Annotated in this window: 98 protein-coding genes and 1 pseudogene (1 of these 99 only partly in view); 60 read left to right on the top strand and 39 right to left on the bottom strand. The window is 73.6% G+C overall.

From position 1 onward, the window contains the following. The first annotated feature begins 243 nt into the window (after positions 1-243). On the top strand, positions 244-504 hold the full coding sequence (locus ACZ3TI_RS15765; protein ID WP_465726754.1) for a hypothetical protein: 261 nt from the start codon (positions 244-246) through the stop codon (positions 502-504). A 23-nt stretch (positions 505-527) separates the two neighbouring features. Here ACZ3TI_RS15765 and ACZ3TI_RS15760 read toward each other — a convergent pair whose 3' ends face one another. Continuing rightward, entirely contained in the window at positions 528-2135 is a 1608-nt protein-coding gene (locus ACZ3TI_RS15760) for an ABC-F family ATP-binding cassette domain-containing protein (RefSeq protein WP_465726753.1), read from the bottom strand. A 485-nt stretch (positions 2136-2620) separates the two neighbouring features. On the opposite strand from ACZ3TI_RS15760, the gene ACZ3TI_RS15755 reads away from it, so the two are divergent. From ACZ3TI_RS15755 to ACZ3TI_RS15740, 4 genes are all read left to right on the top strand, one after another. Beyond that, entirely contained in the window at positions 2621-3838 is a 1218-nt protein-coding gene (locus ACZ3TI_RS15755; protein WP_465726752.1) for a trypsin-like serine peptidase, read from the top strand. Between the two features lie 171 nt (positions 3839-4009). After that, positions 4010-5647: an ABC-F family ATP-binding cassette domain-containing protein gene (locus tag ACZ3TI_RS15750; protein ID WP_465726751.1), complete on the top strand. Its 1638-nt coding sequence runs from the start codon at positions 4010-4012 to the stop codon at positions 5645-5647. A gap of 212 nt (positions 5648-5859) precedes the next feature. Beyond that, positions 5860-6480, top strand: coding sequence for a nitroreductase family protein (locus ACZ3TI_RS15745; RefSeq protein ID WP_465726750.1), 621 nt, complete (start codon positions 5860-5862; stop codon positions 6478-6480). A gap of 113 nt (positions 6481-6593) precedes the next feature. After that, positions 6594-7283 (top strand): GNAT family N-acetyltransferase, encoded by a 690-nt coding sequence (locus ACZ3TI_RS15740; RefSeq protein ID WP_465726749.1) that lies wholly within the window; start codon positions 6594-6596, stop codon positions 7281-7283. Positions 7284-7351: 68 nt separating this feature from the next. On the opposite strand, the gene ACZ3TI_RS15735 is transcribed toward ACZ3TI_RS15740, so the two are convergent. Both ACZ3TI_RS15735 and ACZ3TI_RS15730 read right to left on the bottom strand, forming a co-directional pair. Next, a complete protein-coding gene (locus tag ACZ3TI_RS15735) occupies positions 7352-8305 on the bottom strand; it encodes an aldo/keto reductase (RefSeq protein WP_465726748.1) in 954 nt (317 codons plus the stop codon). Between the two features lie 179 nt (positions 8306-8484). Continuing rightward, complete coding sequence (locus tag ACZ3TI_RS15730; protein ID WP_465726747.1) at positions 8485-9132, bottom strand: GDSL-type esterase/lipase family protein; 648 nt, start codon at positions 9130-9132, stop codon at positions 8485-8487. 295 nt (positions 9133-9427) lie between these two features. Here ACZ3TI_RS15730 and ACZ3TI_RS15725 point away from each other — a divergent pair, with 295 nt between their 5' ends. The 3 genes from ACZ3TI_RS15725 to ACZ3TI_RS15715 all read left to right on the top strand — a co-directional run bounded on the left by ACZ3TI_RS15725 (position 9428) and on the right by ACZ3TI_RS15715 (position 13362). Continuing rightward, the gene (locus ACZ3TI_RS15725) at positions 9428-10024 is read left to right on the top strand and encodes a choice-of-anchor C family protein (RefSeq protein WP_465726746.1); all 597 of its coding nucleotides are present in this window, start codon (positions 9428-9430) and stop codon (positions 10022-10024) included. 241 nt (positions 10025-10265) lie between these two features. Further along, positions 10266-11816: a carbohydrate binding domain-containing protein gene (locus ACZ3TI_RS15720; RefSeq protein ID WP_465726745.1), complete on the top strand. Its 1551-nt coding sequence runs from the start codon at positions 10266-10268 to the stop codon at positions 11814-11816. Between the two features lie 88 nt (positions 11817-11904). Next, a complete protein-coding gene (locus tag ACZ3TI_RS15715) occupies positions 11905-13362 on the top strand; it encodes an SDR family oxidoreductase (RefSeq protein WP_465726744.1) in 1458 nt (485 codons plus the stop codon). Positions 13363-13378: 16 nt separating this feature from the next. On the opposite strand, the gene ACZ3TI_RS15710 is transcribed toward ACZ3TI_RS15715, so the two are convergent. Beyond that, positions 13379-13804, bottom strand: a complete 426-nt coding sequence (locus ACZ3TI_RS15710; RefSeq protein WP_465726743.1) for a hypothetical protein — start codon at positions 13802-13804, stop codon at positions 13379-13381. A gap of 72 nt (positions 13805-13876) precedes the next feature. After that, a complete protein-coding gene (locus tag ACZ3TI_RS15705) occupies positions 13877-14620 on the bottom strand; it encodes an SDR family oxidoreductase (protein ID WP_465726742.1) in 744 nt (247 codons plus the stop codon). 109 nt (positions 14621-14729) lie between these two features. Between ACZ3TI_RS15705 and ACZ3TI_RS15700 the strand changes: the two genes are divergently transcribed. Beyond that, complete coding sequence (locus ACZ3TI_RS15700; RefSeq protein WP_465726741.1) at positions 14730-15368, top strand: TetR/AcrR family transcriptional regulator; 639 nt, start codon at positions 14730-14732, stop codon at positions 15366-15368. 907 nt (positions 15369-16275) lie between these two features. On the opposite strand, the gene def is transcribed toward ACZ3TI_RS15700, so the two are convergent. Beyond that, positions 16276-16983 carry a peptide deformylase gene (gene def, locus ACZ3TI_RS15695; protein WP_465726740.1) on the bottom strand — a complete coding sequence of 236 codons (708 nt, stop codon included), beginning with the start codon at positions 16981-16983 and terminating at the stop codon, positions 16276-16278. A gap of 77 nt (positions 16984-17060) precedes the next feature. Here def and ACZ3TI_RS15690 point away from each other — a divergent pair, with 77 nt between their 5' ends. After that, positions 17061-17609 carry a winged helix-turn-helix domain-containing protein gene (locus tag ACZ3TI_RS15690; protein ID WP_465726739.1) on the top strand — a complete coding sequence of 183 codons (549 nt, stop codon included), beginning with the start codon at positions 17061-17063 and terminating at the stop codon, positions 17607-17609. A gap of 126 nt (positions 17610-17735) precedes the next feature. On the opposite strand, the gene ACZ3TI_RS15685 is transcribed toward ACZ3TI_RS15690, so the two are convergent. Further along, positions 17736-18272 (bottom strand): hypothetical protein, encoded by a 537-nt coding sequence (locus ACZ3TI_RS15685; RefSeq protein ID WP_465726738.1) that lies wholly within the window; start codon positions 18270-18272, stop codon positions 17736-17738. Positions 18273-18926: 654 nt separating this feature from the next. Between ACZ3TI_RS15685 and ACZ3TI_RS15680 the strand changes: the two genes are divergently transcribed. Next, positions 18927-19778 carry an LLM class flavin-dependent oxidoreductase gene (locus ACZ3TI_RS15680; protein ID WP_465726737.1) on the top strand — a complete coding sequence of 284 codons (852 nt, stop codon included), beginning with the start codon at positions 18927-18929 and terminating at the stop codon, positions 19776-19778. A 120-nt stretch (positions 19779-19898) separates the two neighbouring features. On the opposite strand, the gene hemC is transcribed toward ACZ3TI_RS15680, so the two are convergent. Continuing rightward, positions 19899-20834 carry a hydroxymethylbilane synthase gene (gene hemC, locus ACZ3TI_RS15675; protein WP_465726736.1) on the bottom strand — a complete coding sequence of 312 codons (936 nt, stop codon included), beginning with the start codon at positions 20832-20834 and terminating at the stop codon, positions 19899-19901. A 294-nt stretch (positions 20835-21128) separates the two neighbouring features. Here hemC and ACZ3TI_RS15670 point away from each other — a divergent pair, with 294 nt between their 5' ends. The 4 genes from ACZ3TI_RS15670 (at position 21129) to ACZ3TI_RS15655 (ending at position 24769) form a co-directional block, all read left to right on the top strand. Beyond that, the gene (locus ACZ3TI_RS15670; protein WP_465726735.1) at positions 21129-22334 is read left to right on the top strand and encodes a cytochrome P450; all 1206 of its coding nucleotides are present in this window, start codon (positions 21129-21131) and stop codon (positions 22332-22334) included. Positions 22335-22466: 132 nt separating this feature from the next. Next, on the top strand, positions 22467-23627 hold the full coding sequence (locus tag ACZ3TI_RS15665) for a type III polyketide synthase (protein ID WP_465726734.1): 1161 nt from the start codon (positions 22467-22469) through the stop codon (positions 23625-23627). Then, complete coding sequence (locus tag ACZ3TI_RS15660; RefSeq protein WP_465726733.1) at positions 23624-24208, top strand: NUDIX hydrolase; 585 nt, start codon at positions 23624-23626, stop codon at positions 24206-24208. Before ACZ3TI_RS15665 ends, ACZ3TI_RS15660 begins: the two co-directional genes overlap by 4 nt. A 126-nt stretch (positions 24209-24334) precedes the next feature. Next, positions 24335-24769 carry an SHOCT domain-containing protein gene (locus ACZ3TI_RS15655; RefSeq protein ID WP_465726732.1) on the top strand — a complete coding sequence of 145 codons (435 nt, stop codon included), beginning with the start codon at positions 24335-24337 and terminating at the stop codon, positions 24767-24769. A 93-nt stretch (positions 24770-24862) separates the two neighbouring features. On the opposite strand, the gene ACZ3TI_RS15650 is transcribed toward ACZ3TI_RS15655, so the two are convergent. Together ACZ3TI_RS15650 and ACZ3TI_RS15645 are read right to left on the bottom strand one after the other, a co-directional pair. Next, positions 24863-27373 (bottom strand): Tex family protein, encoded by a 2511-nt coding sequence (locus ACZ3TI_RS15650; RefSeq protein WP_465726731.1) that lies wholly within the window; start codon positions 27371-27373, stop codon positions 24863-24865. Positions 27374-27568: 195 nt separating this feature from the next. Beyond that, positions 27569-28147 carry a hypothetical protein gene (locus ACZ3TI_RS15645; RefSeq protein ID WP_465726730.1) on the bottom strand — a complete coding sequence of 193 codons (579 nt, stop codon included), beginning with the start codon at positions 28145-28147 and terminating at the stop codon, positions 27569-27571. A gap of 74 nt (positions 28148-28221) precedes the next feature. Between ACZ3TI_RS15645 and ACZ3TI_RS15640 the strand changes: the two genes are divergently transcribed. From ACZ3TI_RS15640 to ACZ3TI_RS15625, 4 genes are all read left to right on the top strand, one after another. Next, positions 28222-29130, top strand: a complete 909-nt coding sequence (locus ACZ3TI_RS15640; protein ID WP_465726729.1) for an aminoglycoside phosphotransferase family protein — start codon at positions 28222-28224, stop codon at positions 29128-29130. Between the two features lie 72 nt (positions 29131-29202). Further along, positions 29203-29841, top strand: coding sequence for a TetR/AcrR family transcriptional regulator (locus tag ACZ3TI_RS15635; RefSeq protein WP_465726728.1), 639 nt, complete (start codon positions 29203-29205; stop codon positions 29839-29841). Between the two features lie 10 nt (positions 29842-29851). Next, positions 29852-30586, top strand: a complete 735-nt coding sequence (locus ACZ3TI_RS15630) for a tyrosine-protein phosphatase (RefSeq protein WP_465726727.1) — start codon at positions 29852-29854, stop codon at positions 30584-30586. 101 nt (positions 30587-30687) lie between these two features. Further along, entirely contained in the window at positions 30688-31260 is a 573-nt protein-coding gene (locus ACZ3TI_RS15625; RefSeq protein ID WP_465726726.1) for a DinB family protein, read from the top strand. Positions 31261-31273: 13 nt separating this feature from the next. Here ACZ3TI_RS15625 and ACZ3TI_RS15620 read toward each other — a convergent pair whose 3' ends face one another. Next, on the bottom strand, positions 31274-32188 hold the full coding sequence (locus ACZ3TI_RS15620) for a pentapeptide repeat-containing protein (protein WP_465726725.1): 915 nt from the start codon (positions 32186-32188) through the stop codon (positions 31274-31276). Between the two features lie 126 nt (positions 32189-32314). On the opposite strand from ACZ3TI_RS15620, the gene ACZ3TI_RS15615 reads away from it, so the two are divergent. Continuing rightward, positions 32315-32974 carry a GNAT family N-acetyltransferase gene (locus ACZ3TI_RS15615; protein WP_465726724.1) on the top strand — a complete coding sequence of 220 codons (660 nt, stop codon included), beginning with the start codon at positions 32315-32317 and terminating at the stop codon, positions 32972-32974. Between the two features lie 9 nt (positions 32975-32983). On the opposite strand, the gene ACZ3TI_RS15610 is transcribed toward ACZ3TI_RS15615, so the two are convergent. After that, entirely contained in the window at positions 32984-33769 is a 786-nt protein-coding gene (locus tag ACZ3TI_RS15610) for an SGNH/GDSL hydrolase family protein (RefSeq protein WP_465726723.1), read from the bottom strand. A 277-nt stretch (positions 33770-34046) separates the two neighbouring features. Then, positions 34047-34400 (bottom strand): annotated as a pseudogene (locus ACZ3TI_RS15605) (winged helix-turn-helix transcriptional regulator); the annotation flags it as partial. A 97-nt stretch (positions 34401-34497) separates the two neighbouring features. Between ACZ3TI_RS15605 and ACZ3TI_RS15600 the strand changes: the two are divergent. Both ACZ3TI_RS15600 and ACZ3TI_RS15595 read left to right on the top strand, forming a co-directional pair. Further along, the gene (locus ACZ3TI_RS15600) at positions 34498-35712 is read left to right on the top strand and encodes a pyridoxal phosphate-dependent aminotransferase (protein WP_465726722.1); all 1215 of its coding nucleotides are present in this window, start codon (positions 34498-34500) and stop codon (positions 35710-35712) included. 21 nt (positions 35713-35733) lie between these two features. After that, positions 35734-36066, top strand: a complete 333-nt coding sequence (locus tag ACZ3TI_RS15595; RefSeq protein ID WP_465726721.1) for a YnfA family protein — start codon at positions 35734-35736, stop codon at positions 36064-36066. 41 nt (positions 36067-36107) lie between these two features. Here the strand turns inward: ACZ3TI_RS15595 and ACZ3TI_RS15590 are convergent, their stop codons facing one another. The 4 genes from ACZ3TI_RS15590 to ACZ3TI_RS15575 form a co-directional block, all read right to left on the bottom strand. Then, entirely contained in the window at positions 36108-37775 is a 1668-nt protein-coding gene (locus ACZ3TI_RS15590; RefSeq protein WP_465726720.1) for a purple acid phosphatase family protein, read from the bottom strand. A 205-nt stretch (positions 37776-37980) separates the two neighbouring features. Then, on the bottom strand, positions 37981-38217 hold the full coding sequence (locus tag ACZ3TI_RS15585) for a hypothetical protein (RefSeq protein ID WP_465726719.1): 237 nt from the start codon (positions 38215-38217) through the stop codon (positions 37981-37983). Between the two features lie 117 nt (positions 38218-38334). After that, on the bottom strand, positions 38335-38730 hold the full coding sequence (locus tag ACZ3TI_RS15580) for a (2Fe-2S) ferredoxin domain-containing protein (protein WP_465726718.1): 396 nt from the start codon (positions 38728-38730) through the stop codon (positions 38335-38337). A gap of 155 nt (positions 38731-38885) precedes the next feature. Beyond that, positions 38886-40541 (bottom strand): FAD-binding dehydrogenase, encoded by a 1656-nt coding sequence (locus ACZ3TI_RS15575; protein WP_465726717.1) that lies wholly within the window; start codon positions 40539-40541, stop codon positions 38886-38888. Positions 40542-40886: 345 nt separating this feature from the next. On the opposite strand from ACZ3TI_RS15575, the gene ACZ3TI_RS15570 reads away from it, so the two are divergent. Beyond that, positions 40887-41825, top strand: a complete 939-nt coding sequence (locus tag ACZ3TI_RS15570; protein ID WP_465726716.1) for an SGNH/GDSL hydrolase family protein — start codon at positions 40887-40889, stop codon at positions 41823-41825. Positions 41826-41900: 75 nt separating this feature from the next. Here ACZ3TI_RS15570 and nicT read toward each other — a convergent pair whose 3' ends face one another. Next, entirely contained in the window at positions 41901-43025 is a 1125-nt protein-coding gene (nicT, locus tag ACZ3TI_RS15565) for a Nickel transporter NicT (RefSeq protein WP_465726715.1), read from the bottom strand. Positions 43026-43260: 235 nt separating this feature from the next. On the opposite strand from nicT, the gene ACZ3TI_RS15560 reads away from it, so the two are divergent. From ACZ3TI_RS15560 to ACZ3TI_RS15545, 4 genes are all read left to right on the top strand, one after another. Continuing rightward, entirely contained in the window at positions 43261-44232 is a 972-nt protein-coding gene (locus ACZ3TI_RS15560; RefSeq protein ID WP_465726714.1) for a hydrolase, read from the top strand. A 143-nt stretch (positions 44233-44375) separates the two neighbouring features. Then, positions 44376-46235, top strand: coding sequence for a CocE/NonD family hydrolase (locus ACZ3TI_RS15555; RefSeq protein ID WP_465726713.1), 1860 nt, complete (start codon positions 44376-44378; stop codon positions 46233-46235). A gap of 212 nt (positions 46236-46447) precedes the next feature. Next, positions 46448-47218, top strand: a complete 771-nt coding sequence (locus ACZ3TI_RS15550) for an alpha/beta hydrolase family protein (RefSeq protein WP_465726712.1) — start codon at positions 46448-46450, stop codon at positions 47216-47218. Positions 47219-47387: 169 nt separating this feature from the next. Then, positions 47388-48203, top strand: coding sequence for a hypothetical protein (locus ACZ3TI_RS15545; protein ID WP_465726711.1), 816 nt, complete (start codon positions 47388-47390; stop codon positions 48201-48203). Here the strand turns inward: ACZ3TI_RS15545 and ACZ3TI_RS15540 are convergent. Together ACZ3TI_RS15540 and ACZ3TI_RS15535 are read right to left on the bottom strand one after the other, a co-directional pair. Further along, positions 48170-49180: an aminoglycoside phosphotransferase family protein gene (locus tag ACZ3TI_RS15540; protein WP_465726710.1), complete on the bottom strand. Its 1011-nt coding sequence runs from the start codon at positions 49178-49180 to the stop codon at positions 48170-48172. The genes ACZ3TI_RS15545 and ACZ3TI_RS15540 overlap by 34 nt on opposite strands. Positions 49181-49275: 95 nt before the next feature. Then, positions 49276-49557 carry a hypothetical protein gene (locus tag ACZ3TI_RS15535; RefSeq protein WP_465726709.1) on the bottom strand — a complete coding sequence of 94 codons (282 nt, stop codon included), beginning with the start codon at positions 49555-49557 and terminating at the stop codon, positions 49276-49278. Between ACZ3TI_RS15535 and ACZ3TI_RS15530 the strand changes: the two genes are divergently transcribed. Next, complete coding sequence (locus tag ACZ3TI_RS15530; RefSeq protein ID WP_465726839.1) at positions 49481-49765, top strand: LysR substrate-binding domain-containing protein; 285 nt, start codon at positions 49481-49483, stop codon at positions 49763-49765. The genes ACZ3TI_RS15535 and ACZ3TI_RS15530 overlap by 77 nt on opposite strands. On the opposite strand, the gene ACZ3TI_RS15525 is transcribed toward ACZ3TI_RS15530, so the two are convergent. After that, positions 49741-50595: a helix-turn-helix transcriptional regulator gene (locus ACZ3TI_RS15525; RefSeq protein WP_465726708.1), complete on the bottom strand. Its 855-nt coding sequence runs from the start codon at positions 50593-50595 to the stop codon at positions 49741-49743. The genes ACZ3TI_RS15530 and ACZ3TI_RS15525 overlap by 25 nt on opposite strands. Before the next feature lie 102 nt (positions 50596-50697). Between ACZ3TI_RS15525 and ACZ3TI_RS15520 the strand changes: the two genes are divergently transcribed. Beyond that, a complete protein-coding gene (locus tag ACZ3TI_RS15520; protein WP_465726707.1) occupies positions 50698-51432 on the top strand; it encodes an SDR family oxidoreductase in 735 nt (244 codons plus the stop codon). Here ACZ3TI_RS15520 and ACZ3TI_RS15515 read toward each other — a convergent pair. The 5 genes from ACZ3TI_RS15515 to ACZ3TI_RS15495 all read right to left on the bottom strand — a co-directional run bounded on the left by ACZ3TI_RS15515 (position 51420) and on the right by ACZ3TI_RS15495 (position 55696). Next, on the bottom strand, positions 51420-52085 hold the full coding sequence (locus ACZ3TI_RS15515; protein WP_465726706.1) for an HAD family hydrolase: 666 nt from the start codon (positions 52083-52085) through the stop codon (positions 51420-51422). The genes ACZ3TI_RS15520 and ACZ3TI_RS15515 overlap by 13 nt on opposite strands. 24 nt (positions 52086-52109) lie before the next feature. Further along, positions 52110-52769: a hypothetical protein gene (locus ACZ3TI_RS15510; RefSeq protein WP_465726705.1), complete on the bottom strand. Its 660-nt coding sequence runs from the start codon at positions 52767-52769 to the stop codon at positions 52110-52112. Then, positions 52762-52884 (bottom strand): hypothetical protein, encoded by a 123-nt coding sequence (locus ACZ3TI_RS15505; RefSeq protein WP_465726704.1) that lies wholly within the window; start codon positions 52882-52884, stop codon positions 52762-52764. Before ACZ3TI_RS15505 ends, ACZ3TI_RS15510 begins: the two co-directional genes overlap by 8 nt. A 193-nt stretch (positions 52885-53077) precedes the next feature. Next, a complete protein-coding gene (locus ACZ3TI_RS15500) occupies positions 53078-54625 on the bottom strand; it encodes a putative Ig domain-containing protein (RefSeq protein ID WP_465726703.1) in 1548 nt (515 codons plus the stop codon). Positions 54626-54796: 171 nt separating this feature from the next. Then, positions 54797-55696 (bottom strand): hypothetical protein, encoded by a 900-nt coding sequence (locus tag ACZ3TI_RS15495; protein WP_465726702.1) that lies wholly within the window; start codon positions 55694-55696, stop codon positions 54797-54799. Between the two features lie 152 nt (positions 55697-55848). On the opposite strand from ACZ3TI_RS15495, the gene ACZ3TI_RS15490 reads away from it, so the two are divergent. Both ACZ3TI_RS15490 and ACZ3TI_RS15485 read left to right on the top strand, forming a co-directional pair. After that, a complete protein-coding gene (locus ACZ3TI_RS15490; RefSeq protein WP_465726701.1) occupies positions 55849-56970 on the top strand; it encodes an alpha/beta hydrolase in 1122 nt (373 codons plus the stop codon). Positions 56971-57050: 80 nt separating this feature from the next. Next, positions 57051-59468: a glycosyltransferase family 39 protein gene (locus ACZ3TI_RS15485; RefSeq protein WP_465726700.1), complete on the top strand. Its 2418-nt coding sequence runs from the start codon at positions 57051-57053 to the stop codon at positions 59466-59468. A 73-nt stretch (positions 59469-59541) separates the two neighbouring features. Here ACZ3TI_RS15485 and ACZ3TI_RS15480 read toward each other — a convergent pair whose 3' ends face one another. Then, entirely contained in the window at positions 59542-61140 is a 1599-nt protein-coding gene (locus tag ACZ3TI_RS15480) for an alpha/beta hydrolase (RefSeq protein ID WP_465726699.1), read from the bottom strand. 261 nt (positions 61141-61401) lie between these two features. Continuing rightward, positions 61402-62406, bottom strand: coding sequence for a GTP 3',8-cyclase MoaA (gene moaA / locus ACZ3TI_RS15475; RefSeq protein ID WP_465726698.1), 1005 nt, complete (start codon positions 62404-62406; stop codon positions 61402-61404). A 130-nt stretch (positions 62407-62536) separates the two neighbouring features. On the opposite strand from moaA, the gene ACZ3TI_RS15470 reads away from it, so the two are divergent. The 5 genes from ACZ3TI_RS15470 (at position 62537) to ACZ3TI_RS15450 (ending at position 67821) form a co-directional block, all read left to right on the top strand. After that, positions 62537-63190, top strand: coding sequence for a nucleotidyltransferase family protein (locus ACZ3TI_RS15470; RefSeq protein ID WP_465726697.1), 654 nt, complete (start codon positions 62537-62539; stop codon positions 63188-63190). A gap of 153 nt (positions 63191-63343) precedes the next feature. Then, positions 63344-64198 carry a hypothetical protein gene (locus tag ACZ3TI_RS15465; RefSeq protein ID WP_465726696.1) on the top strand — a complete coding sequence of 285 codons (855 nt, stop codon included), beginning with the start codon at positions 63344-63346 and terminating at the stop codon, positions 64196-64198. Between the two features lie 294 nt (positions 64199-64492). Continuing rightward, positions 64493-65281, top strand: a complete 789-nt coding sequence (locus ACZ3TI_RS15460) for a hypothetical protein (protein ID WP_465726695.1) — start codon at positions 64493-64495, stop codon at positions 65279-65281. Between the two features lie 164 nt (positions 65282-65445). Next, complete coding sequence (locus tag ACZ3TI_RS15455; RefSeq protein ID WP_465726694.1) at positions 65446-66483, top strand: (2Fe-2S)-binding protein; 1038 nt, start codon at positions 65446-65448, stop codon at positions 66481-66483. Between the two features lie 213 nt (positions 66484-66696). Further along, the gene (locus ACZ3TI_RS15450; protein ID WP_465726693.1) at positions 66697-67821 is read left to right on the top strand and encodes a DUF2637 domain-containing protein; all 1125 of its coding nucleotides are present in this window, start codon (positions 66697-66699) and stop codon (positions 67819-67821) included. A gap of 76 nt (positions 67822-67897) precedes the next feature. On the opposite strand, the gene ACZ3TI_RS15445 is transcribed toward ACZ3TI_RS15450, so the two are convergent. Together ACZ3TI_RS15445 and ACZ3TI_RS15440 are read right to left on the bottom strand one after the other, a co-directional pair. Beyond that, a complete protein-coding gene (locus ACZ3TI_RS15445; protein ID WP_465726692.1) occupies positions 67898-70168 on the bottom strand; it encodes an ATP-binding SpoIIE family protein phosphatase in 2271 nt (756 codons plus the stop codon). 400 nt (positions 70169-70568) lie between these two features. Further along, complete coding sequence (locus tag ACZ3TI_RS15440) at positions 70569-71156, bottom strand: ATP-binding protein (RefSeq protein ID WP_465726691.1); 588 nt, start codon at positions 71154-71156, stop codon at positions 70569-70571. Between the two features lie 533 nt (positions 71157-71689). Between ACZ3TI_RS15440 and ACZ3TI_RS15435 the strand changes: the two genes are divergently transcribed. The 4 genes from ACZ3TI_RS15435 (at position 71690) to ACZ3TI_RS15420 (ending at position 75906) form a co-directional block, all read left to right on the top strand. Continuing rightward, positions 71690-72400 (top strand): urease subunit gamma, encoded by a 711-nt coding sequence (locus tag ACZ3TI_RS15435; RefSeq protein WP_465726690.1) that lies wholly within the window; start codon positions 71690-71692, stop codon positions 72398-72400. After that, positions 72397-74118: an urease subunit alpha gene (locus ACZ3TI_RS15430; RefSeq protein WP_465726689.1), complete on the top strand. Its 1722-nt coding sequence runs from the start codon at positions 72397-72399 to the stop codon at positions 74116-74118. The genes ACZ3TI_RS15435 and ACZ3TI_RS15430 overlap by 4 nt, the downstream gene beginning before the upstream one ends. 59 nt (positions 74119-74177) lie before the next feature. Beyond that, on the top strand, positions 74178-75224 hold the full coding sequence (locus tag ACZ3TI_RS15425; RefSeq protein ID WP_465726688.1) for an agmatine deiminase family protein: 1047 nt from the start codon (positions 74178-74180) through the stop codon (positions 75222-75224). A gap of 82 nt (positions 75225-75306) precedes the next feature. Next, on the top strand, positions 75307-75906 hold the full coding sequence (locus ACZ3TI_RS15420; RefSeq protein WP_465726687.1) for a TetR/AcrR family transcriptional regulator: 600 nt from the start codon (positions 75307-75309) through the stop codon (positions 75904-75906). 618 nt (positions 75907-76524) lie between these two features. On the opposite strand, the gene ACZ3TI_RS15415 is transcribed toward ACZ3TI_RS15420, so the two are convergent. Beyond that, a complete protein-coding gene (locus ACZ3TI_RS15415) occupies positions 76525-78237 on the bottom strand; it encodes a PP2C family serine/threonine-protein phosphatase (protein WP_465726686.1) in 1713 nt (570 codons plus the stop codon). A 330-nt stretch (positions 78238-78567) separates the two neighbouring features. Between ACZ3TI_RS15415 and ACZ3TI_RS15410 the strand changes: the two genes are divergently transcribed. The 4 genes from ACZ3TI_RS15410 (at position 78568) to pth (ending at position 81370) form a co-directional block, all read left to right on the top strand. Further along, complete coding sequence (locus ACZ3TI_RS15410; RefSeq protein WP_465726685.1) at positions 78568-79143, top strand: hypothetical protein; 576 nt, start codon at positions 78568-78570, stop codon at positions 79141-79143. Positions 79144-79245: 102 nt separating this feature from the next. Continuing rightward, positions 79246-79911, top strand: a complete 666-nt coding sequence (locus ACZ3TI_RS15405; RefSeq protein ID WP_465726684.1) for a DUF3105 domain-containing protein — start codon at positions 79246-79248, stop codon at positions 79909-79911. Then, complete coding sequence (locus tag ACZ3TI_RS15400; protein ID WP_465726683.1) at positions 79908-80651, top strand: DUF305 domain-containing protein; 744 nt, start codon at positions 79908-79910, stop codon at positions 80649-80651. Before ACZ3TI_RS15405 ends, ACZ3TI_RS15400 begins: the two co-directional genes overlap by 4 nt. 125 nt (positions 80652-80776) lie before the next feature. After that, the gene (gene pth, locus ACZ3TI_RS15395) at positions 80777-81370 is read left to right on the top strand and encodes an aminoacyl-tRNA hydrolase (protein WP_465726682.1); all 594 of its coding nucleotides are present in this window, start codon (positions 80777-80779) and stop codon (positions 81368-81370) included. On the opposite strand, the gene ACZ3TI_RS15390 is transcribed toward pth, so the two are convergent. Further along, the gene (locus ACZ3TI_RS15390) at positions 81367-82965 is read right to left on the bottom strand and encodes an MFS transporter (RefSeq protein WP_465726681.1); all 1599 of its coding nucleotides are present in this window, start codon (positions 82963-82965) and stop codon (positions 81367-81369) included. The genes pth and ACZ3TI_RS15390 overlap by 4 nt on opposite strands. A 156-nt stretch (positions 82966-83121) precedes the next feature. Between ACZ3TI_RS15390 and ACZ3TI_RS15385 the strand changes: the two genes are divergently transcribed. After that, positions 83122-83628 (top strand): MarR family winged helix-turn-helix transcriptional regulator, encoded by a 507-nt coding sequence (locus tag ACZ3TI_RS15385; RefSeq protein WP_465726680.1) that lies wholly within the window; start codon positions 83122-83124, stop codon positions 83626-83628. 73 nt (positions 83629-83701) lie between these two features. Continuing rightward, positions 83702-84262, top strand: coding sequence for a GNAT family N-acetyltransferase (locus ACZ3TI_RS15380; RefSeq protein WP_465726679.1), 561 nt, complete (start codon positions 83702-83704; stop codon positions 84260-84262). Between the two features lie 82 nt (positions 84263-84344). Here the strand turns inward: ACZ3TI_RS15380 and ACZ3TI_RS15375 are convergent, their stop codons facing one another. Together ACZ3TI_RS15375 and ACZ3TI_RS15370 are read right to left on the bottom strand one after the other, a co-directional pair. Further along, positions 84345-84902 (bottom strand): methylated-DNA--[protein]-cysteine S-methyltransferase, encoded by a 558-nt coding sequence (locus ACZ3TI_RS15375; protein ID WP_465726678.1) that lies wholly within the window; start codon positions 84900-84902, stop codon positions 84345-84347. After that, a complete protein-coding gene (locus ACZ3TI_RS15370; protein WP_465726677.1) occupies positions 84899-86467 on the bottom strand; it encodes a DNA-3-methyladenine glycosylase 2 family protein in 1569 nt (522 codons plus the stop codon). The genes ACZ3TI_RS15375 and ACZ3TI_RS15370 overlap by 4 nt, the downstream gene beginning before the upstream one ends. A 161-nt stretch (positions 86468-86628) precedes the next feature. Between ACZ3TI_RS15370 and ACZ3TI_RS15365 the strand changes: the two genes are divergently transcribed. Further along, entirely contained in the window at positions 86629-87108 is a 480-nt protein-coding gene (locus ACZ3TI_RS15365) for an ASCH domain-containing protein (protein WP_465726676.1), read from the top strand. A gap of 55 nt (positions 87109-87163) precedes the next feature. Here ACZ3TI_RS15365 and rsgA read toward each other — a convergent pair whose 3' ends face one another. Continuing rightward, complete coding sequence (gene rsgA, locus ACZ3TI_RS15360; RefSeq protein WP_465726675.1) at positions 87164-88288, bottom strand: ribosome small subunit-dependent GTPase A; 1125 nt, start codon at positions 88286-88288, stop codon at positions 87164-87166. A 346-nt stretch (positions 88289-88634) separates the two neighbouring features. Beyond that, positions 88635-89642 (bottom strand): cytochrome c oxidase assembly protein, encoded by a 1008-nt coding sequence (locus ACZ3TI_RS15355; protein ID WP_465726674.1) that lies wholly within the window; start codon positions 89640-89642, stop codon positions 88635-88637. A 370-nt stretch (positions 89643-90012) separates the two neighbouring features. On the opposite strand from ACZ3TI_RS15355, the gene ACZ3TI_RS15350 reads away from it, so the two are divergent. Beyond that, entirely contained in the window at positions 90013-91506 is a 1494-nt protein-coding gene (locus ACZ3TI_RS15350) for an FtsW/RodA/SpoVE family cell cycle protein (protein ID WP_465726673.1), read from the top strand. A gap of 147 nt (positions 91507-91653) precedes the next feature. On the opposite strand, the gene ACZ3TI_RS15345 is transcribed toward ACZ3TI_RS15350, so the two are convergent. Beyond that, positions 91654-93069 (bottom strand): YihY/virulence factor BrkB family protein, encoded by a 1416-nt coding sequence (locus ACZ3TI_RS15345; protein ID WP_465726672.1) that lies wholly within the window; start codon positions 93067-93069, stop codon positions 91654-91656. Positions 93070-93246: 177 nt separating this feature from the next. On the opposite strand from ACZ3TI_RS15345, the gene ACZ3TI_RS15340 reads away from it, so the two are divergent. The 11 genes from ACZ3TI_RS15340 (at position 93247) to ACZ3TI_RS15290 (ending at position 103062) form a co-directional block, all read left to right on the top strand. After that, positions 93247-93330 carry a putative leader peptide gene (locus tag ACZ3TI_RS15340; RefSeq protein ID WP_373313697.1) on the top strand — a complete coding sequence of 28 codons (84 nt, stop codon included), beginning with the start codon at positions 93247-93249 and terminating at the stop codon, positions 93328-93330. A 198-nt stretch (positions 93331-93528) separates the two neighbouring features. Continuing rightward, on the top strand, positions 93529-95253 hold the full coding sequence (locus ACZ3TI_RS15335; protein ID WP_465726671.1) for a nitrite/sulfite reductase: 1725 nt from the start codon (positions 93529-93531) through the stop codon (positions 95251-95253). Between the two features lie 37 nt (positions 95254-95290). After that, positions 95291-95473, top strand: coding sequence for a hypothetical protein (locus tag ACZ3TI_RS15330; protein ID WP_030060859.1), 183 nt, complete (start codon positions 95291-95293; stop codon positions 95471-95473). Then, positions 95454-96155 (top strand): phosphoadenylyl-sulfate reductase, encoded by a 702-nt coding sequence (locus ACZ3TI_RS15325; protein ID WP_465726670.1) that lies wholly within the window; start codon positions 95454-95456, stop codon positions 96153-96155. Before ACZ3TI_RS15330 ends, ACZ3TI_RS15325 begins: the two co-directional genes overlap by 20 nt. Before the next feature lie 67 nt (positions 96156-96222). After that, complete coding sequence (gene cysC / locus ACZ3TI_RS15320; RefSeq protein ID WP_465726838.1) at positions 96223-96804, top strand: adenylyl-sulfate kinase; 582 nt, start codon at positions 96223-96225, stop codon at positions 96802-96804. Next, the gene (gene cysD, locus ACZ3TI_RS15315; protein ID WP_465726669.1) at positions 96801-97739 is read left to right on the top strand and encodes a sulfate adenylyltransferase subunit CysD; all 939 of its coding nucleotides are present in this window, start codon (positions 96801-96803) and stop codon (positions 97737-97739) included. The genes cysC and cysD overlap by 4 nt, the downstream gene beginning before the upstream one ends. A 2-nt stretch (positions 97740-97741) precedes the next feature. Next, positions 97742-99073, top strand: coding sequence for a sulfate adenylyltransferase subunit 1 (locus tag ACZ3TI_RS15310; RefSeq protein ID WP_465726668.1), 1332 nt, complete (start codon positions 97742-97744; stop codon positions 99071-99073). Between the two features lie 243 nt (positions 99074-99316). Continuing rightward, positions 99317-100486, top strand: a complete 1170-nt coding sequence (locus ACZ3TI_RS15305) for an aliphatic sulfonate ABC transporter substrate-binding protein (protein ID WP_465726667.1) — start codon at positions 99317-99319, stop codon at positions 100484-100486. Between the two features lie 138 nt (positions 100487-100624). Beyond that, a complete protein-coding gene (locus ACZ3TI_RS15300; RefSeq protein ID WP_465726666.1) occupies positions 100625-101428 on the top strand; it encodes an ABC transporter ATP-binding protein in 804 nt (267 codons plus the stop codon). Beyond that, positions 101415-102323, top strand: coding sequence for an ABC transporter permease (locus tag ACZ3TI_RS15295; RefSeq protein ID WP_465726665.1), 909 nt, complete (start codon positions 101415-101417; stop codon positions 102321-102323). The genes ACZ3TI_RS15300 and ACZ3TI_RS15295 overlap by 14 nt, the downstream gene beginning before the upstream one ends. A 10-nt stretch (positions 102324-102333) precedes the next feature. Further along, the gene (locus ACZ3TI_RS15290) at positions 102334-103062 is read left to right on the top strand and encodes a sirohydrochlorin chelatase (RefSeq protein WP_465726664.1); all 729 of its coding nucleotides are present in this window, start codon (positions 102334-102336) and stop codon (positions 103060-103062) included. Between the two features lie 171 nt (positions 103063-103233). Here the strand turns inward: ACZ3TI_RS15290 and ACZ3TI_RS15285 are convergent, their stop codons facing one another. Then, the gene (locus ACZ3TI_RS15285) at positions 103234-104247 is read right to left on the bottom strand and encodes a hypothetical protein (protein ID WP_465726663.1); all 1014 of its coding nucleotides are present in this window, start codon (positions 104245-104247) and stop codon (positions 103234-103236) included. 123 nt (positions 104248-104370) lie between these two features. Between ACZ3TI_RS15285 and ACZ3TI_RS15280 the strand changes: the two genes are divergently transcribed. Further along, the gene (locus ACZ3TI_RS15280) at positions 104371-105240 is read left to right on the top strand and encodes a helix-turn-helix transcriptional regulator (protein ID WP_465726837.1); all 870 of its coding nucleotides are present in this window, start codon (positions 104371-104373) and stop codon (positions 105238-105240) included. Positions 105241-105296: 56 nt separating this feature from the next. Here the strand turns inward: ACZ3TI_RS15280 and ACZ3TI_RS15275 are convergent, their stop codons facing one another. Next, positions 105297-105534, bottom strand: partial view of a DEAD/DEAH box helicase gene (locus ACZ3TI_RS15275; RefSeq protein WP_465726662.1) — the final stretch only. The gene runs 1457 nt beyond the window's last position; the window shows 238 of its 1695 coding nt (coding positions 1458-1695); the start codon falls outside the window, past its right edge; its stop codon occupies positions 105297-105299.

Genomic DNA, 105534 nt, shown 5'->3' with positions numbered 1-105534 from the left:
GGCGGCGCGGGCGGCGCGGGCGGCGCGGGCGGCGCGGGCGGCGCGGGCGGCGCGGGCGGCGCGGGCGGCGCGGGCGGCGCGGGCGGCGCGGGCGGATTCCCACCCGCCGTCAAAACGGCTTGCTGTCGATACCCCCTGGGACCGTTCCGTCGGAGCCCCGGGTAGCCCCGGAGGAGGAAGCGGGTGCGGCGCGGCGGATGACGCCCGGGCGACGGGGCCCGCCCCCAGGGCGTCTTCTCCGACGTGCTGATCAAGACGCTCTCACCGGAGCTCATGGTCGTCCTGCCGAACGAGAAGTACCTGACGCGGGACGGCAGCACCTTCGACGGACCGGGCATCCCGCCGGACATCAGCACCCCGGTGTTCATCCCCGACGAGCTGGCCGCGCTCAGGGACTCGGCCCTGAGCACGGCCCGCCGGGTGCTCACCGAGGAGACCGACGACGCCGCGCACACTGGGGAGGCTGCGCATGCCCCGGACACCGGGGACGCCCGGCCGCGGTAGCCGGAACGGCAGGGCGGTTGCCGCTACATCGGATCCACCGCCCTCAGTTCGCCGTCCAGCTCCAGCCACCTGGTCACGCCCAGGCCGCGCAGGAACGGCAGGTCGTGGCTGGCCACGATCAGGGCCCCCTGGTAGGCGGCCAGCGCCTGGGTGAGCTGGCGGACGCTGGCGAGGTCCAGGTTGTTGGTCGGCTCGTCGAGCATCAGCAGCTGCGGCGGCGGGTCGGCCAGCAGCAGGGCGGCCAGCGTGGCGCGGAACCGCTCACCGCCGGAGAGGGTGGCGGCCGGCTGGTCGGCCCGGGCGCCCCGGAACAGGAAGCGGGCGAGCCGGGCGCGGATCGCGTTGTCCCCGGCGGCGGGCGCGAACAGCTTGACGTTCTCCACGACGCTGAGCTTGTCGTCCAGCAGGTCGAGCCGCTGCGGGAGGTGCCGAAGCCCCACCGGGGCGGTGATCTCCCCCTCCAGCGGGGCGATTTCGCCCGCGATGGTGCGCAGCAGGGTGGACTTTCCGGCCCCGTTGCGGCCGACCAGGGCGATCCGCTCGGCGCCGCGCAGGTCGAGGTCGGCGGTGACGCCGTGCGGCAGCCGGACCTTCTGCAGGGTGAGCACCGTCCGCCCGGCCGGGACGGCGGTGCGGGGCAGGTCGATCCGGATCTCGGCGTCGTCCCGGACGGCCTCCTCGGCCTCGGTGAGCCGCGCCTTGGCCTCCTCCAGCCGCTCGCTGTGCATGCCCTGCAGCCGCCCCGCCGTCTCCTGGCCCTTGCGCTTGAGCATGCCCCGGAAGATGTGCGGGTCGTTGCGGGTGACCGAGCGCTTCTTGCCGTACGCGGCGCTGCGGTCCAGCCGTGTCCGAGCCTCGACCAAGTCCCGCTTCTGGCGCTGGACATCGGCCTCGGCGTTGCGCAGCAGCCGCTCGGCCGTCTCCTGCTGGGCGGCAAGGGTGCGCTCGTACGCCCCGAAGTTGCCGCCGTACCATGTGACTTCACCGTCCCGCAGGTCGGCGATCTGGTCGACGTGCTGCAGCAGCTCGCGGTCGTGGCTGACGATCAGCATCACGCCGTGCCAGCCCGCCACCGTCTCGTAGAGCCGCTCGCGGGCGGCCCGGTCGAGGTTGTTGGTGGGCTCGTCGAGCAGCAGGACGTCGGGGCGGGCCATCAGCAGGGCGGCGAGTCGCAGCAACACCGCCTCGCCGCCGGAGAGTTCGCCGGTGGTGCGGTCGAGGCCGAGGCGGTGCAGGCCGAGCCGGTCGAGCGTGGCACGGGCGCGCTCCTCGACGTCCCAGTCGTCGCCGACCGCGTCGAAGTGCCGCTGGTCGGAGTCGCCGGACTCGATGGCGTGCAGGGCCTCGCGGGTGGTTCGGATGCCGAGCGCCTCGTCCACCCGCAGGGCGGTGTCGAGCGTCAGCCCCTGTGGCAGGTAGCCGAGTTCGCCGTCGACCCGGACGGTGCCACCGGTCGGGGTGAGCTCGCCGGCGATCAGCCGCAGCAGGGTGGACTTGCCCGCGCCGTTGAGCCCGATCAGGCCGGTGCGGCCGGGGCCGACGGCGAGGTGGAAGCCGTCCAGGACGGGCTTGCCGTCAGGCCACTCGAACGCGAGGTCGGTGCAGAGGACGGCGGTGGTGGGTTGTGCCATGTGGGCCTCCCGGGATGGTTGCCGAAGGGGTGATGAGCAACACGGGGAGACACCGCTGGTGCGGAACCGGTACGGCCGGAGGATGACGAAGGTGGCGTCACACGAGGGATCGCCACGGGGCCGTGACTGAGGTCGCACGCTCGCGCACCACGCGGCAACAGGGCCTGCGCGGCGGGGCGGTGTCCCGGGACCTCAGTAGAGCAACGGCCTTCTCCTTGTCTGGCTGACGACCCGGACCACGCTAGGCACACCGGGAGACGTGTGCAACCGATTTACCGAGTGGCCCGGGCGCCCCGACGACGACCCCACGGAGGCCCCGTGCCGATCCGGTGCCGATCCGGTGACAGCCTCGTCCCAGTCGGGGGTGGATGTAAGGAGTTCCTTATCCACATGGCAGACTCCTCACCGCCATACCTGCGGCCCCCGGGGGGCCGTACCCGAGGAACGGGCCGGTATGGCGGTAGTCAACAGGGGGATTTGAATCCATGTCACCGATATCCCGGCCGAGCCGTGCCGTCCTGGGCGCCTCCGTCGCCGCGCTGACCATGGTGGTCGCCACCGCGTGCGGACCGGACAACAGCGACCCCGTCGGAGCCCAGACCACGGCTCCCTCGGTCGCCGCCAGCGCCTCCGGCAAGCCGGGCGCGGCCCCGATCAAGCTTCCGACGCTCGAAGAGCTGAAGACCTGGAAGCTCGAGGACTGGGACAAGTGGGCCCAGGCGAACGTCATCACCCCGGCGGTCAAGGGTTACTGGACGCTGCAGAAGCTGCTGGACGCCAAGCCGAAGCCGCTGCCGCAGGCCCCGGGGCAGGACTCGACGCAGGCGCCGGCCCAGCCGACCGCGCAGCCCACCAGCGCCGCTCCGGCCCAGCCCACCGCGGCCCAGCCGCCGGTCGGCCCGGACCAGATGCCCGCCATGGTCCCGGCGAAGCCCGTCGCGCACCCGTTCCCGAAGAACATGCACGTCAACGGCAAGATCTTCTTCAAGGACGGCAACGAGGACTACGTGTGCTCCGGCACCGTCGTCTCCGACCCAGCCAACCCGGGCAAGAGCAACCTGGTGTGGACCGCGAGCCACTGCCTGCACGGCGGCAAGGGCAACAAGTACTACACCGACATCACCTTCGCCCCTGCCTTCAACAGCAACGGCGTGCTGAGCAACGGCAACAAGCAGAAGTCCAAGCTGGAGGACGCCGAGCCGTACGGCGAGTGGGGCGCGACCGCCGGCATGGTCTCCCCGCAGTGGACCGGCGAGGCCGACCCGGAGCACGGCGGCCCGTGGAGCCAGTACGACTTCGGCATCATCAAGGTCGCCAACCCCGACCCGAACGGCAAGTCGCTGGAGGAGACCGTCGGCGGCTCGGTGCCGCTGTGGTTCAACGCCCCGCGTGACCAGCTGGCCTCCGTCTCCAACTACGGCTTCCCGGAGGGCAAGCCCTTCGACGGCGTCGAGCTGGAGCACTGCGACGGCGGTAAGCCGTCCAAGAAGACCGGCGACCCGAGCCGCCCGGCGATGCTGCTGATCGGCTGCAACATGACCGGCGGCAGCAGCGGCGGCGGCTGGTTCGCGACCAAGGACGGCAAGCCGGCCCTGGTCAGCGACACCTCCATCGGCAACGGCGCGAACACCTACGAGGCCGGTCCGTACCTGGAGGACGTGGCCCAGCACATGTTCGAGTACTTCTCGAAGAAGGCCAAGTGATCCTCGGCGAAGCGATCCGCCGAGGAGCGGTCCGCTGAGAAGTGATCCACGGGGGACGATCCCCCGCTGATCCACGGGTGGTCCCCGAGCCCGGGGGCCGCGGCTGCCACAGCCGCGGCCCCCGGGCTTTTTTCCGGTGCCGACCCCGCTCCTCCTACAATCGGCCCCATCATGAGCGCGACACTCGTAGTCAAGGACCTCAGCGCCGGCCACGGCGAACGCACCCTCTTCTCCGGCCTGGACCTGGTCATCGCCCCCGGCGACGTGATCGGCCTGGTCGGCGTGAACGGCGCCGGCAAGTCGACCCTGCTGCGGCTGCTGGCAGGCCTGGACACCCCCGAGGGTGGCTCGCTGCGGCTCAGCCCGGCCAGTGCCAACATCGGCCACCTGCCGCAGGAGCCGGAGCGGCGCGAGGGCGAGTCGGTGCGCGAGTTCCTGGCCCGCCGCACCGGCGTGGCAGCCGCCCAGGCGGCGCTGGACGAGGCCACCGAGGGCTTGGTCGAGGGCCGGGCGGGCGCCGACGACGCGTACGCGGCGAGCCTGGACCGCTGGCTGGAACTCGGTGGCGCCGACCTGGAGGAGCGCGCCGAGGAGGTCGCCGACTCGCTCGGGCTGAAGGTCTCGCTCGACCTGCCGATGACCGCGCTCTCCGGCGGCCAGGCCGCCCGGGCCGGCCTCGCCTCGCTGCTGCTCTCCCGCTACGACGTCTTCCTGCTCGACGAGCCCACCAACGACCTCGACCTGGACGGCCTGGAGCGGCTGGAGGCCTTCGTCAAGGGCCTGCGCGCCGGCACCGTGCTGATCAGCCACGACCGCGAGTTCCTGGCCCGCACCGTGACCAAGGTGCTGGAGCTGGACCTGCACCAGCAGCAGGTCAACGTGTACGGCGGCGGCTACGAGGCGTACCTGGAGGAGCGGGCGGTGGCCCGTCGGCACGCCCGCGAGGATTACGAGGAGTACGCCGACACCAAGGCCGGGCTGGAGGCCCGCGCCCGGATGCAGCGCGGCTGGATGGAGCACGGCGTGCGCAACGCCCGCCGCAAGTCCTCCGACAACGACAAGATCGGCCGCGCGATGCGCGCCGAGTCCACCGAGAAGCAGGCCTCCAAGGCCCGCCAGACCCAGCGGATGATCGAGCGGCTGGACGTGGTCGAGGAGCCGCGCAAGGAGTGGGAGCTGCGGATGGAGATCGCCACCGCGCCGCGCTCCGGCTCGGTGGTCGCCACCCTGCGCGGGGCCGCCGCCCGCCGCGGCGACTTCGCCTTCGGCCCGGTGGACCTGCAGATCGACTGGGCCGACCGGGTCGCCATCACCGGCGCCAACGGCGCGGGCAAGTCCACGCTGCTGGCCGCCCTGCTCGGCCGGCTCGAACTCGACGGCGGCAGCGCCTCCCTGGGCTCCGGCGTGGTGGTCGGCGAGGTGGACCAGGCGCGCGGCCTGTTCCTCGGCGGGGAGCCGCTGGTGGAGGCCTTCTCCGCCGCCGTGCCGGAGCTCTCGCCGGAGGACGTGCGCACCCTGCTGGCCAAGTTCGGCCTCAAGGCGGTGCACGTGCTGCGCCCGGCCGGCACCCTCTCCCCCGGCGAGCGCACCCGGGCCGCGCTGGCGCTGCTGCAGGCCCGCGGGGTCAACCTGCTGGTGCTGGACGAGCCCACGAACCACCTGGATCTGCCCGCGATCGAGCAGCTGGAGTCCGCGCTCGGCTCGTACACCGGCACCCTGCTGCTGGTCACCCACGACCGCCGGATGCTGGACACCGTCTCGGTGAACCGGCGGATCGAGGTCCGGGACGGGCGGGTGCACGAGCTGTAGCCCGCGGGGCGGGGCTGTAGCCCACGGGGGCGGGGCTGTAGCCGACGGGGCGGGGCTGTGACCGACCGGGCGAGGCCGGGGCGATTGGTCTCTACCTCTTCCCGGACGGGACGTCATGTGCTGTGCTGTCGCCCATGGTTGACAGGACAGATGTTGACAGTGCAGACAGCTCGGTGGCGGGGGCGTCCCACCCGACCGTCCCCCTGGTCCCCATGACCGTCCCGGCCCACGAGGCCGAGGCCCGCAGCAGGTCCTTCCACGAGGTGATGGCCCGGCGCCGGACCGTCCGCGACTACTCCACCCGCCCAATCCCGGACGGGGTGGTCGAGTGGGCGGTCCGGACCGCGAGCACCGCCCCCAGCGGCGCGCACGTCCAGCCCTGGCGGTTCGTGGTGATCACCGACCCGGAGCGCAAGCGGCGGCTGCGCGAGGCGGCGGAGGCCGAGGAGCGCGAGTTCTACGGCCACCGGGCGTCGGAGGAGTGGCTGGCGGCGCTGGCACCGATCGGCACCGACTGGCGCAAGCCGTTCCTGGAGGACGCGCCGGCCGTGATCGTGGTGTTCGAGGTACACAAGGGGCCCGACACCCCGCGCCCGTACTACACCAAGGAGTCGGTGGGCATCGCGGTCGGGCTGCTGCTGGCCTCGCTGCACCAGGCCGGACTGGCGACGCTGACCCACACGCCGAGCCCGATGAGGTTCCTCAACGAGGTGTGCGACCGGCCGGCGGAGGAGCGGGCGGCGTACGTGATCCCGGTCGGCTATCCGGCCGAGGGGGCGCGCGTGCCGAACCTGCGGCGCAAGGAGCTCGACGAGGTACTGGTCCGGCTCTGACGCGCCCCGGGCCGCGCCCCGGCGCCGGGGCCGCGCGTTCGCGCGCCCGCCGTCAGGGTGCCCGGGGCAGGCCCGGATGGTGACAGGTCCGGGCCAAGGACATAATCGCCGTCATGAGCCAAGCACAGCCACGGTCCTGTGAGCCCGCCCCGGCCGGACGGGCACGGGCAGCCCGGCCCGCACGGACCGCCGAGCAGCCGCAGGCGGCGGTGGTGGACCCGGTGGAGGCGACCCCCGGGCGGCCGCCCGAACTGCTGCGGCTGCCCGGCGGCCTCTGGCTGCGCCGCCGCAGCGCCACCCACGCGGTGGCGCTGAACCGGGCCGTCCGCGCCAACCTGGACCACCTGCGGCCCTGGATGGAGTGGGCGGCAGAAGCCCCCACCCGGGCGCAGACCGCCGAGCTCACCCGAGCCGGCTCCGCCGCCTGGGAGGCCGGCACCGACTTCATGTACCTGGCCGGCCTGGACGCCGAACCCGGCGGCGTGATCGGCGCCTTCGGCCTGCACGGGCGGGTCGGTCCGGGCGCGCTGGAGATCGGCTACTGGGTCGCCGCCGGGCACGTCGGCCGCGGCATCGCCACCGCCGCGGCCGGGGCGCTGACCGAGGCGGCGCTGGCCCTGCCCGGGATCACCCGGGCGGAGATCCGCTGCGACCGGGCGAACGCCGCCAGCGCCGCCGTCCCGCGCAAGCTCGGCTACCGGCTGGACCGGGTCGCCGCCGTCGCCGTCCGCGCCCCGGGCGAGACCGGACGGCAGCTGGTGTGGGTGAAGGAGCGGCCCGACGCCGCCCCGGGCGGCCGGTAGCTCCCCTGCGCGCCGGCCCGGGGACCGGTCCGCAGCGCCCCGGGATCCGCCCGCAGTCGGCGATCCGGTCAGTACCGCTCGCCGGTCGGCACCGGCAGTGCGTCCAGCTCGGCGAGGTCGGCCGCCGAGAGCACGACCTCGGCCGCGCCCACGTTGTCCGCCAGGTAGCGCGGCGTCCTGGTGCCCGGAATCGGGAAGACGTAGCGGCCCTGCGCCAGCACCCAGGCCAGCGCCACCTGCGCGGGCGTGGCACCGATCCGCTCGGCGACCTCCCGGACCTTGGCCACCAGCGCGAGGTTCGCCTTCAGCGCGTCCTGCTGGAAGCGCGGCAGCCGACGGCGGAAGTCGTCTGCGGGCAGCTCGTCGAAGGAGGAGATGCTGCCGGTCAGGAAGCCCCGGCCGAGCGGGGAGAACGGCAGGAGGGCGATGCCCTGCTCCTCGGTGTACGGCAGGACCTCGGCCAGCGCGTCCCGGGTCCACAGCGACAGCTCGTTCTGCACGGAGGCCACCGGGTGCACCGACTGCGCCCGCTTGATCTCCTCGACGGTCACCTCGGACAGGCCGATGCTCCGGGCCTTGCCCGCCGCGACGACCTCGGCGAAGGCGCCCCAGGTCTCCTCGATCGGGACCTCCGGGTCGACCCGGTGCAGCTGGTAGAGGTCGACGTGGTCGGTGCCCAGTCGGCGCAGGCTCTCGTCGATCGAGCGGCGCACGTGCTCGGGGCGCCCGTTGCGCTCCATCTGGCCCCCGCCGCCAGGGACGATGCCCACCTTGGTGGCCAGGAAGGCGCGCTCCCGGTACGGGCCGGCCAGCCCCGCGCCGACGACCTCCTCGTTGGTGTACGGGCCGTACATGTCGGCGGTGTCGATCAGGCTCACGCCGAGGTCCAGCGCCTGCCGGATCACCCGGACGGAGTTCTCGTCGTCCCGGTTCTGCACGTCGTAGGCCCAGGTCATGCCCATGCAGCCGAGGCCGATGACACCGATCTCCGGGCCGTTGGTACCGAACGAGGCGTTGCGCATGGCGGTGCTCCCAAAATCGTTTCCGTGCTGATGCTTGCTTGATCGGGGTGGTGCGTGATCAGGGCGGTGTCTGATCGGGGTGGTGCGCGATCGGGGTGGTGCGCGATCGGGGTGGTGCGCGATCGGGGTGGTGCGCGATCGGGGTGGTGCGCGATCGGGGTGGTGCGCGATCGACTCCGTCAGCTTTCACCTTGGAGTGCACTCGAGGTCAAGCCCGTTCCGATCCACTCCCGGAACCCGCCCGCCAGGACCAGCTCCGCCAGCCGCCCGTACCCGCCCGCGCCTGGGTGCGCACCGTCCGCCGCCTCGGCCTCGGCCCCCCAGACCGGATCGGCCGCCAGCGCCTCGGTGACGTCGACGAACGGGACCTCGAACGCCGCGCAGGTCCCGGCCAGTCGGGGGACGAGCCCACGCAGCCGTTCCAGGTGGGCGGCTCCCCCGCAGACCACCGGCGGCGGGCCGACCACCAGGGCGGCGAGGCCGAGCCTGCGGGCACCGTCGAGCACGGCGGCGAGGTTGTGAACGGTCTCGAGGGGCGTCGCGCGCGGTGCGCCGTCCTCCTCCATGGCGTCGTTGGCACCGACGGAGACCACCAGCCGGTTGTCCGCCCCGGGGAGGGTCCGCGCCTCGACCTCGGCCTGCCAGCGGCACCGCACCTGCGCCGAAGTGTCATGCCGGACCCCGAGGTTGAAGGCAGTGGCACCGGGAGCGGCGGCCTGCAGCACCCGGCCGACCCAGCCGCGGAACTCCGGGTCGCCGAGGCCCTGGACGAAGGAGTCGCCGAGGAAGCAGATCCGGGGGCCGTCGAAGCTGGTTCGTATGGTCATCGGCCCACCGTAGGGGCGCAGGCTGGGCGCGCGCTTCCGGTTTCACCACCGGGCCTGGCGAGCCGACCGTCAACGCCATGATGTTCGTCCACAGACCTTTCACCGGGTCATCACAGGTGCCACTCCGTCAAACCAGCGCGAGAGAGCCCGCTCACGAGCCTCCCGCACCACCGGGCGCCGTCCGCCCCGTCTTGGCAGGGATCACCGGGACGGCCGACGCTCTGTGCACAGCCGATCATCGGCTGGTCAGTTCATTGCCAGGCTCGTCCGTTCACATCCGATCGGGAGGAACCCCATGCAGCTCTCGCGCACCCGCGTCGCCACCGTCGCCCTGCTCGCGGCCGCCGCCACCGCGCTCGCCGTCCCGGCCCAGGCCGCCGGCGGGCACCGCGCGCTCAGCCACTTCGACGACGGCAGCTTCGAGTCGCCCAAGGCCCCGGCGAACGCCTTCACCACCCTGCCCGCCGGCCAGGTCATCGGCCCGTGGCGCATCACCGCCGGCAGCGTCGACCTGATCGGCGCCGGCTTCTGGCAGGCCGCCGAGGGCGACCAGTCGGTGGACCTCAACGGCGGTGCCGCCGGCACCATCGCCCAGACCTTCACCACCGTGCCCGGCACCACCTACTCGGTGACGTACGCGCTGGCCGGCCACCCCGCGGGCGGGCCCGCGGTGAAGACCGGCCGGGCGCTGATCGACGGTCAGGACTTCCAGGACTTCTCCTTCGACTCCACCGGCAAGACCATGGCCGCGATGGGGTACGTGGGGCGGCAGTTCAGCTTCGTCGCGCAGAACTCCTCCACCACGCTGACGTTCACCAGCACCGTGGCCGGGGCGTACGGGCCGGTGCTCGACAACGTGCAGGTCAAGGAGTGCAAGCCGTGCTGCGGCTGACCGTCCGGGGTCGGGAGCGGGCCGACTGACCGGAGCCCGGAGCAGCACCGCCTCAACCCTCCCTGAAACCTGCCCTCAGTGAGGCGTCCGGTGCCGGGAAGTGCTTGACGTACACAGCTGGTCTAGTCCAGTTTGATGCTCAGCACCGCGCTCCCCCGCACCGGACCACCCCAGGCCGCCGCCCGCCCGTGTCTCCCCCCTCGCGGAGCGGGCGGCGCCCCACGTCCCGAGAGGCACCCCCATGCCCAGCGCGCCCCAGCTCACCCCCACGCACCGCCGCCCCGCCCGGTCGAGCCGCACCGCGTTGACGAGCCTCGCCGCCGCCACCGCGCTGGCCGCCGGAGGCCTGTCCGTCCTCGCCGGGAACGCCGGCGCCGCCGACGGCAACCTGCTCGCCAACGGCGGCCTGGAGAGCGGCGCGCTCAGCCCCTGGAGCTGTTCCGCCGGCACCGGCAGCGTCGTCGACTCCGGCGCGCACAGCGGCACGTACGCACTGAAGGGGGCGGTCGGTGCGAGCGACACCGCGCAGTGCGGCCAGAGCGTCAGCGTCCGGCCCAACACCACGTACAGCCTCAGTGCCTGGGTGCAGGGCCGGTACGTCTACCTCGGTGCCACCGGCAGCGGCGTCACCGACCCGGCCACCTGGACCCCGGGCGGCGCCGACTGGCGGCAGCTGTCCACCAGCTTCACCACCGGACCGGCCACCACGAGCGTCACCGTGTACCTGCACGGCTGGTACGGGCAGGGCGGCTATCTCGCCGACGACATCACGCTGACCGGCCCCGACGGCAACCCGACCACCCCGCCGCCCACTTCGCCGACCCCGACCCCGACGCCGAGCCAAACCGGCACGCCCACGGGCACTCCGACCACGACGCCCACCGGCGGCCCGAGCACCCCGCCGCCGAACGTCGCGCTCCCGGTCGCCCCGTACATCGACATGGGCGCCTGGCCCACCCCGCCCATGCCCGACCTGGCCAAGGCCGGCAACCTCAAGGGCTACACGATGGGCTTCGTCACCGGCGTCGGCTGCAAGGCCAGCTGGTTCAACGCCTATGACCCGCACAGCGGTTGGGCCAAGGACCAGGTCGACGCGCTGCGCGCGGCGGGCGGGGACGTCAAGGTCTCCTTCGGCGGTGCCGGCGGCACCGAACTCGCCGCCGCCTGCGCCTCGGTGGACTCGCTGTTCGCCGAGTACGACGCCGTGGTGAAGGCCTACGGCCTGCGCTACGTCGACTTCGACATCGAGGGCGCGGCGATCGCCGACACCGCCGCCAACGACCGCCGCTCCGCCGCGCTCGCCAAGCTGCAGCAGGCCCACCCCGGGCTCAAGGTCTCCTTCACCCTGCCCGTCCTGCCGGAGGGCCTGACCGCCGAGGGCGTCGCCATCGTCAAGTCCGCCCGCGACGCCGGGGTGAACACCGACCTGGTCAACGTCATGGCGATGGACTACTACCGCAGCGGGACGGATTACGGCAACGCCGCCGTCCAGGCCGCCCAGTCGCTGTTCGGCCAGCTCAAGGCGCTCCACCCGGCGAAGACCGACGCCCAGCTGTGGGCCATGGTCGGCGTCACCCCGATGATCGGCGAGAACGACGACCACCAGATCTACGACCAGGCCGCCGCCCAGCAGCTGGTGACCTTCGCCAAGCAGAACCACCTCGGCCTGCTCGCCTTCTGGGACGCCACCCGGGACGCCAACGCCTGCACCGGCGGTTCGCTCTCCAAGTGCACCAACATCCCGCAGCAGCCTTACGAGTTCGCGAAGCTCTTCGCCCAGTACACCGGCTGAGCCCGGGTCGGCCGGGAGAAATTGGCATCCCGTCGTCCCGGACCGTCGACTACTGTCCCTCCCACCTGTACGGCACGAGGGGGCGGACATGACGGTCCGGGACGACCACAACCAGCTCAGCACGATCCTTCCGACCGGCGACGACGCCGGCGCGAGCGGCATCACCGCCGAGGAACTCGCCGCGTTCAGCCGCACCCTCGGCCGCCTGCGGGCACTCCCCGCGACCGACCGCACCCGGCTGCACGCCGAGCGGCAGCTCCACTCCTTCGTGATGGAAAACCGCAAGCGCCGCCGCCAGGAGGCCCGGCAGGCCCTGCGCGACACCGACGCCGAGCTGCTCGCCGCCACCGCGACCGGCGGCCGGCACCGCCGCGAGGACGCACCGCTCGTGCCCGGGGGCGGGCCCGTCGGCGAGCTGCGGATACCCCGCAAGTGCTACGTCTGCAAACAGGCCTACCGCCAGGTCGACGGCTTCTACCACATGCTCTGCCCGACCTGCTCGGCCGACAACACCGCGCGCCGAGCCCTCCGCACCGACCTGCACGGACGCCGCGCGCTGCTCACCGGCGGGCGGGTGAAGATCGGCTTCCAGCTCGCCCTGATGATGCTGCGCGACGGAGCCGAGCTGATCGTCACCAGCCGCTTCCCGCAGGACACCGTCCGCCGCTTCCGCGCCGCCGAGGGCAGCGAGCGCTGGTGGGAGCGGCTCACCGTGGTCGGCATCGACCTCCGAGACCCGCGCCAAGTCCTCGGGCTCACCGAGCAGTTGCGCACGGACGGGCGTCCGCTGGACATCCTCGTCAACAACGCCGCCCAGACGCTCCGCCGCCCGCCCGAGTCGTACGCGCTGCTGGCCGCCGGCGAGCAGGAGGCCCTGCCCGCCGCCGACCGCCGGGCGATCAGCCACGCCCCCGGCTTCCGAGCGTCCGCCGGGTACGCCCAACTACCGCCCGGGGACGGCTCGTTGGTCGGTCTCGGCGGCCTGGGAGAACTGAGCGCACTGGGCGGCCTGGGCGCACTGGGGGCGCGCGCCGACGAGGCCGGGCTGCTGCCCGACCTCGCCCCCGCCAACTCCTGGTCCGCAAAGCTCGGTTCGCTCGACCCGTCGGAGGTCCTGGAGACCCAGCTGGTCAACGCCCTCGCCCCGGCACTGCTCTGCGACCGGCTGCTGCCCCTGCTGCTGGCCTCCCCGCACCCCGCCCGCTACATCGTCAACGTCACCGCGGTGGAGGGCCGGTTCGCCGTACGGAACAAGACCGCCCGGCACCCGCACACCAACATGGCGAAGGCCGCGCTCAACATGCTCACCCGCACCAGCGCCGCCGAACTCGCCACCCAGGGCGTGCACATGTGCGCCGTCGACACCGGCTGGATCACCGACGAGAACCCGGCCCCCAAGAAGGCCCACCTGGCCGAGCAGGGCTTCCGCACGCCGCTCGACATCGTGGACGGCGCGGCCCGCGTCTACGACCCGATCGTCCGGGGCGAGGCCGGGCAGCCGGTGTCGGGGGTGTTCCTCAAGGACTACCAGGAGGCCGAGTGGTGACAGGGCCCTGGCCGGCTCAGGTGTCGTAGCAGCCGCACCAGGGCTCGTGGAAGCCCAGGCCGTCGGGGAGGAGCTCGGCGACGAAGCGGTAGTCCTCTTCGTCGTCCTCCACCTCGTCGTCCTCCTCGATGACGAGCCCGAACAGCACGCCGTCGACCCGGACCTCGAACGGCGCGATCGCGATATTCCCGTACTCCCGGCCGTGCAGCGCGTCGAGCCACTCGGCCAGCAGCTGCCGGGCCTCGGGCCCCGTGCCCGTGGCCCGGACGCGCGAGTCGAGGTGCCGGCCGGCGGGGTCGAAGCGGTGCAACACCGCGTACCACTCCGGCCGGTCGGCCGGCCCCGTGACGGAGGCGAAGAACTCGCCGCCCTGCCAGCGGCCGATGGTACGGGTGCGCCCCTCCGGCTCGTGCCGGATCGGGATCAGTTCGGGAACGTTCACGGTCGAACCGTACGGGTGACGTGCGACAACGGCCTGGCCGGGGACCACCCCCGGCCGGGCCGTACGGCGTTCTCAGCGCCCGGCGGGCAGGTTGGCCCCGCCGGTGCAGTCGAACACCACACCCGTCACGAAGGTGTTGGCCGCGAGCATGTGAATCGCCCGGGCGACGTCCTCGGCGCGGCCGACCCGCCCGACCGGGGTAGTGGCGGCAAGACCCTCGAAGAGCACGGTGCGCTGCTCGGCCGGGACGCGGTCCCACCACGGGGTGTCGATGACGCCGGGCGAGACGGCGTTGACCCGCAGCGGCGCGAGCTCGACGGCCAGCGGCGGGACCATCGCCTCCAGCGCGCCGTTGATGGCGGCCAGTCCGGCGGTGCCGGGGAAGGCGGCGCGGGCGGAGGCAGCGGTGATCAGGGTGACCGAGCCGTCCTTGCGCAGGTGCGGCAGCGCCGCCTGCAGGACGCGGACCTGCGGCCAGAACTTGGCGTCGAAGCCGGCGGCCAGGTCGGCCAGGTCGAGTCGGGCGAACGGGCCGCTGCCGGCCGCGCCACTGACCGCGACGACCAGGTGGTCCACGGCGCCCTCCCCGGCGAAGAAGGCGGCGACCGCGGCGGGATCGGCAGCGTCCAGCTGCCGACCGGCGGTCCTGCCGCCGATCCGGGCGACGGCCGCGTCCAGCCGCTCCCGGTCACGGCCGGTGACCACGACCTCGGCGCCGTCCGCCGCGAAGGCGGTGGCGGCTGCCTCGCCGATGCCCGAGCTGCCGCCCATCACGACGACGCGCTGTCCGGCGAAGAGGTTTGACGCAGTGCTCATGGTGGGGCCTTTCAACTTGTCGAGACTTGCGGTTCCGGCAATGATGCTTGTCGAGACTGCTAGTCTTGTCAAGCGGGGGAAGAGGACGAGACAGGGAGAGAGGGAGCCCATGAGCGAGACCGAACCCCGGACGGAAGTGCCGGGCGAACCGGCCGAGCGCAGCCCGTCCACCCGCCCACACACCGGGCGCCGCCGCAACGAGGCCGCCCACCGGGCGATCCTCGACGCCGCCCTGCAACTGCTCGCCGACGCGGACGGCACCCCCGTCACCATCGACGCCATCGCCCGTACGGCCGGCGTCGGCAAGCAGACCGTCTACCGGTGGTGGCCCTCCAAGGGCGCCGTCCTGCTCGACGCCCTCACCGACCGCGCCGACCAGGACGTCGACGGCCCCGACACCGGCACCCTCCGCACCGACCTGCGCGCCTTCGTCGCCACCACCTTCGACGCCGCCCAGCGCAGCACCACCGCCCCCGCCCTGCGCACCCTCGCCCGCGAAGCGGCCCGCGACCCCCACCTCGCCGACCTCATGCAGACCTTCACCGCCACCCGCCGCACCGCGCTGCGCGAACTCCTCGCCCGGGGCCGCAACCGCGGCGAACTCGCCGAGGACACCGACCTGGACCTGATCGTCGACCAGGTCTACGGAGTGTTCTGGTACCGCTTCCTACTCGGCCACGCACCACTGGGCCCGAGCACGGCAGAACACCTCGCCGACTCGCTCATCACGGGCAACCGAGGCGCCTGACCCCGCGGCCGCCGGCGCAACGCCCCGGAGGGAATATGCAGACCGGTCTACATATGCACCCGCACCGCACCCACAGCAGCAGCGCAGGAAGTCGGCCCGGCCGACTTCCTGCGCACGCACCTGCAGGCGATAGAGCCCCAGCGGGGGAATATGACGGTCGGTCTACATACTCACCAGAGGAGCAGTGCACCGCGCACAGGAAGTCGGCCCGCTCGACTTCCTGTGCAGCGCTGCGCCACGGACATCACAGCGCCTCGGGCATCGACCCTGGAAATATGCAGACCGGTCTACATTCCACGCTGCAACCACAAGGGGCAGGTGCACGGGAAGTCGGCCTGGCCCGACTTCCCGTGCACGCACCCACGGCGGCAAGGCGCCAGCGGAAGGAATATGACGGTCGGTCTACATATTCCACTCGAGAGGCAACGCACCGCGCACGGGAAGTCGGCCTGGCCGACTTCCTGCGCAGCACCTCGGGCATCGACCCTAGAAATATGACGACCGATCTACATATTGCCGCGCGACCACAGCAGCAGCTGTACGAGAAGTCGACCCCCCGGCCGGGGCGGTCGGGGCGCAGCTGTTCCGGTCGCGTGGTGGCGGTGAAGCCGGCTCCGGGTCAGCAGCTCGACCAGGTGGTCGGCTGGGCCGAGGTGGAAGGAGGCGACACCGGGTGGCCGTAGGCCGAGGTCGGGCGCGGGTGTTCGTTACGGCCGGCGCCGCGGGGCGGGGCGGTGACCTTTCCCGGTTCTCAGCCGAGGTCAGCGACACCCGCGCCCGCGCCGCGCACCGGCGCCGCGAAGGCGGCCGCGATCGCCCTGCGCGAGGGAGTCCATCCCGGCCGGCGGGAGGACGGCGGTGTCGTAGGTGGTCCTGATCGCGGCGAGGGGCTCGGGCTCGGGCTCGGTTACACCGGTGCGTCCAGCCGCCGACAGCGGCACGAGGCGTCGCAACCCTCCACCGGGCCGCGCCAGTCGAATCGCTCGGCGGCGGCGGTTCGCTGCGCGAACACCTTCTCCCGCCGGTCCGCCGTCTGCCGCAGCACGTCCTTGCGCTCGCGCCGCGAGAGCCGGTCCACGTACAGCTGCCCGTCGAGGTGGTCGGTCTCGTGCTGCAGGCAGCGGGCGAAGTAGCCGGTGGCCTCGATGGTGCGCGGGTTGCCGTGCCGGTCGAAGCCGCGCACGACGGCGCGGGCCGGGCGGGCGAGCGCCGGGGTGCCCGCCCCGGGGACGGAGAGGCAGCCCTCGGTCTCCTCGATCAACGCGCGTCCGGCGGGCTGCGGCTCGACGACCGGGTTCAGCAGGTGTCCGGTGTGCCGGACGCCGTCGTCGTCGGGGCAGTCGTAGACGAAGAGGCGCAGGTCCACGTCGACCTGGTTGGCGGCGAGCCCGCAGCCGTCGGCGACGTACATGGTCGCGAACATGGAGTCGATCAGTTGCGCCAGCTCCGCCGTGCCGTAGTCCTGTTCGCCAGCCGGTCGGCAGGGGCCGTGCAGGATCGGCTCCCCGATCTCGGTGATCCGCAGGACGGAGGGGCCGGGGACGGAGGGGCCGGGGACGGAGGTGTCCAGGACAGGGGCACTCGGGGCGGGGGGACGCTCGCGCGGGTCGGACATGGGCGGCACAGCACTCCTCGACGCAGTCCAAGCATGACAACTTGTCACCGGCTTTGCAAAGTAGCAGACTTTGCAAAGTGACCGAAGAAGACCTCGCCGCCACCGGCGCCCTCCCCGAGCACGCCGTCCGCACCGCCCTGCTGGACCTGCTCGCCGAACGCGGCACGATCACCTCCACCGAGGCCGCCGCCCACCTCCGCCTCAGCTCCGGCCTCTGCTCGTTCCACCTGCGCCGACTCGGCCGGCACGGCCTGATCGAGGAGGCCCCGCCCGTCGACGGGCGCGCCCGGCCCTGGCGCCTGCCCCGACCGCAGGTACCCCGGGGCGTACAGGAAGCCGCCGACGGGTCCGGCGGCGAGTTCGGTGTGCTGGCCCGCGGCCTGGAGGACGAGAGCTACCAGCGCTGGCTCGCCCGGCGCGCCGAGGCCCCCGCCGACTGGCAGCACGACGAGGCCTTCAGCGCCATCGTCTACCTCACTCCCGAGGAGCTGACCGCCGTCGGGGCGGCCGTCCGCCAGGTCCTCGCCCGCTACCGGGACCGCGAGTCCGACCCGGCTACCCGTCCTGCCGACGCCCGCCCGGTCGCCGCCGTCACCCGCCTCTTCCCGCTCCTCGACGAACACTGACCGGCCGGACACCGACCGACCGAACACCGACCGGCCGAACACTGACCGGCCGGACACCGACCGACCGAACACCGACCGGCCGAACACTGACCGGCCGGACACCGACCGGCCGAACGCGGGAACCGCTCAGGCCCTGCGCCAGGACTGCCGGGCCACCGCCCGTACCAGCGGCCCGACCAGCAGCCCCACCGCCGCGCCCAGGACCACCCCCTGCACCCCGTCCCAGACGTCCTGCACGTCGCAGCTCCGCCCGATCACCGGCAGCGCGTAGTGCAACGCCGACACCGTGAACGGCAGCGCCGCCGCCCCGATCAGCGCCACCGCCGCCCGCCGCCGGGTGCCCGCCAGGGCGGCCGCGAAGCCGACCGGGGCGTAGGTCGCCAGCTTGAGCTCGATGTACCGGACGTGCAGCAGCTCGTACGGCGACCGCGGCCGCCCGCCCGCGACGGTGCAGTGCCGGACGGCGTCCTCGGAGAGCCGGAACGCCTCCGGCAGCAACGTCGCCACGACGACCCCGCCGAGCCCGAGCAGCAGCACGAAACCCACCGCCCAGTGGGCCCGCAGCAGCCGTCCCACCGGCCGGTTCAGCAAGGCCGCGGGCGCCAGCGAGAGCAGCAGCCCGGGCCAGAACATCGGCATCCCGCCGAGCACCGCACTGATCACGCCTCAACGGACGCCACGAACACCCGCTCGGTTCTCACCCGCCGGAAGAATCCCGGAGCGGGGACGTCACCCCGGCACCACCGGCACCACCGCCGCGGTCCGCGTGCGGCTCGGGCGCTGCCCGGACTGCGGGGGGGCAGGTGTTCCCGGCCCGGCGCGGTCGAGACCAGTGTGCGCGGCGCGCCGCCGGGTACGGCGGTCGGCGGCCCCACCGACGGGGCACCGCCGGTCTGCCCTGCAGCCGCTCCAGCAGTCAGGACGTGGCAGGTGAGGCGACTCCGAGCGCTGCGAGGACGCCTCACCGGCCCACGTCCGCCTCCGGCGCGCCCGGCACCATGGCATGACTGATCGTCAATTCATTGGCTGGACAAGGGAATCGACCCGCCCGCCCGATCCCCACGAGGAGATCCTCGCAATAAACCCCTTGCCCGGCCCCGGCCCGCCGCGTTACCGTCGCCGCACTCCGACGATCACGCTCCCTGGGACGAAGCAGCCGCAGAACGGGAGCACGGCCCGCAGCGCGAAGCAGTGCAGATGCAGCGCCGGCGATACAGCCCAGCAGCAGCGCGGACGGGCCCATGGAGGGGCGGCACCGGCATCCGGCATGCCCGCGTACGTACGCAAGCATGCCCCCCTCCGAAAGACGGTCCACCCATGAAGATCGGCCTCGGCCTGCCCGTCGACGACCCCGCCCTGCTGCTCACCTGGGCCCGGCGTGCCGACGCCGCCCGGTTCAGCACGCTCGGCCTGCTCGACCGGCTGGTGTTCGACAATCCCGAGCCCCTGGTCACGCTGGCGGCGCTCGCCGGCGCCACCTCCCGGATCCGCTTGCAGACCGAGGTGCTGATCGCACCGCACCACAACACCGCGTTGCTCGCGAAGCAGACCGCCACCCTGGACCGGCTCTCCGGCGGCCGGTTCACGCTCGGCATCGGCGTCGGCGGCCGTGCGGACGACTGCCGCGCCGCCGGCATCGACCTGCGCCGCCGGGGGCGTCGCCTGGACGAGCAGTTGCCCGTCCTGCGCCGGCTCTGGGCGGGCGGGGCGTACGACGACGAGGTCGGGCCGATCGGGCCCGCGCCCGTGACGCCCGGCGGTCCGGAGGTGCTGTTCGGCGGGTTCGCCCCGGCGGCGCTGGAGCGGGTCGCCCGCTTCGGGGACGGTTTCCTCGGCGCGGCGCTGCCGCCGGAGGCGATGGGCGGGCTGTTCCGGGACGTCGAGGCGGCCTGGCAGCGGCACGGGCGGTCCGGGCGGCCCCGGCTGGTCGCCCAGGCGAACGTGGCGCTCGGCCCGGAGGCCACCATCGAGCAGGCCAGGCAGAACATCAGCTCGTACTACGACTTCACCGGCCGGGCCGCCCACGTGGCGGACCGCCTGCTCACCACCCCGGAGGCGATCCGGGCCGCCGTGGACGGCTTCACGGCCGTCGGCGCGGACGAGGTCGTGCTGTACTGCTGGTCCTCGGACCCGGACCAGGTGGACCGCCTCGCCGACACCGTGCTCTGACCGTTCCGCGCGTCCCGGCCAGCCCTCCCGTCCCGACCGCCCCTCCCGTCCCGACCATCCGGGCCATCCCGGCCATCCCGGCCATCCCGGCCAGTCCGGCCAGTCCGGCCAGCCCGACCGTCAGTGCGGGATCGAGGAGATCAGTTCCTGCGCCCCCTGCCGCTTGAGCGCCAGGGCCACCGAGGTCCCCAGGTCCTCCGGGCTGAGCGCGCCCGCCCACTCGTGGGCGTCCAGCACCTGCTTGCCGTCCGGAGTGAAGACCCTGCCGCGCAGCGAGAGGCGGCCGTCCGGCTCGGCCTTGGCGTAGCCGGCGATCGGGCTGTTGCAGTGGCCCTGCAGCACGTGCAGGAACATCCGCTCGGCCGCCGCCTCGCGCCAGGTGTCGCGGTGGCCGAGCGCGGTGACGGCGCCGATGGTCGCGGCGTCGTCCTCGCGGCACTGCAGGACGAGGATCCCGGCGCCGATCGGCGGGCACATCGCCTCGATGCCGAGGATCTCGGTGATCCGCTCCTGCTCGCCGATCCGCTCCAGGCCGGAGACGGCGAGCAGGAGGGCGTCCACCGTCCCTGCCTCGAGCTTGGCGAGCCGGCTGTTGGCGTTGCCGCGGATCGGGACGCACTCCAGGTGCGGGTGGGTGGCGGCGAGCTGGGCGGTGCGGCGGACGGAGGAGGTGCCGATCCGGGTGCCGGGCGGGAGTTCGGCCAGGGTCAGGCCGCCCGGGTGGACGAGGGCGTCGTGGATGTCGTCGCGGCGCAGGTAGGCGGCGAAGACGGTGCCGGCGGGCAGCGGACGGTCGGCGGGCACGTCCTTGAGGCAGTGCACGGCGACGTCGGCTTCCCCGGCGAGCAGCGCGGCGTCGACCTCCTTGGTGAACGCGCCCTTGCCGCCCAGGTGGGCGAGGTCGCCGGTCCAGCGGTCGCCCGAGGTGGTGACCGGCACCACCTCGGTGCGCAGGCCCGGGCGCAGGGCGGCGAGTTCGGCGCGGACGCGCTCGACCTGGGCGAGCGCCATGGGCGAGGAACGGGAGACGATGCGGATCAGCTCAGCGGTGGGCATGGCGCGATGATAGGCCTTCGAACACGCGTCGTTGACGACCCGGGCGGCGACACCTGATCCCGGGTCAGCACGCGCCGGGCCGGTTCAACTCACCCCACACACCAGCCAGTTCGCATGAAAATCATCCATCTCACTCATTAGAGCTAACTCCTGGTCGAATCCACCGTTTTGCCAGTCCATGGGGCAACATCTGCATGTCCGCGACCGAACCGGAGCACCACCCCGGGCGGCACCACCCGGCACGACGAAGACAGCACAACGAAGACAGACAGACGAAGACAATTGGACAGGCCCGTGACCACCACCGCCCCCGTGTGGGACTGCCCCTTCCACCACACCGACGGTCTGGAGTTCGACCCACTCCTCAAGCGGCTGCTCACCGAGGCCCCGATCGCCCGCATCCGCCTGCCGCACGGCGAGGGCGAGGCCTGGCTGGCCACCCGCTACGAGGACGTCCGGGTGGTCACCACCGATCGCCGGTTCAGCCGTGCCGCGGGCATCGGCCGCGACCTGCCGCGGATGACGCCCGCCCCGATCGCCCAGGCCGAGGCGATCAACCTGATGGACCCGCCCGCCCACAACCGGCTGCGCCGCCTGGTCGCCCAGGGCTTCACCAACCGGCAGGTCGAACGGCTGCGCCCGGCCACCCAACGGGTCGTCGACGGCTACTACGACGAGATGGCGGAGCACGGCTCCCCCGCCGACCTGATGCACTTCCTCGCCAACCGGCTCCCGCTCACCACCATCTGCGAACTGCTGGGCATCCCCGAGGCGGACCGCGCCGAACTGCGCGGCCACGCCGTCGCGATGATGCGGATGGGCCCGGGCAGCCGGGACGGCCAGGAGGCCGCCAAGACCGCCCTGCGCGGCTACTTCACCGAGCTGACCGCCGCCCGCCGCGCCGCGCCCGGCGAGGACCTGATCAGCGCCCTCGCCACCGCCCGCGACGGGGACGAGCTGCTGGACGCCGGCGAGCTGACCGTCATGGCGATGGTCCTGCTGGTCACCGGCCACGACACCAGCACCTACCAGCTCGGCAACATCACCTACACCCTGCTCACCCACCCCGAGCAGCTCGCCAAGCTGCGCGCTCAGCCGGACCTGCTGCCGCGCGCCCTGGAGGAGCTGCTGCGCTTCATCCCGTTCCGCCAGGGCGTGGGCATCGCCCGGGTCGCCACCGAGGACGTCGAGCTGGGCGGGGTGCTGATCCGGGCCGGCGAGGCCGTGCACGTCTCCTACCTGACCGCCAACCGCGACCCGGCGGTGTACGAGCGCCCCGACGAGCTGGACCTCGACCGCGGCGCACCCACCCACATGGCCTTCGGGTACGGCCAGCACCACTGCCTGGGCTCGCACCTGGCCCGGATGGAGCTGCAGGTCGCCATCGGCACCCTGCTGCGGCGCTTCCCCGACCTGCGGCTGGCCGTCGCGCCCGCCGACCTCGACTGGAACTCCGGCTCGATCTGGCGCTTCCCACGCGCCCTGCCGGTGGCCTGGTAACCCTCTCCCCTGCCGCCGGCCGCCCGGTCCCCGCCCGCCTTGGCCCGTCGCCCGGCACCCGGCACCCGGCACCCGTACCGTTCCACGCATCCACCGGCCTGCCCGGCAGGCCCCCAGGGGAGACCCGCACCCATGGCAACTCTCTGCCGCCCCGCCATCGCCGTGCCCGAGCACGTGATCACCGTCGACGAGACCCTCGACCTGGCCCGCACCCTGCACGCCGGTCACCCCCAACTCGGCCTGGCCCTGCGGCTGATCGAGAACACCGGGGTGCGCACCCGGCACCTGGTCCAGCCGATCGAGCGGACCCTCACCCACCCGGGCTTCACCGTCCGCAACGAGGTGTACGAGCGCGAGGCCAAGCGCCGCGTCCCCGAGGTGGTCGAACGCGCCCTCGCACACGCCGAGTTGACCGCCCGGGACATCGACCTGATGGTCTACGTGTCCTGCACCGGCTTCATGATGCCGTCGATGACCGCCTGGCTGATCAACACCATGGGCTTCCGCTCCGACACCCGCCAGGTGCCGATCGCCCAGCTCGGCTGCGCGGCCGGCGGCGCCGCCGTCAACCGCGCGCACGACTTCTGCCGCGCCTACCCGGGCGCCAACGTGCTGATCGTCGCCTGCGAGTTCTGCTCGCTCTGCTACCAGCCGACCGACCTCGGCGTCGGCTCGCTGCTCTCCAACGGCCTGTTCGGCGACGCGGTGGCCGCCGTGGTGATGCGCGGGCACGGCGGACGCGGCGTGCACATCGAGCGCAACGGCTCGTATCTCGTCCCGGGCACCGAGAACTGGATCTCGTACGGGGTGCAGGACACCGGCTTCCACTTCCGGCTGGACAAGCGGGTGCCCGGCACGATGGAGCTGCTCGCGCCCGCGCTGCGCGGCCTGGCCGGCGAGCACGGCTGGGACGTCTCCGGGCTCGGCTTCTACATCGTGCACGCAGGCGGTCCGCGGATCCTGGACGACCTGTGCCGCTTCCTCAACCTGGAGCCGGCCACCTTCCGCTACAGCCGCGCCACGCTCACCGAACGCGGCAACATCGCCAGCGCCGTCGTCTTCGACGCGCTCGCCCGGCTGTTCGCCGACGGCGGCGCGCCCGAGGGCACCACCGGGCTGATCGCCGGTTTCGGACCGGGCATCACCGCCGAGATCTCGCTGGGCAGTTGGGTCGGCGCGCCCACCGACACGCTGCGGCCGCGCCGACCGTGCGCCATCTCCACCTCCGACATCGCCCTCGTCCATCCGAGCGTCCCCCGCCGTTTCCCGGCCGGCACTACGATCACCGAATGACCGATACCACGGACCGCACCGACACCTCCGCCAGAGCCGTCGAACTCGCTGCCCGATTCCCGGCGTTGCACGCGCCGCAGTACTGGAGTTGGGGGCGCTACGACGCGCAGTTCTCCACCGAGCTGCCGCCGGACGCACTGGTCACCAACATCCACCTGGTCGGCTTCGCGGACGGTGAGGTGGTGCTCTGCCGCGACGACCGGGACCACTGGTTCCTGCCCGGCGGCACCCGGGAGCGGGGCGAGAGCGTCGCCGCCTGCCTGGAGCGCGAGCTGCGCGAGGAGGCGGGCGCCCGGCTGCTCGGCGAGCCGGGCTGGCTGGGCGCGCACCGCTGCCGCACCGACGACGCGGTGCCGTACCGGCCGTGGCAGCCGCACCCGGAGAAGGCCTGGCTGTGGGGCTGGGGCGAGGTGGCACTGGACTCCTCGCCGACCAACCCGGCGGACGGCGAGCAGGTGGTCGAGGTCCGGCCGGTCCCGGCCGCCGAGGCGCAGCGACTGCTGCTGACCGGGCACGACGCCTGGTGGGGCGAGCTGATCGGGCTGGCGGTGGAGCTGCGGCGACGGGCCGGACAGGGCTGAGGCCGCTCCCAGCCGGGGGCGCTCCGGGCCGGGGACGGTCCCGCGATATTCCCGCCCCACCGGAAGACCACTGGAATAGCCGAACATCGGAGAGCAATGTCCGTTTTGCGGTGATATGACTCGGTCATGGAGACCAAACTGCTCGCCGTGGACTACCCGGTGCTCAACATCTTCTGGACGATGCTGGAGCTGTTCCTCTGGATCCTCTGGTTCTTCCTGCTGTTCAAGATCATCACGGACATCTTCCGCAGCCATGACCTGAGCGGCTGGGGCAAGGCCGGCTGGCTGGTCCTGGTGATCTTCCTGCCACTGATCGGCGTCCTCGTGTACCTGATCGCCCGCGGACAGTCGATGGGCATGCGCGACGTCGAGCAGGCCCAGCAGGCCGATGCCGCGTTCAAGGCCTACATCCGGGACGCGGCCGGGTCCGAGGCCGCAGCGGGCACCGGTGGCGGAGGCCGGAGCCACGTGGACGACCTGGCGAAACTGGCGGACCTCAAGGAGAAGGGCGCCATCTCCGAGGAGGAGTACCAGAAGGCCAAGGGCAGGCTCCTGGTCTGAGCGCGCACGGACGGCCGCGGGGCCGGTGGACGTGGTGTCCACCGGCCCCACCGTCGTACCGCCCGGCCCCGCCGTCGTACCGTCCGGACCCGGTCAGCGCCGCCCGGAGCGCCGGTCGCCCGAGCCGCCGTCGCCGCCACCGGTCAGGCCGGCCCGCCGCAGCGCGTCCGCCATGGCGCTGTTGGCGGGCGTCGCGCCGCCGCCGGAGCCGCCCCGGTCGCGTCCGCCGTGACCGCCCTGACCGCCCTGGCCGCCCTGGCCGCCCTGGCCGCCGCGCCGGTCCTGGCCACCACGTCCGCCCTGACCGCCGCGCCGCTCCTGGCGCGGCGGGCGGGCCTGCCGGTCACCGCGGTCGCCGCCCCGGTCGCCACCCCGGTCACCGCGCTCGCGCCCGACCTCGTCGTCCAGCCGCAGGGTGAGCCCGATCCGCTTGCGCGGCACGTCCACCGAGAGCACCCGGACCTTCACGATGTCGCCGGGCTTGACCACCTCGCGCGGGTCCTTGACGAAGGTCCGGGACAGCGCCGAGACGTGCACCAGCCCGTCCTGGTGGACGCCCACGTCCACGAAGGCCCCGAAGGCGGCGACATTGGTGACCACGCCCTCCAGCACCATGCCGACCTCCAGGTCGCCGATCTTGTCGACGCCCTCCTTGAAGGTCGCGGTGCGGAAGGCCGGGCGCGGGTCCCGGCCGGGCTTGTCCAGCTCGCCGAGGATGTCGGTGACGGTCGGCACGCCGAAGGTCTCGTCGGCGAAGTCCGCGGGCTTCAGCGCCCGCAGCGCGGCGCCGTTGCCGATCAGCCCGCGCAGCTCCCCGCCGGTCGCGGCGAGGATGCGGCGCACCACCGGGTAGGCCTCGGGGTGCACGCTGGAGGCGTCCAGCGGGTCATCGCCGCCGGGGATGCGCAGGAAGCCCGCGCACTGCTCGAAGGCCTTGGGGCCGAGCCGGGAGACGTCCTTGAGCTGCTTGCGGGTGCGGAACGGGCCGTTGGCGTCGCGGTGGGCGACGATGTTGTCGGCGAGCGTGCCGGTGATCCCGGAGACCCGGGTGAGCAGTGGCGCCGAGGCGGTGTTGACGTCCACGCCGACGGCGTTGACGCAGTCCTCGACCACGGCGTCCAGCGAGCGGGAGAGCTTCACCTCGCTCAGGTCGTGCTGGTACTGGCCGACGCCGATCGACTTGGGGTCGATCTTGACCAGTTCGGCCAGCGGGTCCTGCAGACGGCGGGCGATCGAGACCGCGCCGCGGATCGACACGTCCAGTTCCGGCAGCTCCTGCGAGGCGAACGCGGAAGCCGAGTAGACCGAGGCGCCGGCCTCGCTGACCATCGCCTTGGTGAGCTTCAGCTCGGGGTGGCGCTTGATCAGGTCCTCGGCGAGCTTGTCGGTCTCCCGGGAGGCGGTGCCGTTGCCGATCGCGACCAGGTCGACATGGTGCTTCTCGGCGAGGGCGGCCAGCGTGTGCAGGGCCGCGTCCCACTTGTTGGCGGGCTGGTGCGGGTAGATCGTGTCGTACGCGACGACCTTGCCGGTGGCGTCCACCACGGCGACCTTGACGCCGGTGCGGAAGCCCGGGTCCAGGCCCATGGTGGCGCGGGTGCCGGCCGGGGCGGCGAGCAGCAGGTCGCGCAGGTTGGCGGCGAAGACGCGCACCGCCTCGTCCTCGGCCTCGGCGCGCAGCCGGGCGCGCAGGTCGATGCCCAGGCGCACCAGGATCCGGGTGCGCCAGGCCCAGCGGACGGTGTCGCCGAGCCACTTGTCGCCCGGGCGGCCGCGGTCGGCGATGCCGAAGCGGGCGGCGATCCGCTGCTCGTAGTCGTTCTCCCCGGGCAGGTCGCCCTCGGACTCGCCGTCGTAGGGCGAGAGTTCGAGGTCGAGCACCTCCTCCTTCTCGCCGCGCAGCATCGCCAGGACGCGGTGCGAGGGGAGCTTGGTGTAGGGCTCGGCGAAGTCGAAGTAGTCGGCGAACTTGGCGCCTTCCTGCTCCTTGCCCTCGCGGACGGTGGCGACCACGCGGCCGCGGGTCCACATCCGCTCGCGCAGCGAGCCGACCAGGTCGGCGTCCTCGCCGAAGCGCTCGACCAGGATCGCCCGGGCGCCCTCCAGGGCCGCGCCGCCGTCCGCCACCGACTCGTTGAGGTACTGCGCGGCGAGCACGGCCGGGTCCTGGCCGGGGTCGGCGAGCAGGGCGTCGGCCAGCGGCTCCAGCCCGGCCTCGCGCGCGATCTGCGCCTTGGTGCGCCGCTTCGGCTTGAACGGCAGGTAGATGTCCTCCAGGCGGGCCTTGGAGTCGGCGGCCAGCACCTGGGCGCGCAGCGCGTCGTCCAGCTTGCCCTGGGAGGCGATCGACTCCAGGACGGCCGCCCGGCGCTCCTCCAGTTCGCGCAGGTAGCGCAGCCGCTCCTCCAGGCTGCGCAGCTGGGCGTCGTCGAGGGAGCCGGTGACCTCCTTGCGGTAGCGGGCCACGAAGGGGACGGTCGCGCCGCCGTCGAGCAGGTCGACGGCCGCCTTCACCTGCCCCTCGCGGACGCCCAGTTCCTCGGCGATCTTGCGCTCGATCGCCTGCTGGGCCTGCCGGGCCACCTGTTCGACTGGCGTGGTCACGAAGCCGGTCACCTTCTCCTTCAGTGCTTTCGCCGTACGCCCTGCATTCTGGCAGGTGCCGGCGACGACGCCCGGCCGCACCCGGAGCGGCCGGGCGTGGCGTGCCCGGGCGGTGGCCCGGGGAGGGCTGCCGGTGGCCCCAAGGGGGCCCGGACGGTGCCCAGTTGCGCGATCCCGTTCCCGGGCCGGTGGGCGTCAGCCCAGGGTGAGCGAACCGTCGGGCCGGCCGTCGGCGGCCAGGTCGATCACCTTCGTCCGACTGCCGTAGGTCAGCCTGACCCGGTCCGGGCCGTCCCAGACGGCGTCGACCACGTCGCCGTAGTGGAAGTCCGCGTAGGCGATCTGCCAGCGGCGGGTGGTCAGTCCGGTGCCCTGGTCGACGAAGACCCACTGGGCGGCGTTGAGCATCCCGGGCTCCTCCTGCCGGACGATCCGGCGGTCGGAGCGGTCGGGTGCCCGCTCGGTCCCGGTGACCTGCGGGTCCTCGAGGAAGACCCACAGCGGCATCACCGCCGCGGCCGCCAGCAGCACGCCGATGCCCAGGACCACCCGGATCCAGGCCCGCCAGGTGACGCAGTACAGCACCACCAGCAGCAGCGGCAGCGCGGCGGTGAACAGCGGCAGCGGCCGGTCGAGCCAGTCGCGCAGCACCAGCAGTCCGCCCGAGCGCTCGCTGTACGACCCGACCGCGCCCAGCAGCGCGAGCAGCGCCAGCACCGCCAGGGCAGCGTGCAGGGCCCGGCGCTCTCCCGCCGTCTGCCGACTGATCACCATGGCGTCAGACTATAAGTCCGCGCAGTTCGGGAATACGCCTGAACGAAAACGATCGGCGCTGTACGCTGCCGGGCATGTGCGCTGCCACCCGGATGCACCCCGACGAGCCGGTGGTCGACGCGGCCCTGGTACGGCGGTTGATCGCCGCCCAGTTCCCGCAGTGGGAGCGCCTTCCGATCACCCCGGTCACCCCGCTCGGCTCCGCCGGGACGGACAACGCGATGTTCCGCCTCGGGCCCGAACTCGCCGTCCGGCTGCCCCGGGTGGAGTGGGCGGCCGGGGACGTCCGGCGGGAGCAGCAGTGGCTGCCCCTGCTGGCACCGCACCTGCCGCTGCCGATCCCCGCCCCGCTCGCGATCGGCCGGCCCGCCGCGGGCTACCCGTGGGAGTGGTCGGTGCTGCGCTGGATCGACGGTGTCAACCCGGCGGTCGGCGTCCTCGCCGCACCCACCGCGCTCGCCCGCGACCTGGCCGGCTTCGTCAACGCCCTGCGCGCCGTCGACCGGACCGACGCCCCGGCCGGCCACCGCAGCGTCCCGCTCGCCTCCCGGGACGGCGCGACCCGCGCGGCCATCGCCCAGCTCGCCGGCTCGATCGACACCGCCGCCGCAACCGCCCTCTGGGACAAGGCACTCCGCCTGCCCGACTACGCCGGCCCGCCGGTCTGGATGCACGGCGACCTCACCCCCGGCAACCTGCTGCTCTCCCGCACCGGACGGCTCGCCGCCGTCATCGACTTCGCCCTGATGGGCGTCGGCGACCCGACCGCCGACCTGATCGCCGCCTGGAACCTGCTGCCCGCCGCCGCCCGCCCCACCTTCCGCGCCGCCCTGCGCGCCGACGACGCCATGTGGGCCCGCGGCCGCGCCTGGGCCTTCTCCATCGCCCTGGTGACGATCCCGTACTACCGGCACACCGACCCGGCCCTGACCGCCAACGCCCGCCACGTCGTCCGCGAGGTGCTCGCCGACCGCAGTGTCTAGGGCCCGTGGTCGGAATCGATGACTACCAAGTCAAAAACCTGCCCGAGTCAAGGTTTCTGCTAGCCTGGTCCCATGACTGGACTGCGCGAGCGCAAGAAGGAGCAGACCCGGCGGGCCATCTCGGAAGCGGCCATCACGCTGTTCCTGGAACACGGCTTCGACCAGGTGTCGGTGGCGGACGTCGCGGCGGCCGCCGAGGTCTCCAAGCCGACCCTGTTCTCCTACTTCCCCTCCAAGGAGGACCTGGTCGTCCACCGCTTCGCCGACCACCAGGAGCAGGCGGCCGAGGTCGTCCGCAACCGGCTCGCCGGCGAGCCGGTGCTCGACGCCCTGCTCCGCGACTTCCTCACCGGCCTCACCCGGCGCGACCCCGTCACCGGCCTCAACGACCACCCCGCCGTCCTCGCCTTCACCGCCCTGGTCTACGGCACCCCGAGCCTGGCCGCCCGGGTCGGCGCGTACGTGGCCCGCGCCGAGCAGTCCCTGGCCGCCGCCCTGCGCGAGGCCCCCGACCTCCCCGAGCCCCGCGAGCTCACCGCCACACTGCTCGCCGCCCAGGTCACCGCCACCCAGCGCGTCCTCGCCCTGCACAACTGGCGCCGCATCCAGGACGACGGGCGCACCGCCGACGACCTGCACGCCGAGGCCGCCGCCGACGCCACCCGCGCCTTCGACCTCCTCGCCCGCGGCTACCCGACCCCCGCTGACTAGAGTGCCGGGCATGACAACCCGTCACCACAGCTTCGAGGCCCTGCACAACTTCCGCGACCTGGGCGGCTATCCGGCCGCCGGGGGGCGGTCCGTACGGTGGGGCCTGGTCTACCGCTCCGACTCGCTCAGCAAGCTCACCTCGCCCGCCGACCTCGACAAGCTCCGCAGCCTCGGCGTACGGACCGTGATCGACCTCCGCTACCCCTGGGAGATCGCCGCCAAGGGCCGGGTGCCCGAGGCCGCCGGACTCGAGTACCACAACCTCTCGATCGAGCACCGCCCGTACGACCAGGCCGAGATCGACCCGGAGCTCGACCCCTGGCGCTACCTCGCCGACCGCTTCGCCGAGGTCGCCGAGGACGGGGTGAAGGAGATCCGCCAGGTCCTCGACGTGATCGCCGCCGCCGAGGCCCCGGTGGTCTTCCACTGCGCCTCCGGCAAGGACCGCACCGGCCTCATCGCCGCCCTGCTGCTCACCCTGCTCGGCGTCGCCGAGGACGACATCGCCGCCGACTTCGCCCTCACCGAGCTCGCCACCCCGCACTTCCTCGCCGAATGGCACGCCGCCCACCCCGGCCGCACCCTGCGCTGGCCCGGCTACGGCCGCGCCCCGGAGGCCGTCATCCGGCTCACCCTCGCCGACCTCGCCACCCGCCACGGCTCCGTCGGGGCCTACCTCACCGGCACCCTCGGCATCGACCGCGACCAGGCCGAAGCCCTGCGCACCCGCCTGCTGACGCCCTGACCGCGCCATGACCGCGCCCTGCGCAGGAAGTCGACCAGTCCGACCTCCTGCGCACCGCGGGGGCGTAACTCGGTGGCGGGGAAGGGTGGTTGCGAACGATCATGCACGACATGACTCAGAAGCAACCCACACGATGGACCGAGGCGACCGTCCACCCCGACATGTGGGCCGACCCGGAGGACGACCCCCGCAACAGCGACGGCCCCAGCCCCGACGGCGAACTCGGGCCGCTGCAGGACTGCCTGACGAACTACCGACTGACCCTTCGGATGAAGTGCGAGGGCCTGGACGCCGAGCAGTTGGCCCGCCGCTCGGTCCCGCCGTCGACGATGTCGCTGCTCGGGCTGGTGCGCCACCTCGCCGAGGTGGAGCGGGACTGGCGCAACTGGATCACGGACGGCGAGCCGCTGCCGAAGCTGTACGGCAAGCGGGACGCGGACTTCGACGGGGCGGTGCCCGATCAGGCCGTGGTGGAGGCCTCGTTCCGCGACCTCGAACGCGAGCAGGCCGCGACCGACCTCGCCCTCTCCGGGTTCCCCGACCTGGGCGAACGGGTCGGGAGGGAAGGCGTCGCGATCCGGGAGCTGCTGGTGCACCGGGTCGAGGAGTACGCCCGGCACTGCGGGCACGCGGACCTGCTGCGCGAGTGCGTCGACGGCCGCGTGGGCCAGTGAACCTCTGGGGACCCTAGCGCCGGCGTCCCCGAGGCGGCCGACCACCGCCCTTTCCCGATCCCGACCGGGGCTTCGCCGGCGGCGCCGCCGTGGTGGGCCAGTGGGCGGGGCGGGTGAGGGTGGCCGGGAGGCGGGTGGCGGCGTCGCCGCGGGCGGCGTGGAGCTGGGGCTGGGTGAGGTAGAGGGCGGTGCTGAGGTCGGCGCCGGCCAGGTTGGCGTCGCGCAGGTCGGCGCCGATGAGGTCGGCGAGGCGCAGGTCGGCGCCGGAGAGGTCGGCGGCCACCAGCAGCGCCCCGCGCAGGTTGGCGCCCCGCAGGTCGGCGCCGCGCAGACGGGCGCCGAAGAAGTCGCCGCCGCGGTGCTCGCGGCGGTGCGGCACGGAGGCGCGGACGAGTTCGCCGGCGCGCAGCAGGAGGTCGCTGACGCGCTGCCGGTGGGCCGGGACGTCGATGGCGAGGATCTCCTCGGGGGCGCCGCCTGCCAGCCGGTCGGTCTCCTCCAGGGCCTGCCGCAGGTCGGCGTGGACGGCCCGGGCGGGGGCGAAGGTGAGCGCCTCGGTGAGGTACCGGAGCAGCTCGTGCAGCTGCCGGACGATCGGGAAGACCTCGAACATCGGCCCGGCGGTGTCCGGGTCCTCGCGCCAGCTGCGGCCGCCGAAGGTCACCTGGGAGACCCGCTGCCCGGCGCCGAAGCAGTCGTAGACGGTGCAGCCCTGGAAGCCGCTGTCGCGCAGCCGTGCGTGGATCCCGCAGCTGAAGTCGGTCTGCAGGTTGCGGCAGGGGCTTCCGGCGGCCTTGTTGACGGCGAAGTCGGTGCCCGCGGCGAACGGCAGGGCGACGCAGCAGAGCCCGAAGCAGCTGCCGCAGTCGGATTCGAGCGGGGTCGGCGCGGCCGCCGTGGGGTCCTGCGGCGACTCGGTCTCGCGCACGTTCCGGGGTCCTTCCAGCCGGGCGCCCGTGGACGCCGTGAACCCGGAAATCCTACTGGGCGGCCCATCCCGACACCCGGTAAGGTATGCAGGCAATAAGGGACCATTACACATGGGGTGGGCAGCATGCAGCAGGAACCGGGCACCAGAGAACTCGTCCGGATGTGGATCTCGGGCTGGACCGTCTCGCGCGGCTCCGCCGAGCCGGTGGACCAGCCCTGGGGCTGGAGCATCGACGTCGGCGCGCCCGTCGGCGAGGTGGTCCGACACGTGCTGCCGGAGCCGACCGAGGTCGAGGTCCGCAAGATCGCCGAGGCCACCACCGCGCCGGCCACCTGGCTGAAGCTGTTCGCCGAGGACGCCACCGTGCGCCCCTGGCTGGGCCCGCAGTGGCGGCTGGACGCGCCGGGCTTCCTGATGAGCGTGCCGCTCGCGCCCGAGCGGCCCGAGCCCCCGACCGGGTTCACCGTGACCACCTGGGAGCGCGGCGGGGTCCTGCGGGTGCTGGTGCGCACCGAGGCCGGGCACTTCGCCGCGCGCGGCCAGGCGGGCCTGGCCGGCCCGGTGGCCGTACCGGACCAGATCACCACCGCGCCCGAGTTCCGCCGCCGCGGCCTCGGCACCCTGCTGATGCGCACGCTGCAGTCCGCCGCGTACGAGCGGGGCGCGCGCACCGGCGTGCTGGTCGGCACCCCGGCGGGACAGGCGCTCTACACCGCGCTCGGCTGGACCACCCGCGCCCCGATGGCGAGCCTGGTCCTGGAGCCGACCCCGGACACGCCGTAGGGATAGGGATCAGGCGTACGGCAGCAGCTCGGCCCGCTTCGGCGGGCGGCCGTCGCCGGAGGAGCGGCCGGTGAGGCGGCGGCCGATCCACGGGCCGAGGTGGGTGCGCAGCCAGCGGGCGTCGGCGCGCAGCCGCTCGGCGCGGCCGGGCGGGGCGGCGGCGGGCAGCGGGGCGCGCCAGTCGAAGGAGGCGGGGCGGCCGAGCGCTTCCAGCACCCCCTCGGCGACCCGCCGGTGGCCCTCGGGCGAGAGGTGCAGCCGGTCCTCGGCCCACAGCCGGCGGTCGTCGAAGCAGGGCGCGGAGAAGAGGTCGACGACGGCGATGCCGTCCTGCCGGCCCAGCTCCTGCACGAAGGCCTTCATCCGCAGGATGGCGGGCAGCAGCCGGGTGCTGCCGGCGAGCCGGCGGGTGGGGTCGGTGCTGGTGAACAGGACGACGGTGGCGCCGGTGGCGCGCAGTTCGCGGACGCAGTCGCCGAGCAGCCGCTCGACCCGGCCGATGTCGCAGCCGGGGCGCAGCACGTCGTTGAGCCCGCCGGCCAGGGTGACGAGCCCGGCGCCCATGGCAGCGGCGGGGGCGAGCTGCTCGTCGTGGATCTGGCCGATGAGCTTGCCGCGGACGGCGAGGTTGGCGTAGCGGAAGTCCCCGTCCGCGCGCTCCGCGGCCAGTGCCGAGGCGACCCGGTCGGCCCAGCCGCGGTAGTGGCCGTCGGGCTGCAGGTCGTCGCACATGCCCTCGGTGAAGGAGTCACCGAGGGCGACGTAGTCGGCGTAACTGCGGTGGGTGGTGGGCACGGACGGGCCTCCGCTCTCCTGCTCCTGGGACGGCTTCGCGGTCCGACGATCGTACGTGTGCCCCTGCGCAGGCCCGCCCGGCGCCCCTGACCTCGGCGCTCATCACACGTCGACCGTTCGTTTATCGCTCCGCGCGACCCTGGGGTCAGGGGGCGGCGGCCGGCGACGGGGGCCTTGCCGCCGCCCCCATCCCCGCCACGGGCTAGCTAGGCCCCGCCTCGGCCTCGGTCCCCGCCCCCGCCGCGGCCCCCGCCGCGTCCTCCGCCTTCCGGGGCGTGAACCAGTGCGCGCGCACGGCGTCGGTGGGCCGCTGCTCGCCGAGGGCGGGCAGGCCCCACTCCCCCAGTGCCTCGATGACCGGCCGCAGTTCGCGTCCACGCCCGGTCAGTTCGTAGACCGTCGCGTTGGCCGGCCGTTCCAGCCGCCGCCGGGTGACCAGCTCCTCGCCCTCCAGCTGCTTGAGCCGGGCGGCCAGGATGTCGGTGGAGACGCCGGGCAGGTCGGCGTGCAGGTCGGTGTAGCGGCGCGGGCCGCCGAGGAGTTCACGGACGATCAGGAGGCTCCAGCGTTCCCCCACCGCGTCCAGGGCGCGGGCGACGGCGCAGTACTGGTCGTAGCTTCGGCGTGACATGTGGATCAGCATAGCCAAGAGGTTGGACTTTCCAAGTCTCAACTTGGTAGAACAAAGCAGAAGCAACGAAGCGGTGGTGACGGTCGGGAGGCCGCAGATGGAGTTTCGGCAGTCCAGCAAGCTGAATGACGTGTGCTACGAGATCCGCGGCCCGGTGGTCGACCAGGCCAACGCCCTGGAGGAGGCCGGGCACACCGTACTGCGGCTGAACACCGGCAATCCGGCACCGTTCGGGTTCGAGGCGCCCGAGGAGATCGTCCAGGACATCATCCGCAACCTGCCCAAGGCGCACGGCTACAGCGACTCGCGCGGCATCCTGCCGGCCCGCCGCGCGGTGGTGCAGTACTACCAGCAGCGCGGGGTGCAGGGCGTCGACGTCAACGACGTCTACCTGGGCAACGGCGTCTCCGAGCTGATCCAGATGGCCGTCACCGCGCTGGTGGACGACGGCGACGAGGTGCTCGTGCCGATGCCCGACTACCCGCTCTGGACGGCCGTGGTCCGGCTGGCCGGCGGCAAGGCCGTGCACTACCTGTGCGACGAGGAGGCGGACTGGTTCCCGGACCTGGACGACATCGCCGCCAAGATCACCGCCCGCACCAAGGCGATCGTGGTCATCAACCCCAACAACCCCACCGGCGCGGTCTACCCGAAGGAGCTGCTGAAGGGCATCCTCGACCTGGCCCGCCGCCACCAGCTGATGGTCCTGGCCGACGAGATCTACGACAAGATCCTCTACGACGGCACCGAGCACCACTGCCTGGCCGCGCTCGCCGACGACGTGCTCACCCTCACCTTCAACGGCCTCTCCAAGTCCTACCGGGTGGCCGGCTTCCGCAGCGGCTGGCTGGTCGTCTCCGGCCCCAAGCAGCACGCCACCGACTACCTGGAGGGCCTCACCATGCTCTCCGGCATGCGGCTGTGCCCCAACGTGCCCGCCCAGTACGCCGTCCAGGCCGCGCTCGGCGGCCACCAGTCCATCAACGACCTGGTGCTGCCCAGCGGCCGGCTCACCGAGCAGCGCGACATCGCCGTCCGGGCGCTCAACGAGATCCCCGGCGTCAGCTGCGTCAAGCCCAAGGGCGCCCTGTACGCCTTCGCCAAGCTGGACCCGGCGGTGCACCGGATCGTCGACGACGAGCGGTTCGTGCTGGACCTGCTGCTGCGCGAGAAGATCCACGTCGTCCAGGGCACCGGCTTCAACTGGCCCCGCCCGGACCACTTCCGCTTCGTCACCCTGCCCCGGGCCGACGACCTGGAGACCGCCATCAACCGGATCGGCCGCTTCCTGGCGACGTACCGCCAGAGCTGACCGCGCGTACGCTGAGCCGCCATGACCGTCCTGCGCTCGATCGCCCTGTTCGTCCTCGCCGCGCTCGCCGAGATCGGCGGCTGCTGGCTGGTCTGGCAGAGCGTGCGCGAGCAACGCCCGTGGTGGCTGGCCGGGTTGGGCGTGGTGGCGCTCGGCGCGTACGGCTTCGTCGCGGCGCTGCAGCCGGACAGCCACTTCGGCCGGGTGCTCGCCGCGTACGGCGGGGTGTTCGTGGCCGGCTCGCTGCTCTGGGGCGTGGCCGTGGACGGCTTCCGGCCGACCCGCTACGACGTGGTGGGCGCGCTGGTCTGCCTGGCCGGGGTCGCCGTGATCATGTACGGGCCCCGGCGCTGAGGTCCTCCCTCGACGCCGGGGCCCGGTAGCCGGGTCGGGGCCTACCAGCCCCAGCCGCCGCCCTCGCCGTCGTCGTCGCGGCCGGAGTCCCAGCCCTCGCCGACCTTGCGCAGGATCGTGTAGTTGTCGATCTGCGTGCCGTCCTCGGCCAGCGCGGTGACCTTCATGACCGACTTCCGGCCCAGGTGCGCCGGGGTCACGTCGACCTTGATGAAGGAGTAGCCGGTGTAGCGCACCCGCGACCACTGGATGGTCTCGGGGGTCTTCACCCGGCCCTTGCTCCAGTAGTAGGTCTTGACCTCGTCCTGGTGGTTCTCGTGCCCCTCGTAGGTGTCCGGCACGTCGAACTTGTACAGGCTGCGGCCGGCCGCACCCGCGGTCACGTAGACCACGCCGTCCTTCTCGGGCTCGATGGTGGCGCCGCTGGGCACCTGCTTCGAGACCTTGTTGCCCAGGATGGCGTCGGTGCGCTCGTAGATGTGGTTGTGGCCGTTGATGACCAGGTCCACCCGGTACTTCTCGAACAGCGGCACCCAGGCCTCGCGGACACCGCCCTCGGAGGCGTGCGCGACGGTGGTGGAGAAGGCGCAGTGGTGGAAGAAGACCACGACGAAGTCGACGGTCTCGTCGCTGCGCAGGTCCTTGAGGGTGCGCTCCAGCCACGCGGTCTGCTTGCCCGCCGAGAGGCCCAGGTTGGCCGGGATCTCGTAGGAGACGTCGTTGGCGTCGAGGGAGATGACGCCGACGTTCTTGTAGCGGAAGGTGTAGACGCCGGGGACGTTGCGCGGGTCCGGGCCGTTGTTCGGCAGGAAGAAGCGGCTGTTCTCGCCGCCGTAGCCGTTGGGCGAGTACCAGGCCTCGATGTCGTGGTTGCCGTAGGAGACCATCCACGGGATCTCGGCGGCGACGGTCTCGGTCTGCACCAGGAAGTCGTCCCAGGTCTTCGCGTTGAAGACGGACTTGTCCGGGTCGGTGCCGGAGCCGGCCGGGTCGGCGTAGCAGATGTCGCCGGCGTGCAGGTGGAAGGCCGGCTTCTGGGCCTTGATGATGTGGTCGTTGCCCGCCGCGTGCGCGCTGACGCCCTGGTCGCCGAAGGCGGTGAAGGTGAACGGCTCGTACACCTTGCCCCAGCGGTGGTCGCGGGAGGGCGCGGTGCGGAAGGTGTGCAGGGTGGAGATCTGCTGCTGCGAGGCGGGGTCGAAGCCCTCGTGGCCGACACCGTAGTAGTAGGTGGTGTCCGGGTGGAGGTCCTCCAGCGCCACGTGCAGGTAGTACTGGTCCACCGGCTGGCCGCTGGGGGTCAGCGCCGGGGTGTGTAGGGCGCGGACCTCGGCCTGGACCTTGTGGCTGAGCTCCCACGGGTGCTTGCCGAAGCGCAGGAACGGCTTCTTGACCGGAGCCGGGACCTGCCAGGAGATACGGAACTGGGTGTCCGGCTCGGGGCCGAACTGGAGGTGGCGACCGATCGGCGCGACCAGCGAGCCGTCGATGCCGTCCGTCGTGCCGCCCGTCAGCAGCTGCGGGCCGGCCGGCGCCGCGAAGGCGGTACCGCTGCCCAGGGCACCGCCGACGGCGACGGCGCCCACGGTCACGGCACCGGCGCGCAGCATCCGGCGGCGGGAGAAGCGGGCCCGCAGGTACTCGTGCTGCTCGGCCATGCTCATGCGGTCGGCAAGCTTGGCCGGCACGCCCATGTTGGGGATATCCATGCGCGGGACTCTGTCAGCGGCGCATGGATCGAACACGGACGCGCGGTGAACGGACCGCAGCGCGCCCCCCATTCGAACACCAATGTTCGACCATGGTTCGGTAAAGGGGCGTGTTCGCGCCGGACCGACGCCGGATCATGGCCGCGACCTGCCACCGCGCCTGAGTGTGCGTCGGGGTTCCGGGCCCTCAGCCCGACGGTTCGTCCTACTGCGTGGCGGTCCGGTTGCCGGTGCCGTCGCAGGTGCGGCAGATCTCGTCCCGGTAGGCGTGCTTGGCGCCGGTCGCGTCCACCCGGTAGCGCACGTACACCCCGGTGCCGTCGCACAGGAAGCAGTTGCCGCCCCCGCCGCCCACCTCGGTGGTGCCGGTGCCCTGGCAGGTCCGGCAGCTGAGGCCGGCGGTCCGTCCGGTGCCCGCGCAGATCCGGCAGACCGTCGTCATCGTCTTCCTCCCTCGCGCGGAACGGCTCGGCGCCACCGGTCATGGTAGTGGTGCGGGTGGCGGAACGGTCCGCGCGTGACGATCCGACGATCGGACGGGCAGGACCGACTGTCGCCGCTACTCGGGCAGGGCCTCGCGGACCCGGCGGGAGACCGAGATCAGCTGCAGGTCGAGCAGTCCTGGCGGGTCCGCGAGGCCGGGACCGCCCGCGCGCACCCAGGCGGCTATGTCGTCGATCATCTCGTCCATCAGCACGAAGCCGAGCCAGACCGGCCGCCCGCCCGCGGCCCGGCCCTCGCTGGACGGGCCGACCACCACCACGTTGGACTGGCTGCACACGTCCAGGCACTTGACGGCCCGGACCCGGCCCGCCGCGCCCACCGCCGTCCGCAGCCGCTCGTACTGCCCCGCGTGGTCCACCCCGGGGTGCTTCGCCTCGGTGCCGCAGCAGCAGCCGCGGCAGACGGTGACGGTCACCGGGGAGGCGGCCTGCTTGCGGTCTCGGCGGCTCATCGGTTCGGGTACTCCTCCTGGTCGGCTGCGCGCTCTGCACCGGCACTGTACCCGCCGGTCAGGTGGCGTCCGACGGGCGCTCGGGATGCGCGCCGATCGGCTCGGTCGTCACCGTCTGCCGCCGCCGCGGGGCCTGACTGCCCGGAGGCGCCCCGCTACCCCACCGCCCGCGCCGCCGCCCGGCCCGCCGTGCGGCCGGAGAAGAGGCAGCCGCCCAGGAAGGTGCCCTCCAGCGAGCGGTAGCCGTGCACGCCCCCGCCGCCGAAGCCCGCCGCCTCGCCCGCCGCGTACAGGCCCGGCAGCACCTCCCCGTCCGGGCGCAGCACCCGGGAGGACAGGTCGGTCTCCAGCCCGCCCAGGGACTTGCGGGTCAGGATGTTGAGCCGGACGGCGATCAGCGGGGCCGCGGCCGGGTCGAGGAGGCGGTGCGGGGCGGCGGTGCGGATGAGCTTGTCGCCGAGGTAGCGGCGGGCGCCGTGGATGGCGGTGACCTGGAGGTCCTTGGCGAAGGGGTTGGCCAGCTGCCGGTCGCGCTCCTCGACGGTGCGGCGCAGCGCGTCGGGATCGATCAGCGGCTCGCGGGTCTTGGCGTTCATGCCCCGGGCGAGGTCGGCGAGATTGCCCGCGACCACGAAGTCCCGACCGTGCCGCAGGTGGCCGCTGACCGGTCCGGGGGCGCCGGGCAGGGCGCGGCCGAGCACGCCGCGCACGGACTTCCCGGTGAGGTCGGGGTTCTGCTCGGAGCCGGAGAGGGTGAACTCCTTCTCGATGATGCGCTGGTTGAGCACGAACCAGGTGTACTCGTGGCCGGTGGACATGATGTGTTCGAGCGTCCCGAGGGTGTCGAAGCCGGGGAACAGTGGGACGGGCAGCCGTCGGCCGCGTGCGTCCAGCCAGAGCGAGGACGGGCCGGGCAGGATCCGGATGCCGTGCCGGGCCCAGATCGGGTCCCAGTTCTCGATGCCCTCGGTGTAGTGCCACATCCGGTCGCCGTTGATCAGGCTGGCCCCGGCGGCGCCGGCGATCTCCAGCATCAGCCCGTCCACGTGCGCGGGGACCCCGGAGAGCAGCTTGGCGGGCGGGGTGCCGAGGCGGGCGGGCCAGGCCTTGCGGACCAGGTCGTGGTTGCCGCCGATGCCGCCGGAGGTGACGACCACGGCCTGGGCGCGCAACTCGAAGTGCCCGGCGACCTCGCGGGAGCTGGCCTCGCCCCGGGCGGCCGGGCTCGGCTCCAGCACCTCGCCGGTGACGGTGTCCACGGCGCCCGCGGTGGCCGACAGCCCGGTGACGCGGTGTCGGAAGCGCAGGTCCACCAGTCCGCGCGCGGCGGCCTCGCGGACCCGGCGGACGAAGGGCGCCAGCAGTCCGGGGCCGGTGCCCCAGGTGATGTGGAAGCGCGGCACCGAGTTGCCGGGCCCGTCGGCGAGGAAGCCGCCGCGCTCGGCCCAGCCGACCACCGGGAAGAACCGCACGCCCATCCCGCGCAGCCAGGCCCGCTTCTCGCCGGCCGCGAAGTCCACGTACGCCTCGGCCCAGCGGCGCGGCCAGGCGTCCTCGGGCCGGTCGAAGCCGGCGGTGCCGAGCCAGTCCTGCCAGGCGAGGACGTGCGAGTCGCGGATCCGCATCCGGCGCTGCTCGGGCGAGTCGACCAGGAACAGCCCGCCGAAGGACCAGTGCGCCTGCCCGCCGAGCGAGGCCGCGGGCTCCTGGTCGAGCAGGATCACCTTCCGTCCGGCGTCGGCGAGTTCGGCGGCGGCGGCGAGGCCGGCGAGTCCCGCTCCGATGACGATGACGTCGGCGTCCAGGGCCATGTGCAGTCCTCCGTCGCGGCTCGCGGTGGCGGCGGGGCGCTCGGGCGCCGGGCACCGCCGTCGGTGTGCGCCCGATACTGCGGTCTGCGGTGACGTCCGGTCAACCACCTGTCGACCCGCCGGTAACAAGCGAGTACGGGAATTCCGCTCCACGCCGTTTCGGAAATACCTCCGATACACGGTGGAGCGGAATTCGAAATGGCACCGGATGCCATCTGACGGAATTTCGGCAATTTCCGCGCAAACCATGGACGGGCGCGAAACCTGGCAGTAACTTACCTGCGAGTAGCTGTGGCCCGGCTCGGCACGACCCCCACCCGTCGTTTCTCTCCCCCAGGAGGAACCGTGCTCCGCCCTGCCCGGAATTCCCGGCACCTCCGCAATTCCACGGCGCTCGCCGCGGTCGCCCTCGGCGCCGCCCTGGCGCTCACCTCCACCACCGCCCAGGCCGCCACGCCCGCCCCGAAGCACTACGTGGCGCTCGGCGACTCCTACGCCGCCGGGGCCGGCGTGCCCGACTGGTCGGCCGGGCTCTGCCTGCGCTCCGACCACAACTACGGGCACCTGGTCGCCGCCGCCCTCAAGGCCGGCGCGTACACCGACGTGACCTGCGCCGCCGCCAAGGTCAAGCACATGACGCAGTCCCAGTACGACGCGTTCATCAAGGTCAACGACCCGCAGTTCGACGCGCTGAGCGCCGACACCGACCTGGTCACCCTCGGGATCGGCGGCAACGACCTCGCCGCCAGCGACCTCGGCCTCGGCGAACTGGTCGCCACCTGCATCGCCGGCGCGGTGGTCAACCCACTCGGCACGCCCTGCAAGGACGTCTACCACCACGGCTACTGGGACTGGGGCACCTGGTCCTGGCAGTACGGGAACGACGACCTGGCCGAGCGGATCGACACCTCGATCGCCCCGCAGATCGCCACCACCCTCCGGCGGATCCACGCCAAGGCGCCCAACGCCAAGGTGCTGCTGGTCGGCTACCCGTCCGTGCTGCCCGCCGACGGCTCGCAGTGCGTCCTGCGCCAGCCGGTGACGCCGGGCGACGTCGAGTACATGTACGGCGTGCTGAAGAAGCTCAACGCCGCCCTGAAGTCCACGGCGGCGGCGAACGGTGCGACGTACGTGGACACCGCGACGCCGACGGTCGGGCACGACGTCTGCTCGGACGACCGCTGGATCGAGGGCGCGCTCCCCGGCTCGCCCGCCGTGCCGTTCCACCCGAACGCGACCGGCGAGAAGGTGATGGCGGACGCGGTGCTCGCCGCCCTGCGGTAGCAGCCCCGCCCGGGAAAGCCCCGAGGGGCCGATGACCAGACCCCGGTCACCGGCCCCTCGGCCTCTCCTCCGCCGCTACTCGGACTCGGCGGAGACCGGAGCAGGGGTGGCGCCGGAGGCGGCGGCCAGCCCGGCCGACCACTTCTCCTCGACGTTGCCGAACTTCCAGTACGCGATCGCCGCCGCCCAGGTGAGCACGAACAGCCCGACGATCGCGTAGCCGACGAAGTTGAGGTCCAGCCCGCCGATCCAGGCGACCGGACCGCTGGTGATGTCCAGCTTCTCGCCGAGCAGGCCGATCAGCTCGATCGAGCCGATGACCAGCGCGACCAGCACCGACAGCCCGGTGACGGTCAGGTTGTAGTAGATCTTGCGGACCGGCTTGGAGAACGCCCACTCGTACGCGAAGTTCATGAACGAGCCGTCGATGGTGTCCAGCAGGCTCATCCCGGCCGCGAACAGGATCGGCAGCGTGAGCAGCGCGTACCAGGGCAGCGAGAAGGCCGCCGCGCCACCCGCCAGCACCAGCAGGGACACCTCGGTGGCGGTGTCGAAGCCCAGCCCGAACAGCAGGCCCACCGGGTACATGTGCCAGGGCTTGGTGACGGCCCTGGTCACCCGCCCGAGGATGCGGTTCATCAGCCCGCGCCGCTCCAACTGGCGCTCCAGCTCGGCCTCGTCGTACTCGCCCTCGCGCATCCGGCGGAAGACCTTGAGGATGCCGTTGAAGGCGCCCAGGTTGATCAGTCCGAGGAGCAGCAGGAAGGTGCCGGAGACGGTGACCCCGATCAGGCCGGTCATCTCGTGCAGCGTCGAGTCGTCGGACTCCACCTGGCCGGCCAGCGAGCGGATGCCGAAGGCGAGCAGGGCGCAGAGGCCGAAGACGATCGAGGAGTGCCCGAGCGAGAACCAGAAGCCGACGGACAGCGGCCGCTTGCCCTGGCCCATCAGCTTGCGGGTGGTGTTGTCGATGGCGGCGATGTGGTCGGCGTCGAAGGCGTGCCGCATGCCGAGGGTGTAGGCGGTCAGGCCCATACCCGCGCCGAACACCTGGCCGCCGACGGTGTAGTGCTCGGGCGCGACCAGCGCCAGCAGGGTGAACCAGCCGATGACGTGCAGCGCGAGGATGAACCCGCCCATCCCGGCCAGACGGATCCACTCCTCCCGGGTGAGCCGGTCGCGCCAGCGGGGGGCGGTCATCGTGGTGTCCTTTCGGAGGAGCGGTCGGAGCTGGGCCATCTTTCCGCCTGGACGCGCGCAGTTGCAAGTCATGCGCAATTACGGTCCGGTCTCCGACCGTCCCGAGATCGCCACGATCCGTACAGTGCTTCGTCACCTCGCGGACCTTTCTCCGGCTGCTCTACGCGCGGATACTCCGTTCTACGCGCGAAAACTCGGGCGCCGAACACCTCAACCCCCCACGGAGGAACGGCACATGACGCTCCGCAACCGAACCGTCGCGACCCTCGCGGGCGCGGCGCTGCTCGCGGCCGGGCTCACCACCCTCGCCCCGCTCGCCACCGCCGCCCCGACCCCCACGACCGCCGCCGCCCCCGCCCCGGCCACCGCCGTCAGCGCCCTCCCGCACCGGGTGCTGTTCGACAACAGCAAGGCCGAGACCGCCGGCAACGCCGACTGGATCATCAGCACCAGCCAGCCCGACCCGCTCGCGCAGAACCCCAGCCCGACCACCGAGAAGAGCTGGACCGGCGCGCTGTCCGCCTGGGGCGTCGCCCTGCAGAAGACCGGCCAGTACAGCCTCAAGACCCTCCCGTCCGGCTCCACCATCACCTACGGCAGCGGCGGCGCGCTCGACCTCGCCAACTTCGACACCTTCGTGCTCCCGGAGCCCAACATCCGGCTGAGCGCGAGCGAGAAGACCGCGGTCATGCGGTTCGTCCAGAACGGCGGCGGGCTCTTCCTGGTCTCCGACCACATCAACAGCGACCGCAACAACGACGGCTGGGACTCGCCGAAGATCATCAACGACCTGCTGACCAGCAACGGGGTCGACAACAACGACCCCTTCGGCTTCTCGGTCGACCTGCTCAACATCACCACCGACAACCCGCGCGCCGTCAACGACGCCACCGACCCCGTCCTGCACGGCTCCTTCGGCACCGTCACCGGCTCGATCCTGCGCAACGGCACCACCTTCACCCTCAAGCCCGCCGACAACCCCTCGGTCAAGGGCCTGGTCTACCGGACCGGCTACAGCGGCAACACCGGCGCCTTCTTCGCCACCAGCACCTTCGGCTCCGGCCGGGTCGCGATCTGGGGCGACAGCTCCCCGATCGACGACGGCACCGGCCAGTCCGGCAACACCCTCTACAACGGCTGGGACGACCCGGCGGGCACCGACGCCGCCCTCGCCCTCAACGCCACCGCCTGGCTGAGCAAGGCCTGACCGGTTCGCGCCGCTCATCAGGAAAACGGCCGATTCCTCCCCTAGGGTCGGAATGCCGACGCCTGCGGCGGGTACGGGGTGCCTCCCGCACCCGCCGCGGGCCCGCCGGCGCCCACCCGGCCCGGGACCCGATGGGAGCGGCCATGCCGTCGTACCCCTTCCACACCACCCGCGAGGACGTCCGCATCCCGCTGCCCGACGGCACGCTGCTGGCCGCGCGCCTGTGGCGGCCGGTCGCCGACGAGCCCGTCCCCGCGCTGCTGGAGTACTCCGGCGACCGCCTCACCGACCGGACCGCCGCCGAGGACGCCCGACGCCACCCCTGGTACGCCGGCCACGGCTACGCCACCCTGCGGGTCGACACCCGGGGACACGGCAACTCCGCCGGCACCCCCGGCGAACCCGGCGGCGAACAGGAGCTCGCCGACGGCGCCGCCGTGGTCGACTGGCTCGCCCGCCGCCCCTTCTCGAGCGGACGGGTCGGCCTGCTCGGCGTCGGCACCGCCGGCACCACCGCGCTGCGCCTGGCCGCCCTGGTGCCGGAAACCGTCGGCGCCGTGGTCACCGCCTGCCCCGAGGGCGGCCACCGGCTCGGCGGCGCCCTGCTCGCCGCCGACCTGCACACCCGGCTCACCGCCCTGGTCGCCGACGCCGCCCTGCCGCCCGACCCGCGCCACGTCGGCGACGCCTGGCGCGAGCGCTGGCTGACCCGCCTGGAATCCCTCGAACCGCCCGTCGACACCTGGCTCGCCGCCGGCGACACCACCGTGCCGGTCTCCGTGCCGGTGCTCGCGGTCTCCGGCTGGGGCGACCCGTCCTGCTCCTTCGTGCTGCGCCTGCTCGCCGAGTCCCCCACCGCGCGCGCCCTGATCGGCCCCTGGCCGCACGGCCTGCCCGAGGAGGCCCTGCCCGAGAGCCTGCGCTGGTGGGACCACTGGCTGCGCGGCCTCGACACCGGCGCCACCAAGGAGCCCGCCCTGCGCAGCTGGATCAGCACCCGCTGGACCGGCGACGACAGCTGGCCCTCCCCCGACGTCCGCGACATCCACTACGGCCTGGACGGGCCGCTGCGCACCGCCGGCACCGCCTCCGACGACCGCTACGTCCACGTCCGCTCCCCGCAGCACACCGGCCTCAACGCCGGCGCCTACGTCCCGAGCGGCCGCCCCGCCGACCAGCCGCCCGACCAGCGCGAGGAGGACGGCCGCTCGGTCTGCTTCGACTCCCAGCCGCTGCCCGAGCCGGTCGAGCTCCTCGGCGCCCCGACCGTACGGCTGCGGCTGCGCGAGGGCGGGCCCGCGCCGCTGCTGGCCGTCCGGCTCTGCGCGGTCGGCCCGGACGGCACCTCGGAGCTGGTCACCCGGGGCGTCCTCATCGCCTCCCCCGACACCCCGGACACCGAGGTGGAGCTGGCCGCCTGCGGATGGACCGTCCCCGCCGGGCACCGGCTGCGGCTCGCCTTCTCCTCCGTCTACTGGCCGTGGGTGTGGCCCCCGGCGGAGACCGACGGGTACGCCCTCGACCCGTCCCGCTCCACCCTGAGCCTGCCCGTGCGCCACCTCGCCGCCGACGTCGGCGCCACGCCGATCGCCTTCGAGGCCCCCGAGCTGCCGGAACCGCTCGACATCCACCTCACCGAACCGCTCACCGCCCGGCCCGAGCACCTCACCGTCCACGACATCGGCCGCCACGAGTGGCGCACCGAGCTCTCCCCCGCCGGCGACGGCACCCGCACCCACCCCGACGGGCTGGTCCGCGACGAGCACACCGTCACCGCCTACCGCGTCCTCACCGACACCCCGCTCAGCGCCCAGGCCCGCACCGACCACACCGTACGGCTGGAGCGCCCCGACATCGGCTGGGACGTCACCGTCCAGACCCGCGCCCAACTGCGCTGCGATGCCGGGAACTTCATCAGCCTCGTGCAACTGCGGGCGCTGGAGGCCGGGTCGGTGGTGTTCAGCCGCGAGTGGCAGCACCGGGTGCCCCGGGAGCGGCCCTGAGGACGCGGGGAGAGGGAGCCGCACGGAAAAAGGGCTTGCGCGGGAGGGCGCGCAGGCTGCAGGATCTTCCCCGACCGAGACACCGTCAGAGGAGGTGAGACCCGTGAAGGCCGTACCGACGTGGGCGCTCCCCCTTTCCGCCACGGTCGGCGACTGACGCAGCTGTCGCCGGGAGCACCCGAACAGCCCGTGCTCTCGAAAGGCAACACGCCATGTCTTCTTCCCGATTCACCGCTTTCCGGTTCACCTCCGAGTCGTCCTCGAACGGCGTGCGCGAGCGTGACTTCACTCTGGGCGACGTCCCCGGAGTCCTCTGGTCGCCGGCCTCCGGCGCCGACCGCGCCCCCCTGGTCCTGATGGGCCACGGCGGCGGCAACCACAAGAAGCACCCCGCGATGTCCGGCCGCGCCCGGCTCCTCGTCGACGGCTGCGGCTTCCACGTCGCCGTCCTCGACGCGCCCGGACACGGCGACCGGCCGCGCACGGCACACGACGAGGCGGAGATCGCCGACCTGTTCCGGGCGAGGGCCGCCGGCGAGCCGGAAGGCCCGATCGTGGTCCGCTACAACGACCACCTGGCGAAGCTCGCCGTGCCCGAGTACCACGCGGCCCTGGACGCCCTCCAGCAGCTCCCCGAGATCGGCACCGACGGGCCGGTCGGCTACTGGGGCATCAACATGGGCACCGCGATCGGCATCCCCTTCGTGGCGGGCGAGCCCCGGATCACCGCCGCGGTCTTCGGCCAGCACTGGCCCGACGTCCTCGCCGAGCAGGCGAAGCGGATCACCGTCCCGATCGAGTTCGGCCTGCAGTGGGACGACGAGCACATCACGCGCGAGGACGGACTCGCACTGTTCGACGCCTTCGCCTCGACGGAGAAGTCACTGCACGTCAACTCCGGCAAGCACAAGGAGTTCCCGCGCTTCGAGGCCGACAGCGCCGCCCGCTTCTTCGCCCGCCACCTGGGCCGCCCGGCCGGCTGACCCGCACCCCGGTGCCCCGTCCCCTCCGGGACGGGGCACCGCCGCGCTCAGGCCGGGGCCGGTCCCGACTCCTCCTCCGCCCCAGCACCCGGGAGCGCCAGGCCTCGGGCAGCCGCGCCGCCCCGGCTCGTTGGTTGACCGTTCGGTAAAACCTCACGATGATCCACCGGTGAACGCACGCACGCTCTACCACGACCTGCTCGACCACGACGGCCCGTACGACGGCGACATCGACCGCCGGCTCGGCGAAGCCGCCGCCCCGGGCTACCGCGAGCGGCTGCGGACCGCCGCCGTCCACGGCTCCGCCTGGTGGGGCGAGGAGGACGGGCCGGACCTGCTCCAGGAGCTCTACGCCCTCGGCCGGGTGGCCGACGTCCTGCTGCTCGAACCGCGGCTGCCGGACTACCTGCGCCTGTTCACCGCGCTCGGCATGACGCCGTTCGACGGCGCCGCGCCCTTCGACCCCTTCCTGCACGAGATCGTCGAGGTCGAGCAGGCCGAGGACCCGCAGGCGCCGATCGAGGTCCTGGAGGTCCGCCACCCCGGGCTGATGCTGGGCGAGCTGCTGTTCGTCCGCGCCGGGGTACGGATCCGGGCCGGTGCGGCGCACGCCGAACGCGGGGTCGCGGACCGCTTCCCGCTCTACTGGACGTTCCGCCGCGCCGACCGCGCCACATGCGACCTCTCGCACGGCTGGGGCAGCAACTCCCAGTGGCGCACGGACTTCCGCCTCGACTACCGCACCCCCGGCGGCGACCACCTCAACGTCGCCGAGGACGGCTCGGTCGACGGCCGCCCCGAGCTCGGCCCCTACCAGGACCTCGGGCCCGAGGAACGCCTGCTCACCCCCGAGGAGCGGCGCGAACTGCTGCGCCACCGCTGCCTGCTGCGCACCCCGAGGGCAGCCGCCGAGCTGGCCGCCTCGCCCGGCTGGGAGGGGGACCTGTTCCCCTACGAGTGGCGGCTGCCGGCCGGGGAGGCGTGACCGGCCGGGGAAGCGTGACCGGCCGGGGAAGCGTGACCGGCCACGGAGGTGCGGTCGGCCAGGGAGGTGCGATCGACCACGGCGGTGCGGTCGGCCAGGACCTCGCCGATGACGTACCGGGCGATGCCCGCCATCCGCGGGTTGGTCTCGCGGTAGTAGGCGAGTTCCAGCAGGGCCACGGACAGCGCCCAGCCGCGGCCGCGGGTCCAGGAGGCCCCGTCGGCGGCCACGGCCGTGCGGAAGGCGGCGCGGACGGGCGCCGGGAGGACGTACCAGGCGGCGATCAGGTCCACGGCCGGGTCGCCGAGGCCCGCGCAGCCGAAGTCGATGACGGCGCTCAGGCGGCCGCGTCCGTCCACCAGCAGGTTGCCGGGCTGGAGGTCGGCGTGGATCCAGACCTGCGGCCCGGGGTGCTCCGGAGCGCGAACCGACTCTTCCCAGAGGATGGTTGCGGCCTCGGTGTCGATGACGTCGGCGAGCGCCGCGAGCGCCGTCCGGACCGCACCGTCACGCTCCGACAGCGACTCGCTGCGGTAGGAGGCGGGGCCGTCGACCGGGTCGACCCGGTGCATGGCGGTCACGAAGGACGCCAAGTCGGCGGCCAGCAGCGCTGGTTCGGCCACCTGCCCGGCGACCGGGTTCGCGCCGTCGAGCCAGCGCAGGACGGACCAGGGCCACGGGCAGCCGTCCACCGGCCCGCCCTGGGCCAGCGGTACGGGCACCGCGACCGGCAGCTCCGGGGCGAGGCGCCGCAGCCAGACGCACTCCTTCGCGATGTCCTCGGCGGCCCCCGGGATCCGTGGGATGCGCACCACCAGGTCCGCGCCCAGCCGGTACATCGCGTTGCTGGTCCCGGCGGTGGCGACCGCCTCGACGGGCAGGCCCGCCCAGTGCGGGAACCGCGCGGCGATCATCCGGCGGACGAGGGCGTCGTCGATGTCGAGTTCGTCGGCGTGCATCGTGCGGGGGGAGGACATGGCATCCGACCCTGACAGCACACAGCCGGCCCGGCAACCGAATTGACCCTCGCATCCGTCCTCGGCCCGGCCCTCGCCCCAGCCCTCGGCCACGGCTACCAGGCCACCTCCTTCCCCTCGTGGTCCAGGAACCGGAGCCCGGGCTCGCCGCGATGGAGCTCGATCGTCTCCACCACCCCGGGCACGCTCTCCTCCACGCTCAACTCAGCTCCCATGCCGCCGAGTTCGGTCCGCACCCAGCCCGGGTCCAGCGGTAGCAGGCTGCGCGCGCTCCCGGCCTCGCGGACGGCGTAGCAGCGCATCAGCTGGTTCAGCGCGGACGAGAAGTTCGAGCTGGTCGCCGCCGGGCAGGGCATCGCGCTGGTCCCGCGGAGCATCGCCGGCTCGTACTCCCGCCCCGACCTCGTCTACCTGCCCGTCACCGACCACCCGCCCGTACGGACCTGCCTGGCGGCGCCGGAGCACGGCCGGGAGGCGGGCCCCGTACGCGACTTCCTCCTCCTCGCCGTCGCCATCCTGCGCCCGGCCACCCGCGCCGCCTCCGATCGGCCCCGCACGGCTCAGCCCCGCACGGCCAGGTCCTGACTGCCCACCACCTTCAGCAGGCGCAGCGCCGAGTGCGAGGGCGTGCCGGGCTCAGCGGTGTAGAAGATCGTCCACTGGTCCCGGTGCGGGTCGTGCAGCGCCTCGCAGTCGAGGTCGAGCGGGCCCACCACCGGGTGGAGGATCCGCTTGCGGCTCGACCGGCGGACCTCCACGTCCTGCGCCTCCCACAGCCCCCGGAACTCGACGCTGCGCGCCAGCAGCCGCTCCACCAGGGCGTGCAGGGCGACGTCGGCGGGGTAGCGGGCCGCCGCGGACCGCAGGTCGGCGACCGCCCGGCGGGCGAACTCGGCCCGGCCGAGGGGGTCGTGGAGGGCACGGGTGTCCGGGTCGGTGAAGAAGCGCCAGATCAGGTTGCGCTCTCCGGGCGGCAGCGCGGAGAAGTCACCGAGCAGCGCGGCCGCCATGGCATTCCAGGCGAGGAGGTCGCGGGCGGCGCTGCAGACCATGGCCGGGGTGTCGTCCAGCCGGTCGAGCAGGTGCAGGATGCCCGGCCGCACCTCGCGGACCAGGTCGGACGGCGGCAGCGGCGGCTCGCCCACCAGGTGGTGCAGATGCGCGCGTTCGTCGTCGGACAGCCGCAGCGCCCGGCTGATCGCCCCGATCATCTGCCGGGACGGCCGCGGCCCCCGGCCCTGCTCGAGGCGGATGTAGTACTCCACCGACATCCCCGCGAGCTGCGCGACCTCCTGGCGGCGCAGGCCCGGAGTACGGCGCCGCCCACCGGCCGGCAGGCCGACGTCGCCCGGCTGGACCCGGGCGCGCCAGCGCCGCAGGAAGGCGGCCAGCTCCGCCCGGTCCACGTGTTCCACGCCCCCAGTCTCGCCCGTCCGGCCACCGCGGACCATAGGACCGCCGGTACCACCCTCGACAGTGCTCTCCCACCGCCGTGCCCACCGGGCCAGGGTGTGGCCATGACCACCAACCGCATCGTCCTGATCACCGGCGCCAACAAGGGCATCGGCCTCGCCACCGCCCGGGAACTCGCCCGCTCCGGGCACACCGTGCTGATGGGCGCCCGCGACCCGCAGCGCGGCGCCGCGGCCGCCGACGGGCTCACCGCCGAGGGCCTCGACGCCCGCTTCGTCCACCTGGACGTCACCGACCCGGCGACCGCCGCCGCCGCGGCCAAGCTGATCACCGCCGAGTACGGCCGGCTGGACACCCTCGTCAACAACGCGGGCGTCGCCCGGGACTGGCAGCGCAGCCCGGAGGACCTGCCCGTCGAGGCCGTCCGCGAGACCTACGAGACCAACGTGTTCGGCGCCGTCACCGTCATCAACGCCATGCTGCCGCTGCTGCGCCGGTCCCCGGCCGGACTGATCGGCAACGTCTCCAGCGGGCTCGGCAGCTTCGGCTTCCTGGCCGACCCGGACAGCCCGCTCTGGGATATCGCGACGCTGCTCGCCTACAACTCCTCCAAGGCCGCGCTGAACGCCGTCACCCTGGTCTACGCCCGGGCGCTGCGCGAGTCCGGCATCAAGGTCAGCTCCCTGGAGCCGGGCTACTGCGCGACCGACCTCAACGGGCACAGCGGCACCGCCACCGCCGAGGAGGGCGGCCGCCGGATCGCCCGGCAGCTCGGCGAGGCCGAGGCCGGGCCGAGCGGCCGGTTCTTCGCCGGCGAGGGCGGCACCTACCCCTGGTAGCCCGCCCCGGCGGCGATCAGCCCGGGCAGCTCGCGCATGTCCCGGAAGACCACCGTGCCCGGCCCGGCCAGCCGCTCCGCCGCCGTGACGCCGCCCGCGTACCCGAGGGCGCGCATCCCGGCGGCGCGGGCGGCCGCGACACCGGGCGCGGAGTCCTCGACCACGACGCAGGCCGCCGGGTCGACACCCATGCTCCGCGCCGCGTGCAGGAACAGGTCGGGCGCGGGCTTGCCGTGCTCCACCTCGGTGGCGCTGAAGATCCGCCCGGCGAACCGCTCGTACAGCCCGGTCCGGCCCAGCGTGTGCCGCATCTTCTCGTGCGTCCCGCTGGACGCCACGCACACCGGCAGGTCGATCGCGTCCAGCGCCTCCGGCAGGCCGTCCACCGGCGTCAGCCCGGCGTCCACGGCCTCCGCGTGCAGCTCGTGGAACCGCTTGCCCCACACCGCCGCCGTCTCCGCCCCCAGCCGCTCCGCGACCAGCGCGTTGTTGACCGCCTCCGACCGCCCGACGAACCGCTCGATCGCCTCCCCCTCGGTCAACGGCCAGCCGTACTCCTCCCCCAGCCGCACCAACACCCCCACGGCGATCACCTCGCTGTCCACCAGGACACCGTCGCAGTCGAATATCACCAGCTCAATCGGCTTGATCATCCGGCTAGCATAGGCGCGGCCCGGTCAGGGACTCGGCGGCGGGAAGTTCGCCGCTGTCCCGGGAACGCTGTCCGGCAACCGCACCGGGTTCGAGCACGGGTAGTCCGCCACGACGGCCTTGGCGTACTTCAGCGCGATGTCGAGAACGGCCCGGTGGACCTTCGCGGACGTGAGGTCGGTGAGCTCACCGGCCGCGACGCCGACCGCTGTGTACGGCCGGCCCAGGCGGGCGTTCTCCGGGGTCTCGCACCGGAACACCATCCCGACCTGCCCCCGCCGGACCCACCCCTGGACGTCCGAGCCGAAGTCCAGGCGGCTGTACCCCGGGTGGTCCGAATCCGAGCCGTACTTGACCTCCATCGCGGTCTCGCCCATCGACCACACCTGGACCCACAGGAGACCGCTTCCCGGCTTCCTCTCGACCCTGCAGTCCTGGTCGCCTTGGGCCGGTCGCAGGTGCTCATGGCTACCGTCCGTCGAATTGCGCTCGACGAGGGTCCCGTGCACCTGCTCGGCCAGGGGCTTGAGATCGGCCCGGGTGAGCACCGACCAGCAGACGCTGGCAGGCAGTTCAGCCGGAGCGTGGGCCGACCGCCACCACCACCCGAGCGCGGTCCCGGCGGGGAGCACCACCGCGGCCCCGGCGGCGAGCCACCGCCGCCGGAGCCGCTTGCCCTCAGCCATTGACAGCCCTGGTGACCAGCCCGGCACCGCCGGTCGCGCCGTCCCGCGCCGCGTCCGCGGGTGCTGTGGACAGCACCTCGATCTGCTGCGGGGTCAGCCCGGTCCCCTGCGCCACGTTCTCCACCGCCTTCTTTGCTGCGGAGCCGAGCCCGTTGAAGCCCGCAACGTCTGCGGCCGTGGCCAGGTCCGCGGTGTTCGGATCGACGTGGTAGCCCGACGTCAGCTGGTCGCTGAACCCACCGCGGCGTCCCCCGCGCAGCCGACAGGGCCCGGCGGGCGGAGCCGCCGGGCCCTGGGGGGGTGGGGCGTCAGGCGGTCTGGACGGAGGTGTCGTCGATCACGAAGCTCGTCTGCAGCGAGGAGTCCTCGACGCCGTTGAACTTCACGGTGACCGTCTGGCCCGCGTAGGCCGACAGGTCGAAGGTGCGCTGCTGGTAGCCGGCCGCGGCGTCCACGTTGGAGTAGGTCTTCAGCGTGGTGCCGTTCACCGACACGGTCAGCTTGTCGTACGCCGTGCTGCCGGTCTCCGCGGTGTCGATGTGCAGCCAGAAGCTCAGCGTCGCCTTGCAGGACTTCGGGATGCTCACCGTCTGCGACAGGCTGTCGGTGTGGCTGGAGCCGTAGCCGTTCAGCCACGCCTTCCAGGAACCGCCGTGCGCGGCCTGGCTGGAGCTGTTGTCGACCACACCGGAGCTGGCCGTCCACGGCGAGGCCGAACCGGTCTCGAAGCCCTGGTTGCCGAGCAGCTGCGCCGGGATGCAGTTTCCTTCACTGCCGATGACGTTCCAGTTGAAGGTCGCGGTGGCCGTCTTGCCGGCCGAGTCCTTCACCGTGACGGTCACCGGGTAGCCGCCCCCGGTGGTCGCGGTGCCGCTGATGAGGCCGGTGGAGGCGTTGATCGACAGGCCGGAGGGCAGACCGGTCGCGCTGTAGGACAGCGGGGCGGTGCCGCCGGAGGCGTTGATCTGCAGGTTGACCGCGGCGTTGACGGCAGTGGACTGGTCACCGGGGTTGGTCACCGAGACGGCTCCGCTGCCGGCGGGCTTGGTGAGCAGGCAGCCGGACACGTTGAGGTCGATGACCCGGCTGGAGTTCAGGCAGGTGGTGAACCAGTAGGTCTCCTCGCCGTAGCTCTGGCCCTTGTAGGCCTTGGTGGTGCCGTCGGCGGCCACCTCGCACGGGTTGTTGAGGGTGCACATCGCGCCGTCGTCGTTGCCGGTGTTGTTGATGCCGACGATCCGCCCGCTGGCGGAGTCGACGATCGGCGAGCCGGAGGTGCCGTGCGTGGTGTTGCAGCCGGAGCTGTAGCGCAGCGAGTCGTGCCAGGTCCACTCGTCCTCGCGGAGGGTGGGCACGAACCCGTTGACGGAGCAGTTCCAGACCTGCTTCCAGTACGAGGAGGGTATGTACATCGCGGCGCCGTCGACCGGGTGCGCGTCGCTGACGGTCAGCGCGGTGGCGCCGTACTTGGAGCTGATCGAGCCGTAGGTGTCGGTGAGTTGGTACAGCGCGACGTCCGTGCCGGTCATCGTCGCGTAGAGCACCTTGTCGGCCTGGACGGTGCCCAGGCTGTTGCCCGCACCGTCGAGCAGGGTGCCGCTGCGGCTGGCGCTGACGTTCTGGATGACCTGGCCGGCCGAGGGCATGGTCGGCAGGCAGTGCCCGTTGGTGAGCATCAGCGCCCGGTCGCCGGCCACCGATGTGGGGTAGCGGACCAGCGAGGCCGAGCAGTTGCTCAGGGCGATGGTGCTCGTCAGGTCGGCCGCCTGGACGGCGTGCGCGGGGGCGGCCGCGAAGGCCAGCCCGCCCGCGACGACGGCACTCGTACCGGCCACCGCGACAAGTCTCTTGAACATGGCTCTCCTTGTGGGGGATCGCGGGGTGTACGACTGGTCGCCGACGCCCGCGCCCGCACGAAAGTGCCATGGTCACTTCAAAGGGTCAACCGTTCCGGCCGAACTCGCCACTCCTTGCCGCCTGTTGTGCCACTCGGCGGCAACCACCCGTCCCGATATGCCCGTTACGCACTACGGCTGCGGAGCGGAGTTCACTGTCTGCCCCTCGACCTTGACGCCGTCCTTGCCGTTAGCCGGGGCGAGGTCGAACTTCCAAGACCCGCCCTTCTGGCCCGAGAACGCGTACGTGTCGGGGTACTTGATGAACCGGCAGTCCTGTGTGAACTGCCTCGCCTCGGAGTCCCAATCCACCCCGGTGGTGACGTAGACGTCGTACGAGCCCTCCTTGATGCCCTCGATGGTGGCCAGCTGCCCGTTGGCCGCGTATACCGAGGCCACCGACTTCCCATCCTGGGCGAGCGTGAAGACCGCGTCCGCCGGGCCGTTGTTGTCGATTTTCGCCTCACCCTTGCCGCTCTTCCCGCCCTCCCGGACCATGGTCCCGTTGTCCAGGGACCGCGGCTGCGGCGGCTGTACGGGCAGTTGCGGGACGGTGAAGGTGGTCGGGTACCCAGCCGCCGTCAGCTTGGCCAGGGCCGCGGAGAGCCCGGGCAGCCCCTGCCCGGCGCCAAGGTGTGCCTGAGCGGCGCTCAGGGTGCAGAGCTTCTTCTTCCAGATGTCGGAGCTGATCGTCGCGGTTTCGGACGAGAGCGTGTTCAGGGCGTTCACCAGATCGGTGCGCGCCGCCTCGGCCCCGGCTGGCGTAACAGCGGAGTCCAGGCTCCGGACCGCGCGGCCGGCGTGGGATCCGACGGCGCCGAGCGCGCTGGTGAGGTCGATCTCGGTCTTGGCCGCCGCCGCCTTCCCCAGCCCGGTGTTGATCGGTTCGAGGACCTGGCTGAGCACCGTGCCGTACGGCGTCGCCGGAGCAGTCGGCGACGCCGTACCTCCGCCCCCGCCCGTGCACCCCGCGAGCAGCAGCATCCCGCCGACCGCCAGACCGACCGTCGCCAAAGATCCCGTGGACTTCACGACCCCACCCCTGATGTCATCCGGCACGCGCTCCCCACGCGCACACGAACCGCCATGCTGCCGGGCACGAACGACCCCGGTCAACCGGTCCCGGACGATCATCCGAAGGGCCCGCCCCGGCCCGCCCGTGGGGGTCAACTACGATCGGGCACGTGCTCAGTCTCACCGGCCTCCCCCTCCAGATCATCGCCTCGGTCATCGCGATCGCCGTCTTCGCCGCCACCATGTGGCTCTGGCCGCGGTTCGGCGGGAAGGGCTGGAAGTCCTGGCTGGGCCGGATCGGCGCCTTCCTGGTCGCCCAGGTCTCGGTGCTGGTCGCGATGGGCCTGGTCGCCAACAGCTACTTCGGCTTCTACAGCTCCTGGACCGACCTGCTCGGCACCAGCGGCAAGCTCGGCACCGTGGTCGACCACACGCCGAACGCCTCCGGGGTGGCCGTCACCGGGCAGCAGAGCTTCTACTCCTCCCAGGGCTCGGACCCGGAGCGCTCCGGGCTGATCCAGCAGGTGGCCGTCAAAGGAGCGGGCAGCGGTCTGAGCACCGAGGCGTACGTCTACCTGCCGCCGCAGTACTTCCAGCCGGACTTCGCCAAGCAGCGCTTCCCGATGGCCCTGGTGCTCACCGGCTACCCGGGCACCCCGGAGAAGCTGATCTCGCTGATGAAGTACCCGGCCTCCACGCTCGACGCGATCGAGCAGAAGAAGCTGCCGCCGACCATCCTGGTGATGGCCCGCCCCACGCTCGTCGGCAACCGGGACACCGAGTGCGTCGACGTGCCGAACGGCCCGCAGGTGGAGACCTTCTTCACCAGCGACCTGCCCAAGGCCCTCGCCGCCACCTACCGGATCGGCACCGACCCGGCCAACCGGGCCGTGATCGGCAACTCCACCGGCGGCTACTGCGCGCTCAAGTTCGCGCTGCGCAAGCCCGACTCGTACCCCGCGGCGATCGCGCTCTCCGGCTACTACAGCGCGGCCCACGACCCCAGCACCGGCGACCTGTTCGGTGGTAGCGCCCAGCTCAAGCAGGAGAACGACCTGCTGTGGCGGCTGAAGAACCAGCCGCCCGCCCCGGTCTCGCTGCTGCTGACCACCGCCAACGACGAGAACAACTACGACGAGACCAAGGCCATGGTCGCCGCCTTCAAGGCCCCCACCAAGATGTCCACGATCACCCTGGACACCGCCGGCCACAACTTCCACACCTGGACCCGGGAGATCCCCCCGGCCCTGGAGTGGCTGGGCAAGCACATCACCATGCCGCCGTCCGCCTGAGACCCGGCGACCGGCAGATCACACCCGGCTCACAGCCCCGCTTCACGGTTCTCTCAGCCGCGCCACCCACCGTATGGCGCATGACCACGAGCAGCTACTCCCCTCCGGCCGGCGACCCGTGGCCCGAGGCCGCGAACCACCCGCCGCCGGAGGTGCCGCAGCCGGGTCCGGCCCGGCCGGACCCGGCACCGCTCTTCCCCGAGCAGCCCCTGCCGCCCGCCGGCCCCGAGGGACCGGCCTCCTGGTCCGGCCGGCTGCGCACCCTCCCGGCCCGTGCCTGGCGCGGGCGCGCGGACGACCCGCGCTGGGTGCGCCCGGCCCTGCTGGCGCTACTGGCCGCGACCGCCGTCCTCTACCTGTGGGGCCTGAGCGCCTCCGGCTGGGCCAACGCCTTCTACTCGGCCGCCGTGCAGGCGGGCAGCCGGAGCTGGAAGGCCTTCTTCTTCGGCTCCTCCGACGCCGGGAACTTCATCACCGTCGACAAGCCCCCGGCCTCGCTGTGGCCGATGGCGCTCTCGGCGCGGGTCTTCGGCCTCTCCTCCTGGTCGGTGCTGGCCCCGCAGGCGCTGATGGGCGCGGCCACCGTCGGCGTGCTGTACGCGACGGTGCGCCGCCGCTTCTCCCCGCTCGGCGGCCTGCTGGCGGGCGCCGCGCTGGCGCTCACCCCGGTGGCGGCGCTGATGTTCCGCTTCAACAACCCGGACGCGCTGCTGGTGCTGCTGCTGACGCTCGCCGCGTACGGGCTGGTGCGGGCGACCGAGGCGGCGAGCACCCGGTGGCTGCTGTTCACCGGGGTGATGTTCGGCCTCGCCTTCCTCACCAAGACCCTGCAGGCCTTCCTGATCCTGCCCGCCTTCGCGGTGATCTACCTGGTGGTGGCGCCGACCGGGCTGTGGCGGCGGGTGCGGCAGCTGCTGCTCGCGGGCGCCGCGATGGTGGTGTCCGGCGGCTGGTGGGTCGCGATCGTGGAGCTGCTGCCCGCCTCGGCCCGCCCGTACGTCGGCGGCTCGCAGGACGACAGCTTCCTGTCGCTCACGTTCGGCTACAACGGCCTCGGCCGGATCAACGGCGACGAGACCGGCAGCGTGGGCGGCGGCGGACGGCTGCCGGCCGGGCTGGACCTGCCGGGCGGCGCGATGCGCGGCGGCCGTGGCTGGGGCGAGACCGGCCTGACCCGGCTGTTCGGCACCGACATCGGCGGGCAGATCGCCTGGCTGCTGCCCGCCGCGCTGATCCTTCTGCTGGTCGGCCTCTGGGCGACCCGCCGCTACGCCCGCACCGACACCGCCCGCGCGGCGTTCCTGGTCTGGGGCGGCTGGCTGCTCTCCACCGCACTGATCTTCAGCTTCATGTCCGGGATCTTCCACCAGTACTACACGGTGGCGCTGGCCCCGGCCGTGGCGGCACTGGTCGGCATGGGCGTGGACGGGCTGTGGCGGGCGCGGCACCGGCTGCCCTGGGCGCTGGTGCTCGCCGGGACGCTCGCGGTGACGGCGGTGTGGGCGTTCGTGCTGCTCGGCCGTAGCTCGGACTTCCTGCCCTGGCTGCGTTGGGCGGTGCTGGTCGGCGGACTGGCGGCGGCGGTCGCGCTGGTCGGTGGGCAGCTCGCCGGGCGGGCCTCGGGCCGGGCCGGGGCGCGGATCGCCTCGGTGGCGGGCCTGGTGGGCCTGGCCGCGGCGCTCGGCGGTCCGGCGGCGTACGCGGTGGACACCGTCGGCACGGCGCACACCGGCTCGATCGTGACCGCCGGACCGGGCGTGCAGGGCGCGTTCGGGCCGGGCGGCGGCGGACGCAAGGGCGGCAAGGGCTTCGCGGGCAACGGGCGGATGTTCTTCGGCCCGGGCGGGCAGGGCAGTGCCAAGGGGCAGGGCTTCCCGGGCTTCCCCGGCGGCTCCGGGTCGGGCTCGGGCTCCGGGTCCGGTTCCGGCGGGACGGGCGGCCGCCACGACCGCGGCAACGCCACCGTCCCCGGCTTCCCCGGGGCTCAAGGCGCCCCCGGCTTCCCCGGCGCGACGGACCCGGAGGCGATGGGCGGTACGGGCGGCCCCGGCGGCATGGGCGGTGGCGGCATGGGCGGCCTGCTCGGCGGCACCAAGGTGAGCGAGGAGGCCGCAGCCCTACTGAAGGAGAACGCCGACCGCTACACCTGGGCGGCCGCCACGGTCGGCTCCCAGAACGCCGCCGGCTACCAACTCGCCACCGGCGAACCGGTGATGGCCCTCGGCGGCTTCAACGGCACCGACCCCTCGCTGAGCCTGGCGGGCTTCCGAAAGTACGTCCAGGAGGGCAAGGTCCACTGGTTCATCGCCGGCGGCTCCCGCGGCGGCTTCGGCGGCCCGGGCGGCACGGGCGCCACCGAGGGCGCGGGCGCCCGGTCGGGCGGCGACGGGCAGCAGACCTCGGAGAACAGCGAGATCGAGTCCTGGGTGGCCGCCCACTTCACCGCCAGGACCGTCGGCTCGGCCACCTTCTACGACCTGACGGCCCCGGCCTCCTGACCGTCACCCGCACCTCGCAACTCCCCCGGGGGCGTGCCGCGTTCGCGCGGTACGCCCCCTTTCCCGCGGGTGCTCAGTCGGACGGGCAGACCGTCCCCGCCGCCGGCATCCGCCCGTCCACCAGGAACGCGGCGATGGCCGTCCGGACGCACCCGCTCTTGTCGGACGCGGTGTGCCCGTCGCCCTCGCGGGTGAGCAGCACGCCGTGCGCCAGCCCGCCCGCCAGCCGCTGCGCCCACGGGTACGGGGTGACCGGGTCCTCGGTGGAGCCGATGACCAGGACGGGGGCGCTGCCGGGCGCCCGGACCGGGTGCGGGAGTTCGGTCGAACGGTACGGCCAGGGGCGGCAGTCCGGGGAGAGCAGGGTGGTCACGGGGTTGTGCCGGCTGGTCAGCGGGGCCTGGGCGGCGAGGTCGGCGAGGGCCGCGCGCAGCTGCGCCTCGGTGGGAGCCGGCAGGTCGGCGCAGGAGATGGCCGCGAAGGCGTCCGCGACGGTCGTGTAACGACCGTTCTCGCCACGGCCGTTGGCGCTGTCGGCGAGGGCGAGCAGGCCGTCGGCGTCGCCGCGGGTGAGGGCGGGTGCGAGGGCGTCGTGCAGCCGGTACCAGGAGCGGTGGCCGTCGTAGAGCACGTTGAGGGCGGCGGCCCAGCCGAGGGCGGCGGTGAGGGTGCGGCCGTCGCCGGCGCGCAGCGGGTGGGCGCTCAGGCCGTCGAGGAAGTCGGCGAGGTACTGCGGGGCGGTGACCGGGTCGGCGCCGAACGGGCAGGTGTCGGGGTCGTCGGTGGCGCAGGAGGCGGCGAAGGCCCGGAACGCGTTCTCGCCGGCGACGGCCTGCTCGACGTCGAGCCGCATCGGGTCGGTGCCGTGCTCGACGGCGCCGTCGAGCACGAGCCGGCCGGTGCGGTCGGGGAACTCCTCGGCGTAGAGGGCCCCGAGGTGGGTGCCGTAGGAGTAGCCGATGAAGTCCAGCTTGCGGTCGCCGAGGGCGCCGCGCAGCACGTCGAGGTCGCGGGCGGTGTCGCGGGTGCCGACGTGCGGGAGGAGGTCGGCGTGGTTCTTCCGGCAGGCGTCGGCGAGGATCCGGCCGTGGTCGTAGGCCTGGTCGTCGGTGGCGTTCCACTCGTCGCGGGTGCGGTCGTCCAGGCAGTGGACGGGGGCGGTGTCCCCGGTGCCGCGCGGGTCGAAGCCGACCAGGTCGAAGCGGTCGTGCAGCGGCCCCTGGTAGCTCTGCCAGTCCCAACGGATCATGCTGATGCCGGAGTTGCCGGGGCCGCCGGGGTTGATCAGGAGGTCTCCGATCCGCCGGTCCGGGTCGGCGGCGGGCAGCCGGGCGAGGGCGACGCCGATGGTGCGGCCGCCGGGGTCGGCGTAGTCCAGCGGCACGGTGAGGGTGCCGCACTCGATGGTCGGTCCGCCCTGGTCGCCGCCGGCCTCCTCGGGGCAGGGCCGCCAGTCGATCCGCTGTTCGTAGAGCGCGCGCAGGGCCGGGGCGGCGGTGCCGGCGACCAGGTCGTCGAGCGGCGGCCGGCCGGCGGTCCGGGCCGTACCGCCGGAGCCGGTGCAGCCGCTCAGCAGGGCGAGCGCGGCGGCGAGGGCGAGGGCGGGCGGGGTGCGCCGGCGGAACCGGGGAAGCCGGGAGGAGCGAGGGGAACAGGAGATCGTCGGGGCCACCGCCCACGAATACCACCCGAACCGGATCCGTGCCGAGCCGGGTCCGGTCCGGGCCGGGCCGGGTCCGGTCCGGGCCGGGCCGGGTCCGGTCCGGGCCGGGTCCGGTCCGGGCCGGGCCGGGCCGGGCCGGGCCGGGTCCGGTCCGGGCCGGGCCGGGCCGGGCCGGGCCGGGCCGGGTCCGGTCCGGGGGCGCATCGGCCCGGGGCGCATCGGCCCGGGGCGCACCGCGCCCGTCCCCCGCCGCCCGGGCGTGACGCCTCGTCAGCCGCCGATCGCGGACATCGGCCGGTCGGGACGGACGAAGTCCGCGCTGCCGATGGCGTGCCCGGGCCCCTTGCCCGCCACCGACGCCCGCCAGGCCGCCTCGACCGCCACGTCGTCCGCCCCGCCGCGCAGCAGCACCCGCAGGTCCGACTCCTCCGTCGCGAACAGGCAGTTGCGCAGCTGCCCGTCCGCCGTCAGCCGCACCCGGTCGCAGCCCCCGCAGAACGGCCGGGTCACCGAGGCGATCACGCCGACCACCGCGTCCGTCCCCGCGATCCGCCACTCCTCCGCCGGGGCGCTCGGGGCGCTGCCGCGCCGTCCCTCCGGCACCAGGTCGAAGCGCTGCCCCAGCGCGGCGAGGATCTCCTCCGCCGTCACCATCGCCGCGCGGTCCCACGCGCCCTGCGCGTCCAGCGGCATCGACTCGATGAACCGCATCGCGTACCCGTGCTCGACGGCGAATTCGGCCAGCTCGACGATCTCGTCCTCGTTCACCCCGCGCACCGGCACCGCGTTCACCTTCACCGGTCCCAGCCCCGCCGCTCGAGCCGCCGCCAGCCCCGCCAGCACGTCGGCCAGCCGGTCGCGCCGGGTGATCGCCGCGAACCGCTCCGGGCGCAGCGTGTCCAGGCTGACGTTCACCCGACCCAGCCCCGCCTCGCGCAGCGCGACCGCCGTACGCGCCAGCCCGATCCCGTTGGTCGTCAGGGACAGCTCCACCCCGAGCGCGGCCAGCCGGGCGACCAGTCCGGGCAGCCCCCGCCGCAGCAGCGGCTCGCCGCCCGTCAGCCGTACCGAGGCGATCCCCAGCCGCTCGACGGCGATCCGCACCAGGCGCACCACCTCGTCGTCGCTCAGCACCTCCGCCCGGGCGAGCCAGTCGAGGCCCTCCGCCGGCATGCAGTACGTGCAGCGCAGGTTGCAGCGGTCGGTCAGCGAGACCCGCAGATCGGTGTGGACCCGGCCGAAGCGGTCCACCAGCGGGCGCGGTGCGGTGTTCATCGTCCCAGTACAGGCGGCGGGCGGGACGCAGGACCAGCGGCCGAACCACCGGGGAGCGGCCGCCACCTGCGGCTTCGCCTTGTGGATTCCCACAATGCGCGACCCCGCCCGCTACCGGCAGGCTGGGCCCATGCAGACTGCGCCACCGCCCGCCGGGCAGCCGACGCCCGCCGGGGCCGCCCCGCCTCCCGGGGCCGCCCCGGTCGCCGCCCTCGTGCTCGCCGCCGGGGGCGGACGGCGCCTCGGCGGGTGGCCCAAGGCCCTGATCCGGTACGGGGGCCGGCCGCTGGTGGAGCACGCGGTGGCGGTGGTCCGGGCCGGCGGCTGCGCGGACGTCACGGTGGTGCTGGGCGCGGCGGGCGACCGGGTCCGGGCGACCGCGCACCTGCCGGGCTGCCGCCTGGTGGCCAACCCGGACTGGGCGGGCGGCATGGGCTCCTCGCTGCGGGCCGGCCTGGCCGCCCTTCCGCCGCGGGTCTCGGCGGTGCTGGTCATGCTGGTGGACACCCCGGGCGTCACCCCGGCCGCGGTGGCCCGGCTGCTGGCCGCGCACCGGGCGGGCGCCGAACTGGCCGCGGCGGCCTACGACGGGCGGCGCGGCCACCCGGTGCTGATCGGCGCGCGGCACTTCGCCGAGGCGGCCGCGGGCGCCTCCGGGGACGCCGGTGCGCGCGCCCTGCTGACCGCGCACACGGCGGAGGTCGCCCTGGTCGAGTGCGCCGACGTCGCCGTCCCGGACGACCTGGACACCCCCGCCGACCTGGCCCGCTGGTCGGCCGGCTGACCCTCCCCCGCAGGAGGGGGCCCGCTTCGCCCTTGACGGTCAGGGGTCCCTGATCCATCCCTGAGGATTGCCCCATTCCGCGCCCAACGCCGGACATTTCGGGGAGCATGGGAATCGTCCCAACCCACCCGACACCGACGGACGGAGCCCGCGATGGCAGGACTGCCCGACGACTTCACCGGACACGACCCCACACGGCCGGGGGTGGGCGGTGGCGCCCGGGCGATCCGCTGCCCCGCCTGCCGCCGCGAGCACCTGTACGAGCCGCCGTCGCTGCCCTGCCCCTGCGGCGCCTCCCTCAAGGTTCCGCTGCTGCGCGGCGGGGTGCCGGTGCAGGTGCGCTTCCGCTCCTGGGAGGACTCCTGGCTGAGCATGCGCTGCCCGCACTGCGGCCGCTCCGACCAGTGGCCGCAGCCCGAGTTCACCTGCAACTGCGGCGCCACCGTCCGGCTTCCGGTGGACCGCGCCACCCGCCTGGGCAGCGGTACGGCGGGCCCGCTCGCCGCCCCCGGCCCGCAGGCCACCCGCCCCCACCCGGCCCACCCGATGGGCGCCCCGGTGCCCGCCCCGCCCGCGCCGCCCGGAACCTCCGCCGACCGCACCCGCCCGTTCCGCCACCGCGCCCCCTTCCGCCCGCACCCGGTGCGCACCTCGCAGGACGCGGTGTTCACCGCCGCCCGCTACCTGGAGTGGCTCGGCTTCGACGACCTGGAGCTGACCGAGGCCCAGGAGCGGGACGGGGTCACCCTGCTGGGCAGCCGGATGGTCGCCCAGGTCGACACCTGGACCGAGCCCGCCGACGTGAAGTCGGTCGAGTGCCTGTGGCTGCAGACCCTGCACGCCGAGGAGATGGCCGCCGCGATGTTCACCCTCGCGGGTTATTCGCACCAGGCCACCGTGCGCGGCGAGCAGCTGCTGGTGGCCCTGTTCAGCCTGGACCTGGCAGGTGTGCCGCAGCCCGCGAACGGCGCCGCCGAGGCCCTGATGGAGACCGGCTGGACCTCCTGACCGCCCGGACGGCCCCTCTAGATCATTTCTCCTCCGAAAGCAACAACCTCCGCTCGTGATCTGGTGCACAAGCTCACCCCCGTGTTGAATTGCCGCCACAGCGCGGGCCTTTCGCCCTGCCGTCGCCATGCGCACGGGTCGTGGGCGGCAGGGCCCCAGGGGCGGGTCCGCGCCCTGCTGGATGGCGCACACAAGGAGGTGGCGTTGTCGGAGCACGGTTGGTCGGAGCACGGTTGGGGGCCGAGCGGCCCGGACGGGCGGGGGCGGGCGGCAGCGGAGGAGCCGGGCGACACCGTGTGGCGACTGAGGTCCCGGGGGTGCTGGCAGGAGGCCGCCGAGCTGCTCCGCCCGGCCGCCGAGCGGGACCCCGCGGCAGCCCTCGGACGGGCCGAACTCCTCATCGAGCAATGCCTGTTCACCGCCGCGAACTGGACCGAGGCGGAGCAGGCGCTGCGCCTGGCGGAGGCACTGGCGGCCGGGACCGAGCAGCGCGCGGGCGCCGCCTGCGCCCGCGGCTTCCTCGCGTACGTCGCGAGCGTGCTCGGCCCGCGGGACCGGCTGGACGAGGCACAGGCGGCGCTCGGCCGCACCTCGGCCCTGCTGCCGCCGGACGCGCCGGGCCGCCCACTGCTGGACTTCCGGCGCGGACTGGTCGCCGAGAACCTGCTGCGCGACCGCGGCGCCGCCTGGATCGCCTACCGCCGGGCGCACGAGGGCGCCGGCGAGCGCGGGGACGAACTGCTGCGCTCGTACACCTGGCGCCACCTGGCCGCGCTGGCGCTCTCCCGGGGGGACCGCGGCAACGCCCGGGAGGGCTTCGACGCCTCGCTGCGGCTGCGCGAGCAACTCGGCTTCACGGTGGGGGTGGCTCCGGCGCTCGCGGCGCTCGCCGAGGTGTCCGAGCCCGCCGAGGCCGCGCGGCTGCGTGCCGAGGCGGCCCGGCTGGTGCAGGCCCTGGGCGGGGTGCCGGTCTGGCTCGCGCGCCAGCTGGGAGTCCCGGACGCGCCCCGTCACCCCGCCCGCGCGCCGGGGGCTCCCCCGGACGGGCGCATCACGAGCGAGACCCGGGGAACAATCAGCTAAGGTGAGCCTAACCTGGCCGGGGTGAGCAGTGCCCCGGCCGGGTCGGCTTGCCGTTCCCCGGGCACCGCCATGCCCCGGTCCTGCCGCGCCCGGCACATCACCACCGCCGGGCGGCGCCGGGCGGTCCATGGGCGGAGCCCCGGTCGACCCGATGGGGCCCGCCCATGACCGCGAGCAGCACCAGGCCCGGACCCACGCCGTGCGCCCCCCGCAGCACCGGGGCGCAGGCCCCCGTCCCCGCACCCACCCCCCTCACCGCGGGCGCCCCCTCGTACCACCGGCTGTCCGGGCTCACCCCCGTCCTGCGCGTGCGCAGCGCACCGCCCCGACGCGGCGGCGGCTGGCTGCCCGCCGCCGACCTCGCCGCCCGCCCCGAGGCGGTGCGCGAGCTGATCGCCCACGACGCCCGGCAGGGCCTCGCCCGCTACGGGCAGCCGCTGCGCCCGGACGTCGCGGCCGGGTTCGGGCTGCACCGCTTCGTCTGGCCGGTCTCGCTGCTGTTCACCCTGCCGTGGTTCCTGGAGCGGCGCGTGCCGCTGCTCGCCCTCGGGGACGTCTCGCTGCGCCGACGGCCCGAGGCGGTGGAACTGACGGTCCGCCCGACGGAGTTCGCCTGCCTGCCGGACGACCCGGCGGCCGGCTCGCCGCAGGCCCGTCCGATGCCGGACGGGGCCGCGCTCGCCGCCGAACTCCGGTGCGCGCTGGGCGGGTTCCTGGCGCCGGTGCTGGCCGCCTTCCGCCCGGAGGCCCGGCGCGGGCCCCGGGTGCTGTGGGCGATGGCCACCGACGCGGTGGTGGAGGGGCTCTGGTACGCGGGCGGGCTGCTCGGGGAGCCGGACCGGGCGCGGGCCGAACTCTCCGCACTGCTGGCACCCGCCGGGTCGCCGGGCGAGCGCACCGAGCCGGGCGAGCCCGCTCCGTCGGGCGAGCGCGCTCAGTCGGGCGAGCGCGCCGGGCCGCGCGAGCGCATCGGGCCCGCGCACGCGCCCGGTGCGGACGGGAGCCCCGCCCCCGCGCCGGCCCCCTTCACCCCGGGCGCCGGCTTCGCACCCCCGGCTCCCGGGTGCGGCGGCGCTTCGGATGCCCCGGGGTCGGCTGTCGGCGCTTCGGGTACGGACCGGGCCCGGGCCAGCTGTTGCCTCGTCTACACCGTGGAACCGAAGGAGATGTGCGGCGGCTGCCCCCGCGTCACGCGACGTTGACGAAAACCTGTCCGACATCAGATCCGGAAAGCCCGGAATATCAGGAACAATCCGCTTCAGATTTATCTGACAATCTTTTTGTCGCTGAGTCAGAAATCCCTCTCCCCAGCGCATTGACAGCGAATCGGTCATTCGCCCGCCGAGCATCCGTCATGATGGTCCCCGCCACACGACGCAGGAACGCGACGCAGGAAAGCGAGGCTGGTTCCGGCGATGAAATTGTCCGACATACCGCTCGGGTGGGCCGTCACCGGAGTCGCGGGGCTGCTGGTCAGCGCGCTCCTGGTGGCCCTGCTCCGCAGCCGGGGATCCGCCGCCACCGCCGGCGATTCCTGGGAGCGTTCCGAGGAACGGCGCCGCCGCAAGGAATCCCTGTACGGCGCCGCCTCGTACACGCTGCTGTTCTGCTGCGCCGCCGTCGCCGCCGCGCTCTCCTTCCACGGGCTGGTCGGCTTCGGCGTGCAGAACCTCAACCTCTCCGGCGGCTGGGAGTACCTCGTCCCGTTCGGGCTCGACGGCGCCGCGATGTTCTGCTCGGTGCTCGCCGTCCGCGAGGCCAGCCACGGCGACGCGGCGTTCGGTTCCCGCCTGCTGGTCTGGGTCTTCGCGGGCGCCTCGGCCTGGTTCAACTGGGTGCACGCCCCGCGCGGCTTCGGCCACGCCGGCGCTCCGCAGTTCTTCTCCGGCATGTCCCTCTCGGCGGCGGTCCTGTTCGACCGGGCGCTCAAGCAGACCCGCCGGGCCGCGCTGCGCGAGCAGGGGCTGGTCCCCCGGCCGCTGCCGCAGATCCGCATCGTCCGCTGGCTGCGCGCCCCGCGCGAGACCTACGCGGCCTGGTCGCTGATGCTCCTGGAGGGCGTGCGCAGCCTGGACGAGGCGGTGGACGAGGTCCGCGAGGACAAGCGGGAGCGCGCCCTGGACAAGGAGCGCCGCAAGCTGGCCGGGCGCCGCGAGCGGGCCGAGATCCGGGCGATCAACCGCTCCCACAGCACCTGGCGCCGCGGCACCGCCGCACGGCAGCTGGAGTCCGGCTCGGAGCCCGCCATAGCCGGCGGACCCGGGGTCGAACGGCCGGAGGTCGAACGGCCGGAGGTCGAACGGCCCGCAGCAACCGAGCGGCCGGGGCTCGACCGGGCGGGGGCGCAACGCCCCGAGGTGGAGCGGTCCGCCGCGCCGCGCGAGGTCGAGCCCGCCGAGGGCACGGTCGTCCAGCCCGGACTGCCGGCCCGCCCGGAGCGGCGCACCATCGACCTCACGCTGGAGGAGGACACCGTCACACTGCCCCGGCTGGACTCGCTGGAGCGCAAGCTGAAGGACCTGGAGCAGCAGTTCGGCTGACGCCCCGGGGCGCCCTGCGAGGCCGGTGCACCCGGGATGCCCCGGGTGCACCGGGCCCTCAGGCCGTCGCCCGCACTCAGGCCGCCGCCCCGCTGAGCTCGAACCACATCCGCTTGCCGGACCCGCGCGGCTCCACACCCCAGGAGTCCGCCAGCGCCTCGACCAGCATCAGCCCGCGCCCGGAGGAGGCCTGCTCCCCCGGGGTCCGGCGGGTCGGCCAGAGGTCCGACTCGTCCTCCACCTCGACCCGCAGCCTGGTCCGCCCGCCGTCCTGCTCCGGCTCCCGGTAGAGCCGGGCGGTGAACATGGCGTCCCGGTCGGTGTGCCGGATGGCGTTGGTGACCAGTTCGGAGGAGAGCAGCTCGGCGGTGTCGATGAACTCGGCGACGCCCCAGCGGCGCAGCGCGTCGCGCAGCTCGGCCCGCACCTCGGCGACCCGCGCCAGGTCGGCCTGGCCGATCCGACGGCGGAGCTGCTGGGCGGCGAGGCCGCCCGCCGGGCCGTCCCAGCGCAGGAGCAGCAGCGCTATGTCGTCCTCGCGCTCGCTGGAGTCGGCGGCCTGGGAGGCGATCCGGTCGGCCAGCTCCTCCAGCGGGTCGCGGGCCGCCTCGGCGGCGGACGGCAGCGGGCGGGCGAGCGCACGGGTGAGCCGGGCGACGCCCTCGTCCAGGTCCATGCCGCGCGCCTCGACCAGGCCGTCGGTACAGAGCAGCACGGTCTCGCCCGGGTCCAGGCTGAACCGGGTGACCCGGTACTCCTGGTCCGGGTCGATGCCCAGCGGCAGCCCGCCGGCCACCGGCACCACGGCGGCGGTGCCGTCCGCGCGGCGCACCACCGGGTCGAGGTGGCCGGCCCGGACGGCGTAGACCACGCCGTAGTCCACGTTGACCTCGGCGTAGGTGCAGGTCGCGAAGTGGTCGGTGTCCAGGTCGGCGAGGAAGCGGGAGGCGCGGGCCATCACGGCGGCGGGCGGGTGGCCCTCGGCCGCGTAGGCGCGCAGCGCGATCCGCAGCTGGCCCATGATCCCGGCGGCGTGCACGTCGTGGCCCTGGACGTCGCCGATCACCAGGCCGACGTGCCCGCCGGGCAGCGGCACCACGTCGTACCAGTCGCCGCCGATCTGCAGGCCGGAGCCGGCCGCGAGGTAGCGCACGGCGGTCGTCACGCCCGGTACGGACGGGACGGTGCGCGGCAGCATCACCCGCTGCAGGCCGGCCGCCAGCTCGTGCTCGGCGTCGTGCAGCCGGGCCCGGGCCAGCGACTGGGCGACCAGTCCGCCCAGGGTGCTCAGCAGGGTGCGCTCGTCCGCGTCCAGCGCCCGCTCGTCGTCGAAGCTGACCACGCAGACGCCGATCGCCCGGCCGCTGGCCACCAGCGGCAGGTACGCCCAGGAGCCGCGGCCGGTGCGGCTGGCCGTCTCCCACACGTCGGGGTAGCGGTCGCGGAACTCCTCGCGGCTCGAGACGAACACCGGCGCGCGGTTCCGCAGCGCCTCGGCGGCCGGGTGGCCGGCGGGCAGCACGGTGCGGTCCCAGACCGCCAGCGCGTCCGCGCGGTAGCCGGAGGCGCCGAGGATCCGGGCCCGTCCGGCCTCGAAGGAGGCCAGCACCAGGCCGTCCGGAGGCAGCCCGGGCAGCGGCAGCTCGGTGAACACCCGGGCCACGTCACGGACGGTGACGGCTTCGGAGAGGGCGCGCGCCGCCTCCTTGATGAACCGGGAGCGCTCCTCGCGCAGCAGCGCCATCCGGTCGGCGCGGTCGCGCTTGTGCAGCTCGACGGTGGCGTCCCAGACGAAGCCGACCATCCGGGAGGCGCGGCCGAAGGCGTCGGCGAGCACCCGGCCGCGGAAGCGCACCGCGCGCATGCTGCCGTTCGGCCCGACGGTGCGGTAGTAGGCGCCGCACTGGCCGAGCTCGGCGACCGCGCGCTCGACCCGGCGGCGCACCACGGGCGCGTCCTCGGGGTGCAGCAGGGCCAGGAAGGCGTCGGCGGTGCGGTCGAAGCAGGCCTGCCCCTGGGTGTCCAGGCCGATGATCGCGCAGGCCCGCTGGTCGCCCTCCAGGACGTCGCGGCGGATGTCCCAGTCGAAGGAGCCGATGCCGTTGGCGGCCATCGCGGGCTCCAGCCAGTCCGGCATGGAGTCGGCGGAGGCGGGCGGCAGTCCGCCGGAGAGCACGGGTGCCAGCCGGGCGGCGGCGAGGCTGGGGGACGGGCGCACCGCGGGGGCCCGCCGGGCCGACTGCGCGGGCGGCCGGGCCCGGCCCGTCCCGGCGGTGGTGGGGCCGGCGACGGGCTGCTCGACGATGCGGGGCTCCGCGGTCCGCAGCTCCGTTGTGCCGGGCTCCACGGCTCGCCGGTCCGCGCTTCCGGGTTCTGCGTTTCCGGCTTCCACGGCTCGCGGCTCGACGGCGGACGCGCCGGGAGGAAGCGCCGGCCCCGGCGACTCGGGCTCAGTGGGCATGCTGCTCCTGCCGCTGCCGTGGCGGACCGCGCCGACCGTCCGGACGGGCCGCGTGGCGGTGTGATGGGTCGTGCTGGATAGGACGGTGCCGACGGACGGTGGTCAGTCGAGGTACGGTCTCCCCGCTGCTTCCCGCACGTGGACACACATTCCCACCATCCTGGCCAATGTTCCGCCGAGCGGCAATGCCAACGGGCCGGAAATCTTCCGCTCCGCCTTCTGTTCAGGGCTTCCTTCGACAGCGAATCAATCGACCGCGAACAATCGTACGACGGCGGCGTACGGTTCAGGGCGACACGAGTTCGAACCAGGTGACCTTGCCGTCGCCTCTCAGCTGTACGCCCCAGGAGTCCGCGAGCGCCTCCACCAGCAGCAGGCCGCGCCCCGAGGTCGCGTACTCGGCCTCCGGATCCCGCCGGCGCCCGGGCAGCTTGCTGGTGCCGTCCTGCACCTCGATGCGCAGCCGGTGGTCCGATCCGAGCACCGCGTCGAAGACGGCGCCCTTGGTGGTGTGCAGCAGCGCGTTGGTGACCAGCTCGGAGGAGAGCAGCTCGGCGGTGTCGGACAGCTCCGGCACCCCCCAGTGGCTCAGCGCGGTGCGCAGCCGCCGCCGGACCGCGCCGACCGCGACCACGTCGGCCGGGTCGAGCGTCAGGTGCAGCCGGCGGATCAGCGCACAGCCGGGGGCCGGCGCGTCCGGCAGGGCCGTCCCGTTCGCATGGGTGGTCCCGCTCGCGTCGGTCGTCCCGCTCGTGCCGGTCGTACTGGTGGTGCCGTTCGCGCCGGTGCCGCCGACCGCCCCCTGGACCGGACCGGACCGGTAGGCATCGCCCGAACTCGTCCGCTGCCGCGGGAATCGCGACTGACCGTTCATCACCACATGCCCCCGCCCTGGAATCCGGGCCCCCGCCTCCGGATCCCCCGCCGGCCGGGTGGCCCCCTCGATCTGACCACCATCCTCATGCCCAGTTGACGGCGTTTGCAACAGTGTGCGTCCGATCACGTGGGGTGAAAGGGGCACGGGGAGGTTCGCGTGATCCAACTGCCCGCGCCGGACAGGTTTGCGAAGCGCAGAGGCCGTTTTCGAACCCGCCGACCCTCGATCCCGCGCACACCCGGCGCCCGCACGGACCGTGCGCCCGACCACGCGCCCCCTGCCGCACCCCCACCCCGCGCCGGGGCCGGCGGCCGTCACGCCCACCGCTCGGCCACCCCCCGGCTCCCGCCTCACCCCCATCCCCCGCCCAGGGAGCCGAACCCGCGCGGACCGGCAACGCTGGACAGGGCGGCCCGGTCCGGGTTCAATGACCCGGGATGTTTGAACGCCGTTCTAACATCACCCCCGAAAGCCTCCGAGGCCCCGAAGCCCCGAGCCGACCCCGTCCCGGCGACCGCGAGCGAGGAACCGTGCGACTGACCCCCACCGAGCGGGACCGGCTGCTGATCTTCACAGCAGCCGAGCTGGCCCGCGCCCGCCGCGCCCGGGGCGTACGCCTCAACATCCCCGAGGCCACCGCCCTGATCGCGGACACCGTCTGCGAGGCCGCCCGCGACGGCCGACGCCTCGCCGAGGCCATCGAGGCCGGCCGTTCCGTGCTGACCGCCCACGACGTCCTGCCCGGCGTGCCGGACGTGGTCACCGTCGTCCAGGTCGAGGCCGTCTTCGACGACGGCACCCGCCTCGCCGTCGTCAACGACCCGTTCAAGGGCGCCGGCTCGCTCGGCGACGAGGCCCCCGGCGGTGCGCTGATCGGTGACGGCGCCGGCTACGACCCGGTCGAGGAGACGCTGCTGCTCCCCGTCCACAACACCTCCGAGGTGCCGATCTCGGTCACCTCGCACTTCCACTTCTTCGAGGCCAACCCGCGCCTGGCCTTCGACCGCGCCGCCGCGTACGGCACCCACCTCGCGGTGCCGGCCGGCTCCTCGGTGCGCTTCGACCCGGGCGCCATCGTCGAGGTCGGCCTGGTGCCGATCGGCGGCGATCGGGTCGCGATCGGGTTCGCGGGGCTCGTGGACGGTCCCCTGGACGCGCCCGGCGCGAAGGAGGCCGCCCTGGCGAAGGCCCGCGCGACCGGCTACCTGACCAGCTTCGACGACGCGGAGGTGCCCTCATGACGGCGATCACCCCTCACGACTACATCTCCGTCCACGGCCCGCGCGCCGGGGACCGGGTCCGGCTCGGCGACAGCGGTCTGATCGTCCGCGTCGAGTCCGACTCCCAGGCGCCCGGCGACGAGTTCCTGGCCGGCTTCGGCAAGACCGCCCGCGACGGCCTGCACCTCAAGCCCGCCGCCGTCCGCGACACCTGCGACGTCGTGATCAGCAACGTCCTCGTGATCGACGCGGTCCAGGGCATCCGCAAGACCTCGATCGGCCTGATCGACGGCCGCATCGCCTCGATCGGGCGGGCCGGCAACCCGGACACCCTGGACGGCGTGGAGGTGGTCGTCGGCACCGGTACGACGATCGTCTCCGGCGAGGGCCTGATCGCCACCGCGGGCGCCATCGACACCCACGTCCACCTGCTCTCGCCGCGGATCATGGAGGCCTCGCTGGCCTCCGGCGTCACCACGATCATCGGCCAGGAGTTCGGACCGGTGTGGGGCGTCGGCGTCAACTCGCCGTGGGCGCTGCGCCACGCCTTCAACGCCTTCGACGCCTGGCCGGTCAACATCGGCTTCCTGGGCCGCGGTTCGTCCTCCGACGAGGCCCCGCTGGTCGAGGCGCTGGCCGAGGGCGGCGCGTCCGGCTTCAAGGTGCACGAGGACATGGGCGCGCACACCCGCGCGCTGGACACCGCACTGCGGGTCGCCGAGGAGTACGACGTCCAAGTGGCCCTGCACACCGACGGGTTGAACGAGTGCCTGTCGGTCGAGGACACCCTGCGCGTCCTCGACGGCCGCACCATCCACGCCTTCCACATCGAGGGCTGCGGCGGCGGACACGTTCCCAACGTGCTGAAGATGGCGGGCGTGCCGAACGTCATCGGCTCCTCCACCAACCCGACGCTGCCGTTCGGCCGCGACGCCCTGGGCGAGCACTTCGGCATGATCGTCTCCGCGCACGACCTCAAGGTCGACCTGCCCGGCGACGCCGCGATGGCCCGCGACCGCATCCGGGCCGGCACCATGGGCGCCGAGGACGTGCTGCACGACCTCGGGGTCATCGGCATCACCTCCTCCGACGCCCAGGGCATGGGCCGCGCCGGCGAGACCGTGCGCCGCACCTTCGCCATGGCCGGGAAGATGAAGGCCGAACTCGGCCCGCTCGACGGCACCGGCTCGTACGGGACGACGGAGAGCGGCGACGACAACGAGCGCGTGCTGCGCTACATCGCCAAGCTCACCATCAACCCGGCCATCGCGCACGGACTTTCGCACGAGGTCGGCTCGATCGAGATCGGCAAGCTCGCCGACATCGTGCTGTGGCGCCCGGACCACTTCGGGGCCAAGCCGCAGCTCGTCCTCAAGGCCGGCTTCCCCGCCTACGGCGTGGTCGGCGACCCCAACGCCTCCACCGACCGCTGCGAACCCCTCGTCCTGGGGCCGCAGTTCGGCGCCCACGGGGCGACCGCCGCCGACATCTCGGTGGCCTTCGTCGCCCAGGCCGCCGCCGACGGCGCCTACCTCGACCGCCCCGCCGACGGGCTGCCCACCCGCCGCCGCCGCGTCGGCGTCCGCGGCACCCGCGGCATCGGGCCGCGCGACATGGTGCGCAACGCCCGCGTCGGCCACGTGGAGGTCACCGAGACCGGGCTGGTCTCGCTGGACGGCTCGCCGCTGCGCTCCGAACCGGCCGACAGCGTCTCGCTCAGCCGCCTCTACTTCCTCTGAGCCGCGCCCGCCTCCTCCGCTGAACTTCCCCTGATCCCCCCATTGTTGAGGACTCCACGATGACCACCCCCACGCCCGCCTCCCTCGGCTACCGGATGCCCGCCGAGTGGCACCCGCACGACCGCACCTGGATGGCCTTCCCGACCACCAACCCCACCTTCGACGGCCCCGAGGCGCTGCACGCCGCCCGCGAGGCCTGGGCCGCCGTCGCCGACACCATCGTCACGTACGAGCCGGTGACCCTGATCGTCAACACCGGCGAGACGGCGGAGGCGCGCAAGTACGTCTCCGAGCGGGTCGAGATCGTCGAGCGCCCGCTGAACGACGCCTGGATGCGCGACATCGGTCCGTCCTTCCTGATCGACGGAAAGGGCTCGCTGGCCGCCGCCGACTGGATCTTCAACGGCTGGGGCGCGCAGTCCTGGGCCCGCTGGGACAAGGACCAGCACATCGCCGAGCACATCAGCGAACTGTCGGACGTCCAGCGCTTCGCCTCCCGGCTGATCAACGAGGGCGGCGGCATCCACGTCGACGGCGAGGGCACGGTGCTGGTCACCGAGACCGTCCAACTCGGCGAGGGCCGCAACGCGGACTGGACCAAGGAGGAGGTCGAGGCCGAACTGCACGCCTTCCTCGGCACCACCAAGGCGATCTGGCTGCCGCGCGGACTCACCCGCGACTACGACGAGTTCGGCACCCGGGGGCACATCGACATCGTCGCCTCCTTCGTGCGCCCGGGCGTCGTGGTCGCCCACGTCCAGCCCGACCCGGCCCACCCGGACCACGAGGTCTGCCAGGAGCTCGTCGCCATCCTGCGCGCCTCGACCGACGCCCAGGGCCGACAGCTCGAGGTCATCGAACTGCCCGCCCCCACCGTCCTGCTGGACGAGGACGGCGAGCCGGTCGACTACTCCTACATCAACCACTACGTCGCCAACGGCGCCGTGATCCTGTGCGCCTTCGCCGACCCGCGCGACCAGGAGGCCGCCGCCATCCTCGGCCGCGCCTACCCGGGCCGCACCGTCGAGCTCGTGGACGCCCGCGAGATCTTCGCCAACGGCGGCGGCATCCACTGCATCACCCAGCAGCAGCCCAAGGCGCTCTGACACCCGCGCCCCCGGGCGGGAGCCACGCGCTCCCGCCCGGGTAGCCTTCGAACCTCCGTTCCACCGAGGGAGAGCAACACACATGGCGGACCCCCGCCCGCGCCGGCCGGCACGCCCCCGCGAGGAGGTCTTCGCCACCGCCCGGGCCGCGATCGCCGAACACGGGCTCGCCAAACTCACCATGGCCGGGCTCGGCAAGCAGCTCCAGATGAGCGCCGGACACCTGCTCTACTACTTCGGCAGCAAGGACCAGCTGCTGCTGGAAACCCTCCGCTGGAGCGAGGACCAGCTCGGCGCCCGCCGCCGCGACACCCTCGCCGACCACGCCCTCGACCCCTGGCAGCGCCTCGACGCCTACCTGCGGCTCTACCTGCCCGAGGGAGCGGGGGACCCGCGCTGGATCCTCTGGGTCGAGGTGTGGGGGCGCTCGCCCGCGAGCGCCGAGATCCGCCAGGGGCAGCAGGAGATCGAGGCCCCCTGGCAGGCCGACCTGGTGACCCTCATCGAGGAGGGCACCGCCACCGGCCACTTCACCCCGGGCCCCGCAGCCGACCGCGCCGCCCAGATCCGCGCCCTCCTCGACGGCCTGGCCGTCCCCATCGCCATCGGCCTCCCCGGCACCCACCCCCCGGCCGCCCTCACCCAAGCCACCACCGTCGCAGCCATCCTCCTCCGCACCTGAGCGGAGCCGAGCGCGCGAGGGAAAGCGGGGGGAAATATGCAGACCGGTCTACTGACTCTGCCCGCTCGCGATCGGTAGCCGCCGACAGTCACCCGCAGCCGCCTGCGGCCACCCGCGGCCACCCGCACGAAAAGTCGGCCAGGCCGACTTCCTGTGCGGCACTACCCGACCGTGCGCGAGGAATATGCAGACCGGTCTACTGATTCGGCGGCGGAACACCCCAGCGCGCGCCAAAAGTCGGGCGGGTCGACTTCCTGCGCGCCCCGGCGGGCCCGCACCCTTCCTCCCCTGCGCCCGAAATTATGCAGACCGGTCTACTGATTCGACGGGCTGCGTGCACGAGGGGGCCGCGCGCCAAAAGTCGGGCAGGTCGACTTTTGACGCGGCGCCGGCGTCTTCGGGCACCAAAATATGCAGACCGGTCTACTGATTTACAGCCCTCGCTGCCTGCGCGCACGGAAAGTCGGCCAGGTCGACTTCCTGTGTGCGTGTGCGGCCAGCTGGCGCGACGTCGAGAGGAATATGCAGACCGGTCTACATATTGGCTGGGCCACGGAAGCCCGTGTGCGCCAGAAGTCGGCTGGGTCGACTTCTGGCGCACACGGGGTCGGGCTGCGTTCACTCGGTCCAGATGGCGGCGGCGGTACGGTCGTCGGCGTAGCCCTTGGCGCGGACTTGGACCTGGCGCAGGAAGTCGACGGTGCCCGGGGGGTGGGGGTGGGCCCAGTGGGTGGAGAGGAAGTGGGCGACGGCGGGTTCGTCGGCGATCGGGCGGGCCAGGCCGGGGGTGCAGAGGAGCAGGATGTCGCCCGGGGTCGCGGGGACGAGCCGGAAGCGGAACGGGCGCGGGTCCGGGACCGGGGCCTCGGGTACCGGCGGCTGGCCGTCCGGGTGGTGCAGCAGCCGGGCCGCGTACGCGTCGATCCAGTGGCCGGAGCGCAGCAGGTAGAGGCCGCCCGGGCCGACGCCGAAGGCCACGCGGTAGCCGGCCTCCGGGTCGAGCGACACCATCAGGCAGTGCAGCGAGCCCGGGGACGGGGTGTCGTCCCCCTCCGCTCGGGGTGCCAGCGCGCGCAGCGGGGCGGCGGCGCTGGTGGCCAGCCGCTGGAGCCCGTAGCGGAGCCGGTCACGGGCGCCGTCACGGAGGTCCGCGGCGAGCCCGGCCCGGCTGCGTCCGATCGCGGCGGCGAGTTGGCGGCAGGCCTCCCCCGTGGCGGTGGCCACCGCCTCCGAGGTGACGGTGTCGTCCTCGGCGCCGCCCGTCCGGTCGAAGCCGCCGAGGACGGCGAGCAGCAGTCCGTCGGGCCCGTCGCCGAAGCGGGTGACCAGCAGGGAGTCCCGGCGCGGCTCGCCCCGGTAGCGCGCGGAGTCGCCCCGGACGGAGACGGCGCGCAGCACGGACAGTCCGTACTGCGCGCCCTCCAGCACGGTGTCCGGGACGAGCGCGCGGAGCGAGCCCGGGTCGGCCTCCGGTAGGGCTGTCGGCTCGGGTCCGTACGTCGGGGGGCGCTCGCCGACGTGCGGGACGGCGGCCCCGCCGTCGGCGAGCGGCCCGCGGACGGCCAGGCGGGGGTCGGCGATGGTGGCGGTGGCAGGCAGCGGCACCGGCGCGGAGCCGGGCGCGGGGGCGTGGTCGGGCTCGGGTTCGGGAGCCGGATCGGAGGCGGGTTCCTCGGGTACGTCGGGCAGCGCGGGCAGCTCGGGGTCCTCGGCAGCGACGGGCTCCGGCTCGGGCTCGGGCTCAGCGACGGGCTCGGCGACAGGCTCGGGATCGGGCTCGACCTCGGCGACGGGTTCGGGTTCCGGCTCCGGGGCGGCCTTCTCCAGCGAGACCGGCGCAGCCTCCGACTCCGGCGCAGCCTCCGGCTCCGGCTCGGCCTCCGGCTCGGGTTCCGGCGCAGCCTCGGGCTCCGGCTTGGGCGCGTCGTCAGCGAAGGACGGTGCCCGGAACTGGTGGGTCTCCGTCGACGTCCGCTGGCGCCCGATCCCCTCCGCCCCGCCGATCACGCCGACCGCGGTGTGGAACCAGTCGTCGATGCTGTCGCGGCTGTCCTGCGCCGGCCCCGGTTCCCCCCCGGGCTCCTGCACGGCTTCCGGCTCCCCCTCCGGCCCCGACTCCGGCCCCGACTCTGCGCCCGCCCCCGCCCCCGGCGACGCCGACCGCTGCTGCCCGATGAGCCCTGCCGCCGTGTCGAACCAGTCGTCCACGCTGCCGTCCCCCGGGTCGGCGTGCGGGGTGTCCGGGAGGGTGCCCGCCGGGCCGTCGTAGACGGTGTCCCACCAGCCGTCGTCCGGCCGGTGCGGCTGCGGGGGTGCACCCTGGTTGCTCATCTGGCGGCTCCTGCTCGGTCCGTGGTCGCGCGCCGCCCCCGGCGGGCCGGGCTCGACGTCATTGTTCTCCAAGTGCAACGACCCTGTCCGGGTTTCGGCGACAACCGGTCACCCACCGGAACATCCCGGCCACCCCGCCCACCAGCCGGTTCGTCGCCCGCACCCCGGGGGCGGCACCGCGGGTGCCCCTGCCCGTCCGCTTCCGTTCCGTCCGCGCTTGCCGGATGTGCCCGGAGCAGGGTGTTTCCTGGCCATCCGGGCGTTCGGGCCCCCGAAAATGAGGGCCGATGGGGGGCATCGCTTCACCCATTCGGCTGATTAAATGTGCGCATGACCGCGTCGGCCCCCAGCTCGCCCCGACCGGGGAGGGCCGCACCGGCGGGCCGCCCGGTGGGTGCGCTGTTGGTCCTGCTGGTCGTCGCCCTGCTGACGATGCTGCCCTGCGCGGGTCAGGCGAAGGCGTTGGACGGTCCTGCCCGTCCGGTGCCGGCCGCGGCTCCGGTCAGTGCCGTCACCGTCGTCAGCGTCCAGGTCGCGACCGGACGAGCGCCCCACACCGGCCACGCCGGCCAGGCCATCAAGGCCGTCAAGCCCGCCGAGGCCGCCGAGGCCGCCCAGGACACCAAGTCCCCGAAGGCCTCCGACCACCGCCGGATCGCCGAGGACCAGGGGCACTGGATCCTCTGCACCGCCGACGGCGAGCCCCCGCGCAACAACGGCTGTTCCAGCCACCCGTACTGCTCGCAGGACGCCCAGCTGCCGAATCCGCCGCCGCAGCCGCAGCCCGCCGTGTCGCCCGTCGCCCCGGCCGCGCCCGAGGCGCTGCCCCGGGTGGTGCCCGCGGGTCTGCTGGACGGTTCGCACCCGGCGCCCGACCTGCACGAGCTCCAGGTCCACCGGTCCTGAGCGGAACCCACCGCCGGCCCAGCCGCCGACGGATCCGCCCCGTCTCACACTCCAGCTGACCGTCGCCACCGACCGGTGCGCGGCGGAGACAAGGACACCACCATGGGTTCCGCCTCCAAGCAGTCCAACAAGTCCGGCGGCAAGCAGGCCGGCCTCGACCGCCGCGCCCGGATCGCCGAGCTGCGCGCCGCCGAGCAGCGCCGCGACCGCCGCAACAAGCTCGTCGCCTCGGTGGCGGCCGGCGTGCTGGTGATCGGCGCGATCGCCACCGGCACCTGGGTGGTCATGGACCAGAACCAGAAGAAGAAGGACAAGGAAGCCGCCGCCAACGCCGACATCCCGGGTGTGAAGACCTTCGGCGACCTGACCCGCAACCACGTCAAGGAGAAGGTCACCTACCCGATGACCCCGCCGGTCGGCGGCGACCACAACGCGATCTGGCTGGACTGCATGGGCCACGTCTACGACCAGCCGGTCGAGAACGAGCGCGCCGTCCACTCGCTGGAGCACGGCGCGGTCTGGGTGACCTACAACGGCAAGGCCACGCCGGACGACATCAAGACCCTGACCGACAAGGTCAAGGCCACCCCGTACTCGCTGATGAGCCCGTACCCGGACGAGCAGGGCACCATCACCCTGAACGCGTGGAGCACCCAGCTGGTCGTGGACAGCGCCAGTGACCCCCGGGTGAACCAGTTCTTCACCAAGTACGTCCAGGGCAAGCAGACCCAGGAGCCGGGCGCCTCCTGCACCATGGGGCAGATGTGACCGCCGGCCCGGGCCGCCCCGAGGGGGCCGAGGCCGCCGTCGGGACGGCCGCAGAGGCTCTCACGGAGGCCGTCGCCGCGGAGGACGGGGCCAAGTCCCCGCGCCGGCGCATGTGGTGGCCGGCCGCGCTGGCCGCCGCCGTGGCGCTGGCGCTCGGGGTCCCGGCCCTGGTGGCGAGCGGGACCTCCGCCTCCGGCACCTCGCTGTCCGTCCCCGCGGACGACTCGCCCGAGGCCGGGTTCGCCCGCGACATGGCGACCCACCACCAGCAGGCGGTGGACCTGTCGTTCGTCGTCCGGGACCGCACCGGCGACGAGCCGACCCGCACCCTCGCCTTCGACGTCATCAACACCCAGGCCAACCAGCGCGGGATGATGATGGGCTGGCTGGACCAGTGGGGGCTGACGCAGCACTCGCCCGCCAAGCCGATGGCGTGGATGAAGATGGGCCACGACTACCAGGCGCACGACGGTTCGCTGATGCCCGGCATGGCCACCAACACCCAGATCGCGAAGCTTCGTTCGCTCAGCGGGCGGGACGCCGAGGTGTTCTACCTGCAGCTGATGATCGAGCACCACAAGGGCGGCGTCGAGATGGCCCAGGGCTACGTGGACCTGGCCAGGAACGACACCGAGAAGCGGCTCGCGCAGTCGATGGTGGTCGCCCAGACCTCGGAGCTGCAGCTGATGACCGACATGCTCACCGAACGCGGCGCCGCCCCCGGCGTGCCCGCCTCCTGAGCCGGCTCCCGAACCGGCTCACCTCCCTCGTTCCCCGGACGGCCGGGGTGCGGCCGACGGTCCCGTACCGTCCCCGCCGCGCCCCGGCCGTCCGTCGTTCCCACCCCGTTCCAGGGAGACCTCGCATGACTCCCGACACCTCGGACCGCTCCTGGCTGATCGCCGGGCTGGGCAACCCCGGCCCGTGGTTCCGGCGGACCCGGCACAACGCGGGCTTCCTGGCCGTCGACCGGCTGGCCGAGCGGCACGGCGCCCGGTTCCGGCGGCGCGGGATCGCCACCCTGGTCGCGGAGATCGAGGTCGACGGCCGGCCGGTGCTGCTCGCCAAGCCGCTGTGGTTCATCAACCTGTCCGGCCGCCCGGTGGCCGCGCTGCTGCGCCGGTACGGCGTGCCGGTGGAGCGGCTGGTGGTGGTGCAGGACGACCTGGACTTCGCGTTCGGCTCGGCCCGGCTCAAGCGCGGCGGCGGGCCCGGCGGTCACAACGGGGTGCGCTCGGTGGGCGAGGTGCTCGGCACCCGCGACTTCGTCCGGCTGCGGTTCGGCATCGGGCGGCCGCCGAAAGGGCAGAGCGTCGGCGACTTCGTGCTGAAGAAGTTCTCGGACGACGAACTGGCCGCGATGCCAGCCGAGTTGGACCGTTGCGCGGACGCCCTGGAGACGCTGGTGCGGCTCGGCCTGAACCGGGCCCAGGACGCCCTGAACGCCCCGCCCCGCTAGGAGCGGACCGTCCGCCCGGCACGGTCGGTACCGTCACCGCGGTCGGTACGGGCGGCACGGCCGACGTGGGCGGTACGGCCGACACGGTCGGTCCGCACCACCGGACGCGCCGTGCGGACCGGTCCGGTGAGGAGCGCGGCGCCCGCCGCGACCGCCGCGAGGACGAACAGCACCGTCCGCCCACCGGACGCCGCGCCCGCCAGGTGGACGCCGAGAACGGACAGCGCCATGCCGAGCGCCGTCCCGAGGCTGCGCGCCATGTTCACCATGCCGCCGCCGACCGCCGAGCACTCCGCCGGGATCGCCCTCATCACCAGCGCGTTGTTGGCCGGCAGCAGCAGGCCCAGCCCGTACCCGGCGACCAGCAGCGGGACCGCCGAGGCGGTCGAGGCGGGCAGCAGGGCGAACAGCAGCAGTCCGGCGGAGGCGGCCGCCGCGCCGGCGCGACACCTGGTCGCGTCCGACCAGTCCCGGGGCAGCAGCCCGCCGCCGACCGTCGCGGCGACCGCGAACGCGGCGGGCAGCAGGGTGACCACCAGGCCCGCACCGGCCGTCGACACGCCCGCGCCGGTGAGCAGCACCGGGCCCAGCACGAGCGGGCAGAACAGCAGCAGGTACCCGATCAGCGCGACCGCCAGGCCGGACCGCACGCCGGGGGTGTTGACCAGTCCGGGCGCCAGGATCGGCCGGGCCGCCCGCCGTTCCCGGCGTACCAGCGCGACCGTGAGCACGGCGGCGGCGAACAGCAGGACGGCGACCAGCCAGCCGGGCAGCGGCAGGCCGGATGCGGTGGACAGCGCGAGCAGCAGCGCCGTGGTCGCGCCGGTGAGCAGCAGCATGCCGGGCAGGTCGAAGCGGGCGTCCTCCCGTTGCGGACGCACCGCCGGGTGCCTCCTGGGGTTCGGCACGGGAGCGGGGCGGTCCGCACGGGCGCGGTCCGCACGGGTGCCGTCCGTGCGGGGGCCGCCGGTGCGGGTGCGGGGCAGCAGGTACCAGCCGGCCAGGATGCCGAACACGGCGATCGGCACGTTGACCCAGAACACCCAGCGCCAGGAGGCGTGTTCGACCAGCAGTCCGCCGAGACTGGGCCCGAGCGCCAGTCCCAGGCCCTGGGCGGAAGCCTGGATGCCGAGCGCCCGCCGCATCGCGTGCTCCGGGACGCCGCGCGCGACCAGGGCGACGCTGTTGGCCTGCATCATCGCCGCGCCGACGGCCTGGACGGCGCGGCAGCCGACCAGGATCCAGAGGCTGCCGGCGAATCCGGCGCCGAGCGAGGAGAGGCCGAAGAGCGCGAAACCGCCGATGTACATCGTCTTGCGGCCGACCAGGTCGGACAGCCAGCCGATCGGGGCCAGCAGGGCGACCAGGACGAGCAGGTAGGCGAGGGCGACCCACTCGACGGCGGCGAAGCCCGCGTCGAAGTGGTGGCCGATCGCGGGGAAGACGAGCGCGATGACGCTGGCGTCGAGCTGACCGAGGAAGGCGCCGAGGCAGACCGTCCCGACGGCCAGCCAGTGGGCGTGGCGCCAGCCGGCGATGCCGCGGGGCCGGGGTCGCTCGGTGAGCAGCCGTGCGGCAAGGGCGGTGGCGTTCATGCCACGAATATATCGGATACAGATATGTTCTTTCTACGAGCAGATCGGCCTGCGATACGCAGCGTCTCGGACTGCGTCTCGACGTGCGTCCGCACCGCGTCCGAGGGGCGGACCGCGCCCCCGAAACGCCCCGTACCAGGAGATACGCTGTCCGCCATGCCGTCGTCACCACACGCTCGCGACTCCGCCACCGAAAGCCCCGACCCGGCGGTCGAGCACGCCCGGCAGCTGACCGACACCGTCACCCGGCTGCGCCGCGCCCTGCGCAGCAGCATCCGCACCGACTACCCGTGGGAGTCCCTGCCGATGGCGCAGGTCGAACTCCTCCAGACCCTCGCCGCCGCCCCGCTGCGGGTCGGCGAACTGGCCGCCCGGCAACGGCTCGCCCCCAACACCGTCAGCGGACTGGTCGGCAAGCTGCTCGAAGCCGGCTTCGTGGACCGCCAGGCCGACCCCGGCGACCGCCGCACCGCCCGGATCGCCCTCACCCCGGCCGGCCGGCGCCAGCTCGACGACTGGCAGCACGCCCACGAGCGCCGCATCGCCACCGCGCTCGGCACCCTCGACCCCGCCGACCGTGCGGCGGTCGTCGACGCCCTGCCCGCGCTGGACCGGCTCGCCCGCGCCCTCGCCCAGCCGGGGACCGGCGCCGAGCAGGGCTGAACCCCGGACGCCAGAGCACCCGGCAGACGAAATCGCTGGTCACCGCCCCGGGACGACCGCTACGGTCCCCGGCATGACCACTGCACGGGTACGGATCGAGCCCTGGACGGACGACGACCTCGCGCTGCTGCGCCGGGTCAACACCCCGGAGATGAAGAAGCACGTCGGCGGGCCGGAGACCGAGGAGCAGCTGCTCGTCCGGCACGGCCGCTACCTGGACTTCGTCCCGTCCGGGCTCGGCTGCATGTACCGGATCGTGCTGCTGCCCGAGGACGGGACCGTCGCGGACGAGAGCCTCGGGGACGCCGCGGTCAGCGGCGAGGCGGTGGGCACGGTCGGCTACGGCACCCGCACCTGGGAGGGCGAGACCGTCCACGAGATGGGGTGGAACGTGCTGCCCGGCTACCAGGGCCGGGGCATCGCCGTCGCCGCCACCCGCGCCGCGGTCGCGGCCGCCCGCCGCGAGGCCGCCCACCGGTACCTGCACGCCTTCCCGTCGGTGGACAACCCCGCCTCCAACGCGGTCTGTGCCAAGGCCGGGTTCACGCTGCTCGGCGAGACCGACTTCGAGTTTCCGCCCGGACGGTTCATGCGCAGCCACAACTGGCGGGTGGACCTGCGCAGTTCGGACTGAACGGGAGGACCGGAGGGGCGGACCGGAGCGGACGGACCGGAGCGGACGGACCGGAGCGGGCGGACCGGGACCGGCACCGGGCTCAGAACAGGGTCCCGCTCTCCAGCTCCAGCAGTCGGCGCTTGCGGTCCACGCCCGCCGCGAAGCCGGTGAGCGAGCCGTTGGCGCCGAGCACCCGGTGGCACGGGCGCACGATCAGCAGCGGGTTGGCACCCACCGCGCCGCCGACCGCGCGCACCATCCGCGGCTCCTGCCCGGCCAGCTCGGCGAGTTCGCCGTAGGTGACGGTCGTGCCGTACGGGATCTCGTCCAGCGCGGCCCAGACCGCACGGCGGAACTCGGTGCCCATCGGCGCGAGCGGCAGGTCGAACTCGGTGCGCTCGCCCGCGAAGTAGGCGGTCAGCTGGGCGACCGGCTCGGCGAGCGCCTCCGGGTCGAGGACCCAGTCGTCGGCGGGCTCGGCCAGCGCGTACTTCTGGCCCGGCGCGGTGACAGTGGCCAGCGCGGCCGGACCGCCGTCCTCGGGCAGGACGCCGCTGAGCAGCAGCCGGCCGAACGGGCTCTCCATGGTGGTGTAGACGGTCGTGGTGCGGGCGGGGGTGTCGTGGGCGGGGGTGGTGCTGGCAGTGGTGGTGCTCATGCTCGGGCGTTCTCCGTTCCGGTGTTGATGATCGCGGGGCCGGCCCACAGCCGGTGGACCGCGTAGGAGCGCCACGGCGCCCAGGCCTCGGCCGCGCGGGCCGCGGACTTCGGGTCGCCGGGGGCGCCGAGCCGGACGAGGCCGTGCTTGACGCCCACGTCGCTCGGGAGGAAGACATCGGGGTCGGCGAGGGCCCGCATCCGCAGGTAGCCGACCGTCCAGGGGCCGATGCCGGGCTGGGCCAGCAGCCGGGCCGCGGCCTCCTCCCGGTCGACCCCGCTGTCGAGGCGGACCACGCCCTCGGCCAGGGCCGCGCACAGTCCGGTGAGCGCACGGCGGCGGGCGGCGGGCATCGCGAAGTCCTCCGGGTCCGCGGTGGCCAGCGCCGCCGCGGTCGGGAAGAGCAGCCGCAGTCCGCCGCTGGGCTCGGGCAGCGCGGTGCCGTACTTCTGGGCGAGCCGGCCCGCCAGGGTACGGGCGGCGCCGACGGTGATCTGTTGCCCGAGGACGGCGCGGACGGCGAGCTCGTGCGGGTCCACATGACCGGGCGACCGCAGGCCGGGACGCTCCCGGACCAGCGGCCCGAGCACTCGGTCCGCACCGAGCTGCTCGTCGACCGCGAGCGGGTCGGCGTCCAGGTCGAAGAGGATGCGCAGGCGCTGGACGGCGGTCGGCAGGTCCCGCAGATCGGCGAGGAGCAGACGGCAGTCCAGCCAGCCGCGGGTGCGCGGCTCGCCCGGCGCCAGCCCGTCGACCTCGGCGATTCCGTGCCCGTACGGCAGCGCGAGGGTGCGCCGGTAGGTGCGGACGCCGGGGCTCGCGCCGGGCACGACCTCCTCCACGCCGGGAACGGCGCGCAGGGCGAGGAAGTCGATCAGGTGGTCGCTGTCCAGCGGGCCGCGGTAGGCGAGGCGCAGGGTGAGACCGCCGGCCGGGGTCGCGGTGCGGCGCCCGGCGGCGACCTCCGCGCGCAGGCCGCTGGGGGTGCGGTCGTAGACCTCGCGGACGGTGTCGTTGAACTGGCGGACGGAGGCGAAACCGGCCGCGAACGCGATGTCGGTGACGGGCAGTTCGGTGGTCTGCAGCAGGAGGCGGGCGGTCTGGGCTCGCCGGGCGCGGGCCAGCGCGATCGGGCCGGCGCCGAGCTCGGCGGTGAGCTGGCGCTGCAGTTGGCGGGAGCTGTAGCCGAGTCGGCCGGCCAGGCCCGCGACGCCCTCGCGGTCCACCACGCCGTCGCCGATCAGCCGCATCGCGCGGCCGACCAGGTCGGCGCGGTGGTTCCACTCCGGGGAACCCGGCACGGAGTCGGGGCGGCAGCGGCGGCAGGCGCGGAAGCCGGCGCCCTGGGCGGCCGCGGCGCTGGGGTAGAAGACGCAGTTGGCGCGCTTGGGTGTCACGGCGGGGCAGCTCGGTCGGCAGTAGATGCCGGTGGAGGTGACGGCCGTGAAAAAGACGCCGTCGAAACGGGCGTCGCGGCTGTCCACGGCTCGGTACCGGATGTCGTCGTCGATCACGTTGTCCAGTTTGCGGGATCGGGTGGGGGGCGACTGGCGGGAATCGGACATCGCCGTTCGGGGGCCCTCCCCCCTCCCCCCGCCCCACCCCTCCCCCGCCGCCTACCACCTCGGGCCATGGCGCGTCGGCCACCGGCTCGGTGCCCGCCGCCCATCGGCCGGCCCGCGAATATTCGCGCGCCGGGCGGACGGCCCGCGGTTACGCTCGCCCCATGAGCGAGCAGCCCGGCGACCAGCCCGCCGACCACCCGTACGCCGGCCCGGACGACCCGCGGGTCGTCGCCCTGCCCCCGGAGGAGTTCGCGTTCCCCGGTCCGCTGCGCGACCAGCTGGTCGCGGCCGTCCTCGACGGCGCCAAGACCAGCACCACCGGCCTGATCGCCGGCTACGAGCACGAGGGCGAGCCCCTGCCGCAGCCCGGCGAGCGGGCCGCCGTGCTCGACTCGGACGGCCGCCGGGTCGCGGTGATCGAGACCACGGACGTCCGCGTGGTCCCGCTCGCCGAGGTCGACCTGCAGCACGCCCTCGACGAGGGCGAGGGGTACGGCAGCGTGGCCGAGTGGCGTGCGACGCATGAGCGGTTCTGGCGCAGCCCGGAGATGCTCGACGCCCTCGATGACCCGGGTTTCACCGTGGACGACGCCACCCCGGTGGTCCTCCAGCGCTTCCGGCTGGTGGCCGACCTCCGCTGAGCCGGGTGGGGCCCGGCGGAGGCCGGCCGACGCCGGCAGGCCTCCGCCGACGCATTCAGCGCTTCACCGGACCTCCCGCGGCACGCATCGACTTGGTGATCGTCTTCCACTTCTGCAGCCGGGCCTTGGCCACCCGGGCGTCCGTGCGCGAGGCGATCCACTCGTTCTCGCGCTGGAGCTTGAGGTAACTGTCCATCCGGCGCTGCGGCAGGGTGCCGTCGGCCAGCGCTGCCCGCACCGCGCAGCCGGGCTCGGTGTGGTGGCCGCAGTCGTGGAAGCGGCACTCCTCGGCCAGCTCGGCTATGTCGGCGAAGGCCAGGTCCACGCCCTCGCCGCCGTAGAGGCCGACCTCGCGCAGCCCGGGGGTGTCGATCAGCACGCCCCCACCGGGCAGTGGGATCAGCTCGCGGGTGGTCGTGGTGTGGCGGCCCTTCTGGTCGACCTCGCGGGCCTCCTGGACCGTCATCACCTCGGCGCCGACGAGCGCGTTGGTGAGCGTGGACTTGCCGACACCGGACTGGCCGATCAGCGCGGTGGTGCCGGGGGTGCAGGCGCGCAGCACGTCCATGCCCTCGCCGGTCTCGGCGCTCACCACGAGCACCGTGACCCCGGGTGCGACCGCCTCGACGTCGGACCGGATGAAGTCGGCGTCGTCCACCAGGTCGGCCTTGGTGAGGACGACCAGCGGTTCGGCTCCGGACTCCCACGCCAGGGCGAGGAAGCGCTCGATCCGCCCGAGGTCGGGATCGGTCGCGAGGGAGGAGGCGATCAGGACAGTGTCGACGTTGGCCGCCAGCACCTGGCCGTCGGAGCGCTTGCCGGCCACCTTGCGGATGATCGCGGTGGAGCGCGGCAGCAGCGCACTGACGGCGGCCATCGGTTGGGCGTGGAGGTCCACGGCCGCCCAGTCGCCCGTGCACGGGCAGTTGATCATGTCGGCGTCGCCCACCGGCCGGGTGTCGAACCGGACGGTGCGCGGCTCGCCCGTCTCCGGGTCGGCGATCACGGCGTCGCACTGGCCGCGGTCGACCCGGACGATCCGGGCCGGGAGCAGCCCGGCCTCGCCGAGCGGGGCGAACAGCTCCTCGAGCTCGGGCGTCCAGCCGTAGCCGATCAGCGCGGAGCCGACATCAGAGGGAGAAGAAGAGAACGACGGAATGGAGGAGGCAGCGTTGAACAACGCAGTGGCCCTTCGGGAGGAGATGGTCCCGGCGGGCTACGGCTGGCGCGGAAGGGCTCAGCCGGCGGCCGGGGAAAGGAGGTGAACGCGAGCGCTGCCCTGGGCAGCTATCGGGGCGACAACGACCACGGGGGTTCACCTCCTGCTCTCTACTCCTCGGGCGGCCCAATGGCCCCCGAACCGGACACGTCACACGCTAGCGGAGCGGTCCGACTCCGCCAACCTATTTTTGACCTGCGGAAATACGCCCCACGGGCAGTCAGGAAGCCATCGGAGGGCGCCATTAGAGGGCAAAAATTGGCCCGCCCGCAGAACGGACAGAACAGAACAGAACAGACGGAACCGCCTATCCCCCGTACCGGTGCTTGAGGTTCGGATCGTCCAGCCACCACGGCCGCATCCCCGTCTCCTCCTCCTCCGGCCGGCCCGCCGCCCGCGCCTCCTGCGCCGCCGCCTCGAAGCGCGCGTCCAGTTCGGCGTCCACGGCCCGGATCTCCTCCCGCCCCTGCACCACCATCCGCCGTACCAGCGCGGCCAGGAACGGCAGCCCCACCAGGTCTCCCAGGACCCAGAAGGCGTTGCCGCCCCAGGTCTGGTCCTGCGCCAGGCTCGGGCCCCACGGCCGCCCGAGCGCCACGTAGTAGTGCTCGGCGACCAGGTGGCCGCCGTAGATCAGCACGATCCCGAGGCCCGCGTCGAAGATCACCTCGGCGAAGGTGATGAACAGCCCGACCAGGTGCGGGTACTCGTGTCCGACCGGGTCGATCTGCAGTCGCGGCCAGAAGTACGCGAGGCCCAGCAGCACCAGCGCCAGGTGCAACAGCACGTTCCCGAACGCGCTGGACACCGACTCCTCGTACCAGGGCGTGAGGTAGAGCAGCCACGGCGGCGCCATCAGCAGCGCGGTGGAGACAGCCGGGAACATCAGCACCTTGGACGGGCGGCTGCGCAGCACCCGCAGGATCCGCTCCCGCCGGGCCGGCGGCGCGGCCCGGACCAGCAGCGAGACGGGCGCGCCGAGCGCGAGCAGCAGCGGGACGACCATCAGCAGCAGCACGACCTGCACGGCCCGGTCGGTGAAGAGGATCCGCTCGTAGACGCCGAGGCCGGAGCAGGTGCACCAGATCCACAGCAGCAGCCCGCCGAGGAAGGCGGCGGTGCGGGAGGGCTGCCAGCGCTCGCCGCCGGAGCGGTGGACGATGCGCACCGCGGCCAGGTACCAGGCGCCGAGCAGCACCGAGAGGGCGAGCACCAGCGGTTCGACCGTCCAGGAGGTGGCCAGGTCGGACCACTGCCACGGGGGCGGTCCGCCGTACGCCAGCGCGGCGGCTCCGCCGTCGGCCGTGCCGTCCATCCGTCCGCCCACCTCGCTCGCACCCTTCGCACCGACCAGCACCGACCGACACCGGCCCGCACCGACCGGCACCGACCAATCGACCAGCACCACTCAGCACCGTCCGCCACGGCCCGCACCGACCAGCACCGGCCCGCACCGACCGCCCATGATGGTCCTCCCCCACCGACCGCCCGCGCGCGGGGCCCGCCTCTATACCCGCCCCTGGACCACCCGTGGACAAAGCTTTACCGGGCCCCAACAAAGCTTTGCCCAGGCAAAGTTCCGGCCCCGGAGCCCCGCCGTTCGCAACCGCGGCGACGACGCGAACGTCTGGCAGGATGCCCGTCGGCGAGACCCGCCACGTGGGGTGACAAGGGGACGACAAGAGGTGCGAAGCACTGCACGCGGCGAGGGCCGCCGACCGGCCGCGCGCCACCGCAACATCGAGCTGGGCCTGCTGGCGCTCGCGGTGGCCGTCTGTCTGGCGGGACACGTGGAGGCCGGTCTGGCGCTGACCGGCGCGATTCCGCCCGGGCTGCTGGTGCACGGTCTGTCGCTGGGCGCCCTGGCCGCGGTGGCGCATCTGGCGGTGCGCCGGTTCGCACCGTACGCGGACCCGCTGATCCTGCCGCTGGGCGTCTTCCTGACCGGCTTCGGCCTGGTGCTGCTGGACCGGCTGGACTTCAGCTACAAGGCCGCGCACAGCGCCAAGGGCGACTACCAGAAGCTCCCGGCCGCGCCCTCCCAGCTGATGTGGGTGTTCATCTCGGTGGCGGCGGCGATCGCGCTGATCGTGCTGGTCAAACACCACCGCTTCTTCCAGCGCTACGTCTACCTGCTGATGGCGGGCGCGCTGATCCTGCTGGCCGCGCCGGTGGCCTCGCCGAGCGACAGCTTCGGCGCCAAGCGCTGGATCCGGCTGTTCGGGCTCTCCTTCGAGCCGGACGAGTTCGTGAAGGTCGCGATCACGATCTTCTTCGCGGGCTACCTGATGGCCTCCCGGGACGCCCTCGCGCTGGCCGGCCGCAAGATCTGGGGGATGACCCTGCCGCGCGGCCGGCACGCCGGACCGGTGCTGGCGATCTGGATGGTCAGCCTGCTGGTGCTGATCTTCGAGCGCGACCTGGGCACCTCGCTGATCTTCTTCGGCGTCTTCATCGTGATGCTGTACGTGGCGACCGAGCGCACCAGCTGGGTGGTGCTCGGCCTGCTGATGGCGGTCGGCGGCGCGGCGGTGGTCGGCACGGTGGAGCCGCACGTGCACGGCCGCGTCGAGGCCTGGCTGCACCCGCTCGACTACTACAAGCCGGTGCACGACAAGGCGATCTCCGAGCAGCCCGCCGAGGCGCTGTTCAGCCTGGGCACCGGGGGCATCACCGGGACGGGCCTGGGCTCGGGCCGGCCCTGGCTGATCGGCTTCGCCGGACGCAGCGACTTCATCTTCACCACCATCGGCGAGGAGCTGGGCCTGGCCGGGGTGACGGCCGTGCTGCTGGTGTACGTGCTGCTGATCCAGCGGGGCATGCGCACCGCGGTCGGTCTGACCGACCCGTTCGGCAAGCTGCTGGCCACCGGCCTGTCGGCGGCGCTGGCGCTGCAGGTCTTCGTGGTCGTGGGCGGAGTGAGCGGGCTGGTCCCGCTGACCGGAAAGGCGCTGCCGTTCCTGGCCGCCGGCGGCTCCTCGCTGCTGGCGAACTGGCTGATGGTCGCGCTGCTGATCAAGCTGAGCGACTCCTCGGGGCGCACCGCGCTGGAACCGGCCCTGCCCTCCCCGGAGCCGCTCCCGGCCCAGGCCCGCCCGGCACCCGCCGGCCCGCAGCCGCTCGCCCCACAACCCCTCGCCCCGCAGTTCGACCGCCCCTCGAACCCCGCGAGCACCTGACCGCACGACCACCGAACCGCCCGACCGCCCGACCACCGAACCGCCCGACCGCCCGACCGCCGGACCAGCGGACGACACGACGCAGGGCCTCCCCCGCACCCGCGGGAGAGGCCCTGCCGTCGTCCGTCGTCCCCTCTACCCGTCCACCTACCGCTGCTCCCACGGCGGCCTGGGCGGCCGGGGCGGGTACCCCGGCACCTGCTGCCCGGAGGGACCGGAAGGACCGGAAGGACCGGCGGGACCGGAAGGCCCCAGCGGCCCCGAGAGCCCCGGCGGCACCGGCGACGCCCCCTCGGGGCCCTCGGGCCCCGGCCGTACCCCCGGCGGCGGCCCGGACGGCCGGTCGCTGTCCGGCGGCGGCGGGGCGGCCCGGTGGTGCGGCCCGCCGCGGGCGGTGAGCCGGCCGCGCACGTTGTCGGCGGCGAGCACGTCGGCCCACCGCTCCGGGTACTCGGAGGGCACGTCGACGTCCTCGCCCTCGTCCTCTCCCCACTCCTCCTCGACGCCTTCGGCGAGCCCGAGTTCGCGCGAGCGCCGGGCCCGTTCGACGGCCCGCCGGGCGGCGACCTCGCGGACCACGGCGGCGGCCGCCTCCTCGTGGGCGCGCTCGTTCTCGGCGCGGGCGTCGGCGGTCTCCAGGGTGGGCCAGCGGCGGTCTATGGCGGCGTTCATGGCGGCGCCGATGAGGACGGCGAGGGCCACCACGAAGATCCACAGCAGTACGGCCACCGGCGCCGCCAGCGAGCCGTACGCCGAGGGCACCTCGATGGAGCTGACCAGGTAGAGGCGCAGGCCGACGCTGCAGAAGACCAGCACCACCAGGGCGACCAGGGCGCCGGGGATGTCCTCGCGCCACGGGGTCGAGACCGGGACGGCCAGGTGGTAGAGGGTGGTGAGGGAGACGATCAGCAGCACGATCGCGACCGGCCAGTAGGCGGCGCCGACCAGTCCGGCGATGCCGGGCACGGCGTTCTCGATGAGCCCGGGCCCGGCCATCAGCAGGGGCAGCACCAGGGAGCCGATCACCAGGGCGCCGAGGTAGAGGCCGAGCGACATCAGTCGGGTCTTGACGATGCCCCGCTTGCCGTCGAGCCCGTACATGACGGTGATGGTGTCGATGAAGATGTAGAGCGCCCGGGAGCCGGACCACAGCGACAGCAAGAAGCCGATCGAGACGAGGTCGGGCCGGGTGTGGTCGAAGACCTGGCTGAGCAGCGGGACCACGACCTCCTTGACGGAGGAGTCCGACAGGACCGTCCCGGAGGCCGTGACGATGTCGTGCTTGAGCCGGTCGATGGTCCCGGCGCCGAGGAAGGAGTCGAGGTAGCCGAGCGTGCCGGCCAGGCCGAGCAGCAGCGGTGGGATCGACAGCAGGGTGAAGAAGGCCGCCTCCGCGGCGAGGCCGGTGACCCGGTACTCGACGCAGGTGTTGGTGGTGTCCTTGATCAGCTCCCACGCCGTGCGGCGCCAGGTGGCCTGTTTGGCCGCGCGCCGGGAGCCCTTGCCCCGGCGCCGGGAGGGCCGCTCGGGGTTCGCTCTGCTCGTATCGCCTGCTGCTTGCACAGGGCTAACGGTATCGGGCCGGGGCCCTCCGGTTGATCTCCCCGGGGTGCGGGCGCGTGCGCGGACGCCCGGGCGGGGAGCGGCGGGAACCTCCGACCGTCCCATATGACGAAACCTCAGCGTCCAGCATCTGGATGTTAGTGGACCGCGAGTCCCGGGCCATGCGAATCTCTTGCCATGCGTAGCGCCGGAACCACCCTGGTAGGTCGACTCCACGTCGATCTCCTTCGCGTGTCCAGCGCCATCTGTCCGGTGACCTGAGCCCACCCCGCCGCACCACCGCACCCGGCGCCACCCGTTCCCGCCATCCCTGTCGCAGCGGATACGCAGGCGCCCGCACGGCCTTGGTCACTGCCCTCCCGGTCCTGAGAGAACCCGCAGGTCAGAGCAGTACCGCATGGCCGGGCAAGCCCCGCGACCCACTCGGCACCAGCGCCACCTGCCCCGAAGGACTCCACCATGGCCACCTCCCCCGAGACCGTCGAGCCCACGGCCGACCGCCCTGCCGCGAGCCGCCCCGCAGCGGCCCGCAAGGTGACCCGCCACCGCGGCGAGGGCCAGTGGGGCATGGGGCACCACACGCCGCTGAACGCCAACGAGCAGTTCAAGAAGGACGACGACGGTCTCAATGTGCGGACACGCATTGAGACGATCTACGCGCACCGCGGCTTCGACTCGATCGACCCCGCCGACCTGCGCGGACGGATGCGCTGGTGGGGGCTCTACACCCAGCGCAAGGAGGGCATCGACGGCGGCAAGACCGCGATCCTCGAGCCGCACGAGCTGGACGCCGAGTACTTCATGCTCCGCGTCCGCATCGACGGCGGCCGGCTGACCATCGCCCAGCTGCGGGCGATCGCCGAGGTCTCCGAGGAGTACGCGCGCGGCACCGCCGACCTGACCGACCGCCAGAACATCCAGTACCACTGGATCCGGATCGAGGACGTCCCCGCGATCTGGCAGAAGCTGGAGGCCGTCGGCCTGTCCACCACCGAGGCCTGCGGCGACACCCCGCGCGTCATCCTCGGCTCCCCGGTGGCCGGCATCGCCGAGGACGAGATCATCGACGGCACCTCCGCCATCGAGGAGATCCAGCGCCGCTTCATCGGCAACCCGGACTTCTCCAACCTGCCGCGCAAGTTCAAGAGCGCCGTCTCCGGCTCCCCTCTGCTGGACGTCGCGCACGAGATCAACGACGTGGCCTTCGTCGGCGTGGTCCACCCCGAGCACGGGCCCGGCTTCGACCTGTGGGTCGGCGGCGGCCTGTCCACCAACCCGAAGCTGGGCGTGCGCCTGGGCGCCTGGGTCCCGCTGGACGAGGTCGCCGACGTCTACGGCGGCGTCATCGGCATCTTCCGCGACTACGGCTACCGGCGGCTGCGCAACCGCGCGCGGCTGAAGTTCCTGGTGGCCGACTGGGGCGTGGAGAAGTTCCGCCAGGTGCTGGAGGACGAGTACCTCAAGTACCGGCTGGTCGACGGCCCCGCCCCGGCCGAGCCCGCCGCCCGCTGGCGCGACCACGTCGGCGTCCACCGGCAGAAGGACGGCAGGTTCTACATCGGCTTCGCGCCGCGCGTCGGCCGGGTCGACGGCAAGCTGCTCGGCGAGATCGCCGACCTCGCCGCCGCCCACGGCAGCGACCGGGTGCGCACCACCGCCGAGCAGAAGATGCTGATCCTCGACATCGCCGAGGAACACGTCGACGCGGTGGTCGCCGGCCTGGAGGCGCTCGACCTACGGGTCACCCCGTCGCCGTTCCGCCGCGGCACCATGGCCTGCACCGGCATCGAGTACTGCAAGCTCGCCATCGTCGAGACCAAGGAGCGCGGCCGCACGCTCATCGACGAACTGGAGCAGCGCCTGCCGGAGTTCGCCGAGCCGCTGACCATCAACATCAACGGCTGCCCGAACGCCTGCGCCCGCATCCAGGTCGCCGACATCGGGCTCAAGGGCCAGCTGGTCACCGACGAGAACGGCGAGCAGGTCGAGGGCTACCAGGTGCACCTCGGCGGCGCGCTCGGCCTGGAGGCCGGCTTCGGCCGCAAGGTCCGCGGCCTCAAGGTCACCAGCGCCGGCCTGCCCGACTACGTCGAGCGGCTGCTGACCCGCTACCAGGCCGACCGCACCGAGGGCGAGCGCTTCGCCCAGTGGACGGCCCGGGCGACCGAGGAGCAGCTGTCGTGAACGAGCACAGCGAGCGAACCGTCAGCGAGGTGGGCGCATGAGTGAGCGAGCAGCCCCGTTCTTCTGCCCCTACTGCGGGGACGAGGACCTGCGCCCCTCCGAGGCCGGGCACGGCGCCTGGGAGTGCCACGGCTGCCGCCGCGCCTTCCAGTTGAAGTTCCTCGGCCTGCTGTCACCGACAAACCACGGGGGTACGTCCCATGAGCAGCACCGCGACTGACCACGAGGCGATCGCCGTCCGGGCCGGCCGCGAGCTGGAGGAGGCGACCGCGCAGGAGATCCTGACCTGGGCCGCCGAGACCTTCGGCAAGCGGTTCTGCGTCACCTCCTCCATGGAGGACGCGGTGGTCGCCCACCTCGCCTCCTCGGTGCTCCCCGGTGTGGACGTGGTGTTCCTGGACACCGGCTACCACTTCCCGGAGACCATCGGCACCCGGGACGCGGTCGCCGCGACCATGCCGGTCAACGTCATCACGCTCACCCCACTGAAGACCGTCGCCGAGCAGGACGCCGAGCACGGGCCGAACCTGCACGACCGCGACCCGGACCTGTGCTGCTCGCTGCGCAAGGTCGAGCCGCTGAACCGCGGCCTCGGCGGGTACGACGCCTGGGCCACCGGGCTGCGCCGCGACGAGTCGCCGACCCGGGCGAACACCCCGGTGGTCGCCTGGGACCCCAAGCGCCGCAAGGTCAAGCTCGCGCCGATCGCCCGGTGGACGCAGGAGGACGTGGACGCCTACGTCGCCGCGAACGGCGTGCTGCTCAACCCGCTGCTGTGGGAGGGCTACACCTCGATCGGCTGCTCGCCGCTGTCCTGCACCCGCAAGCCCGGCGAGGGCGAGGACGCCCGGGCCGGGCGCTGGTCCGGCTCCGGCAAGACCGAGTGCGGCATCCACCTCTGAACGCCTCTGAACGCCTCTGACACACCACCAGCCAACAGCTAAGGAAGCAACCGTGACAGCTCACACCCTGGCCGCCGACGGAGCCGCAGAGGCGGCCCCCGCGGCCGCCCCCTGCGAGCGCGGCGCCACCGTGTGGCTGACCGGGCTGCCCAGCGCCGGCAAGACCACGCTGGCCTTCGCGCTGGCCGAGCGGCTGCGCGCCGAGGGCCACCGGGTCGAGGTCCTGGACGGCGACGAGATCCGCGAGTTCCTCTCCAAGGGCCTCGGCTTCTCCCGCGAGGACCGGCACACCAACGTCACCCGGATCGGCTTCGTCGCCGAGAAGCTCGCCGCCAACGGCGTCAAGGTGCTCGCCCCGGTGATCGCCCCGTTCGCCGACTCCCGCGCCGCGGTGCGCGAGCGGCACGCCGCGGCCGGCACCGAGTTCCTGGAGGTCCACGTCGCCACCCCGGTCGAGCTGTGCGCCGAGCGCGACGTCAAGGGCCTGTACGCCAAGCAGGCGGCCGGCGAGATCGCCGGCCTGACCGGCGTGGACGACCCCTACGAGGCCCCGCGGAGCCCGGAGCTGCGCCTGCAGACGCAGGGCCGCGCGGTCGCCGAGTCCGCCGCAGAGCTGCACGCCTTCCTGACCGAGAGGGGCCTCGCATGACCACCGCGACCCAGCACACGGTGCAGGCCGACGACACCCCCTTCGCGCTGTCCCACCTGGACGCGCTGGAGGCCGAGTCGGTGCACATCTTCCGCGAGGTCGCGGGGGAGTTCGAGCGCCCGGTGATCCTGTTCTCCGGCGGCAAGGACTCCATCGTCATGCTGCACCTGGCGCTCAAGGCCTTCCACCCGGCGCCGGTGCCCTTCTCCCTCCTGCACGTCGACACCGGGCACAACTTCCCCGAGGTCATCGCCTACCGCGACCGCGTCGTGGCGCAGCACAACCTGCGCCTGCACGTCGCCCACGTCCAGGACTTCATCGACCGCGGTGTGCTGCGCGAGCGCCCGGACGGCACCCGCAACCCGCTGCAGACGGTGCCGCTGCTGGACGCCATCGAGACCAACCGCTTCGACGCGGTCTTCGGCGGCGGCCGCCGCGACGAGGAGAAGGCCCGCGCCAAGGAGCGCGTCTTCTCGCTGCGCGACGAGTTCGGCGCCTGGGACCCGCGCCGCCAGCGGCCCGAGCTGTGGTCGCTCTACAACGGCCGGCACGCGGTCGGCGAGCACGTGCGGGTCTTCCCGCTGTCCAACTGGACCGAGCTGGACGTCTGGCAGTACATCGAGCGCGAGGGCATCGAGCTCCCCGAGATCTACTACGCCCACGAGCGCGACGTCTTCGCCCGCAGCGGCATGTGGCTGACCGCCGGCGAGTGGGGCGGCCCGAAGGACAGCGAGCCGGTCGAGCGGCGGCTGATCCGCTACCGCACCGTCGGCGACATGTCCTGCACCGGGGCCGTCGACTCCGATGCCACCACCATCCAGGCCGTGATCGCCGAGATCGCCGCCAGCCGCCTCACCGAGCGCGGCGCCACCCGCGCCGACGACAAGCTGTCCGAGGCCGCGATGGAAGACCGCAAGCGCGAGGGGTACTTCTAACCATGACCAGCACCACCCAGGAAGCCACCGCCACCTCGCTGCTGCGCTTCGCCACCGCCGGCTCCGTCGACGACGGCAAGTCCACCCTGGTCGGCCGTCTGCTGCACGACTCCAAGTCCGTGCTCGCCGACCAGCTGGAGGCCGTCGAACGCGTCTCCCTGGGCCGCGGCCAGGAGGCGCCCGACCTCGCGCTGCTCACCGACGGCCTGCGCGCCGAGCGCGAGCAGGGCATCACCATCGACGTCGCCTACCGCTACTTCGCCACCCCGCGGCGGCGGTTCATCCTCGCCGACACCCCCGGGCACGTGCAGTACACCCGCAACATGGTGACCGGCGCCTCCACCGCCGAGCTCGCCGTCGTCCTGGTCGACGCCCGCAACGGCGTGGTCGAGCAGACCCGCCGGCACGCCGCCGTCGCCGCGCTGCTGCGGGTGCCGCACGTCGTGCTGGCCGTCAACAAGATGGACCTGGTCGGCTACGCGGAGCCCGTCTTCGCCGCCATCGCCGAGGAGTTCACCGCCTACGCCGCCTCGCTCGGCGTCAAGGACGTGCTGGCGGTGCCGATCTCGGCGCTCGCCGGGGACAACGTCGTCGAGCCGTCCGCGCACATGGACTGGTACGGCGGCCCGACCCTGCTGGAGCACCTGGAGACGGTGCCGGTCGGCAGCGACCCGAGCGACGAGCCGGCCCGCTTCCCGGTCCAGTACGTGATCCGCCCGCAGACCGAGGAGCACCCCGACTACCGCGGCTACGCGGGCCAGTTGGCCTCCGGCGTGCTGCGCGTCGGCGACACCGTCACCGTGCTGCCCTCGGGGCTCACCAGCACCATCGCCGGGATCGACGCGCTCGGCCGCCCGACCGACATCGCCTGGGCGCCGCAGTCCGTCACCGTCCGGCTCGCCGACGACCTCGACATCTCCCGCGGCGACCTCGTCGCCGCCGGTCCGGCCCCCGCGCCGACCAAGGACATCGAGGCCACCGTCAGCCACCTCAACGAGCGGCCGCTGCGCGCCGGGGACAAGGTGCTGCTCAAGCACACCACCCGCACGGTGCGCGCGCTGGTCAAGGAGGTCTCCTACCGGATCGACATCGACACCCTCGAACAGCGCTCCGGCGCCGAGGGGTTGAGCGTCAACGACATCGGCCACGTCAAGCTGCGCACCGCCGAGCCGCTCGCGCTCGACAGCTACTCCGACAACCGCCGCACCGGCTCGTTCCTGCTGATCGACCCGGCCGACGGCACCACCCTCACCGCCGGCATGGCGGGCGAGGCCTTCGAGACCGTACGCACCACCGACGCACCCGACACACCCGAAGAGGAGGACTGGGTCTGATGCCCAGCGAGGCGTTCTCGGGCATGGACAAGGAAGGCGGCCGCATCGGCAGCGGCGCCCTCGGCAGCGGCCAGGGCGGCCTGACCCGATGTGCGGGCCGACAGGGCTGAGAACGCCCTGTCACCGGGCTGTCTTCCCCCACAGCCGCCCGGCTTGCCCCGGCACTCCGCTGCCGCGTGCACCACCTTCCGACCGTCCACCCGGGACCGCCTCCTGACGGCCCGTCCGCGAACAGGACCCACCATGGCACCGAACCCCGTCCGCCCGTCCTCGCATACCCGCACCCGCCCCAACGTGGGCCGGATCAGACGCACCGCCGCTGCCGCCGCGGCCGGACTGACCGCGGTGGCCCTGCTGTCGGCCTGCGGCTACGGCTCCAAGGCCGACGACAAGTCCTCCGACACCAAGGCCGGCGCCGCGGCCGGCGCCGGGGACTCCGGCGCGAAGCTGTCCGCGGACTCCGTGCGGATCGGCTACTTCGCCAACCTGACCCACGGCACCCCGCTGGTCGGCCTCCAGGAGGGCATCTTCCAGAAGGAGTTGGGGGCCACCCAGGTCAAGACCCAGGTCTTCAACGCCGGCCCGGCCGAGATCGAGGCGCTCAACGCGGGCTCGATCGACATCGGCTGGATCGGCCCCTCCCCGGCGATCAACGGCTACACCAAGTCCGACGGCAAGTCGCTGAAGATCATCGGCGGTTCGGCCTCCGGCGGGGTCAAGCTGGTGGTCAACCCGGACAAGGTCTCGTCCCTGGACGACCTCAAGGGCAAGAAGATCGCCACCCCGCAGCTGGGCAACACCCAGGACGTGGCACTGCTCAACTACCTCGCGGGCAAGGGCTACAAGGTCGACGCGGCCTCCGGCGCGGGCGACGTCTCGGTGGTGCGCACCGACAACAAGGTCACCCCCGACGCCTACAAGTCCGGCTCCATCGACGGCGCCTGGGTGCCCGAGCCCACCGCCTCCAAGCTGGTCACGCTCGGCGCGAAGGTCCTGCTCAACGAGAAGGACGTCTGGCCGGACAAGAAGTTCGTCATCACCAACATCATCGTCTCGCAGAAGTTCCTCAAGGAGCACCCGGACGTGGTGGAGGCCGTGCTGCGCGGCTCGGTGAAGACCAACGCCTTCATCAAGGCCGACTCCGACAAGGCCAAGGCCGACGCCAACGAGGCGATCAAGAAGGAGGCCGGCAACGCGCTGGAGCCGGCGATCCTCGACCCGGCCTGGGCCGACATCGACTTCCTGGACGACCCGCTGGCGAACACCCTGCAGGCCGAGGCCGACCACGCCGTCACCGCCGGGCTCCTCAAGAAGCCCAACCTGAACGGCATCTACGACCTCACCCTGCTGAACAAGGTCCTCGCCGCCCAGGGCCAGGCCGCCGTGCCGGACGCCGGGCTCGGCGCCAAGTAGCCCGGCGCCACGCAGCTCCGCGGTCCGGCCCCGCCCGCCCGGTCGATCCCCGATCGATGCCCACCGGACGGGCGGGGCCCGGGCCCCGGCTCCAAGCCCCTTGCCCCAGCCAGTCGACTCACGCAGGAGGTGCCTCGGATGACCCCGGCACTGACCACCTCGGCGGACGCCCCGAGCGCCGACGCCCACGGCGGCGCGCCCGCCGTCCGGATCTCGCACGTGCACAAGTCCTTCGGCCGCCCCGGCGCGCAGACCCACGTCCTGGACGACATCACCCTCGACGTCACGCCCGGCGAGTTCGTCACCCTGCTCGGCGCCTCGGGCTGCGGCAAGTCCACCCTGCTCAACCTGGTCGCCGGCCTCGACAAGCCCACCGCCGGCAGCATCGAGGTGTCCGGCGGCCGCCCGGCCCTGATGTTCCAGGAGCACGCGCTGTTCCCCTGGCTCACCGCCGGGAAGAACATCGAGCTCGCCCTCAAGCTGGCCGGCCTGCCCCGCCCCGAGCGCCGCCCCGAGGCCGAGCGGCTGCTCGAACTCGTCCGCCTGAAGGGCGCGTACGGCAAGCGGGTGCACGAGCTGTCCGGCGGCATGCGCCAGCGCGTGGCGATGGCCCGGGCGCTCGCCCAGGGCAGCAAGGTCCTGCTGATGGACGAGCCGTTCGCCGCGCTCGACGCCATCACCCGGGACGTCCTGCACGACGAGATCACCCGGATCTGGTCCGAGCGGCAGCTGTCCGTCCTCTTCGTCACCCACAACGTGCGCGAGGCCGTACGGCTGGCCCAGCGGGTCGTCCTGCTCTCCTCCCGCCCCGGCCGGGTCGCCCGCGAGTGGCGGATCGACCTGCCGCAGCCGCGCCGCATCGAGTCCGCGGGCGTCGCCGACCTGTCCATCGAGATCACCGAAGAACTGCGTGGGGAGATCCGTCGCCATGGCCAGCACTGACACCACCCCCGTCCTGGACAAGGCGGCCGCGCCCGGCACCGACACCGCCGACGTCGGCGCCGGCCTGGACGCCCTCGACGCCGTCGCCGCCCAGCGCGGCAGCCTCGGCGAGGCGCTGCGCAGCAAGGCGCTGCCGCCCCTGATCGGCGTGCTCGTGGTGCTCGCGCTGTGGCAGGGGGCGTACAGCCTGCACCTCACCTCCTCGTACAAGCTGCCCAGCCCGGCGGACGTCTGGCGCTCCGCGCAGGACCTCTGGTACCAGGGCACGCTGCTCTCGATCATCTGGACCAGCGTGTGGCGCGGCCTGTCCGGCTTCCTGCTCGCCGTGGTCATCGGCACTCCGATCGGGCTGGTGGTCGCCCGGGTCCGGCCGGTGCGCACCGCGATCGGGCCGGTCCTGCAGGGCCTGCAGTCGCTGCCCTCGGTGGCCTGGGTGCCGGCCGCGGTCATCTGGCTCGGCATCAACGACTCGATGATGTACGCGGTGATCCTGCTCGGGGCCGTCCCGTCGATAGCCAACGGGCTGGTCGCCGGCATCGACCAGGTGCCGCCGCTGTTCCTGCGGGCCGGGCGCACCATCGGCGCCACCGGCCTGTCCGGCGCCCGGCACGTGCTGATCCCGGCCGCGCTGCCCGGCTACCTGGCCGGGCTCAAGCAGGGCTGGGCGTTCTCCTGGCGCTCGCTGATGGCCGCCGAGCTGGTCGCCTCCTCCCCCGAACTGGGCCGCGGGCTGGGCCGGTTCCTGGAGGACCAGCGCGAGTTCTCCGACATGTCCGGGGTGCTGCTCGGCATCGTCCTGATCCTGTTCGTCGGTATCGCCATCGAGCTGCTGGTGTTCACCCCGGTCGAGCGCCGGGTGCTGCGCAACCGCGGTCTGCTGGCCACCGGCAAGTGAGGTACCGCTGATGCCCGCCCTCCTCCTCATCGCCCACGGCAGTCGCGACCCGCGCCACGCCGCGACCGTGGCCGCGCTCGTCGAGGAGGTGCGGGCGCAGCGGCCCGGCATCGAGGTCGCCACCGCCTACCTGGACCACTGCGCGCCGCGGATCCCGCAGGTGCTCGGACGGCTCGCGGACGCGGTGGCCGTCCCGCTGCTGCTCAACCGGGCCTTCCACGCCAAGCACGACATCCCCGCCGCCCTGCGCGCCGCCGGCTCCCGCCTGCCGGTCGCGGACGTACTCGGTCCGTCTCCGCTGCTGCTCGCCGCCCTGGACCGCCGCCTCGCCGAGGCCGGGCTGGACACCGGCTCCCCCGCCGTCCGCGCCCGCACCGGCGTGGTGCTCGCCGCCGCGGGCTCCTCCGACCCGGCCGCCGACGCCGCGACCCGCGCGGTGGCCGCCGAGTGGCGGCGCACCCGGGGCTGGGCCGGCGTCGAGGTCGCCTACGCCTCCGCAACCGGGCCCCGCGTCCCGGACGCCCTCGCGGCCCTGCGCGCCGCGGGCGCCACCCGCACGGCGGTCGCCCCCTACCTGCTCGCCCCCGGTCTCCTGCCGGACCGCATCGCGGCGTCGTCGACCGGGGCGGACACCGTGGCCGACCCCCTGGGCCCCACCCCCGAACTGGCCACCCTGCTGCTGCGGCGCTACGACGAGGCCCGCCACGCGGCACCGGCGGTTCCGGCGCTCACGGCCTGAGCGAGGAGCCCTCGGTCACGTGCGGTCCGGGGTGCCGTGCTCGCCGAGGTCATGGCTCCGGAACGACCCGGGCAGGCCGGGCGGGCCGCCGATCCGGCCGGACATGCGCACAACCCGGCTCCCCCACGCAAAGGGGGAGCCGGGCCGTGGTCTGCTTCGATCCTCGGCCGGTCAGATCCGGCGGAGGGTGAAGGTGTCCGTCGGGTGGCCCGAGGAGGCCTCGGCGAGACCGCCGGAGAGCTGGTAGAGGCTGCCCGCCGGGCCGGCGACGGGGGCGGTGGGGGTGCGGTCGGCGGAGGGGCGGACGGCGGTCAGCCGGGCGGTGCGCCAGTGGTCGTCGGAGCGCAGTTCGACCTCGGCGTCGCGGCCGACCCCGAAGAGGGCGTTGGTGACGCCCGCGATCGAGCCGTCCGGGCGGCCGAGCAGGCCGTCGAGGTGGAGCAGGGACGCGCCGCCGGCCACCTCGACGCGCCGCACGGCGGCCGGGTTCCGCAGCGGGACCTGCCACAGCGTGCCGTCGTCCCACTTGCCGATGACCAGGCGCCCCTCCCGGAGGACGATCCCGTTGAGGCCGTACGACCCGGGGGCGGGGGCCAGGCGCGGGTCGCGCAGCAGGACGGAGGCGGTGCCGTCCGGCGTCACCCGGTAGACGACCGGGGCGAAGGAGTCGGTGACGTACGCGGTGCCGTCGGGGCCGACCGCGATGTCGTTGGCCAGGTGGCTGCCGCCGTCTCCGGCGACGGCGGCGAGGTCGGTGTAGAAGACGCGGCGGCCGGTGTCCAGGTCGTAGGCGCCGATCCCGGCGATCCTCCCCTGGGTCGCGGCGCTGCTGCGCTCGCCGATGCCGTTGTCGAGGTCGGTGACCAGGACGCGGCGGTGGACGGGGTCGATCCGCAGCCCGGCGATCTCGGTCAGCGCGGGGTCCTGCACCAGGGTCCGCACGCTGCCGTCGGTGCCGACGGCGGTGACGGTGCCGTGCCGCAGCGAGCCGAGCAGGAAGCGGTGGTGGGAGGCGTCCCAGACGCCCGCCTCGGGCACCAGGGTGGGCGCGTGGCCGGTGATGACGGCCGGGGTGGGGCAGTCGGCGGCCGCCGCGGCGGGCAGCGTGCCGGCCGTACCGAGGAGAGCGGTGAATACGGCCGCGACCAGGGTGCGGCGGAGAGTACGGTGCTGACGGTTGCTCATCGGAATTCCTCTGCGCGTGCGATCCGTTGACGTGACCAAGCCTCGCGCGGACGGGCGGGCCGCAGCAGTGCGTGGGGATACTGGTAGTTCGACTACCAGTCAGGACGGGGGGACGTGGTGGACATGGTCGACGTGGACGACGCCCGGGAGCGCCGCACGGCGCTGTCGAGCTTCCTGCGCAGCCGCCGGGCGAGGGTGACGCCGCAGGACGTCGGGCTGGCGCCGGGGGTGCGGCGGCGCACGCCCGGACTGCGGCGGGAGGAGCTGGCGCTGCTCGCCGGGGTGGGGGTGACCTGGTACACGTGGCTGGAGCAGGGGCGGGACATCCACCCGTCGCCGGAGGTGCTGGCGAGCCTCGCCCGGACGCTGCGGCTGGACCGGGCGGAGACGGCGTACCTGTTCCGGCTGGCGGGCAGCCACCCGCGGGACGGCGAGGTGGCCGCGCCGGGGGACGTGCCGCTCCCGCTGCTGCGGCTGATGCACGCGCAGTGGCCGGCACCGGCCTTCGTGATGGACGCCAACTGGGACGTCCGGGCCTGGAACCCCGGCGCTGACGCCCTGTTCGGCCTGAGCGGCCGCCCGCCGGAGGGGTGCAACCTGGTCTGGGTGGTGTTCGGCAACCGGGTGCACCGGGCCCGGCTGGAGCACTGGGAGGAGCACGCCCGCCGCCTTCTGGCGCAGCTGCGCTCCGCCTACGCCGAGCGCGGCGGGGAGGCGACGGCCGTCGGGCGCCGACTGGCCCGGATGATCCAGCAGGTGCGCGACGCGCACCCGGAGGCGGACCGCTGGCTGGACGAGCACCAGGTGGCGGAGCGCACCGGCACGCAGAAGGTCATCCACCACGAGGAGGTGGGCGTGCTGCGGATCGACCAGCACGTGCTGCTGGCGGCCGAGGGCCTGCAGCTGGTCGTGCTGGCCCCGCGCGACGCCGAGACGGAGGAGCGGCTGCGCGCCCTGGCCCCGTCCCCGGCGGTCGCGGTGGCGACGGGCTGACGGCACACACGCCTCGGGCCCCTGCGTGTGCAGGGGCCCGAGGCGTGTGCGGTACGTCAGTCGAACGTGCGGCGCTGGCGCCCGGTTCCGTAGTTGGAGCCGGACTTGGAGCCGCTGCCGGGCTTGGCGCGCCCGGCGGAGCGGCCGATGAAGCCGGCCGCCTGCGGGCGGTCGCCCTGGGCGGCGGCGCCCATCCGCTGCTTGGGGCGGGGGCGGCGCGGGTTGCCGTTCATGTCGACGTCGGTGGGCAGCCCGGAGCGCTTGCCGGGGCGGCGGCGCGGGGCGCCGGACTTG

Source organism: Kitasatospora sp. NPDC023120, from assembly GCF_055560835.1.
This window is presented reverse-complemented; position numbering and strand designations above follow the sequence as displayed.

Coding starts and splice junctions, on each gene's coding strand:
- pth (WP_465726682.1), top strand. CDS start 80,777: ATGACTCCCGACACCTCGGACCGCTCCTGGCTGATCGCCGGGCTGGGC.
- ACZ3TI_RS15560 (WP_465726714.1), top strand. CDS start 43,261: ATGACGCTCCGCAACCGAACCGTCGCGACCCTCGCGGGCGCGGCGCTG.
- ACZ3TI_RS15720 (WP_465726745.1), top strand. CDS start 10,266: ATGCCCAGCGCGCCCCAGCTCACCCCCACGCACCGCCGCCCCGCCCGG.
- ACZ3TI_RS15705 (WP_465726742.1), bottom strand. CDS start 14,620: ATGAGCACTGCGTCAAACCTCTTCGCCGGACAGCGCGTCGTCGTGATG.
- ACZ3TI_RS15550 (WP_465726712.1), top strand. CDS start 46,448: ATGTCTTCTTCCCGATTCACCGCTTTCCGGTTCACCTCCGAGTCGTCC.
- ACZ3TI_RS15420 (WP_465726687.1), top strand. CDS start 75,307: ATGGCGGACCCCCGCCCGCGCCGGCCGGCACGCCCCCGCGAGGAGGTC.
- ACZ3TI_RS15735 (WP_465726748.1), bottom strand. CDS start 8,305: ATGCGCAACGCCTCGTTCGGTACCAACGGCCCGGAGATCGGTGTCATC.
- ACZ3TI_RS15310 (WP_465726668.1), top strand. CDS start 97,742: ATGACCAGCACCACCCAGGAAGCCACCGCCACCTCGCTGCTGCGCTTC.
- ACZ3TI_RS15665 (WP_465726734.1), top strand. CDS start 22,467: ATGGCAACTCTCTGCCGCCCCGCCATCGCCGTGCCCGAGCACGTGATC.
- ACZ3TI_RS15300 (WP_465726666.1), top strand. CDS start 100,625: ATGACCCCGGCACTGACCACCTCGGCGGACGCCCCGAGCGCCGACGCC.
- ACZ3TI_RS15325 (WP_465726670.1), top strand. CDS start 95,454: ATGAGCAGCACCGCGACTGACCACGAGGCGATCGCCGTCCGGGCCGGC.
- cysD (WP_465726669.1), top strand. CDS start 96,801: ATGACCACCGCGACCCAGCACACGGTGCAGGCCGACGACACCCCCTTC.
- ACZ3TI_RS15730 (WP_465726747.1), bottom strand. CDS start 9,132: ATGACCATACGAACCAGCTTCGACGGCCCCCGGATCTGCTTCCTCGGC.
- ACZ3TI_RS15655 (WP_465726732.1), top strand. CDS start 24,335: ATGGAGACCAAACTGCTCGCCGTGGACTACCCGGTGCTCAACATCTTC.
- ACZ3TI_RS15385 (WP_465726680.1), top strand. CDS start 83,122: ATGCCGTCGTCACCACACGCTCGCGACTCCGCCACCGAAAGCCCCGAC.
- ACZ3TI_RS15640 (WP_465726729.1), top strand. CDS start 28,222: ATGTGCGCTGCCACCCGGATGCACCCCGACGAGCCGGTGGTCGACGCG.
- ACZ3TI_RS15630 (WP_465726727.1), top strand. CDS start 29,852: ATGACAACCCGTCACCACAGCTTCGAGGCCCTGCACAACTTCCGCGAC.
- ACZ3TI_RS15295 (WP_465726665.1), top strand. CDS start 101,415: ATGGCCAGCACTGACACCACCCCCGTCCTGGACAAGGCGGCCGCGCCC.
- ACZ3TI_RS15660 (WP_465726733.1), top strand. CDS start 23,624: ATGACCGATACCACGGACCGCACCGACACCTCCGCCAGAGCCGTCGAA.
- ACZ3TI_RS15355 (WP_465726674.1), bottom strand. CDS start 89,642: ATGGACGGCACGGCCGACGGCGGAGCCGCCGCGCTGGCGTACGGCGGA.
- ACZ3TI_RS15580 (WP_465726718.1), bottom strand. CDS start 38,730: ATGAGCCGCCGAGACCGCAAGCAGGCCGCCTCCCCGGTGACCGTCACC.
- ACZ3TI_RS15595 (WP_465726721.1), top strand. CDS start 35,734: ATGACCGTCCTGCGCTCGATCGCCCTGTTCGTCCTCGCCGCGCTCGCC.
- ACZ3TI_RS15555 (WP_465726713.1), top strand. CDS start 44,376: ATGCCGTCGTACCCCTTCCACACCACCCGCGAGGACGTCCGCATCCCG.
- ACZ3TI_RS15455 (WP_465726694.1), top strand. CDS start 65,446: ATGACCGCGAGCAGCACCAGGCCCGGACCCACGCCGTGCGCCCCCCGC.
- ACZ3TI_RS15330 (WP_030060859.1), top strand. CDS start 95,291: ATGAGTGAGCGAGCAGCCCCGTTCTTCTGCCCCTACTGCGGGGACGAG.
- ACZ3TI_RS15590 (WP_465726720.1), bottom strand. CDS start 37,775: ATGGATATCCCCAACATGGGCGTGCCGGCCAAGCTTGCCGACCGCATG.
- ACZ3TI_RS15645 (WP_465726730.1), bottom strand. CDS start 28,147: ATGGTGATCAGTCGGCAGACGGCGGGAGAGCGCCGGGCCCTGCACGCT.
- ACZ3TI_RS15465 (WP_465726696.1), top strand. CDS start 63,344: ATGGCAGGACTGCCCGACGACTTCACCGGACACGACCCCACACGGCCG.
- ACZ3TI_RS15305 (WP_465726667.1), top strand. CDS start 99,317: ATGGCACCGAACCCCGTCCGCCCGTCCTCGCATACCCGCACCCGCCCC.
- ACZ3TI_RS15615 (WP_465726724.1), top strand. CDS start 32,315: ATGCAGCAGGAACCGGGCACCAGAGAACTCGTCCGGATGTGGATCTCG.
- ACZ3TI_RS15600 (WP_465726722.1), top strand. CDS start 34,498: ATGGAGTTTCGGCAGTCCAGCAAGCTGAATGACGTGTGCTACGAGATC.
- ACZ3TI_RS15585 (WP_465726719.1), bottom strand. CDS start 38,217: ATGACGACGGTCTGCCGGATCTGCGCGGGCACCGGACGGACCGCCGGC.
- ACZ3TI_RS15280 (WP_465726837.1), top strand. CDS start 104,371: ATGGTCGACGTGGACGACGCCCGGGAGCGCCGCACGGCGCTGTCGAGC.
- ACZ3TI_RS15625 (WP_465726726.1), top strand. CDS start 30,688: ATGCACGACATGACTCAGAAGCAACCCACACGATGGACCGAGGCGACC.
- ACZ3TI_RS15535 (WP_465726709.1), bottom strand. CDS start 49,557: ATGCTCCGCGGGACCAGCGCGATGCCCTGCCCGGCGGCGACCAGCTCG.
- ACZ3TI_RS15415 (WP_465726686.1), bottom strand. CDS start 78,237: ATGAGCAACCAGGGTGCACCCCCGCAGCCGCACCGGCCGGACGACGGC.
- ACZ3TI_RS15575 (WP_465726717.1), bottom strand. CDS start 40,541: ATGGCCCTGGACGCCGACGTCATCGTCATCGGAGCGGGACTCGCCGGC.
- ACZ3TI_RS15470 (WP_465726697.1), top strand. CDS start 62,537: ATGCAGACTGCGCCACCGCCCGCCGGGCAGCCGACGCCCGCCGGGGCC.
- ACZ3TI_RS15540 (WP_465726710.1), bottom strand. CDS start 49,180: ATGTCCTCCCCCCGCACGATGCACGCCGACGAACTCGACATCGACGAC.
- ACZ3TI_RS15725 (WP_465726746.1), top strand. CDS start 9,428: ATGCAGCTCTCGCGCACCCGCGTCGCCACCGTCGCCCTGCTCGCGGCC.
- ACZ3TI_RS15410 (WP_465726685.1), top strand. CDS start 78,568: ATGACCGCGTCGGCCCCCAGCTCGCCCCGACCGGGGAGGGCCGCACCG.
- ACZ3TI_RS15405 (WP_465726684.1), top strand. CDS start 79,246: ATGGGTTCCGCCTCCAAGCAGTCCAACAAGTCCGGCGGCAAGCAGGCC.
- ACZ3TI_RS15380 (WP_465726679.1), top strand. CDS start 83,702: ATGACCACTGCACGGGTACGGATCGAGCCCTGGACGGACGACGACCTC.
- moaA (WP_465726698.1), bottom strand. CDS start 62,406: ATGAACACCGCACCGCGCCCGCTGGTGGACCGCTTCGGCCGGGTCCAC.
- ACZ3TI_RS15440 (WP_465726691.1), bottom strand. CDS start 71,156: ATGAACGGTCAGTCGCGATTCCCGCGGCAGCGGACGAGTTCGGGCGAT.
- ACZ3TI_RS15520 (WP_465726707.1), top strand. CDS start 50,698: ATGACCACCAACCGCATCGTCCTGATCACCGGCGCCAACAAGGGCATC.
- nicT (WP_465726715.1), bottom strand. CDS start 43,025: ATGACCGCCCCCCGCTGGCGCGACCGGCTCACCCGGGAGGAGTGGATC.
- ACZ3TI_RS15680 (WP_465726737.1), top strand. CDS start 18,927: ATGAAGATCGGCCTCGGCCTGCCCGTCGACGACCCCGCCCTGCTGCTC.
- ACZ3TI_RS15700 (WP_465726741.1), top strand. CDS start 14,730: ATGAGCGAGACCGAACCCCGGACGGAAGTGCCGGGCGAACCGGCCGAG.
- ACZ3TI_RS15740 (WP_465726749.1), top strand. CDS start 6,594: ATGAGCCAAGCACAGCCACGGTCCTGTGAGCCCGCCCCGGCCGGACGG.
- ACZ3TI_RS15365 (WP_465726676.1), top strand. CDS start 86,629: ATGAGCGAGCAGCCCGGCGACCAGCCCGCCGACCACCCGTACGCCGGC.
- def (WP_465726740.1), bottom strand. CDS start 16,983: ATGTCCGACCCGCGCGAGCGTCCCCCCGCCCCGAGTGCCCCTGTCCTG.
- ACZ3TI_RS15485 (WP_465726700.1), top strand. CDS start 57,051: ATGACCACGAGCAGCTACTCCCCTCCGGCCGGCGACCCGTGGCCCGAG.
- ACZ3TI_RS15370 (WP_465726677.1), bottom strand. CDS start 86,467: ATGTCCGATTCCCGCCAGTCGCCCCCCACCCGATCCCGCAAACTGGAC.
- ACZ3TI_RS15500 (WP_465726703.1), bottom strand. CDS start 54,625: ATGTTCAAGAGACTTGTCGCGGTGGCCGGTACGAGTGCCGTCGTCGCG.
- ACZ3TI_RS15375 (WP_465726678.1), bottom strand. CDS start 84,902: ATGAGCACCACCACTGCCAGCACCACCCCCGCCCACGACACCCCCGCC.
- ACZ3TI_RS15715 (WP_465726744.1), top strand. CDS start 11,905: ATGACGGTCCGGGACGACCACAACCAGCTCAGCACGATCCTTCCGACC.
- ACZ3TI_RS15450 (WP_465726693.1), top strand. CDS start 66,697: ATGAAATTGTCCGACATACCGCTCGGGTGGGCCGTCACCGGAGTCGCG.
- ACZ3TI_RS15335 (WP_465726671.1), top strand. CDS start 93,529: ATGGCCACCTCCCCCGAGACCGTCGAGCCCACGGCCGACCGCCCTGCC.
- hemC (WP_465726736.1), bottom strand. CDS start 20,834: ATGCCCACCGCTGAGCTGATCCGCATCGTCTCCCGTTCCTCGCCCATG.
- ACZ3TI_RS15340 (WP_373313697.1), top strand. CDS start 93,247: ATGCGTAGCGCCGGAACCACCCTGGTAGGTCGACTCCACGTCGATCTC.
- ACZ3TI_RS15750 (WP_465726751.1), top strand. CDS start 4,010: ATGAGCGCGACACTCGTAGTCAAGGACCTCAGCGCCGGCCACGGCGAA.
- ACZ3TI_RS15760 (WP_465726753.1), bottom strand. CDS start 2,135: ATGGCACAACCCACCACCGCCGTCCTCTGCACCGACCTCGCGTTCGAG.
- ACZ3TI_RS15425 (WP_465726688.1), top strand. CDS start 74,178: ATGACCACCCCCACGCCCGCCTCCCTCGGCTACCGGATGCCCGCCGAG.
- ACZ3TI_RS15510 (WP_465726705.1), bottom strand. CDS start 52,769: ATGGCTGAGGGCAAGCGGCTCCGGCGGCGGTGGCTCGCCGCCGGGGCC.
- ACZ3TI_RS15290 (WP_465726664.1), top strand. CDS start 102,334: ATGCCCGCCCTCCTCCTCATCGCCCACGGCAGTCGCGACCCGCGCCAC.
- ACZ3TI_RS15430 (WP_465726689.1), top strand. CDS start 72,397: ATGACGGCGATCACCCCTCACGACTACATCTCCGTCCACGGCCCGCGC.
- ACZ3TI_RS15390 (WP_465726681.1), bottom strand. CDS start 82,965: ATGAACGCCACCGCCCTTGCCGCACGGCTGCTCACCGAGCGACCCCGG.
- ACZ3TI_RS15515 (WP_465726706.1), bottom strand. CDS start 52,085: ATGATCAAGCCGATTGAGCTGGTGATATTCGACTGCGACGGTGTCCTG.
- ACZ3TI_RS15755 (WP_465726752.1), top strand. CDS start 2,621: ATGTCACCGATATCCCGGCCGAGCCGTGCCGTCCTGGGCGCCTCCGTC.
- ACZ3TI_RS15745 (WP_465726750.1), top strand. CDS start 5,860: ATGACCGTCCCGGCCCACGAGGCCGAGGCCCGCAGCAGGTCCTTCCAC.
- ACZ3TI_RS15635 (WP_465726728.1), top strand. CDS start 29,203: ATGACTGGACTGCGCGAGCGCAAGAAGGAGCAGACCCGGCGGGCCATC.
- ACZ3TI_RS15285 (WP_465726663.1), bottom strand. CDS start 104,247: ATGAGCAACCGTCAGCACCGTACTCTCCGCCGCACCCTGGTCGCGGCC.